The organism is Pseudomonas sp. A34-9, assembly GCF_029543085.1.
In the GTDB taxonomy this organism is placed as follows: domain Bacteria; phylum Pseudomonadota; class Gammaproteobacteria; order Pseudomonadales; family Pseudomonadaceae; genus Aquipseudomonas.
In genome coordinates, this window is record NZ_CP119967.1 from 1,572,350 (window position 1) to 1,686,490 (window position 114,141).

The window sequence follows — 114,141 nt, forward strand, 5'->3', positions numbered from 1 at the left end:
GCCGGCGCACCCGAACTGGCTGGCCGGGTTCCTCGGTTTGCTCGGCACCAAAATCACTCTGTAACGAGGATTCGCCCATGTGCGAGCTCTACGTCAAGGCCGACCCGATTCTCTACGAGTCACGCTCGCGCTCGCTGCGCATCTGCGGTGTGGTGACGACGCTGCGCCTGGAGAATCAGTTCTGGGACATCCTTAGCGAAATCGCCGAGGTCGACGGCATGACCACCAACCAACTGATCGCCAAGCTGTATGAAGAGGTGATGGATTATCGCGGCGAAGTGGTGAATTTTGCCTCGTTCCTGCGGGTGAGTTGCACGCGCTATCTGAGTCAGCGGCGGGTGAGTGCGCCGGAGTTGTCGGTGGTGCGGGCGGTGGTGAGATAACCAGCACCGAGTTGCCTCATTCGCGAGCAGGCTCGCTCCCACTTTCGACCGCGTTCTCCAACTGGAATGCGCTCAAATGTGGGAGCGAGCCTGCTCGCGAAGGGGCCGGAACAGGCGACAGATAATCAGGACTGGTCTTTACTCATTTGCGCGAAATCTCTCAATCGCCAAGGAGAAACGAGCATGTCCGGATGGTACGAAATCAGTAAAAGCAGCAATGGCCAGTTCAGGTTCGTGCTGAAAGCGGCGAATGCCGAAACGATTCTGACCAGCGAGCTCTACACCACTCGCGCTGCGGCTGACGGCGGCATCGTGGCGGTGCAAACCAACAGCCCGCTGGATGAGCGCTACGAGAAGAAGTCGACGAAGGACGGCCATCCGTACTTCAATCTGAAAGCGGCCAACCACCAGATCATTGGCAGCAGTGAATCGTATTCTTCAGAAGCGGCGTGCGATAAAGGCATTGCCAGCGTCAAGGTGAACGGGCCGAGCAAAGTGATCAAGGACAAGACCTTGCCTGTCCTCTGACCTCACTTTCAAGTCCACCCAAATCCCCTGTGGGAGCGAGCTTGCTCGCGAAAGCGGTCATTTATTCAACATCAATGTTGACTGAACTGACGCCTTCGCGAGCAAGCTCGCTCCCACAGGTTTTTGTATATTGCCGGAAGATCAGCGCAGGGTTTTCAGGATCGTCTGCAGTTGGGTCTGGCCCGCCTCACTCAGCGGGAAGACCGGCAAGCGTGGGTCACCCACTTCCAGCCCGGTCTGACGCAACCCGGCCTTGATCGTCGCCGGCAAGCCACCCTTGAGAATGAAATCCAGCAGCGGCAACTGGCGATAAAACAGTTCCCGCGCGCGGTTCAGATCCCCCGCCAACGACGCCGCATACAAGTCCAGGTTCAACTGCGGAATCAAGTTCGGCGCCGCCGTGCACCAGCCTTTCGCCCCGGCGGCAAACGCTTCCAGCGCCAGCGGATTGCAGCCGTTGTAGAACGGCACCTGACCTTCGCCGAGCAATTGCAGCTTGTGCATGCGCTGGATATCGCCGGTGCTCTCCTTGACCATGGTCACGTTTTCAACGGCATTGACGATGCGCAGAATCAAATCCACGGACATGTCGGTGCCGCTGGTGGCCGGGTTGTTGTAGAGCATGATCGGCACGCCGATGCTCTCGCCGATGGCGCGATAGTGGGCGAGGATTTCCGCTTCGCTGAGTTTCCAGTACGAGGCCGGCAGCACCATGACTACATCGGCGCCGTGGGCTTCAGCAAAACGTGCGCGACGCACGGCTTTGGCGGTGGTCAGGTCAGACACGCTGACAATGGTCGGCACGCGTTTGGCCACGTGTTTGATGCTGAACTCTGCAACCTGATCCCACTCCGCATCGCTCAGGTAGGCGCCTTCGCCGGTGCTGCCCAGTGGGGCGATGGCGTGGACGCCGCTGTCGATCAGGCGATCGATCGATTGGCCCAGGGCGGGCAGATCCAGACCTTCGCCGTTGGCGCCGAACGGGGTGATGGTGTAGCCGATGATGCCGTGAATAGTGGACATGGGAGTCTCTCCGTAAAAAGGTTCAGTTCAGGCAATCGGCGTGTTGACGCAGGTTCTGCCGGGCGTAGTAGTTGAACGCCGCGGCGTGGCGCTTCGGCTTCGCAATCCAGTCGTGTGCTTCACGGCCCAGCTCAGGGATGATCGGTTTGATCGTGCCGGCGGCCATCGCCAGCAGTTGCAGTTTGGCCGCACGTTCAATCAATTGAGCGATGACACACGCTTCTTCAATCGTCGTACCGGTCGACAACTGACCGTGGTGCGAAAGCAGGATCGCGCGTTTATCGCCCAGCGCACCGGCAATCAGTTCGCCTTCTTCGTTGCCCACCGGCACACCCGGCCAGCCCTCGAGAAACGCGCAGTCGTCGTACAGCGGGCACAGGTCCATGTGGGAAATCTGCAGCGGCACTTCCAGCATCGATAGCGCGGCAACGTGGGTCGGGTGCGTGTGGATGATGCAATTCACATCAGGGCGAGCGCGGTACACCCAGCTGTGGAAACGGTTGGCCGGGTTGGCCATGCCGTGACCTTCGAGGACTTCCAGATCTTCGTTGACCAGCAGCAGATTGCTCGCCGTGATTTCGTCGAAGCCCAGGCCTAATTGTTGAGTGTAATAGGTGCCGGGTTGCGGGCCTCGGGCGGTAATTTGTCCGGCAAGACCGGAGTCGTGACCGTTTTGAAACAGAATCCGGCAAGTCAGGGCCAGCTTTTGCCGGTCCGTCCACGTATTATCCGCCAGGCTTTTTTGCATCTGGGTCAGCGCTTGCTTGACCAGTTGGTCTTTGGGTAGTGCTAATGTCTTGGCCATGTCTGTGTCCTTTGGGTGATTGCAAATGACACTAAAGAGGCTATATGACACAAAGTGTCATTGGCAAGCACAAATCGTCGCTTCCTCCATGGAATAACCGCTGCGCATGTCTATCCGTTTGAAATTGTTGAGAAAAAAACTTGGCGTAACCCTTGAGGCGCTGGCTGAAAAATCCGGCATGACCAAGAGTTATCTGTCCAAAGTCGAGCGCGGGTTGAACACGCCGTCGATTGCCGCGGCGTTGAAACTGGCGAAAGCGCTGAACGTCAAAGTCGAGGAGTTGTTCTCCGAAGACAACGTCAGTCTCGACAGCTACAGCCTGGTGCGCAGCCATGAGCGCCAGTCATTGGCGGCCAATGACCAGAGTCCGGGATATGCCGTGCTCGCGCATCAGGTCAGCGAGCGCAACCTGCTGCCGTTCATCATCTACCCGCCGCGCGAGTTCACCGACAAAACCTTCAAGGAACACGTGGGCGAGGAGTTTCTGTTCGTCCACGAAGGGCAGGTTGAAGTGGATTTCATGAACGAGAAGGTGCTGCTGGAGCGCGGCGACGCGCTGCATTTCAATGCGCAGAAACCACACCGGATCAGATCGGTCGGTGAGGTGCAGGCGCAGTTGCTGGTGGTGGTGCACAGCGCCGAAGAATGAACCTTAGAGTCAAAAGATCGCAGCCTTCGGCAGCTCCTGCAGGGGAACGCGTTCCAATGTGGGAGCGAGCTTGCTCGCGAAGGCGTTGGCGCGGTCTACATCAAACCTCGACAGGCACCGACAATTTCGGGCTGCCAAGCGCATGCGTCTTCGCATCAAAAAACCGCAACGCAACCCCGGTCCCTTCAAACACCTGCGCGTAATGGCGCTTCTGATGCTGAACGAACGCCGCACTGCGCGGATAAATCGAGATCGCCAGCGTCGCAGGTTTCGCCAGGCGCAGCGCCCGCACGATGTGCGCATCCTGCTCACCCAAGGCGTGACCAAAGATGCACAGACTGCCGCCATGCCCCAACAACTGCTCATAACAGAACGACAGATAATCCGAACTGCGAATGGTCTTGAGCTTGTCCGCGCTCGGCCCTTCGGTGACGAACAACGGCACGTCATCCAGCGTCTTGAGCGTATTGTTGATGGCGAAGCTGCCGAGAAGCGTGCCTTCGGTTGACGTCAGTTTTCGCGCGGTGCCGTCCTGATTGCGCACCAGATGCAGACCGCCGTGCAGGTACAGCAAACGCGATTTATCGGTGGTGCTTTCGCTCAGGTCGAAACTGGCATTCGGACCGTTGAACAGATCGTCGATGGCGTCGCTTTGATGTTGCAGCGCCCAGTAATTGAGCAAATCGTAATTGGTAGTGAACACGGTGCGATAGCGCGCCAGTTCTTCGTTCAACGTCGCCAGCGTCGAAGGCTTCACCAGTCGCCATGGAATGTGCACCGCGTGCACGGTGTTGATCAGCGCTTCCTTGATCGCGTAGTAGCGATTGCGCGGCGCCGCCGAGCTGACAGCCAACGCCTTGTTGACCCGGCTGGTGGTTTTCAGTGCGCCGAGCACCTGCTCGAAACTGCGCGTCTGCATCGCGTCGAACACCGCCAGTTCCGACGCACTCAGCGGTTTTTCTTCCACGGTGCGGGCGTTCTCGAACAGCGAGTCGTAGCCGAAATCGTCCCACACTGCACGGCTGGCACCATTGCCTACCAGCAACCCGTTGAAATCGGTCGCGGCGCGCAAGGCGTTCCAGTCTTCGAGGGTGGCATCGACATCCAGAAAATCGGTCATTGCGTAGGCGGTCTCAAAACAAAGGGGCTGATGGGCGGCGACTTTATCACGAGCGGGCATTGAGCCAGATCAACATCCGCCGTGACCGATCGGTCGATCCTGTGTCTATCCGCCGGATCGCAGCAGTCGATTCGGCCCCAGTCAGGAGACGCACGATGAGCAGCACCTTTTTCATTCCGGCAGTCAACATCATGGGCAGTGGCTGCCTCGACGAAGCCATGATCGCGATCCGCAACTATGGTTTTCGCAAGGCGCTGATCGTCACCGACACCGGGCTGGCCAAGGCTGGCGTGGCCACCCTGATCGCCGAGAAGCTGGCGATGCAGGACATCGATTCGGTGATCTTCGACGGCGCCAGACCGAACCCGAGCATCGCCAATGTCGAGTCGGGTCTGGAGTTGCTAAAGGAAAGTCGCTGCGATTTCGTCATCTCGCTGGGCGGCGGTTCGCCTCACGATTGCGCCAAGGGCATCGCCCTGTGTGCGACCAACGGCGGACAGATCGCTGATTACGAAGGCGTCGATCAATCGAGCAAGCCGCAACTGCCGCTGATCGCCATCAACACCACCGCCGGTACCGCCAGCGAGATGACTCGGTTCTGCATCATCACCGACGAATCGCGCCACGTAAAAATGGCCATCGTCGATCGTAACGTCACACCGCTGCTGTCGGTCAACGACCCGGAGCTGATGGTTGCCATGCCCAAGGGCCTGACCGCCGCCACCGGCATGGACGCACTGACCCACGCCATCGAAGCCTACGTCTCGACCGCTGCCAACCCGATCACCGATGCCTGCGCGTTGCAAGCCATGACCCTGATCAGCAGCAACCTGCGCCTGGCGGTACGCGACGGCAGCGACCTCGCCGCGCGGGAGAACATGGCGTACGCGCAGTTCCTCGCCGGCATGGCCTTCAACAATGCCTCGCTTGGTTACGTGCATGCGATGGCGCATCAATTGGGCGGTTTCTACGACTTGCCCCATGGCGTGTGCAACGCCGTGCTGCTGCCCCACGTGCAGACGTTCAATGCGCTGGTCTGTGCCGAACGGCTGACCGATGTTGCCCACGCGATGGGCGCCGACATTCGCGGCTTCAGCGCGGAAGAGGGCGCGCAGGCAGCGATCAATGCGATCCGTTGCCTGGCCAAAGATGTCGAGATTCCCGGTGGTTTGCGTGAACTCGGCGCCAAGCTCAGCGACATTCCGATCCTCGCCACCAACGCTCTGAAAGACGCCTGCGGGTTGACCAATCCACGAGCGGCGGATCAGCGCCAGATCGAGGAGATCTTTCGCAACGCGTTTTGAAAACATGAGGATGGGCGAACAGCCTTAACCGGTCTGTTTGCCCGTCTTGCGTGCCCCGATCACTGTAAATGTTCGAACGCGCGCCCAGTCTGACTTTTTGCCATCTGCACGGTGAATGGCCGAAATTCGATGCTCGCCGACAGAAAACCTTATGGGTTTTTCTGTGGCCCATTTGCCTTGCTGGTTGACCAATGCGTAAGCAATCCAGAGGTCCTTGTCCAGGTCGATGATGTCGACCATACCTTCGGGGTGTTGTACGTCGCCTTTGATAATCACCGGCTCATCCAGCACCTTGCTTTCTCGCGGTTCAGCAATCGCCGGCACGTCGAGCCCCGATTCCAGATCCACGTCGAACGAACGATCGTTACTCCAGATTGACACCGTTTCCCTATAGGTCTGGCGGGCCTTGATGACCTGTGTTCCGTGCTCCATATCACCACTGACACTGAACGCCCAGCGCCCGTTTTTGTTGATTTTGCCTTTGCCGTGCAGCTGGGTTTCGTCGCTACTCCAGACCTCGACATCGGCCCCGGGGATACCGCTGCCGAGCAGAAGTGTCGAGGGTTTGCAAGTTTCTCCCGCTTCGGGATAGGTCACGTACGGTGCAGGCCACGGCTCAAGGGGCGCTTGCGCTGCCTGTTGTGTCTTACTCTGTTTGATCACGTTCATGTCCGCCTCCTGATTTGAAGCGAAGACTGGCATGGGTTTGTGTATTTCGAACCTGTAAGAACTACCAGTCTTTTAGACCTGATTGATTGGCGGGTAATTGCTCTTTGTTCTAAAAAACTGTCATTTCTGTCAGTTGTCTGGTGTATCTGCTTCGGATCGAATGTTCTGACAACGAGGGGCGACCCCGCCCGCTTGAGGAGTACAGGACTATGCCGAAATCCAGAGCACCTGAAGCGCAGTCAGCGGGAGAACTGGACAGTTCCTTTGGTCTGCGAACGCTGAAATTTCCCGGAGCAAGCAAGACCATTGGCGAAGGTGTGGCGACGACGCCGTCGGGACACATCATGGTCAGCGCGACCGTTATCGTTGCGTCGGGCCATTCGTATTACGGATTGGCACGGCTCGATGCCGATGGGAATCCAGACCCGACGTTTGGAAGTGCCGGCTACCGTTGGGAGCAATTCGGCAATGGCGTGTTTTCACAGGGCGGCCGATTGATCGTCGATACGAACGGCCGGATCTTGATGTGCGGCCTGATCAACAGAACTCCCACGGGTTACCAACAGGTCATCGCTCGATTCAAGCCTGACGGTTCGCTCGATCCCGAGTTCGGTGATGAACAGACAGGTTTTAAGGTCGTGCCCATGCGTATTCCCGCGCTGACCAATGCATTTGACGGCAGCCTGGTATTGGCAAAATCCGCACCTCAGGTGGTAACGCCAGATCGATTGCTTTTCGTCACATCCAAAGGGGGGAGCGGGTTACTGACGCGGTTCTTGCTTGATGGCAAGGACGATGTCGAGTTTGCTGGCAAAGGCTGGATTCACCTGACGCAGCCTGATGTGGCGATTACATTGCATGGGGTCACGCTGTTGTACGACGGCGAAATTCTGGTGCATGGCAAGACCGAAGTGACCAACCAAGGATTGGTCATGGCTTTCGACAGCGCCGGAGAGGTGGCCACGTCGTTCGGCCAGGGCGGTGCTTTGCTGCTGAATTTGCGCCATGCCGGCGCACCGCTCGAAAGTTCGGTGAATCGCATCGTTGTGCAATCGGCGCAACGCTTGTTGTTGATCGGATCCGCCGTCGAGTCGTCTGCCGGGGAGAAACGTCAGCACGGCTTTGTCAGCGGGATCACCCGCGTCGGTGGCTTTGATCCAGCGTTCAACGGCGGCGCGCCAGTCATCACTGCCGCAACGCAGTCACTGGATCTGAAAGGCTGGAGCGCCGGGTTTGCGCTGGATGACTTTCCCGGCCCGCGCATCGTCATGCTCGGGCAGACCTCGGCGGGGCAACGACAGTTGCTGACAGGGGGCTTTTTGGTCGATGGCGCCGTGGATCCGGCATTTGATGTCGAAGGCGCGGCCGCTATCGAATGGATTGCGCAGGATGCCTGTCTGCAGGGTTCATCGGTGCTGGTGCTGGGGCAGAGCAATGAAGCGGCTCAACTGGTGCGATTGTTGACAGCGGCGGGCTGACGGCGGGGTATTAACAGTGTCGACGTGATTGAAATCCGGGCTATCCTGCCGACTCGGACGAACCCCAGTCAGCGAGCCCTCCATGCTGCAAAAAAGCCTGATCCGCCGCCTCGACCTGATCACCCTGCAACTGTTTGTCGCCGTGCACGAAGAGGGCACGCTGACCCGCGCGGCCTCGCGCGAAACCATCGCGGTGTCGGCGGCGAGCAAGCGGTTGATGGAGCTGGAAGAGGCGCTCGGGATCAGCCTGTTCGTGCGTCAGGCCAAGGGCATGACGCTGACCCCGGCCGGGGAAACCTTGCTGCACCATGCGCGGCAAATGCTCTTCAACGTCGAGAAAATGGGCCTGGAACTGGGCGAGCACAGCCATGGTGTACGCGGCTATGTGCGCATGCTGGCGAACCTGTCGGCGATCATTCAATTCCTGCCCGAAGACTTGCGCGACTTCTCCGCGCAGCATCCGCAGGTCAAGACCGATCTTGAAGAACGGCCCAGTGCCGGGGTGATTCAAGGCGTGCTCGATGGCGTGGCGGATCTCGGTATTTGCTCCAACGACAGCGATACCAAAGGCCTGCACAGCGTGTTGTACCGTCAGGACAAACTGGTGGTGGTGATGCTGCCGGAGCATCCGTTGGCCGCGCGTGAATCGGTAGCGTTCGCCGAAACCCTGGCCAGTGATTACGTCGGTTTGCACGCGGCCAGTTCGATCAACATGCGCACTCATGCGGCGGCGCGTCAGGCTGGCAAGGTTCTGCGCATCCGCATTCATGTGCCGGGGTTTGATGCGGTGTGCCGGATGGTCCAGGCCAATATGGGCATCGGCATTTTGCCGCAGCGTGCTTATGAATTGTTTGGACAGGCGCTGGGGTTGCACGCGGTGCCGTTGACCGATGACTGGTCGGATCGCGCGTTGATCGTGGTGGTGCGTGATGAGGCGGGGTTGTCGCCGGTGAGTCGGTTGTTGTTTGCGCATTTGCGGGGGCAGGGCGTATAGATCGCGGTTGATCGAACTGGCCTCATCGCGAGCAGACTCACTCCTACATGTGTTGAACACAGAATCTGCAGCCGCCACGACCCCCTGTGGGAGCGAGCTTGCTCGCGAAAGCGGCATCGAATCCACCCCATCATTCCCAAGCGTTCGCATTTCGCGAACGCCCATTGCCGAGAGACGGCTGGATTGCCCGATCATCGTTCCTCTAGCCTTGGCGCATATTCCAAGAACAAGAGGTACCCCGCGATGACTGCCCCCTTGAGTGCGATCAAAGTGATCGAGATCGGCACCCTGATCGCCGCGCCGTTTGCCGCGCGCATGCTTGCCGAATTCGGCGCCGAGGTGATCAAGATCGAAGCCTTGGGTCAGGGCGACCCGCTGCGCAAATGGCGCAAACTGCACGAAGGCACGTCGCTGTGGTGGTACCTGCAATCACGCAACAAGAAATCCTTGGCGCTCAACCTGAAATCCGCCGAAGGCATTGAACTGGTCAAGCAACTGGCCAGCGATGCCGACGTGATCATCGAAAACCTGCGCCCCGGGGCGCTGGAGAAACTTGGCCTCGGCTGGGACGTCCTCCACGCGCTGAATCCCAATCTCACCCTCGTGCGTATTTCCGGCTACGGCCAGACCGGCCCGTACCGCGATCGCCCAGGTTTCGGCGCGATCGGCGAAGCGATGGGCGGCATTCGCTACACCACTGGCACTCCCGGTTCGCCACCGGCGCGGGTCGGTGTCAGCCTCGGCGATTCGCTGGCTTCGCTGCACGCGGTCATCGGCGCGCTGATGTCGCTGCTGCGGGTCAAGACCGGGCAGGGCGGCGGGCAAGTGGTCGACGTATCGCTGGCCGAAAGCGTGTTCAACGTCATGGAAAGTCTGGTGCCGGAATACGACATGCTCGGCCATGTCCGCGAGCGCAGTGGCGGCGCCTTGCCCGGCATCGCGCCGTCCAATACCTACCTCACGGCCGATGGCGCTTATGTGGTGATCGCCGGCAACAGTGACCCGATCTACAAGCGGCTGATGCACACCATTGGTCGCGGTGATCTGGCTGACGCCGAGGAATTCGCCCACAACGACGGACGCGCCGCCAAGAGCGGTTTGCTCGACGCCGCCATCACCCACTGGACCAGCAGTCTGCCGATCGACGACGTGCTTGCCGCGCTGGAAGCGGCTGAAGTGCCGGCGGGCCGGATCTATTCGGTGGCCGACATTGTGGCCGATCCGCACTATCAGGCGCGGGGCATGTTGCTCAATGCCGAACTGCCCGGCGGCGCGACGGTGAAGATGCCCGGCATCGTCCCCAAACTCTCGGAAACCCCCGGCGGCGTGAACTGGTCGGGGCCGAAACTCGGCCAGCACACCGACGGCATTCTCGCCGGCCTCGGCCTGACTGAACTCGATATCGAACGCCTGAAAAGCCAAGGGGTGGTGCAATGATCACCGACTATTCGCAAACCCTGATTGTCCAGGAAGTCGCGCCGCGCGACGGCTTGCAGATCGAACCGACGTGGGTGGAAACCGCCGACAAGATCGCGCTGATCAATCAACTGTCGCGGGCCGGTTTCAGCCGTATCGAGGCTGGCTCGTTCGTCTCCCCGAAAGCCATTCCGGCGCTGCGCGATGGTGAGCAAGTCTTCAACGGTATTCAGCGACAGCCGGGCGTTATTTATGTCGCGCTGATTCCCAACCTCAAAGGTGCGCAGCGTGCGCTGGCGGCGGGTGCTGATGAACTGAATCTGGTGATGTCTGCCAGCCAGACGCACAACATGGCCAATATGCGCATGCATTGCGAGGCTTCGCTGGCGGCGTTTGGCGAGATTGTGGCGTTTGCCAGCGGTTCCGGTGTAAGCCTCAACGGCAGCATTGCCACGACGTTCGGTTGCCCGTTCGAAGGCAAGATCGATGAGGCGCGTGTGCTGCAGATCGTCGATGCTTATCAGGAACTCGGCATACAGGGCATCACCTTGGCCGATACGACCGGCATGGCCAATCCGCGACAGGTGGATCGCCTGGTGCGGCGGGTGCTGCAGCGGGTTTCGCCGGCGGATCTGACCTTGCATTTCCACAATACTCGCGGCCTTGGTTTGTGCAATGTGCTGGCGGCTTACGAGGCCGGGGCGCGGCGTTTCGATGCCGCGCTCGGTGGCCTTGGTGGCTGCCCGTTTGCGCCGGGCGCTTCGGGCAATATCTGCACCGAGGATCTGGTGAACCTGTGCGATGAGATCGGTATTCACACCGGCATCGACTTGCCGCTGCTGCTGAAACTCTCGCGTGGCTTGCCGGATCTGCTGGGCCACGAAGTCCCCGGCCAACTGGTCAAGGCCGGACGCAACTGCGACCTGCACCCGATCCCCACCTGACAACACCAATCCCCTTGTAGGCCTTCGCCTGCTCGCGATAGCGGTCTGTCATCCAGCACGGATGTCGACTGACCCATCGCCATCGCGAGCAGGCTCGCTCCTACAGTTAAAAACGCGAACCAGACAACAAAAACAAACGGACGCCCACCGGCAGTCCGCCTGGAGAAAAGCTATGAGCCTCAATGTAATGGAGGCGGGCGCGCGTCCGTCCGTCGATCACGACGCCGAAAAAGCGCTGGTCAGCAAAGTCGCCTGGCGGCTCATGCCGCTGATCATGGTCTGCTACCTGTTCGCCTTTTTCGACCGCATCAACATCAGCTTCGCCAAGTTCCAGTTGCAGACCGATTTGAGCCTGAGCGACACCGCCTACGGCCTCGGTGCCGGGCTGTTCGTGGTCGGTTACGTGCTGTTCGAAGTGCCGAGCAACATGATGCTGTACAAGGTCGGCGCACGGCGCTGGATCGCCCGGATCATGATGTCCTGGGGCGTGGCGACGGCGGCGATGGTGTTCGTCAACAGCGAATGGCAGTTCTACGCGCTGCGTTTTGTGATCGGCGCGATGGAAGCCGGATTTGCCCCGGGCGTGTTGTATTACCTGACGCTGTGGTTCCCGCAGCACTTCCGTGGCCGCATCACCTCAATGCTGTTTCTCGCCTCGGCGTTTGCCGGCCTGGTGGGCGCGCCGTTCTCCGGGCTGGTGCTGGAGCACCTCGACGGCGTGCTGCAAATGCGCGGCTGGCATTGGTTGTTTCTGCTCGGCGGCGTGCCGTGCATCGGCCTCGGTTTTCTGGTGCTGACGCTGCTCAAGGATCGCATCGAGGATGCGCACTGGCTGACGGCTGACGAGAAGAAACTGTTGTCCAGCCGCATCGCCCAGCATGAACCGCACAAGAGCGGTGGTTCGTTGCTCGCGGCGTTGAAGATTCCGGGGTTTCTGACCTTGGGTCTGATCTACTTTCTGATTCAGGTGGCGTCCTACGGTCTGAATTTCTGGGCGCCGCAACTGATCCGCAGCGCCGGCACCGAGAGTCCGGTGATGATCGGTCTGCTGACGGCCATTCCGTACATTTGCGGGGCGATCAGCATGGTGGTGATCGGGCGTTTGTCGGACGCGACCGGTGAGCGGCGCAAGTTTGTTGCCGGGTTGGTGATCGTCGGTGCGATCGGGTTCTTTAGTGCAGGGATCTTTGCCAGCCACACCACGTTCCTGATCGTCGCCCTCGGCTTGCTTGGCGCCGGGATCATCGCGTCAATTCCGAGCTTCTGGACCCTGCCACCGAAGTTGTTGGCCGGGGCGGGCGCTGGCGCGGCGGGCGGGATTGCGGTGATCAATACGCTGGGGCAGTTTGGCGGGATTGTCAGCCCGGTGATGGTCGGGCGGATCAAGGACCTGACCGGCAGCACCACCCCGGCGCTTTACGTGATCGGCGTGGCGGCGCTGATTGCGGCGGCGCTGCTGTTGTGGGGGTTGCCGCAGAAATTGCGCACGCTCGACAAATATTGATATCAGCTCTGACACCTTCGCGAGCAAGCTCGCTCCCACATTTGAAATGCATTCCCCTGTGGGAGCGAGCTTGCTCGCGAAGATTGACTTCCAGACACTGCCTGGACAAATTCTGAAGCAGCCTTCGGATTATCGAGAGCGATGTAGGCAGCTTCATCATCGATGATTTTTTAACGCAGTTTTTAGCCACTCAACTCGCATTGGCATTCCATTTTTCCGCGATGGCCCTGACTTCCTCAGCAGAAGCGAAATCACCCGCGTCGGCTTCTTTCAGTGCTTTCTGTATTTCTTCAATCTGCCAGCTTCGCGTGCGAGGTATTCACGTAATGCATCCACTGCCAAGTAAGATTTGGTGCGACCGGTTGCTTTGGCGAGGTTGGCGAGCGTGTCGGCAATTTCGTCTGGGATACGCAGGGACATGACGGACATGGAGAACTCGGTGTAGTGATGTGTAACACGGGAAACTACGGAGTAATACAGGGAGAAGCCAGTTCCGTTCGTCTTCAGGGTGGCAGAAATACGTTTTGATTTGCTGATGATTCGGTTGAAAGGGCCGATACAGCAGCGGATAGTGCGCGGCTGAAAAAATTCTCAAGGAGCAGGAAGTGACAGTGAAGTCTGGCTGGATCGGGTGTGCGGCATTGTGCGGTTGGTTGCTGGCGGGGCAGGCATTGGCCGATTGCACGCCAGCGCCCACGGCGCAGGAGATGGATTTTTCCCTCTGCAAAGACTGGCCGGCGTTTCCAGGGCTGACGCTCACCGCCGCCGCCCATTTCTCGCCCGATCCGGTGTATGGCGCGTCAGGCACTGTGGGGCTTTACGACCTGCGTTTGGCCTTGGTGACGAGCGCAGACTCGCAGCCGTTAGCGAGCTTTTATCAGCCTTCCGCATTCTCCGTTGATGCCATCGCGCTTGATGAACTGAAATTCGATACCGCCCGCTATAAGCTTGCGCCGCAATTGCAGGCGTTTGGTGTTCGAGTGCAGTTCAGAGGCTCTTCGCGGGTGAATCCTCTGGATGAAACCTGGTTGTCGCTCTATGTGAAAGAGGGCAGCGCATTGCGTCCGGTCATGGATCGGCTGGTGGTTTATGAATATGGCGGGGAGTGGGATGGCAATTGTGCGGGCGAGCGCTACGAGACTACGCGAACCGTGGCGTTGGCCAAGACCAGCACCCATGGTTATGCCGACCTGATCATCAAAACGATCCATAGCTCGACCGTTGGCAAGGGTGAGGGCGAGGCGTGCGTATCCGATACCGTCACGCAAAAACCGGTCTTGACCACACTTCGCTATGACGGCAAAAACTATGTCATGCCTGAAGATTTCAAAGGCCACTAAGACAGATTTTTACTCAAGGAAGAACAATGATTTCGCTTAATACATGGCTGGGCTCTTTCATCGCAATGGGCCTTTTAACGATAACCGCGCAAGCCCAGGCCGCTTGCCAAACCAAGGACTTCGACGGCAAATCCCTGTCGCGCTGCAAAGTCTGGCCCGCCGTGCAGAACCAGGCGATTTCGGTCAAGTCCACTTATCTTGCCGATTCTGGCGGCGATGATGCCGGGGTGTTCGACCTGGATCTTTCGATCGTCAACGCCAGCACTTACAACCCCATCGCCACTTACCGTAAACCGGGTGCTTACAACTCCGATGCCGTGCGCTTCGACGATCTGCGTATCGACACGGCCCGTTATCGACTGGCGCCGGACGTTCGGGCTTTCGGTCTGCGTTCAATGTTCGCGCACAGCTCCCACGCGATTCCCTACGAGAAAACCGATCTGGCGCTGTATGTTCGCGAGGGCAATGAACTGCGCCCGGTGCTGGAGGGCCTGGTGGTCGCCAAGAACAACGGCGAGTTCAGCAATGATTGCGAAGGCTATACGAAGACAATTCGCCGAACCGTCGAAATCAGCCCTTCGAGTCATCAGGGTCTGGCCGATTTGATCGTTACCACCAACGGCAGCAAAATGAAAAACACGCAGTCGGGTAAAGAGTGCCTGTCCAAAACCACCCGCCTGAAGCAAACACAGATCACCCTGACCTACGACGGCCAACAATACGTCGTCCCCGAAGACCTCAGAGGTTACTGACCCGATGCTCACCGGCCTCAACCACCTGACCCTCGCGGTCAGCGATCTGAATCGCAGCCTGGCGTTCTATCGCGATGTGTTGCAGCTGCGCGTCGAGGCCACGTGGGATGCCGGTGCCTACCTGGCGCTGCCAGGGCTGTGGTTGTGCCTGTCGCTTGATTCGTTACGCTCGAGCGGACCGTCCGCCGATTACACCCATTACGCGTTCAGCCTCGATGCAGCCGATTTCTCAGGTTTCGTGCAGAAGCTAAAAGCGGCGAACGTGCAGGAATGGCGCGATAACCGCAGCGAAGGTGCGTCGTTCTATTTTCTCGATCCCGATGGCCACAAGCTCGAAGTTCATGTTGGCGATCTCGCTTCACGACTGGCAGCGTGTCGGCAAAAACCGTACGCCGGCATGCGTTTTTACGACGCGCAGTGAACACGTGCAATCGGCTGATATAGACTGGCGGCCACGTGTTCTGGCGCTTGCAGGTTTTCCATGACTCCATCGTTGCTAATGGCCGTGCTGGCCTCGGGTTTCATTTACGGCATTACGCCCGGGCCGGGTGTACTGGCGGTGTTCGGCATCGGTGCAGCCCATGGGCGGCGGGCCGGGGCGGGGTTTCTTTGTGGGCATCTGCTCGGCGATGTGGTCTGGTGCAGCACGGCGCTGATCGCCATTGTTGGCGCCCGGGAAATCGGCAGCACCGCGTTTGATGTGCTGGGTGTGCTCAGCGGTTTGTACCTGTTCTGGCTCGGCTGGCGCGCGGTGCGGGCCCAGCGCCGCAACGGCGACGAACCACAGGGCGCGGCGCGCAAACCCTTCTGGCACGGCATTCTGTTCGGGCTGACCAATCCCAAGGCCTATCCGGTGGCTGTCGCCACGTTTACCGCGCTGCTGTCGAGCCGCGCCGAACTGCTCAATTGGTCGATGCTGCCGATGCTGATCGCCCTGAGTTTCCTCGGTGGCCTGCTGGCCTACGCTATTCTGATTGGCGTGGTCGGCGCGCAGCGGGTACGCACGCTCTATCAGCGCCACGAACTGTTGATCACCCGGCTGTGCGGCGTGATGTTTATCGGTTTTGCCATCAACGCGCTGGTGCATGCGCTGCCGGGGCTGATGCCGAACAAGGCTTGAAGGTGAGTGCAGGGAGGCGCAATCAAGAGGTCAGGGACGGTTGATCAGTGCTGCATTGCCCGGACACTTACGCTGAACCATGGAAAGCCGAAATTCCGCGCCGTTGGCGAGTTTTATCGACCTGTTGCTGGACGCCGTTTGCGCGGTCGACAAGCAGGGGCGCTTCGTTTTTGTCAGTGCCGCCTGCGAGCGTGTTTTCGGTTATTCGCCTGACGAGTTGATCGGCCGGCAAATGATCGAGCTGGTGCACCCGGCGGATCGGCAACGCACCCTCGCGGCCGCGAAGGAAATCATGGGCGGCGAACCCAAGCTCAACTTCGAAAACCGTTACCTGCGCAAGGATGGCAGCGTCGTGCATATCCTCTGGTCGGCACGCTGGTCGGAAGTCGATCAACTGCGCATTGCGGTGGCGCGCGACATCACTGAACGCAAACAGGCTGAATCGCGGCAGGCGGCATTGTATGCGATATCCGAAGCGGCCCATGCGGCGGAAGACCTGTTGGCGCTGTTCAAACGTATTCACCTGATCATCGGCGAATGGCTGCCGGCGATGAATTTCTCTGTGGCGCTGTACGACGAGCACTGCGCACAATTGAATTTCCCGTATCACGTCGATGATCACGAATTGCAGCCCGAGCAGCCAGGCACCGTCACCGGGCGTCTGTGCACGGAAGTTATCCGTAGCAGCCAGCCGATTCTTCTGACGCCTGACAGTGCAGATTCCCCGGCGGATTTCGCCGAACTGGTGGCGGGGCAGAATGCGCCTTGCTGGCTCGGCGTGCCGTTGAACTCGAAAAACGGCACCATCGGTGCCTTGATCGTCAAAAGCCTGCCCGGCGGCGAGCGCTACACCGAGCAGGACAAGGAGTTGCTGCAATACGTCTGCGCCCAGGTCGCCACGGCCATCGAGCGCCAGCAATTGCACGCGCGGCTGCGGCGCATGGCGCAGTACGATCAACTGACGCAACTGCCCAATCGCGAATTGCTGCGCGAGCGCTTGAAGGCCGCTTTGGCCGGCGCTCGTGAGCAATCGGGGCATATGGCTTTGTTGTATGTCGACCTGGATCGCTTCAAACAGGTCAACGATACCTTCGGTCACGCGGTTGGCGACATGCTTCTGCAAACCGTGGCCAATCGGCTCAAGGGCTGCGTGCGGGAAACCGATACCGTGGCCAGAATTGGCGGGGATGAATTTGTCGTGCTGCTGCACAGCGTTCAAGTCTCGGAAGACGCTGACGGTGTCGCGGAAAAAATCCGACAGGTACTGGTGCAACCGATGCGCCTCGATGGCCACAACCTGCACATCGAACCGAGCATCGGCGTTGCCCGCTATCCAGAGCACGGCAGTGAAGAACAGCAACTGTTCCGCCATGCCGACCAGGCGATGTACGCCGCCAAGCGCCTGAATCATCACGCGCTCAACAGCTGACAAATCGGCGCCGTTCGTCGCAGCGACTGCAACTTTTCTAAACCTTTGCCCGCCAGAAAATTCTCAATGTAGGCGGGCACCTGCTCGCCACGATCATTACCAAGAGGTAGAGAATCATGCCTAACTCAAGAAACTCGAACTCGGGAAACTTCGCCAACGATCGAACGAAGGCCTCTGAAGCAGGTCGCAAAGGTGGGAAAACCACCACAACGACAGTCGACAAAGAGCCAAAACCAGATATGGGCCGCAAGCCCGCTCAGAAATCGAAGTAGTCGGTGAAGGTAGTTTTGATTGAGAGGCGGGGGCGTAAGCTCCCGCTTGAATTTCGCAAGTAAGGAGGGCGCGACCATGAGCCGGATGGCCACCCGTATACGCACCATGAGTTTTGCATCGCTGTTGGGCCTGTGTGCCAGCAGTGCCTTTGCCCAGTCGCCCGCCGATTTCATCAACGATGCCTCGGCCAAAGGCATGGCTGACATCGAGGCCAGTCGTCTGGCCCATAGCAAGGCTGAATCGAAAGAGGTCAAGGACTACACCATCGTCGTCATCAACGACCGCACCACGGCCAATCAGCATCTGGCAAAAATCGCCAAGAAGCTTGACCTGCCCGTCGCGCCTCGTGAAGAGCTGGCCGACAAGGCCAAGGAATTGATGCCGCAAGTGACCGACGGCGCCTCCTTCGATCAGGCCTACGCCGCCAGTCAGGTCAAAGCCACTGAAGAGGCCATCGAGCAGATTCAGCAGGAAGCGCAGAGCACCGACGTGCCGGAGATCAAGGCTTTCGCCGACGAAACACTGCCGAAACTGCAAAGCCATCTGGAAATGGCCCGACAGTTACAGGCCAGTCGCTAATCAAGAACAAAAGATCGCAGCCTGCGGCAGCTCCTGCACAATTCTGTACGAGCTGCCGCAGGCTGCGATCTTTTGCTTTGTATTCAACCTTCAGCACTCATTCAAATCCTGCTTCGACTTGCTCTTCTCGCCCAGCCCCTCAAGATTGAACACTTCGCCTTCACCCAACGAACGGTAGTGCCTGCGCAGCGCTTCCAGTTGCTTCAGATCCAGCGCCTCCAGCCCAAGCATTGCGTTCTGCGCCTCTTTGGTCACTAACAGCAACTCATCGATCTTCAAATGGAGAATATCGGTGTCGCGGTTCTGTGTGTTCTGGATCAGGAACACCATCAGGAACGTGATGATCGTGGTCGAGGTGTTGATGATCAGTTGCCAGGTGTCGTTGTAATGGAAAATCGGCCCGCTCAAGCCCCACAACCCGATCAGGATCAATGCACCCATGAAGGTCTTGGGGCTACCGGCCACCATCGCGAGCTTCTGGGAGATTTTTGCGAATTTCATAGCGGTGTTCCTTATTGGGGGAGTGCTTGAAATTCAGACATTGGCGGCGTTATGAAAATTCTACTTACATCCGTGACCTTTCGATAAAAACACTTAACGCAAGCTCCGCCTGATGGCGAAACTTTCATTGTGTGAGTTTGTGGCTAGTATCAAGTGGCGATCAGATTGCCAGTAGCTCATTACACGGACAGACATCACGCAAGAGGCCACTCATGGAATTCTTCGAAAAGTTAGCCAGCCTAGCCGCCAAAGTTCGGTTGCAGAGCGCGGCGATCCAGACGGAAGAGGCAACGAAAAATGCGTTCGTCATGCCATTTATTAGCACGGTTCTGGGCTACGACGTCTTTGACCCGACTGAGGTGACGCCAGAGTTTGTCTGTGACATTGGTACGAAGAAAGGCGAGAAAATTGACTACGCCATCATGAAGGACGGCGAAGTACAGATTTTGATTGAGTGCAAAAAGATTGGTGAGCCTCTACATATCAATCACGCATCCCAGTTGTTCCGGTACTTTCACGTCACCAGCGCTCGAATTTCCATCCTTACCAACGGTCAGGTCTACAAATTTTTTACCGACCTGGATGCGCCGAACAAGATGGATGAAAAGCCATTTCTGGAGCTGGACCTTCTCGATATCGATGAGTATTCGGTTCCAGAGCTGATCAAACTGACGAAGTCGGCTTTTGATGTGGACTCGATCATCAACGCCGCTGGCGAACTGAAATATGTCAGTCAAATCAAAAAGGTTATCGCGGCTCAGGTCAGCAAACCGGATGATGACTTTGTGAAGGTTTTTGCCTCCCGTGTTTACGACGGCGTAATTACTCAAAAAGTACGCGAACAGTTTCATGAGTTGACGAGAAAAGCCGTTGTGCAGTTCTTGAATGACCAGATCAATGATCGCCTCAAATCGGCAATGAGTGGCGCTATTCAGCCCGCGTTGGCGTCGTTGCCGTCCGCCTCTACCGGCACTGACCCGGTAGATCCGCGGGATGAGTCGGATGATAAGGTTCTGACAACTCTGGAGGAGCTGGAGGGCTATCACATCGTTCGTGCGCTGGTTCGGTCGGTGGTCGATGCCAAGCGAATCGTTCAACGTGATACGCAGAGTTACTTCGGGATTCTTCTGGATGACAACAATCGAAAACCAATCTGCCGACTGCATTTCAATCGGTCACAGAAGTACATCGGTATCTTTGATGAGGAAAAAAATGAGACCCGTCATCCGATCAGCTCTGTGGATGATATCTACGAGTATTCGGATCATTTGAAAAAAACGGTCGGTTATTACGACTGATAGCGGAACCGGCCTTGTAGGCCGGTTTTTTTTGGAAGATGACGACACTCTTTGCAACGTGTCCCTCTGGAACTGCTCGCGGCGCTGCCTGTATCGTGACGAACCGCTGGAATGCCCCGACAGGAGAACGCAATGAGTTGGTCCGCCAAGCAATACGTCGCTTTCGAAGATGAACGCACCCGCCCGGCCCGTGATCTGCTGGCGGCGATTCCTGTGCCTGAAGCGCGAACAGTGGTCGATATCGGTTGCGGTCCCGGTAACTCGACGGAGTTGCTGGTGCAGCGTTTCCCCGGGGCGAAGGTCAGCGGGCTGGACAGCTCGGCGGACATGATCGACGCAGCACGCAAGCGCTTGCCGCAGTTGCAGTTCGAGGTGGCCGAGATTGATAAATGGGCCGATGCAGGGCCCTTCGATGTGATCTTCGCCAATGCCGTTTTGCAGTGGGTGCCGGATCACGCGTCGTTATTGCCGGCGTTGGTCAGCAAGTTGTCGGCGGGTGGCAGCCTGGCGATCCAGATGCCGGACAACCTCAATGAACCGTCCCACCGCTTGATGCGTGAGGTCGCTGCGAATGGCCCGTGGGCGAGCAAGCTTTCAGGCGCTGCGGGGCAGCGTACCGACATGGCGAGCGCCAGCGATTATTTCTCGATGCTGCGGCCACACTGCGCGCGGGTCGATGTGTGGCGCACCACCTATCACCATCAGCTAGCTGGCGGGGCGGCGGGGGTGGTGGAGTGGTTCAAGGGGAGCGGGTTGATTCCGTTTTTGAATCCGCTGACCGAGGCGGAAAAGGCGCAGTACCTGGAGCAGTATCTGGCGGAGGTTGGGAAGGCTTATCCGGCGTTGGCGGATGGCTCGGTGTTATTGCCGTTTCCACGGTTGTTTATCGTCGCGACTCGCTGAAATAAATTGGCCCCCTCACCCCAGCCCTCTCCCGAGGGAGAGGGAGCCGATTGGTGTTGCTTGCAAAACCTGAGTTCGGCTCGATTTCGCACGTCGGCGTAGATCGTACTGGCACTGCGGTCAGTCCCCTCTCCCTTTGGGAGAGGGTTAGGGTGAGGGGCTCTTCAAGGTGTAAACCCGCTCAGCGCTGCACCGCCACCAACATCATCATCGGCCGCTCCCGCTCTTCCGCCAGCGCCGGTTGCGCCGCCACTTCCGCATCGCTCGGCCCCCATTCATTGACATGACGAATCGTGAAGCCCGCATCGATCAGCGAATTGAGCAATGTCCCAACCGTACGATGCTGTTTGATCACGCCTTCAGCCAACCAGTTTGTCACCCGTTCACCCTCCAGCTGATAGCTGTCCAGCGGCCAACGCTTGTTGCCTTCAGCGTCAATCAGCCAACCCGGATTTCGCGGCGCCATAAAGATCGGGTGCTCGATGGAAAACACAAAGTGCGAACCCGGTTTCAGCGCCGCGAACAGCTGCGCAAACAGCCCCGGCAAATCCTTGATGTAATGCAGCGCCAGAGAGCTGTAAGCCAGATCAAAACTGCAGGCGGGCAAGTCGAGCTGTTCCAGATCGGCGCGCTCATAATGAATGTTCGCCGCCGTCGTGGTTGCTCGCGCGCGCTCCAGCATCCTCTCCGAGACATCCAGCCCCAACACGCTCGCCGCGCCATTCTCGCTGGCCCAACGGCTGAACCAGCCATAACCGCAACCCAGATCCACCACGTTCAAGCCGTGCATGGCTGGCAACAGCGCCTTGAGCGCCGGCCACTCCGGCGCCGCGTCGAGGCCGCCGATCGAGCGGTTCATCTGGCTGTAGCCCTGGAAGAATTCGGGATCGTCGTAAATGTTTTGCGTCATGGTGAAGGCTCTTTTGAGTTCGATCGTCAGCGGCAAAGTGGCCGCGATTGGAATCCCTCGAAAGTGATGGCGCGTATTCGTCGATGGCCGCGCAGGGGGAGGGTGGTGGCTGATGGGGAAATGCTAGTCGGTCGAGCGGGAGGTGAAAACCGGTGGAGTGTTGTGGATCTGTAATGACTGAAAGTTCTGCAGGTTTTTTTGCTGCGTAAACGCATTCGGTGGTCAGTGTTTATAAGCGTTCGGTGTTACGTCCTGAAGCCTACAAATCCTTGCGCCGTTGCCTACCGCTACGCCAGAATCCGCCGGCTTGTGCGCTTTAGGGGCGGTCGGTAACTTGGTTCGCGTCACTGATTTCCAGTGATCGGGTTTAGTAGCCCGGAATCCCCCCTAAATGGCTGCACAAGTACCATTCAACCAGGCGAATGCCTGTACTCGATGGTGGCTGTGCGCATGGCGCCCTCGGGTGCGCCGGATTTAGGGTTTGGGGTCCGGTCTACTAACTTGCGCACAGCTGCCTCCCATCCGTTTAGTAGCGAGATTGGTTGCGGCCCCTATTGATAGGTACCAAGCCCATGTACAAAGTAACGCCAAATCCGCCGGAAACCGATCCGGCCTCCCCCTACGAATCACCTAATTCAAAGACATTCCACGAAGCCGCCGAGCGCGCCCTCGACCACTACCTCAGTCCGACCGCGCAGATCATGGGTTCCACCCGCGAACCCGAACCGATGTACCTCGCCAACCCTGCCTACGACACCGAATCCTTGCTGGCCAACGCCAGCGAAACCCTCGGCTCGGCCTCCACCATGCTCAACAACTTCGCCACGCTACTCGACACCTCGCACCGCAAGACTGCGCTCGGTATTGCACAGGTCGTCATGTTGGCGGAATTGGCGGTGAACCAGGCCCTGGATAAGGTTGTGCCAGCGGGTTAACCCTATCGCTTTAAGAAGCCAAAGAAACCGGCCAATGAGCGCCGGTTTCTCGAGACAGCTGACTGGCAGCACGAATTCAGGCAAGTAGCCCGATGTTTTGGTCGATGCGTTGTTGAATGGTGTGCAAGGTTTCTTGGGTGATCACGCCCGGATACAAACTTTCAGCCATGGCTGAGAATCGGATAGCCACCTCGCAAAATCTGTCAATGATGTCGGCGGCCGTAGCGGCGTTTACTTCAGCCTCCACCGCAAGGTTGAGCAGGTGTTCTCTTCCAATTTCCAAGGCTTCACCCATCACGTCCATTTGGTGATAGCCTCCCGGCCCCTCGCAGAAAGTGACGTCATAGGCCGGCGCTAATTTCCAGTCTCCGCCAGGCGACATGATGTACGAAAAGTTCTTCGGATGGTCGTCTCGGTTGTTGAATGCGACATTGAAGACGACCCGCTCAAACGCTACGGCTTTCTCTCGTACGTCATTGCTGCATTTATGAGTCGCACGCAAGAAGTTGACGTAGTCCAGCGCCCCGGGGGATCTGAAATCCGCACCGGTAAAGGCTGCAAGACTCTGCATGGGCACCCGCAAGTCGTTTTGTCGGTCAAAGCGTTTGGTGGCAAACGCGGCCATTCCCTCAGACAGGCTGAAATAACGAGTCTCAGGAGTTTGGATACCGCACAAGCGTAAGCATTCGGCATAGACCATTTCGATGGCGCACACCTCAGGATGTTCTTGCTGAGCCGGAAACTTCACCAACCAGGCTTCGAAACCGGGAGTGGCAGCCGTAGTAAAGGCGTCAGTGTGCGGATCGCGATACACCAGCGCTTTGGGTCGGGCGCCCTGTGGAGAGCCACCGACCAGTAGCAGCTTCTGGAGAAGCTCTCCACCTTTACCTTTGAGTACCTCCTGCACTTCAGACGCGAGCAGCTCGATGGGAACATGCATTTGCGGTTCCAGCGCCTCGGGTGCAACAGGTTCAAACGACATGGCCCCCATGGCATTGTTGCCAATGTAGGCTAGCCGCTCCAAGGGCCCTATGCGCGCGGGGTTGAGGCCTCGACGTTTGAACAATCGGTCCATCAGCAACATGCCCCAGCCATCCGGCAATGAGTCATAAACCGGCCCAGGCAGTCCCAACTGATGTGACGGGAAATCCCGGTTTAACCTGGCTCCCTGTAATGGAAGCTTCAAGGAGGAGAGTTCCAGCCCTCTGTTTTTTGCCTCATCGCTGTACTCAAACATGACCTGCGGGCGACCGGTCAGGGCTTTCGTCGAAGCAAGTGTGCCCCACCGCCAACGTTCACCCCAGCCCTCGTAGTAGACGTCAACTTGTTCAAGCATTGTCGGCTTTCCTTTTGATGCGATGACGCTTGGCCGTCTTTTCGTAGCGAATGATATCGTCAAGAGTTTCGAGCCTTGGCAGAAACAACCCTTCGAGCTCCTTTTCGCGCCCGAGAACCATCGCCACTCGCACCATGTTGTCGAAACTCACATTACGACCGGCTTCAAGGTTTGACACCGTATTCGTCGCAATGCCCGCGCGAGCGGCCACGTCTGCTTGTGTCATCTCCAAAGCCAATCGTTCTGTGCGCAGGCGTTGGCAAATCCGTTTGACGATATCGCTCGCGGTAGTGAGGCTTAAATCCAGCATGTCGTGTGTACCGTCGGCGTAAGTGCTATGAGACTCGGAATTTGATCAACTGAAATTCAGGCTTGGTTTGCAGTACGCAATATACTGTGGATTAAGCCTAAAAATATTGTTTAACTCACAGGAAAATGTAATTAGGTCCAATGGGTAGGATAAGGCCAGTACAGGTTGACGCGACAAGGTTCAACCCTGCTGCAAAACTTTCAAAGCCGCCGACGCCAGAAAGCCCGAGCGGCTTTTTTCTTCCGGGTGATGCAGCACATATTCGTCAATGCGATTAAGCAAATGCCCCGGTAAAGTGATGTTTGTGATCAACACTATAACCACCAAGAGGTTATCGTCCGTCATTCGACTCAGCGGTGTGAATCAGTCTAGATAGGGAGGCAGCGCAGGAATTCAGAATGTGTTGCAGGTTTTGCATTGTTTCGAAATGCAGCTCGGTTCTTTTTTCAGCCACAAAAAAACCGGCCCTATAGACCGGTTTTTTCTATCCCTGCATCCCCCGTCAAAAAACACAACGTGAGACAAAATTGAGTGGAGCGGGTAGAGGGAATCGAACCCTCGTCGGAAGCTTGGGAAGCTACTGTTCTACCATTAAACTATACCCGCTCAGAGCGGCTGACTTTGTACCAGACTCGGCCACGGATTTGAAGTTTTTCTTTTACTCATGAACGCTTTAAATCACTGAAAACGGTCAATCGCGGGCGAGCACTGTGGTGAGAAAAGTAAAATCTCGACCCCACAGCCTCGCTCGCGACGACGCTCTTTCAAATAGCCAATGCATGTTGATCCTGAACAAACGAGTAACGCGTTCGGCTGGTTTGCTGTGCCGGTTTCAGAAAGCCGAGCAGGGCATTCTGGCTATCGCGGCATGCGGCCTTGTGTTCCATGTCGAGGAAGTGCCCGGTGGCTTGCAGCGTGGTGAACGTGCTTTGCGCCACGTGGTTGCCGAACAGGCGTGCGTCTTCGGCAGCGGTGTATTCGTCCCATTCGCCGTTTAAGAACAACACCGGCACGTTGATTTTTTTCGCCGCATTCAAATAGCACTGGCGATCGCTGTGTAGCACGTCGCTGATGTGGAAGTGCATCTGCCCGTATTCGTGCTCGGCCAGGCTGCTGACGTGGCGATAGTTGAAGCGCTTGAACAGTGACGGCAGGTGTTTGCCGATGGTGTTGTTGACCAGATGGCCGACGCGGTCGCCGTCGCGCTGGCCGAGGTAGTCGACGCCGCGTTCGAGGTAATCGAGCATGTGCGCGTTGATCACCGGCGAGAACGAGCTGATCACCGCCCGTTCGATGCGCCGTGGCTGGTGGGCGAGGGCGACCAGGGTCGCGGCGCCGCCCCAGGAGAACGACAGCACGTGTTCGGCGGCGAAGTGGTCGATCAGCTCGAGCAGAATCTGCCCTTCGACGTCCTTCGTCAGATGTTTCTCGTGGCGGTTGTGGGCTTTTGACCGGCCCGCGTAGGGCTGGTCGTAGCAGACCACGTTGAATTGCGGGTGCAGGTTTTTCACAGTCTGTGCAAACGACGCAGTCGTGGCCATCGAGCCGTTGACCAGGATGATGGTCTTTTCTGCGGCGTCTGCGCGATAGAACTCCGTGTAAACCCGATACTGACCCTGTATATCCAGCACAGCGATTTCTGGCCTCATGTCATAAGACTCCTGGCAAGCAAGCGGGTATGCGCGCAAATAGAGATTGCACGAGCTTTGTGACAGGTAGGCATACGCCTGGAATTTGCTTGGCCCATGTCGATCCATGACTGCGGTCGACGGGTGTTGTTATTGGCGGGCAGTCTGCCGGCTGAGGCGCAACCCAGAGGGCTGACGACCGGCAAAAAGTTTCTTAGAGGTATGTTGTGACTCATCGGTCACAATCTGGCCGACGTCCTGATTCAAGCAGGGGAGCCGGGATCGCGCAAGTGCCATTGGTAAATTGTTCGACAACTTCTGCTGAGCGGTCGCCGGCTTAGAACAAATGGATCTCTTCGGTGCGCAAAGCGCGGTACTCGCCCGGTTTTAGCGCGTTATCGAGCCGCAGCGGGCCCATCGATTCGCGGTGCAGGCGCAGGACCTTGTTGTTGAAGAAACCAAACATGCGCTTCACCTGATGATAGCGACCCTCGACGATGCTCAACCGCGCCGAGCGTGGACCAAGCAGCTCCAACTGTGCCGGCTGCGTGGTTAGGTCCTCGAAGGCGAAGTAGATCCCCTCGGCAAAGGTGAGCGCATATTGCGCGCCAATTTCCTGCTCGGTCTCGACGTAATAGACCTTCGGCAGTTTGGTCTGCGGCTGAGTCAGGCGTCGTGACCAAGCGCCGTCGTTGGTGATCAGCATCAGGCCGGTGGTGTTGAAGTCCAGGCGTCCGGCGATGTGCAGCTCATCCTTGTCCGGTTCATCGATCAGGTCGAGCACGGTCGGATGTTGCGGATCGCGAGTGGCGCTGACGCAGCCCGGCGGCTTGTGCAGCATGAAGTAGCGCGCCGGTTTGCCGCTTTGCAGCACTTGGTCATCGACTTCGACACGGCTGAATTCCAGCACTTCGCTGTGCGGATCGCTGACGACTTTTCCGTCAATCCGCACGCGCTTTTCCACCAGTAACAGGCGAACCTGCTGACGGTTGTAGCGGGGCAGGTTGCTGAGGAAACGGTCGACACGCATGTTCAGAGTTCGATGAATGAAGGGGCGCGCATCTTACGGGATCGGTCGCTTGGCCGCTTGCAGTTGCGCCTCGACCTGGGCGCAACGCGGGCACAGGCAGGATTGGTTGCGCAGTTCTGGCGGCAGCGCTTCAAGCACGGCCGGGTCGATGCTGACGCCATAGCACCAGCATTCGCGGTCGGCGGTGCGCGGGTCGGCGAGGCTGCAGTCGTTGCGGGCGCCGCAGGCCGGGCAGTGGTCGGGTTTAACGTCGGAATCAGGCATAAGTCGAGTGAGGCATTTCCACGCAGGTGCGGTTGCGGCCGGTTTGTTTGGCCCGGTACATCGCATGATCGGCCCGCGACAGCAGGCTGTGCAAGGTGTCATCGCGCTGCAGGGTGGTGGCGCCGATGCTCACCGTCAGATTGAGGCGGTGGCCGTTGTAGGCATATTCGTGCTGTTCGACGTGTTGGCGGATCTTCTCGGCAATTTTCTGACCGGTGTCGCCGTCGGTGTCCTTCAGTAACACGATAAATTCCTCACCGCCCCAGCGGCAGACAATGTCGGCGTGGCGCAGGCAACTTTGCAGGTCGCGGGCAAAACCGATCAACACCTGATCGCCGGCCATGTGCCCGTAGGTGTCGTTCAACGCCTTGAAGTGATCAAGGTCGAGCAGCAACGCGGTCAGCGGTTTGGTTTCGCGTTGGGCTTCGTGCAGGGCCTGCGCGGCGAGCATGTCGAAGCCACGGCGGTTGGGCAGTTCGGTGAGGCTGTCGAGAATGGCCTGCGCCTGGATTTTGCTTTGATAGCGTTTGATCACGCGGTTGAGCAGCGCCAGCACAATCAGCGTCACCAGCAGGCAGATCAGCAGATTCAGGTACAGCGACTGACGAATCTCACTTAGCGCGCCGTCTTCGCGCTTATCAACAAACAGGTACCAATTCAGCTCCGGAATAAACCGTACGTTGAGGAAATGCCCTTGCCCATGGGCGGAATACTCGTAACTGCCACTGTGCGGTTTGGGCAATTGGCTGACCAGACTCTTCATGCTTTCGAGTTCGCCCAGACTTTGGCCGATGTGTGCGCTTTCAGGTCCGCCGTCGGCGCCGGTCAATACCAGTCGGCCGAAGGTGTCGACGAAATACACGCTGCGTTGATAGCGCTGTTGATACTTGTCGATCAGCTTGATCACCGCATCCACGGTCAGACCGACGCCCGCCGCGCCGATGAAGCGGTTGTGGTAATCGTAAACCTTGTAGTTGATGAAGAAGGTCAGGTTGTCCTTGTTGGCCAGATCCGGGTCAACGTTGATCTCGTACGGATCCTTCATGTCGCGCACGCGGAAGTACCAGGCATCGCGCGGCTCATCGACCTTGACCTGCTTGAGTACGCCTTTGGCGTGGTAGTAGGTGTGCGTGCTGTTGGAGACGAAGAACGCCGTGTAGGCGCCGTAATGGGTCATGACTTCGTCGAGGTAGCGGGTCATCTGCTCGGGATTCTGCTCGCCGTTGACCACCCAGTCGCGCATGAAGGTGTCGCGGGACATCATCGAGGAAATCAGGATCGGCCGGACGAGGTCTTTCTGGATTTCCGAGTAGACCGTGTCGGAGGTCAGCGGCAGTTCGGTGTTGACGATGTTGTCGCGGATCGACGCGCGGGAGGCGTAGTAGCTCAGCAACGATGTGGCGAGGAAACCGGCGCCGAGCAGGGCGATCAGCGTCAGTACCAGTGAGCGTTGCGAGTACAGGGGGGAACGAAGCGGCATGGCAGATCCGTTGGCAGTGGCCCGATGGCATGCATTCTAGTGGGATGGCCGGGAAAAGACTGCGGGATTTATGCCTGAAATGGCGGGGGATATGACGTTGACGGTGTGTCTGGAGGATCGCCCCCTCACCCCAGCCCTCTCCCGGAGGGCGAGGGAGCTAAATTGTGATGATTTCAAAACCTGAGTACGACGGGTTATCACTGAATGGCAGCCCTCTTACAGGCACCTCGTCAGTTCCCTCTCCCTCTGGGAGAGGGCTAGGGTGAGGGTTGGTTTCTGGATCAGCTCCGAGTTTCAAGGTAAGCCCGCCACCCGCCCAAATGGCTGATATCCAGCGCACCCTCCAGACCATACGGCTCACAGATAAACCCACTCTCCCAACGTCCGTCCGCCAATTGCACCTTGCCCAATCCAAGCGGTGCCGGAATCCCGGTGAGAAACGAGCCCAACTCACTGCTCGGCAACTCCCAGACTTCCACCGCAATCGCCACGCCGCCGTCCTTGACCCGTACCATCCCCGGACGCAGCGGTGGGCCGCCGGCCAACGCGTGCAGTTGATAGTCCGGTGAACTGAGCGTCGTCTCCAGCAAACGCCCACCCCGCTGCGTCAGTTGCCAGTTCAACGCCAACCCTTGCAAATGCGCGCCACACACCACGATGCGGGCGCGATCACTGCGTGCAACGTTCGCGGGCGTTGGCCGCGTATCGTCTTGCTGACGCTGCAGTGCATCGGCCACGCTCAGCAGATATTGATCGGTGAACGCCCGGCCAAACAGCGTCACGCCCCACGGCAAACCGTTGGCCATGAACGCGCTCGGCACGGCGACGGCGGCGTAGTCGAGCAGGTTCATGAAGTTGGTGTAGTAACCCAGTTCGGAGTTGCGCAGCACCGGCTCGGCGTGCAGTTCGGCCAGCGTCACCGGGCGGCCGATGGTCGGGGTGAGCACGCAGTCGAGGTCATCGAGGGCTTGATCGCACAGGGCTTTCAGGGTTTGCAGCCGATACCGCGCGCGGAAAGTCTGCACGCCGGTCACCGCCGGTGCCTTGGCCAGCACGGCACGGATCACCGGTAAAACTGCCTCGGGATTTTTCTCCATCAACTCACCCGCGACGCTATACCGCTCGGCGACCCACGGCCCTTCGTAGAGCAGGCGGGCGGCCTCAAAAAATGGCGACAGATCCAGTTCAACCGCTTCGCCACCCAAGGCCTTGAGCCGGTCGATGGCATCGGCAAACAACAGCGGCCCTTCGTCGCAACCGAAAAACTCAAGATCCTGCGCGCGCGGCACACCGAAACGAAAGGGGCGTGGCGCACCAAATGCCGAGCCATCATTCCAGCAAGGATTGCGGCGACTGTATTCGTCGCGCGGATCAAGTTTGGCGGTCAGCGCCAGCAACTGGCTGGCCTCACGCGCCGTCGCGGTGAACGTGGTCACGCAATCCAGCGTGCGGCAAGCGGGCAGCACACCCGCGGTGGAAATCAGGCCTTTGCTCGCCTTTAATCCGACCAGATTGTTCAGCGCCGCTGGCACCCGACCGGAGCCTGCGGTGTCGGTGCCCAAGGCAAAACTTGCCACGCCCAGCGCCACCGCCAGCGACGAGCCGGCGCTGGAACCGCCGGACGGATACTCCGGCAACACGCTGTTCGGGCAGGCGCCGTACGGCGAGCGACTGCCGTTGAGGCCGGTGGCGAATTGATCGAGATTGGTCTTGCCCAGCGGAATCGCCCCCAATGCAATCAACTGCTCGACAATGGTCGCCGAGCGTTGCGGCACATAAGCAAAATCCGGGCAGGCGGCGGTGGTCACAATGCCCGCCAGATCAATGTTGTCCTTGATCGCAAACGGCACGCCGTACAGCGGCAGGTTGTCGAGGTCGCGACCGTCAAGGTCGGCAAGGTAGGGCTCCAGCTCGGCGACGCTGAGAAGATGAATGAACAGGTGATAATCCGGGTTCAGCGCGGCGGCTTTTTCCCGTAGTTTCAGCAGCAGTTGACGCGGTGTGGTGTCGCCATTGCGATAGGCCTGGCGCAGAACATCGAGTTGCAGATTCATGAGTAGATCCTTATCCAATTGGCTTTAATCGAGTGCCAGCACCACGACCCGTTGTCCGGCGCGCACCGCCGAACCGGGCTGCACACGAATCTCGCGCACCACCCCGGCCATCGGCGCGAGTACCGGGATTTCCATCTTCATTGACTCGAGAATCACCAGCACATCGCCCGCTTCGACGCGGCTGCCGGCCTCGACCTGCACCTGCCAGAGATTGCCGGCAATATGGCTGTCGACGCTGTGTTCACCGCAGGCCAAGGTGGCGTCTTCGGTGGATGGCGCCACGGCTTCTTCGCTGTCGAAATGCGCCTGACCGCTGGCGATCCAGCGTTCGCGCTCGGCGTTGAACGCGCCCTGTTGCCGGGCGCGAAAGGCACTGATGCCTTCGGCTTCACGACTGAGAAACGCCTGATAATCGGCGAGGTTGAGCTGGCTGTGTTCGATGTTCAGATCGAAGCGTCCGAGTGGAAAATCGCGGCGGATGCGCAGCAGTTCTTCGGCACTGACCGGGTAAAAACGGATCTGGTCGAAGAAGCGCAGCAGCCACGGTTTACCGTCGAACGCAGCGACTTCACGATAGCGATTCCACATCTGCAACGTGCGCCCGACAAACTGATAACCGCCGGGGCCCTCCATGCCGTACACGCACATATAGGCGCCGCCGATGCCTACCGAATTCTCGGCGGTCCAGGTGCGCGCCGGGTTGTATTTGGTCGTGACCAGGCGATGACGCGGATCGAGCGGCGTGGCCACCGGCGCACCGAGGTAAACGTCGCCGAGGCCCATCACCAGATAGCTGGCATCGAACACCGTGCGCTGCACTTCGTCGAGGTTGGGCAGGTCGTTGATGCGACGGATGAACTCCAGATTGCTCGGGCACCACGGCGCGTCCTTGCGCACGGTGGTCATGTACTTCTCGATGGCCAACTGGCAGGCCGGGTCGTCCCACGACAACGGCAAATGCACGATGCGCGATGGCACTTGCAGGTCGTTGGCGGCGCACACCGCGTCCCACTCGCCGGCGATGATGCCGAGCAGATCAGCCAGCGGCAGTTGCTCGGGCTGGTAGTGGATCTGCAGTGAGCGGATGCCGGGGGTGAGGTCGATCACGCCGTGCAGGGATTTTTGTTCCAGCGCTTGCATGAGGGCGTGGGCGCGGAAGCGCAGGACCAGATCCAGCTCGGGAGCGCCTATTTCCAGCAACAGATGAGTATCCCCGGAGACCCGCGCAACAAGCCGCCGATCCCCCTGACCCAACGCCAACACCACAGGCGACACCAAACCCTGTGGGAGCGAGCTTGCTCGCGAATGCGGTGTGTCAGACACATCAATGTTGACTGACACGGCCTCTTCGCGAGCAAGCTCACTCCCACTGGGGAGATCCCATTGCAGGGCGAGATCGCGGGCGTCAGTGAGAGTGACGGGGATGAACTGGATTTTATCGCCCGCCTTGAGCTGCCCCAGTTGCCACAGATCCGCTTCGATCACCGTCACCGGGCAGACAAACCCGCCAAGGCTCGGGCCATCCGGGCCGAGGATCACCGGCATATCACCGGTGAAATCCACCGCACCGATGGCATACGGATTGTCGTGAATGTTCGAGGGATGCAACCCGGCCTCACCACCGTCGGCCCGCACCCATTGCGGTTTCGGCCCGATCAGCCGGACACCGGTGCGGCTGGAGTTGAAATGCACTTCCCACTGGGTTTGAAAAAAAGTGCCGATGTAGTGTTCCGTGAAGTATTCCGGCGCACCGTGGGGGCCGTAAATCACCCGAATCTGCCGCACCGCCGGCAACGCGGTGATGTGCTGTCCGGCCAATTGCTGACCAGCACTACGGTCAGTCAGCGCCGGGATATGCAACACATCACCGGCCCGCAACGCACGACCACCATGCCCACCAAACTGGCCAAGGGTGAAGGTGCTTTTGCTGCCCAGATAATCCGGCACCTGCAAACCGCCGCGCAGACACAGATAACTGCGTGCCCCGGCGCCGCTGATGCTGCCTAGATGAAGCGTCGCGCCTGCGGGGATCAGCAGTGCGGTATTCATCGGCACGCGTTCACCCTCAAGTGTCAAGGCAATCGGTGCACCTGTCACCGCGACCACTGCTGCGCAATTGAAGCGCAGCAACGGCCCGCTCATGGTGATTTCCAGCGCCGCCGCGCCTTCGGCATTGCCGAGCAGACGATTGCCCAGTCGCAGCGCACGACTGTCCATCGGCCCCGACGGCGGCACACCAACGGCCCAATAACCGAGGCGGCCGGGATAATCCTGCACGCTGGTTTGCGTGCCGGCGCTGAGCACTTCGAAAGTGTTGGCGCGATAGACCAGACCTTCCAGGCAACGGGTCCATGGCTCACCGCTGGCGAACGGAGCATCGAGGAGAATCTGCCGCAGGTAATCGCGGTTGGTTTCGACGCCGTACAACAGACTGGCGCCTAACGCTTGATGCAACTCGGCACGCGCCTGTTCGCGGGTCGGCGCCCAGGTGATGACTTTGGCAATCATCGGATCGAAGTACGGCGGAATCTCGCAGCCAGCCTCGACCCAGGTATCGATGCGCAGTTGAACGCCGTTGGCCGGGGGAAACTCCACCGCCGTCAGCAAGCCCGGGCTCGGCTGAAAATCGCGGCCCGGATCTTCCGCGTACAGGCGCGCCTGAATCGCATGGCCTTCAGGTTTCAACTGGCGATACAACTCGCTCAGCGGCGGCAAATCCCCCGCCGCCAACTCAACCATCCAGCGCACCAGATCCACGCCCCAGACCTGTTCGGTGACGCCATGCTCCACCTGCAAACGCGTATTCACTTCAAGAAAATAGAAACGCTGCGCCTCGCTGTCGAAGACGAATTCCACGGTGCCGGCACTGCGATAGTTCACCGCTTTCGCCAGTTTGATCGCCGCCGCACACAGCGCTTCGGCCATGCCGTCCGGCAGGTTTGGCGCCGGCGTTTCTTCGAGAACTTTCTGATTGCGCCGCTGCACTGAGCAGTCGCGCACGCCGAGGGCGATGACCTCACCACGACCGTCGCCGAACACCTGCACTTCCAGATGTCGGGCGCGCTGGATGTACTTTTCGATGAACACCCCGGCGTCGCTGAAATTGTTCTGACCGAGGCGTTTCACCGCGTCGAACGATTCACTCAATTCGCCGGCGCTACGGCACACGCGCATGCCGATACCGCCACCGCCAGCGGTGCTTTTCAGCATCACCGGGTAGCCGACCTGTTCGCCGGCGATCAGCGCGGCGTCGAGGCTGTCGAGCAGTTCGCTGCCTTCGAGCATGGGCACGCCGTGCTGTTTGGCCAGCGCGCGGGCGGTGTGCTTGAGGCCGAATACCTGCAGTTGCTCCGGCGTCGGGCCGATGAAGGCGATGTTTTGCGCTTCGCAGGCTTCGGCGAACGCGGCGTTCTCCGAGAGAAACCCGTAGCCGGGATGGATCGCCGTGGCGCCGCTTTGTCGGGCGATGGCGAGGATCTTGTCGACCGCCAGATAGGTGCCGGCGGCAGCGCCTTCACCGAGGCTGTGGGCTTCATCGGCGTGCAGGATGTGCAGGCTGGCGACGTCGGCTTCGGAATACACGGCCACGCCTTTGACCTGCAGTGAGGCGAGGGTGCGCAGGATGCGGCAGGCGATGGCGCCACGGTTGGCGATGAGGACTTTTTCGAACATGGCATAACCCCTGAAGGGGAAGCGGGCCGTCCCGCCGTTTTTCGACAGACATCCGGGCCGTCCCGGATGACTTAAATCCACGCTGCACCTGTAGGAGCTGCCGCAGGCTGCGATCTTTTGATCTTGAATTTTCAAAAAGCAAAATCAAGAGATCGCAGCCTGCGGCAGCTCCTACAGGGGAGCGGTTATTTGATGCACTGCCCGGAACGCGCCTGGCACAGGGCAAACAACCAACGGCGCAACCGGCTGATGTTCAGTTCCATACCAGCAGCTCCGCAGGTGTCGGGTTGTAGGCGTTGCACGGGTTGTTCAACTGCGGGCAGTTGGAAATCAGCACGATCACATCCATCTCCGCACGCAAATCGACGTACTTGCCCGGCGCCGAAATCCCGTCCTCGAAAGTCAGCCCGCCATCCGCCGTCACCGGCACATTCATGAAGAAATTGATGTTCGGCCCGATGTCACCTTTGCCCAGTCGCCCGTCATGGGCGCAGGCGCGCAGGTAATTGTCGCGGCAGCTGTGCATGTAGCGTTTTTCCAGGGCGTAGCGCACGGTGTTGCTTTCTTGCGCGCAGGCGCCGCCGAGGGTGTCGTGGCGTCCGCAGGTGTCGGCGACGATGGTCAGCATCGGCTGGCCGAGGTTGGAATACAAAACGCTGCCGGTGCTCAGGTAGACACTGTTTTGTCGGCGCAGCGTGCGCTGCACGTCGTAGCGTTCCTTGGGATTGGCGAGGCTGTAGAACAACGTATCGACGGCCTGATTGCCCTCAAGATCGAGGATGCGCAACGTCTGGCCAGCCTTGACCTCCATCAGCCACGGTTCACCGGCCGGGATTGTGGCGCGGTACACCGCTGCGTCGGGTTGTTTTTGCGAAGTGGCGATAGCAACTGACATGGCAGCGATCCTCAAGCGAACAAACGGTCAGTGTTGATGAAGCCGCGCTCGTTTTCCGGGCGCGAGGTGCGGCAGTGTTCGGCGACGCTGGCGTCGGCGTTCATCCAGCTCAGCTTCAGTGGTTTGGGCGCGTATTCCGGCGCCGGATCCATCGGGTGTTGCAGCGCGGTGAGCACCACCAGCGTGTCCATCGGCGCGTACAACTCGATGTAGTCGCCAGCCTTGGAATTGCCCTCGACGAAGTGGCAGCGCCCGGCCTCATCGACGTTGACGCGGCTGAACAGGTTGAGGGTCATCAACAGATCGGACAGGCCCAGGCCCCACTTGCCGAGTTCCACCAACAGGTTGTCGGTGCCGTTGCGGAAGAAACCGTTGCGCAGTTCCTGATAGCGGCCCTGACCGTACTTTTGCGCGACTTCTTCGGCGCAGAGTACGCCGCCGAGGCTGTCGCTCCAGCCGCAGGTATCAGCGGTGATCGCGGCGAGTACGCGGCCCATGTCCGAATACAGGCAGTGGCCGCTGGTGAGCTTGGCGGTGTGTTGGCACTTGAGGCTGTCGGGCAGGTTCAGCCGCTCGGTTTTTTCATTGGCGTTGAGCAGGGTCAGGCTGACATTGGCGCCGCCGCGCAGATCGGTCAGGCGCAGCAATTGGCCGCGCTTCAACACGAAAGAGCGATGGCCGCCGCCGGGGAGCATTTCTTCGGCAAACGGTGGGAACAGTTGGGTTGAATCAGTCATTGCTGCAGTCCTCTCAAGCGGTGCGAAGGGCGCCTGCCAATTGCAACGGCAGGTCGTCGACGGCAGCGCGCAGGGCGCGGCGGTCGCTGTTCAAAGGGATGTCGTAGGTGATGCGCGCGCCATAGGCGCCGGGGGCGTGCGGGTCGAGACGAACCTTGTCGAACACCAGCAGACGGGTGCCGAGGCTGAAGCCTTCGGACAAGTCGTGGGTGACCATGAACACTGTCAACCGGGTCTCGCGCCACAGCTCCAACAGCAAGGCGTGCATGTCTTTGCGGATGCCCGGATCGAGCGCGCCAAACGGTTCGTCGAGCAGCAACACGCGCGGTTTCATGATCAGTGCCTGTGCAATCGCCAACCGTTGCTGCATACCGCCGGACAGCTGCGCCGGGTATTTGTCGAGGGCATGGCCGAGGCCGACTTTGTCCAGCAAGGCCGCCGCTTGTTCACGCGCCTCACGTTTGGCGTTGCCGAACAAGCGACCCAGCAGCGGTGCGCGCGGCAGTTCCAGACCGAGCGCGACGTTGTCGAGCACGCTCAAATGCGGGAACACCGAGTAGCGCTGAAACACCACGCCACGGCTGGCATCCGGTTCGCCGGCCAGCGCTTGACCGTCGAGCAGGATCTCGCCGCGACTCGCGGTTTCCTGACCGAGCAGCAGGCGCAGGAAGGTCGATTTGCCGCAACCGGACGCGCCGACCAGGGTGCAGAATTCGCCCTCGTTGACGCTCAGGTTCAAGCCTTCCAGTACCACCTGATCGGCGTACTGCTGCCAGACGTTTTTCACGGTGATGAAGCTCATTTGGCCGCCCCCGCATACCAAGGGAAGGCGCGATGGGTCAGGTATTTCAGGCCCCAATCCATCAGCCAGGCGAGGAGGGTGATCCACACCACGTACGGCAGAATCACGTCCATCGCCAGATAACGCCGTACCAGAAAAATCCGGTAGCCGAGGCCGTCGGTGGAGGCAATGGCTTCGGCGGCAATCAGGAACAGCCACGCCGAGCCGAGCATCAGCCGCAACGAGATCAGCAAGCGTGGCAGCAGTTGCGGCAACACCACGCGCAACATCAATGTCCATGTCGAGGCGCCGAGGGTCTGCGCCTTGATCAGTAGTTCGACCGGTATTTCCCGGGCGCGTTGTTCCAGATCGCGAGCGAGCGCCGGGGTGATGCCGATCACGATCAGCATGACCTTCGACAATTCGCCCAGACCGAAAACGATGAACAGAATCGGCAGGATTGCCAGCGGCGGCACCATCGACAGCACGGTCAGCAGCGGCGACAGCGGTGCGCCGAACAGCGGCAGTGTCCCGGCGGCGATGCCCAGGCACAGCCCGGCCAGCGCGGCGATGCCGAGACCGATGGCCAGACGCCGCAGGCTCGACGCGGTGTCCTGCCACAACAGGTATTCGCCGGTACGGCTGTCGGCATTGAAGGCCAGGCGTTTCACCGCGTCGGTCATCTGTACGGCGCTGGGCAGCAGTTTGTCGTTGGGGTTGTCCGCCAGGCGCTCGGCCGAGCCCATGAAGTAGGCGAACAGCAGCAGGGCGAATGGCAGGATCACCAGCAACAGGCGACTCGGGCGGTCGGGGTGGCGATTGATCAGGCGCATGGCCAAATCCTCCGTGGCTTACAGCTTGGCGTCGGCGGCCATCTGCACGTAGGTCGGATCGAAACGCAGCTTGAGATTGCCGGTGTCGCCGCTGGTCACGCCGTTGGCAAAGGCCATGCCGACCGCGCTGGTGTCTTTCGCGCCTTCGCCGAGCAAGCCGTGCTGGAACGAGAACTCGGCGACCTTGCGCATGGTTTCCGGCAGTTGCTTGCTGGTGGCGAAATTCAGCGCTTCGCGCGGCGTGGCGAACAGTCTGGTGGTGTTGAGTTGCGCCTGGAATCCAGCCAGATCGGTACCCGAGGCCTTGGCCATGTGCTCCAGCGCAGCCTTGCTCGCGGCGTTTTTGGCGTTCATCAGCTCGACCACTTCGAACCACGCACCGGTCAGTGCTTTGCCCAGCGCCGGGTTGTCTTTGAGGGTGGCGCTGTTGACCACCATCATGTCCATGATCTCGCCGGGAATCTGGCTGGAGTTGAACACTTCGGTCACCCCCGGTTTGGCCTTGATGTCCGAGAGCATCGGGTTCCAGGTGGTCACGGCGTTGACTTGCGCGGTGTTGAAGGCAGCGGAGATGTCGGCGTCGGAAGTGTTGACCACTTTCAGGTCTTTCTCGGTGAGGTCGACCGAGTCCAGCGCGCGGGCCAGCAGGTAGTGCGAGACCGACAGTTCGACCAGATTGACGTCCATGCCCTTGAGGTCGGCGACTTTCTTGCTGTCGCCCTTGAGGACGATGCCGTCGTTGCCGTTGGAAAAATCGCTGACGATCAGCGCGGTGCTGTCGACGCCGCCGGCGGCCGGAATGGTCAGTGCATCCATGTTGGTCATGGTGCAGCCGTCGAACTGGCCGGCGGTGTACTGGTTGATCGATTCGACGTAGTCGTTGAGCTGTACGACGTCGATCTTGATCCCGTACTTCTTCGCCCATTTATCGACAATGCCCTGGCTGCCGGCGTATTCCCATGGCATCCAGCCAGCGTAAATCGTCCAGCAGACGCTGAAGTGGTCTTTCTCGGCGGCGGGGGATTGCGTGCTGATGAGTGCGGCGAACGCCGCGGCGAGCAGGGCGGGCAAACGTAGTCGGGTCATGGTGGATTCTCCAGTTGATCAAGGGCGGACAGGAAGGCAACGCGGCACCGCGAACGGTGGCTTGTCTCCCGGGCTTTTGTCCCGCCGTGTAACCTCAACTGGAGGTCGCCAACTCTCGGACCAGCCACTCGCGATTGCGAGCCGGAACCCTAGTCAGCCATTGCAAATTGTGGTGCCGCGAACCTGTGATGACTCCTGCACGGGTTTGCTAAAGCGAGAGGCGTGCCAAGTTGCGTCAGGCGCTCTGGCACGGGGTTGCGGGTAGGCGCGGGAGGATTACAAGTCTGGTTCGGCGCGTTGTGTTGGTGCGCGCCTGCACCGTCATGCAGCGTGATTGCCGCTGATCTGATGGTTTTGCGGTGTCGGCACTCGGGATGGCTTTGCCAGTCAAAACAGATGTCAGCCGGTCTGTGCCGACTGCTGTCGCAGGTCTTTCAGGAGGCCGCCATGCTTATTCATAAAAGTTGCGAAGAGTGCTGCTGGGAGCGGTGCTCGGTTTCGGTCTGTCCGGTTGTTACTACTACGGCGGTGCCTACGATGCGTATCCCGCCACCTACTACGCTCCCGGTTATTACTCGCCCTATTACTACGGCGGTTACTACGGTCCGCGTTATTACGGTGGTGCACGTTACTACTACGGTGGCTACGGCTATCGGGGCGGTTACGGACGGGGTTATCACGGCGGCGGATATCACGGTGGCCACCATTAATCAGCGGCTGAATGACAGCGTTTCGCGGATGAACAAGGTTTCATAAATCACTTGTTTCAACTTGTTGCAGGATCGCACCAGATGCCGAAAACGCTGTCTGATTTTTCGTCAGTCACCGATTAAATGACTGATGCCTGCCAGCGTCGCTGGTGTGGCCAGCCCGCGGTCCAGGAGGCCGCCATGTATAGACGAATTCTTCTGCTTGCTGCGTTGATGTTCTCCGTTGCCGGTTGCGTCCCTTACTCTTACGCGGACTCGTATTACAGCTCAGAGGTCTATACGTCACCCGCACCGGCCTACTACAACACGGGCGGCACGTATTACAACGGTGGCAGCACCTATTACGCGCAGCCACGCTACTACCAGCCAGCCCCGCGGTACTACCAGCAACCGCGCTATTACCAACCGGCGCCACGTTACTATCAACCGGCCCCGCGTTATTACGAAAGCCGTCGCTGGCACGACAATGATCGCGGACGCTGGGATGGCCACCGTCGCGGCGGTTGGGATAACGATCACCGCGGTCGTGGCAACTACGACCGACACAGTGGACGCGGCGACCACAACGGACGTGGCAATCGTTGGTAATCACCCGCAAATGAAAAGCGGCGCTTAAAGCGCCGCTTTTTTTATACCCGGATTTTGTCCGAGACACTTAATACTGCGTCAGATCCGCCAATGGATGGCGCCCCTCCCAGACCTTGTGAAAATGCGCCTCGACCACCGCTTCCGGCACGCTACTGACGTCCGGCCAATGCCAGTGCGGCTTCTGATCTTTATCGATCAACCGTGCCCGAACCCCTTCGCTGAACTCCGGATGCCGGCAGCAATTGAGGCTCAGGGTGTATTCCATCTGGAAGACTTCCGCCAACGACATATGGCGCGCGCGGATGATCTGTTCCCAAACCAGATGCGCGGTCAGCGGTGAGCCTTCGCTCATGGTTTTCGCCGCGCGGGCGATCAGCGGATCGCTGCTGTCGCGTTGCAGGCTGATGGCTTTCCAGGCGCAGGCCACGTCGCTGACGTCGAGCAGTTCATCGATCTGCTGTCGACGCGGCAGCCACTGCGCCTCGGGCAGCTGCGCCACGGCTTCCTGCTGCAGGGCCTTGAGCAGACTGTTGAGTTGCATGGCGGTCTGTTCCTGCCAATTGAGCTGCAGCAAGCCTTCGATCAGTTGCGGCTGTTGTTCGTCGAGCAGGAAGCGGTCAGCCAGATCCAGATCGATTGCATCACGGCCGTTCATGTGCGCACCGGTCAGGCCGAGGAATAATCCGAGCTTGCCCGGCAGCCGCGCAAGAAACCAACTGGCGCCGACGTCCGGATACAGCCCAATGGTGATTTCCGGCATCGCCAGGCGGCTGCTCGGTGTGACGATCCGCGTGCTCGCGCCTTGCAGCAAACCCATGCCGCCGCCGAGTACATAACCATGGCCCCAGCAGATCAACGGTTTCGGATAGGTGTGCAGGCTGTAATCCAGGCGATATTCCGCGCTGAAAAACTGCGCGGCCAGCGGCGGTACTTCGCCGGGGTGGGCGCGACAGGCCTCGACCAGACTGCGCACCTCGCCACCGGCGCAGAAGGCCTTGGCGCCGTTGCCGCGCAGCAGCACGCAGACGATTTGCGGATCCTTGGCCCAGGCGTTCAATTTGTCGCCAAGGGCGTTGATCATCGGCAGGGACAGCGCGTTCAGCGATTTTTCAGCATCCAGGCTGGCGATACCGATGCGGGCGCCGTCGGTGCCGGTGAGTTCTTCGAAGTGCAGATTCATCGTGACCTCGATCGGGAATTTGAACGATCAGTATGATCGTTGTGTGGGAAAGTGCCGGATCTGCGTCAGATCAATTGACAAGCGTGGTCGGCTTTCCTAGGGTTCGCCCCATTGTTTTTGCCGGGTATGACCATGACTGCTGACGACCGTATCAAACTCGAACCGAGCTGGAAGGAGGCACTGCGTGCTGAGTTCGACCAGCCTTACATGGCAGAGTTGCGCCAGTTTCTGCAGCAGGAGCGGGCGGCCGGCAAGGAAATCTATCCGCCGGGGCCGATGATTTTCAATGCCTTGAACTCGACGCCGCTGGATAAAGTGAAGGTGGTTATCCTCGGTCAGGACCCGTATCACGGCCCGGGCCAGGCCCACGGCTTGTGCTTCTCGGTGCAACCGGGCGTGCCGGCACCGCCGTCGCTGGTCAACATCTATAAAGAGTTGAAGCGCGATCTCAACATCGACATTCCCAATCACGGCTACTTGCAGAGTTGGGCCGATCAGGGTGTGTTGATGATCAACACGACCATGACCGTCGAGCGCGCCAACGCCAATGCGCACAAGGACAAGGGCTGGCAGTTTTTTACTGATCGGATCATTGAACTGGTCAGCGAGCGCCAGCCGCATCTGGTGTTCATGCTCTGGGGCGCGCATGCGCAGAGCAAGCAGAAGCTGATCGACGCGACCAAGCATCTGGTGCTGACGTCGGTGCATCCGTCGCCGTTGTCGGCTTATCGCGGTTTTTTGGGTTGCGGGCATTTCAGCCGCACCAACAAGTTTCTTGAGCAGAATGGCGAAACGCCGATCGAGTGGCGTCTGCCGCCCATCGCCTAATCTCGTTCCCACGCTCTGCGTGGGAATGCCTCAACGGACGCTCCGCGTTCGGCTCTAAAACGGGCGCATTCCCACGCAGAGCGTGGGAACGATCAGCTTCCAGACTTACTCGGGATGACGGTTCCAGTACTTGAACAACGGCTCCGCCAGAAACAGCACAAACAACAGCCGCATCACCTGCATCGCCGTCACCAGCGGCACCGATAATTGCAGGGTTTCCGCCGTCAGACTCATCTCGGCAATCCCGCCAGGCATCATGCCCAGCGTCAGCGAACGCAGATCCAGATGGGTCAAAGCACTCAAGCCCAATGCCGCCAGTGTCGCGATCAACATGGTCAGCGCCGTGCCGATCAACGTCCGTCCCATGAATGAAGGCGCACGGCGGAAAAACTGCCGGTTGAAGTGACAACCCAAACCACTGCCAATCAACCACTGGCCAATCTGACTGCCGCCATTGGGCAAACCAATGTGCAGATCCCAGCCAATACTCACCGCCGCACTCACCAGCAACGGCCCGAACAACCACGGATTGGGTTGACGCAAACGCTGCCAGAGCCACGCGAGCAATCCGCCCGCCGGAAACAGAATCGCCAGCCAGCGCCAATCGACACTGCCCGCATGAGCAATCGGGGTGCCATCGCCGAGCAAATACTTGAACGCCGCCGGCACACACAGCACCACCACCAGCACTCGCAGACTTTGCCCCGCTGCAACGTGGCTGAGCATCGCGCCGTTACGCGCGCCGAGGTTGACCATCTCCCCGGAACCGCCGGGCATGCTCGAGAAAAACGCCGTGGCGCGATCCTCACCAGTGCGGCGCATCAACCACACGCCGACTACCGCCGAAACGCTGGTGACCAGCGCGCCGAAGAAGATCAACCCGAAATGACTGAGCACCTGCTCCATCACCACCGGGGTGAAGTGCAGGCCAATGCCGATGCCGACGATCCACTGGCCGCACTTGCGGCCGCCAGGGATTTCCGTGAGTTGCCATGGGGTCAGGCAGCGCACGAGGATGATCGCCAGCAACGAGCCGACCATCCACGGCAGTGGCCAGCCGATCTGGCTGGCGAGGTAACCGCCAAGCAGACCGACCAGCGGGGTTCCCCACCAGGATTTCAGTGAGGCGCGATCAAACATCAGCGATGGCGCGACGCGCAACCGAACGTTTGCGCCAGATGCGCAGCAGCGGCATCAGCAGCATGATCGCAGTCAGCACCCAGACACCGAAGGTGATCGGGCTCGACCAGAGGATCTCCAGCGCACCGTTGGAAATCGACAGCGCACGACGCAGGTTCTGCTCCATCAAACCACCGAGGATGAAGCCCAGCAGCACTGGCGACAACGGGAAATCGAGCTTGCGCAGGATGTAACCGAAGATGCCAATGCCGACCATCAGGAACAGATCGAACGTGGTGGCGTGCACCGCGTAGACGCCGATCCCGGTAATGATCGCAATCACCGGCACCAGTGCCCAGTTCGGCACGGCGAGGATGCGCGTGAAGATGCGGATCATCGGGATGTTGAGGATCACCAGCATGATGTTGGCGATGAACAACGAGGCGATCAGGCCCCAGACGATGTCCGGTTGTTGCTGGAACAGCAGCGGGCCCGGGGTGATGTTGTACAGCGACAGGGCGCCGATCATCACCGCCGTGGTGCCCGAACCTGGCACGCCGAGTGTCAGCATCGGTACCAGTGCGCCACAGGCCGAAGCACCGATGGCAGTTTCCGGCGCGGCAAGGCCACGGGCGTCACCTTCACCGAATTTGCCGCTGGCACCGGCGAGGCGTTTTTCGGTCATGTAAGCCACGGCGCTGGCCAGCGTTGCGCCGGCACCCGGCAACACGCCCATGATGAAACCGAGCAGGCCGCAACGAATGTTCACCACGAACACCGACGAGGCTTCCTTGAAGTTGAACATCATCCGGCCGGTGGCTTTCACCGCTTCCTGGCCGCGATGGGTTTTCTCCAGCAGCAACAGAATCTCGCTGACCGAGAACAGGCCCAGCACCAGCACGACAAACTGGATGCCGTCGGTCAGATGAATGTTGTCGCCGGTAAAACGGTACACGCCGCTGTTGGCATCGATGCCGACGCTCGACAGGAACAGGCCGATCAACGCGGCGATAAACGTCTTCAATGGTCGATCACCGGCCATGCCGCCGAGGCAGACAATCGCGAACACCATCAACACGAAGTATTCCGCCGGGCCAAAAGCAATCGCCCATTTCGCCAGCAGCGGGGCGAACAGCACCATGCCGCAGGTGGCGATAAACGCACCGATAAACGAACTCCACGCCGACAGCGACAGCGCCACACCGGCGAGGCCTTTTCGGGCCATCGGGTAACCGTCGAGGGTGGTCATCACGGTCGACGCTTCGCCCGGGATGTTCAGCAGAATCGAGCTGATCCGCCCGCCGTATTCACAGCCCAGATACACCGCTGCCAGCAGAATCAGTGCCGACTCCGGCGGCAAGCCAAGGGCAAACGCAATCGGGATCAGCAAGGCCACGCCGTTGATCGGGCCGAGGCCCGGCAGCAAGCCGACGACAGTCCCGATCAGTGTGCCGGTCAGGGCCGTGACCAGGTTGTACGGGCTCAGCGCGACGCCGAAGCCTTGACCCAAATAACCGAGGGTATCCATATCAGTTCTCCAGCACGTCGAGCAGGCCAAGGGGCAGCGGAACGTCCATCACACGGTCGAACAGCAGGTACAGACCGATGGCCATCAGCGTGGTCACCACCACGCTCGGTAACCAGCGACCGCCATACAGGCGCGCCATCGGAATGCCGATGAGGATGCTGCTGAGGATGAAACCCAGCGGTTCGAACAGACCGGCGAATACCAGCAACAGCGCCACGCAGATGGCAATCTTGGTCAGGGTTTCGCGGTCCAGTGGCGGCTCGTCCTCACTGTGTTTGATCGGCGCCGGGCGAAACACCATGTACAGCAGCGCCGCGCTCATCAGGCCGAGCATCAGCAACGGGAAGGCGCGCGGGCCCACCGGTTCGTAGGAAAAGGCCGCTTGGTACGGCCACGCCATCAGTGCCAGGCCGACACAGACCAGCAACAACACCGAGGCGAAAATGCGTTGAATAAGCATGGGAGCTCCTGTGCCGCGTCCCCGCAACCGGGAACGCAGCCGCTAGACAGAGGCGATCACTGGATCAGGCCGAACTCTTTGGCCAGCACTTTGTAGTCCGCGACTTGCTTCTTCACGTAGGTGTCCAGTTCCGGGCCGGTCATGGCGAACGGGAACAATTCACGCTGATCGCGCAGCTTGGCGAATTCGTCGGAGGCCAGCAGTTTGTCGAACGAGTCTTTCCACCAGGCGTAATCTTCATCGCTGACTTTTGGCCCCAGGTAGAAGCCGCGCACCACAGGCCAGACGATGTCGTAGCCTTGCTCGCGAGCCGTCGGGATGTCTTTCATTTCCGGCTCGTCGAGACGCTTGTCGGCAAACACCGCGAGCAGGCGCATGTCGCCACTCTGGATGTGTGGCATGGAGTCGGAGATGTCGGTACTGCCGACCTGGATGTGACCACCGAGCAGGGCCGTGGCGATCTCGCCGCCACCTTCGAGGGCGACATAACGCAGGTCGCGCGGGTTGATCCCGGCAGCCTTGGCGATCAGTGCGGTTTGCATCCAGTCCTGGCTGCCGACGGTGCCGCCGGAACCAATGACCACCGAGCTTGGATCTTTCTTCAGCGCCTGCACGAGATCGTCGAGGGTCTTGTAGGGCGAATCGCTTTTCACCGCGATGGCGCCGTAGCTGGTGCCGACGGCTGCCAGCCAGCGCACATTGGTCTCATCGAAGCGACCGAACTTGCCCTGGGCCAGGTTCAACAGTGAACCGCTCGACCACGCGACCAGCGTGCCGGCATCGGCCGGACGTTGCGCGACCACAGCGTTATACGCCACCGCGCCGACACCGCCGGGCATGTAGGTCACACGCATCGGTTTGCTCAGCAGTTTCTGATTGACCAGCGCGCTCTGCACCAGTTTGCAGGTCAGGTCGAAACCACCACCCGGCGATGCCGGTGCAATGCATTCCGGACGTTTCGGTTCGGCCATCAATTGGCCGGCCACCAGCATCATGCCGGCCGCTAAAGCAACTTTACGCAGTGAAAAATTCATTGGTCTCTCCACAGTTTCTTGTTGTAGGGGCTTTTTTGTGTAGGAGCTGCCGTAGGCTGCGATCTTTTGATCTTTTGATCTTTTGATCTCCCGACCACAACACCAAGGCATTTCAATCAATTACCAAAGGGCAACGCTATAGCTCACCAGCAACCGCACTTCATCCGCATCGCGAGCCGAGTAATTGGAACGGTAAGTGGCATTCCTCAAACGCACGGCGACATCCTTCAAGGCGCCGCTTTGTACTACATATTTGATCTCGGTGTTGCGTTCCCACTCTTTGCCTTCTTCACCGTTCTTGAGCTTGATGTTGTCACCGCTCAAGTAGCGGCTCATGAAGCTCAGGCCAGGAATGCCGAGCCTGGCGAAGTCAAAATCGTAACGAGCCTGCCAGGAGCGTTCTCCAGCGCCGGCGAAGTCGTTGATCTGTACGAAGTTGACCAGGTACGGGTCGCTGCCATCGACGTAAGGGAAAGCGCTGTCGCCGGACATGTGTTGATAACCGGCACTGAATTTGTGGCCGCTCAGCGCATAGCTGACCAGGCCGTTGAGCGAGCGGTTGTCGATCTCACCACCACGGGCCGCACCCTGATCATCACTGACGGCAAAACGCAGGTCAGTGGCGAACGTGCCTGGGCCCATCGGCCGCGAGGCAACGAGGCCGAAGAAGTGCTGGTTGTAGACTTCGTCGAGTTGCGCGAAGTGGTAACTGCCGGTGATCTTGTCGGTGAACTTGTAATCCACGCCGCCAAAATCGAAGTGCTTGCCGGCAGCGGTGCCGGCAAAACGGCTGTTCTTGTTGTTGAGGGCGATGTCCTCGAAATCGGTGCTGTCGCGGTCCTTGGCTTTTTCCAGACGGCCGCCGGTGAAGGTCAGGTTCTTGATCTCTTTGGAGGTCAGCAGACCGCCTTCAAAGGTCTGCGGCAGGATGCGCCCGTCGTTGGGTTTGAGGATCGGCAGTTCGGGAATCAGGCTGCCGATTTTCAGTTCCGTGGCGGAGATTTTCACTTTGCCGGTCAGGCCGACTTTCGAGTATTCATCGGCGGCGCGCCCGTCATCGTGGGTCGGTAGCAGGCCGGTGCCGGTGCGGTCCGGACTCGAATCAAGTTTTACTCCAAGCATGCCCAACGCATCGACACCGAACCCCACGGTGCCATCGGTGTAACCCGATTGCAGATTGAGCATGAAACCCTGGGCCCATTCGTCACGCTTGGATTGCTGGGCGCTGGTGCCATCGCGAAAGTCACGGTTGAAGTACATGTTGCGGGTTTCGAACGTGGCGCTGCTGTCTTCAATGAAGTCGGCAAAGCTCAACGGCGAAAAACCGGCAAGGGCGGCGGCACTGGCAAGGGCGGTGTGGCTGAAACGGCAAGGGCGAGCAGGCGTGGACGCCTGAAGCTGCATGGACGGCATGCGGGTGTACTCCGTTTATTGTTCTTATTGGTCGAAAACGCTTCGAGGCGTTTTTCGTTGCGCTGTGTGGCATCAGCGACGGCAGTCGGAACTGTCCGTGGGCCGACTCTAACCAGCTAACCTTTCGCTAACCTTTCAGCAGACTTTCAAGGTTTTCGGGCTTCACAGCGGCGGTTGCGGCTGTAAACTCCGCGGCAAAGCGTGGCGTCGGCCATCCCTGAACGAGGTAAAAATCCATGCGTGTCCTGCTCGTCGAAGACCATCTGCAACTGGCCGAAAGTGTCGCTCAGGCGCTCAAGAGCACCGGTCTGACCGTGGATGTGTTGCACGATGGCGTGGCCGCCGACCTGGCGCTGGGCAGTGAGGAATACGCCGTGGCGATCCTCGATGTCGGCCTGCCGCGCATGGACGGTTTCGAGGTGTTGGCGCGTTTGCGTGCACGCGGCAAGAATCTGCCGGTGCTGATGCTGACGGCGCGCAGTGATGTGAAGGATCGCGTCCATGGCCTCAATCTGGGTGCTGATGATTACCTCGCCAAACCGTTCGAACTGACTGAACTGGAAGCGCGGGTCAAAGCATTGCTGCGCCGCAGCGTGCTGGGCGGCGAGCGTCAGCAGCGCTGCGGCGTACTCGCCTATGACCTCGACACCCGGCGCTTCACCCTCGGTGAAGAATTGCTGACGTTGACCTCTCGCGAACAAGCCGTGCTGGAAGCACTGATCGCCCGGCCGGGGCGGGTGATGAGCAAGGAGCAACTGGCCGCTCAGGTGTTCGGCCTCGATGAAGAAGCCAGCCCCGACGCCATCGAAATTTACGTGCATCGCTTGCGCAAGAAACTCGACGGGCAACCGGTGGCGATCGTGACGTTCCGTGGCCTTGGATATCTTCTGGAAAGCCGCGATGCATAAGCCCAGCAGCCTGCGCTGGCGGTTGCTGTGGAACCTCGCGCTGTTGCTGGTGGTGTTGATGCTCGCCAGTGGCTTGAGCGCTTACTGGAACGGTCGCGAAGCCGCCGACACGGCATACGATCGCACGTTGCTGGCCTCGGCGCGGACCATCGCGGCGGGTCTGTCGCAACGTGACGGCACACTGAGCGCCGATGTGCCTTACGTGGCACTCGATACTTTCGCTTATGACAGCGCCGGGCGGATTTACTATCAGGTCAACGACATCCATCAAAAGCTGATTTCCGGCTACGAAAACCTCCCCGGCCCGCCACCGGGAACGCCGCGCACTGACAGTTATCCCGCGTTGGCGCGCTTCTACAACGCCACCTACAAAGGGCAAAACGTGCGCGTGGTCAGCCTGCTCAAGGCGGTGACCGAGCCAAACATGAACGGCATGGCGGAAATCCGCGTGGCCGAAACCGATGAAGCACGGGTGAGCATGGCGCGCAGTCTGGCGGCCGATACCTTGCTGCGATTGGGCATGCTGGCAATTGGCGCGTTGTTGCTGGTCTGGTTTGCGGTCAGCGCGGCATTGCGCCCATTGGAGCGTTTGCGCACAGCGGTGGAAGAACGTCAGCCCGATGACTTGCGGCCGCTGCCGTTGGTTGAAGTGCAGCATGAACTGTGGCCGTTGGTGCGCGGGCTCAATCATTTCACCGAGCGCTTGCGTGGTCAGTTTGAACGGCAGGCGCAGTTCATCGCCGATGCGGCCCATGAACTGCGTACACCCTTGGCGGCGCTGAAGGCGCGGCTTGAATTGGGCCTGCGCTCGAACGAACCCGAGACCTGGCGCACGACATTGGAATCCTCAGCGCAAAGCACTGATCGCTTGACCCATCTGGCCAATCAGTTGCTGTCGCTGGCGCGCGTCGAAAACGGTGCCCGGGCGATTGCCGAGGGCGGCGCACAGTTGCTCGATCTGAGTCAGTTGGCCCGGGAGCTGGGGATGGCCATGGCGCCACTGGCACACAAACGCGGGGTCGCACTGGCGCTGGAGGCGGACGAGCCGGTGTGGTTGCGCGGTGAGCCGACGTTGCTGAATGAGTTGCTGAGCAATCTGGTGGACAACGCACTGGCGCACACGCCACCGGGCGGCAACGTCATTTTGCGCGTCACCGCACCGGCAATACTTGAGGTGGAAGATGACGGCCCGGGCATCCCGCTGGAGGAACGTGATCGGGTGTTCGAGCGCTTCTATCGGCGCAATCAGCAGGTGGCGGGTTCTGGGCTGGGCTTGGCGATTGTTGGCGAGATCTGCCGGGCGCATCTGGCCCAGATCAGTTTGCATGACGGTGAGCAGGCGGGGTTGAAGGTGCGGGTCAGTTTTATTGCCGGATGATTGTGGTGGCTTTGCTGGCCCCTTCGCGAGCAAGCTCGCTCCCACTTTGGAATGTATTCTCCTGTGGGAGCGAGCTTGCTCGCGAAGCGCGCGCCGCAGTCTCGGATCAGTAAAACATCGTCCGCGATTCTTCCAGATCTTCACACAGCGCTTTGTTCTCCGGATCAATCCCGAGCTTTCTGAACGCCGGCACAGTCAGCGGATCGATCCGCGCAAACGGGTGATCAGTGTTCTTGTGGCAATACAGACTGGCCACTTGCACCAGATCGACGTAATCAATGGCCGTCGAATCGCGCTTGAAATCCTGATAGCGCCCCGGCAACTCCACCAGACGTTCCGGAAACTCCCAGACCCGCAGGAGCTTGTCGCCCAGCAACGGATGAATGCGATCGATCACATGGTTGAGGCTGACCGGGTCCGACAGCAGTTCGTAGTGGTCTTCGGCGTAGGTCAGAATCGGCAGCACCCCGATCTGATGCACCAGTCCGCCGAGCGCCGCCTGATCGGGCTTGAGTTGTGTGTAGCGGCGGCACAGCGCATAACTGACCCCGGCAATTTCCAGGCTCTTGCGCCAGACTTCGCGCATCTTCTGCTCGACCACTTCGGAGCGGGCGTGGAAGATCTGCTCCATCACCAGGCCGATCGCCAGGTTGCTGCTGTAGTTGATGCCCAGCCGGGTGATGGCTGTGTGCAGGTCGGTGACTTCCTGTGCGGCGCGCAGCAGCGGGCTGTTGACCACTTTGATCAGGCGCGCCGACAGCGCTGTGTCCCGGCCGATCACTTTGCTCAGGTCGCTGACGCTGATTTCCGGGTCTTCAGCGGCCTTGCGAATCTGCAGGGCCACTTCCGGCAACGTGGGCAGAACCAGGTCATCGTTATCGATGGCCTCAACCAAATCCTGTTGGACCTTTTCCGCCAGTTCGCTCATTTAAACTCTCTAGGGTGTTGCAACAAATGCTGCGATCAGCGCTGGATTTCGCGGTCGCGATCCAGTTCGTAAGGCAGGTCGAGCAAGTGCAGCGCCGGGCCTTCGAGGGCACCCACGTGCAAATCGCCCGCTTCGGCAGCTTCGGCCTGTAACACCGCCAGGAGTTCAATGTTTTGCCCGGCATGGGCGGCCAGTACCACTTCGCCGACAGAGCTGTTGTGGCTAGGTGCGAACAACGGCGTGCCCGGCGCCGGCAACTCGGCAGCGTCCAGGCTCAGGCGGTACAGACGACGCTTGAGTTTGCCCAGGTACTGCATGCGCGCGACGATTTCCTGGCCGGTGTAGCAGCCTTTCTTGAAACTCACGCCGCCAACGGCTTGCAGGTTGAGCATCTGCGGGATGAACAGCTCGCGGGTGCTTGGCATGACCTGACCGATACCGGCACGGATCTGGCCCAGTAGCCATTGATTCAGCTCGGCTTCAGGCAGGGTTGCGGACAATTTGGCTTTTATCGCGTCAGCCTGATCGGCGGGTGCCCAGAGTTCGGCGCGATCGGGCGAGACGCGAATCGCGATCAGGCCTTCGTTACGCACGACGCTATCGGTTTCCGTTGGCAAATCGAGGCCCAGGCTGGTCAAGGCGTTGTCGCCATGGGCCAGGCCGAAGCGCACCCAGGCGGCGCTTTCATCGGTCAGTTTCGATTTGGAGAACACCGCGTACTTTTTCAGGTCCGCCAGTTGCGGCTCCAGCAACTCGCTGGCCATTGCCAGGACCACGCCGTCACCTTCGAGCAGAATGCGGAAGCTCGATTGCATCCGGCCTTTCTGCGTGCAGCGGGCGCCCAGGCTGGCGCGGCTGTCGCTCAGGTAATTGAGGTTGCAGGTCAACTGGCCTTGCAGGAATTTTCCGGCATCCGCGCCGCGTACCGCGAGAACGCCTTCATGAGACAGGGTGCAGAAAAAAGCAGAATCGGCCATGGGTCATCGCAGGGTAAATAGACTGGGGCACATCATAAGGGCGCGTTGTTGAAATGGGTAGTTGATAAAGGATCGGTGGTCCCCGACCAAAGCCGACTGTGCGACCTGTCTCGGGGCTGTATACTTGCCGCCAAATTTGAGGAGGGCTCCATGGTCGAACAAGTTGAACTGAATCGCCTCTTTTGGCACAGCCGTCGCGGCATGCTTGAGCTTGACGTGTTGCTGGTGCCATTCGTGCAGGAGGTTTACGCGACGTTGAACCAGGTGGATCGCGATCTGTATGTGCGTCTGCTGACGTGCGAGGATCAGGACATGTTCGGCTGGTTCATGGAGCGCAGCGAATCTGAAGACCCGGAACTGCAGCGCATGGTTCGCATGATCCTGGATCGTGTCCAGCCCAAGTAACACCTTCGAATGCCGCTGGCATGCCTCACGGCAGTTGCTGGCGGCGTATCTGTTGGCCCAGGCGTTCGCACTGGCTTCGTTGTTTCTGCTTTCTATTCCACTCTGGGCCAGTCTGCTCGGGGCTTTTGGCTGTCTGCTTCACGGATTATGGGTGTTGCCTCGACAGGTTCTGCTGAGTCATCCCAAGGCCTTTAGTGGATTACGCCGGGACGCCGATGGTTGGCAGTTGTGGAATCAGGCTGATGGCTGGCAATCGGTGCAACTGCGCCCGGACAGTCTCGCGTTACCGCTGATTGTGGTGCTGAGGTTCAGGTTGCGAGGGGAGCGGTGGGTCAGGTCGATCTGTGTACCGCGCGACTCGCAGACAGCCGATTTACATCGGCGCCTGCGAGTACGGCTCAAGTTCAGCCGACGTAGGTGGGCGGCACCAGAATAGTGTCGAGCGCCTCGGGCAGCATGTCGGGGTAGTCGAGCGTGTAGTGCAGGCCGCGACTTTCCTTGCGTTCCATGGCTGAGCAGATCATCAGTTCGGCCACTTGCGCCAGGTTGCGCAACTCGATCAGGTCACGGCTGACTTTATAGTTGCTGTAAAACTCGTCGATCTCGTCCAGCAGCAAGCGCACACGGTGCTGCGCTCGTTGCAGGCGCTTGTTGGTGCGCACGATACCGACGTAGTCCCACATGAACCGCCGCAGCTCATCCCAGTTGTGCGCGATGATCACATCCTCGTCCGAGTCGGTCACCTGACTGGCATCCCAGACGGGCAGGGCGCTTGGCGCGGCGACATCGTCCAGTTGCGCGAGGATGTCCGCCGCTGCCGAGCGCGCATAGACGAAGCATTCCAGCAGCGAGTTGCTGGCCATGCGGTTGGCGCCGTGCAGGCCGGTGAAGCTGGTTTCGCCGATGGCATACAGCCCCGGCACATCGGTGCGACCGTTCTGATCAACCATCACGCCGCCACAGGTGTAATGCGCGGCCGGTACGACCGGGATCGGTTGCCGGGTGATGTCGATGCCGAAACCGAGGCAGCGCTCATAAACAGTGGGGAAGTGCGTTTTGATGAAATCTTCGGGCTTGTGGCTGATGTCGAGGTAGACGCAGTCAACGCCCAGGCGCTTCATTTCATGGTCGATGGCGCGGGCGACGATGTCGCGCGGGGCCAGTTCGGCGCGCTTGTCGAAGCGATACATGAAGCGCTCGCCATTGGGCAACTTCAGATGTGCGCCTTCGCCGCGCAGGGCTTCGGTGATCAGAAAACTCTTGGCCTGTGGGTGATACAGGCAGGTCGGGTGAAACTGGTTGAATTCCAGGTTCGCCACCCGGCAGCCCGATCGCCAGGCCATGGCAATGCCATCACCGCAGGCGCCGTCGGGGTTGCTCGTATAAAGGTAGACCTTGGCGGCGCCGCCCGAGGCCAGAATCACGAAGCGTGCGCCGTAGGTGTCGACTTCGCCGGTTTTACGGTTGAGTACGTAAGCGCCGAGGCAGCGCTCGCCGTCCATGCCCAAACGTCGTTCGGTGATCAGATCAATGGCAACCCGCTGTTCCAGCAGTTCGATGTTCGAACGCTCTTTGGCTTGAGCCAGCAAGGTTTTGAAGATTGCCGCACCCGTAGCATCGGCCGCATGGATGATGCGTCGGTGGCTGTGTCCGCCTTCACGGGTCAGATGGAACTCGAATCCGCCATCCTCCGTGCCGGACTGATCGTCGCGGGTGAAGGGCACGCCTTGGTCGATCAGCCACTGGATGGCTTCGCGGCTGTGCTCGACGGTGAAACGCACGGCGTCTTCATGGCACAGACCACCGCCGGCGTTCAGGGTGTCATCAACATGGGATTCGACAGTGTCGGTGTCGTCGAGTACGGCGGCGACGCCACCCTGAGCCCAGAACGTCGAACCGTTGGCCAGATCGCCCTTACTCAATACAGCAATGCGCAAATGACCCGGCAGGGTCAGCGCGAGACTCAAACCGGCAGCACCGCTGCCTATGACCAGAACATCATGTTGGAATTGTTGGCTCATTACAGGATTCCGCTCAAAGCGACCCGGGTCGGGGGTGGCGCAAGACAGCTGGATCGGCGAGTCAAGACAGCCACACAGCCCACTAGTATATAGAGGGGTGGGGCGGCACAATAGCCGGGCCGATATGGCATTGTGAAACTACTGTGACGGGAAAATCCGGGTGCTTCGTCGGAAGTTTTTTTCACCCGATTGGGGAAAAGGCGACTGTATCGCTGCTGAAACAGGAATTTTCTGTCCAGAGTTGCCCAATGTCGGGTGGGCACGGCTATAAATAATTGGAACTTTTGCCAAAGGCCCAAGATCAATAGTCGGTGCCAGAAACAAGGGACGTGTCGGCTTCAGTGCAGAATCTGCGGTTGGATTCCTGCCCGGCGAAACCGATAACAAGATTATTCGCGCAGCCGGTTTATCCCGCGCTGCGTTTTTCGTGCGTGCCAAATCAGAGCCCGCAGGAAACTTGCCTTGAGGGGGAGAACTTTTGCGAAAAGCCCGAGTCTATGTTTGCAAGTCTGGTCGTTTAGTTATGCAAGTCTCCTCCGGGCTTATCGAGGAGTGTTCATGCTAACCCAGGAAGAGGATCAGCAGCTGGTCGAGCGCGTTCAACGTGGCGACAAGCGAGCTTTCGATCTGTTGGTGCTGAAGTATCAGCACAAGATTCTCGGGTTGATCGTGCGTTTCGTGCACGACACCCATGAAGCCCAGGACGTGGCTCAGGAAGCCTTTATCAAGGCGTATCGAGCACTTGGAAACTTTCGCGGCGACAGTGCGTTTTATACGTGGCTGTACCGTATTGCCATTAACACGGCGAAGAACTACCTGGTTTCACGCGGCCGTCGGCCGCCGGATAGCGATGTAAGTTCCGAGGATGCAGAGTTCTACGATGGCGATCACGGCCTCAAGGATCTCGAATCTCCAGAACGTGCACTGCTGCGGGATGAGATCGAAGGCACTGTCCATCGAACCATTCAGCAACTGCCAGAGGATTTGCGTACGGCGTTAACTTTACGTGAATTCGATGGTCTGAGTTACGAGGACATTGCGAGCGTCATGCAATGTCCGGTGGGTACCGTGCGCTCCCGGATTTTCCGCGCCCGGGAGGCCATCGATAAAGCCCTGCAGCCGTTGTTGCAGGAAAACTGAGACAGCGGCGACAGCCAAGAGAGGAACGCCATGAGTCGTGAAGCCCTGCAGGAATCGCTGTCCGCAGTGATGGATAACGAAACGGACGAACTGGAATTGCGTCGAGTGCTCAATGCACTGGATGATGTTGATACCCGTGAGACCTGGGCTCGTTACCAGATCGCTCGGGCAGCCATGCACAAGGATCTGCTGCTGCCACGTCTGGACATCGCTGCGGCAGTATCTGCTGCACTGGAAGACGAAACGGCTCCGGCCAAAGTATCGCGCAGCCCATGGCGCAACCTCGGCCGGCTGGCTGTTGCTGCCTCGGTGACTGTTGCCGTGTTGGCCGGTGTTCGCCTGTACAACCAGGACGAAATCGCTGGCGTCGAACTGGCTCAGCAATCCAATCAGCCAACTCTGGCGACCCCGCAGGTCAACGGCCCGGCTGTTCTGGCAGGCTATAGTGAGAGTTCGGAAGCCACTGGCCCGATGGCCAACGGCGTATTGCAAGGGCAGCCAGGCTGGCACGATCAGCGTCTGCCGGGCTACCTGCGTCAGCACGCTCAGCAGGCTGCGCTGAAAGGTACTGAAAGCGCGTTGCCATACGCACGTGCTGCAAGCCTGGAAAACCGTTAAGGAGGATCATGCGCGCCATACCTCTACTTTCGCTTCTGCTCAGTGGCTGGTTCATTGTTCCAGCCCATGCTGATGAGGCCCAGGACTGGTTAAGCCGTCTGGGCCAGGCCGAGCAGCAGCAAAGCTTTCACGGCACATTCGTTTACGAGCGTAACGGTAGTTTTTCTACCCATAACATCTGGCATCGCGTCCAGAATGGCCAGGTCCGTGAGCGTTTACTTCAGCTCGACGGTTCGGCGCAGGAAGTCGTGCGCATTGATGGACATACTCAATGCGTCAGCGGCACCCTGATTGCCGGGTTGGGGGATTCACCCAACTCAGGTGCTCGTCCTCTCGATCCGCAAAAGCTGAAAAACTGGTATGACCTCGCCGTCATCGGCAAGTCGCGCGTGGCTGGGCGGGACGCAGTGATTGTATCGCTGACGCCTCGCGATCAGCATCGTTACGGTTTTGAGTTGCATCTGGACAAGAAAACGGGCTTGCCGCTGAAGTCGTTACTGCTAAACGACAAGGGGCAGTTGCTCGAACGCTTCCAGTTCACCAGTCTTGATACTGATGAAGTTCCGTCGGACAAAGATTTGCAGGCTGACGCTGACTGCAAGGCGATTACTTTGGATAGCGACAAGGCTTCGGCGGTCAAGACCGCTCAGGTATGGCACTCTGAATGGCTGCCGCCGGGTTTTGAACTGACCAGCAGCACCTCGCACAAAGATCCGGAAACCAAGACCCAGGTCAATAGCTTGCTATATGACGACGGTCTGGCGCGATTCTCGGTGTTCCTTGAGCCGTTGAATGGCGCAACGGTTACCGATACCCGGACTCAACTTGGCCCGACCGTTGCTGTCTCCCGCCGCTTGACCACGCCTGAGGGCGAAATGATGGTCACCGTGGTCGGCGAGATCCCGATTGGTACTGCCGAACGAATTGCTCTGTCGATGCGTAATACCGATGGCACTGCAACCAGCAAGCAGTGAGCTGATTTCAGTCGTTACCACTTCTTTGTCGAGACGTAGATGAAATGTTTGCTGAGCATTTTCATTTGCAAATACCCTGGAAATTTTTTATAGGTCAGAGCCTCACGGCTCTGGCCTTGTTTGTTGTTGCCGGAACAAAAATGCCGGTCGGTGGTTTCCGGTGTTCCTTGCTCCATATCGCTTAACCCTGCTCGTCGTAACGGGAGCTGTATGTCGATACCAAGTTTGAAATCTTATCTCTCCATTTTCGCCACCGTGCTGTTGCTCGGTCAGGCTGTACCTGCTGCGCAAGCAGCCGATCTGCCTGACTTCACCCAATTGGTCGAACAAGCTTCGCCAGCCGTGGTGAACATCAGTACCACGCAGAAACTGCCGGATCGCAAAGTGAACCAGCAGATGCCTGATCTGGAAGGCCTGCCGCCGATGCTGCGCGAGTTCTTCGAGCGTGGCATGCCGCCTCAACAGCGCTCGCCGCGTGGTGATCGTCAGCGTGAAGCGCAATCGTTGGGCTCGGGCTTCATCATCTCTCCGGATGGCTACATTCTGACCAACAACCACGTGATCGCCGATGCCGACGAAATCCTCGTCCGTCTCGCTGATCGCAGTGAAATGAAAGCCAAGCTGATCGGCACCGACCCACGTTCCGACGTGGCGCTGCTGAAAATCGAAGGCAAGGATCTGCCGGTATTGAAGCTTGGCAAATCCCAGGACCTGAAAGCCGGCCAGTGGGTCGTCGCTATCGGTTCACCGTTCGGCTTCGACCACACCGTGACCCAAGGCATCGTCAGCGCCGTCGGTCGTAGTCTGCCGAACGAAAATTACGTGCCGTTCATTCAGACTGACGTGCCGATCAACCCGGGCAACTCCGGTGGTCCGCTGTTCAACCTGAATGGTGAAGTGGTCGGTATCAACTCGCAGATCTACACCCGTTCCGGTGGCTTCATGGGCGTATCGTTCGCGATTCCTATCGACGTGGCCATGGATGTGTCCAACCAGTTGAAGAGCGGTGGCAAAGTCAGCCGTGGCTGGCTCGGCGTGGTTATCCAGGAAGTGAACAAGGATCTGGCCGAGTCGTTCGGTCTGGATAAACCAGCCGGCGCGCTGGTTGCCCAGATTCAGGATGACGGCCCGGCAGCGAAGGGTGGCCTGCAAGTCGGCGACGTGATCCTGAGCATGAACGGCCAGCCGATCGTTATGTCGGCTGACCTGCCACATCTGGTCGGCGCACTGAAAGCTGGCGCCAAAGCCAACCTGGAAGTGATTCGTGAAGGCAAGCGCAAGAATGTCGAACTGACGGTTGGCGCGATCCCGGACGAAGACAAAGAGCTGGATGCGCTGCCGAAGTCCGGCACTGAAAGCACCAGCAACCGCCTCGGTGTTTCGGTGGGCGAGTTGACCGCCGAGCAGAAGAAAACCTACGACCTCAAAGGTGGTGTGGTGATCAAGGAAGTGCAGGACGGTCCTGCGGCCCTGATCGGTCTGCAGCCAGGTGACGTGATCACACACTTGAACAATCAAGCCATAGGCTCCACCAAGGAGTTCGGCGAGATCGCCAAAGCGCTGCCGAAGAATCGTTCGGTGTCGATGCGCGTTCTGCGTCAAGGTCGCGCCAGCTTCATCACCTTCAAGCTGGCTGAATAACCCAGCGGTAAGGTAAAAAAGAAACCGCCTCGAAAGAGGCGGTTTTTTTATGCCTGAAGCTTTTGTCCTGGCGGGTAACGGTCAGCCCATCATGTCCTTGATCATCCGCTCCTGCTCCATCAGTTCACGCTGACGGGCATCAATCCGCGAGGACAGCGGGAAGTTGCTGCCCGCCTTGCGCTTGGCGAAGTCCAGTTGCTGAATGGCCTGGCGGTAGTCGCCGACCAGTGCGAAGTATTCAGCGCGCGCCTGATGCAGGCCGATGATATTGCCCGACAAGCCACGAGTCTCGGCGACCTGATACCAGACGTCCGGATCATCCGGGCGTGACTTGAGTAACGCTTCCAGTGCCTTCTCGGCATCAGGCGCGCGATTCTGTTTCAGCAGCAGATCCACACGAACCTGATTCAGGGGATAGTTGCCCGGATATTGCGTGAGCATGCGGTCAACCCGCGATTGCGCATCCGGCAAACGATTATTGGTAATGTCCAGATCGACCTGCGCGAGGTTGTAGATGATTTCGTTTGGCGACGTGGCCAGCAATTGCTTGAGATTCTCGCGAGCCTCATTCAACTGGCCACCCTTGATCTGCGCAATTGCCAGACCGTAGCGCGCCACATCGTTTTTCGGATTCTCATCCAGCTGCGCACGGAAACGCTTGGCGCCCAGGCCCGGGGTTTCTTCGTAGATCAACTGCACGCGCGCGCGGATCAACTGATAGCGCTTGGAGTCTTCAATGCCGCCCGGTTTTGCCTGTTCAGCGCGGTTGCGGGTGTCGGCGATACGCGATTCGGTGACCGGGTGAGTCAGCAGGAATTCCGGTGGCTTGGCGTCGAAACGATATTGACGCATCAGGCGTTCGAACATGGTCGGCATCGAGCGCGGGTCATACCCGGCCTTTTCCAGGTTGAGAATGCCGATACGGTCGGCTTCCTGTTCGTTCTGCCGGGAGAAGGTCCGTTGCGATTGAATCGCCGCCGCCTGAGTGCCGGCGATGGTGGCGATACCGGCGTCACCGCCGCCGGCTGCGGCGATGACGATCCCGGCCAGCAGCGCGGCCATCATCGGCACCTGCATCCGCTGCGAAGCCTCAACACCACGAGCGAAGTGGCGTTGCGACAAGTGCGCCAATTCGTGCGCGAGTACCGAGGCGTATTCCCCCTCGGTCTGCGCATTGAGGAACAAGCCGCCGTTGACCCCGACCACACCGCCCGGCGCTGCAAAAGCGTTGAGCTGCGGGCTGTTGATCAGAATGAATTCAAGGCGCCGGTCAGTGACCTGGCTGGTCTCGACCAACTTGTACACGCTGGATTCGACGTAGTCTTTGAGCTGCGGATCGTTGAGCTGGGAAACCTGGCTGCGCAACATGGCCAGCCAGGCGCGGCCGAGCTGGTATTCCTGTTGCGGTGAGACAATGGCAGAACTGGCGTCGCCGAGTGACGGCAGATCGTCGGCAAAGCCTGGTGAGGCGAGCAGGCAAGCGAGCGTCAGCAGGGTAGGGCGCAGAAAAGTCATGCACAAAGCCTTAGAAGACAAAGACCTTACTGTAGCCGGACACCGGAGCTGCGACCAGATATTCTAGGCAGCTCGACGACCTGAACCGGAGTGACGCAATGACTGACGCTGTAGCCCATGACGTGGAACTGGACGCCAGTGGCCTGAATTGTCCGTTGCCGTTGCTCAAGGCAAAAATGGAACTCAACAAGCTCCACAGTGGCGCTGTCCTCAAGGTCATCGCGACCGACGCAGGCTCACAGCGCGACTTTCGCACCTTTGCCAAGTTGGCCGGTCATACGCTGCTGCGCGAAGAAGACGACGCCGGTGTCTACCGTTACTGGTTGAAAAAGGCCTGAAACCGACAGCGTTAAATCTAAGGATTATTGATGTTCAAAGTGTTACGCGACTGGATTCAGCGCTACTTCTCCGACGAAGAAGCCGTGGTGCTGGCTGTGCTGCTGTTTCTCGCCTTTACCGCGGTGCTCACGCTTGGCGGCATGCTTGCGCCGGTGTTGGCGGGGATGGTGCTGGCGTATCTGATGCAGGGCCTGGTGGTCACGCTGGAACGTCTGCGTGTGCCGGGCGGCGTCGCGGTAGGGTTGGTGTTTGCGTTGTTCATGGGCGTGCTGATGCTGTTTATCGTCGTGGTGCTGCCGTTGCTCTGGCATCAGTTGATCACGCTGTTCAACGAGCTGCCCGGGATGCTCGCCAAATGGCAGTCGCTGCTGTTGCTGTTGCCGGAGCGCTATCCGCACCTGGTGTCCGACGAGCAGGTTTTGCAAGCAATCGAAGCCGCGCGCGGCGAAATCGGCAAGTTCGGCCAGTGGGCGCTGACATTCTCGCTGTCGAGTCTGCCGCTGCTGGTAAACATCATGATCTATCTGGTGCTGGTGCCGATCCTGGTGTTCTTCTTCCTGAAAGACCGGGTCATGATCGGTGAGTGGGTGCGTGGTTATCTGCCGCGCGAGCGCGCGCTGATCACCCGGGTTGCGCAGGAGATGAACCGGCAGATCGCCAATTACATTCGCGGCAAGGTCATCGAGATCGTGATTTGTGGCGGTGTGACCTACATCGCTTTTGTCGCCCTGGGGCTCAACTATGCGGCGCTGCTGGCGTTGCTGGTCGGTGTGTCGGTGGTGGTGCCGTATGTCGGTGCCGTGGTGGTGACCGTGCCGGTGCTGCTGATTGCATTGTTCCAGTGGGGCTGGAGCGATCAGTTCATCTATCTGATGGCGGTGTACGGCATCATTCAGACACTGGATGGCAACGTGCTGGTGCCGTTGCTGTTCTCGGAGGCGGTCAACCTGCACCCGGTGGCAATTATCTGCGCGGTGCTGTTGTTTGGCGGGTTGTGGGGATTCTGGGGCGTATTCTTTGCGATTCCGTTGGCAACGCTGTTCAAGGCTGTACTGGATGCGTGGCCGCGCAAGGAGCCGGTGGTGGCGCCACTGCTGTAGCGATTGATCCAGATTTTGCAGGAAGGCTATTCGCGAGCAGGCTCGCTCCCACATTTGATCGATTCGCCCATGCGAGCACGGTTTAATGTGGGAGCGAGCCTGCTCGCGAAGGCGTCAGTAAAAATGACGCAAAACCATCAGGCTTTATTCAAATCCTGAGCAGCGGCCAGAACGGCATCCACATGCCCCGGCACTTTCACACCGCGCCATTCCTGACGCAGCACGCCGTCCTTATCAATCAGGAACGTGCTGCGATCAACGCCCAGGTATTCCTTGCCGTACAGCTTCTTCAACTTGATCACATCGAACAATTGGCAGACGGCCTCGTCCTTGTCACTGATCAGTTCGAACGGAAACTCCTGCTTGCATTTGAAGTTCTCGTGGGACTTCAGGCTGTCGCGGGAGATACCGAAAATCTCGGTATTGGCTGCCTGGAACGCGGCGTACTGATCACGAAAGCCCTGACCTTCAGTGGTGCAGCCCGGCGTGCTGTCCTTGGGGTAAAAGTAGATCACCACTTGCTTGCCCTTCAGGGCAGACAGGCTGACGGTCTGCCCGCTGGTGGCAGGTGCTTCGAAATCCGCAACCGGTTGGTCGATGACAACGGCCATGAAAGCTTCCTTACATTGGGTTTTGTGGGCGCCAAGGCTCGATCAGTGCATCCAGGTTCATCGCATCGGAGAAGTCGAGGAACTGGTCGCGCAGCCAGCTGATCTGGGTGCCGGCCGGCAGGGTTACGGTGAACGTGGCGTTGAGCATGGTGCCGCCGGTCTGTGGCGCCTGATACGTGTCGCAGGTGAGGTTTTCCAGCTCGACGTTGTGATCCATGAAGAACTGGCACAGCTCATTGATGATGTCCGGGCGATACGCCGAACTCACATAAGCCACGTACGGCAGCGCCTGCGGACGATTTTCCAGCGGCGCGCTGCGCACCACGTTGACGGTGAAAGCATGTTTCTTGGACAGGCCCGACAGGCTGCCTTCCAGGCGAGCGAGGGCGTCCCAGCTGCCGGAGACCTCAAGGATCAGCGCACTGCATTCGCCGTGGCGAGTCAGGCGCGAAGTAACCACGGCGCAGCGATTTTCATGGCTGGCGCGGCACAGGACGTTAGTCAGCTCCATGGGGTTGGCGCCAAGGGCACTGATGACAAGGAATTGTTCGCGAACTGTGGGGGTGGACATGCAGCATTCCTAAAGCGATGAGCGGTCGGTAGGTTTACGGGCGTTGGCTGCCGGGAAGCGCCTGTTCTGGCCATCCGAACTAAAGGACCCGGCAAGCGCTCGCGGCTCGCTCCACTATAGCGGGAGCGCGTCGATGCGACGCAGGAACGGGGTCTGGGAGGCCGAAAAGGGAGGCTGGAACCCGGCGTACAAGCTGATCAGTACCGATCAAAGTCTGAAGGGTAGCGAAAAGCGGCGCCAAGGGGAATGGCGGCAGCGCAGTACTTCGCTTGTGCAAGCATCTTGGCGCCAGTACCATTACCGCTCTCTTTTTCCGGCAGGAGCGGTTTCATGATTGCGGGCAGTATGGTGGCACTGGTCACTCCCATGGATGCACAAGGGCGTCTTGACTGGGACAGCCTCAGCAAACTCGTGGACTTCCATCTCAAGAACGGCACCCATGCCATTGTCGCGGTCGGTACTACCGGCGAGTCGGCAACCCTTGATGTAGAAGAACACATCGCCGTCATCAAAGCCGTGGTCAAACAGGTTGCCGGGCGCATCCCGGTCATCGCCGGCACCGGCGCCAACTCGACCCGCGAAGCCGTCGAGCTGACCCGCAACGCCAAGGAAGCCGGCGCCGATGCCTGCCTGCTGGTCGTTCCGTACTACAACAAGCCGACTCAGGAAGGTCTGTACCAGCACTTCAAGCACATCGCTGAAGCGGTCGACATTCCACAGATTCTCTACAACGTTCCTGGCCGTACGTCGTGCGATATGCAGGCCGAGACCGTGATTCGCCTGTCCACCGTGCCGAACATCATCGGTATCAAAGAAGCCACCGGCGACCTGAAACGCGCCAAAGCGATCATCGATGGCGTGAGCAAGGACTTCATCGTGCTGTCCGGCGATGATCCGACCGCCGTTGAACTGATCCTGCTGGGCGGCAAAGGCAACATCTCGGTGACCGCCAACGTCGCTCCGCGCGAAATGGCTGATCTGTGCGAGGCCGCGCTGAAAGGCGACGCCGACACTGCACGGGCGATCAACGAAAAACTGATGCCGCTGCACAAAGACCTGTTCATCGAAGCCAACCCGATTCCGGTGAAGTGGGCTCTGGTTGAAATGGGCCTGATGCACGAAGGCATCCGCCTGCCACTGACCTGGCTGAGCACACCTTGTCACGAAACGCTTCGCTCGGCCCTGCGCCAGTGCAGCGTCCTGGTTTAATTGAGGAAGTACAACGCATGAAGCGAATGGCCGGACTTTCCGCACTTGCCTTGATTATCTCCAGCACCAGCGGCTGCGGATGGGTCTGGGGGCCGGAAGGTTATTTCCGCGACCGTGGTAGCGATTACCTGCAAGCGCAACAGACTGCACCGATGCAACTGCCGCCGGAAGTCAGCACTTCCAAGCGTCTGGATCCATTGTTGCCGATCCCGCGTAACGTGGCTGATGACACCGCCAAGGGCGAATATATTGTGCCGCGTCCTCAGCCGCTGTCGGCCGTTGCCGATGCCAGCGATTACTCGCTGCAGAAGAGCGGTGATTCGCGTTGGGTCGTGGCCCAGCACCCACCGGCCGAAGTCTGGCCAGTGGCGGTGCAATTCTTCCAGGACAACGGTTTCCGTCTGGATGAACAGCGCCCGCAAACCGGCGAATTCACCACGACCTGGCAGCATTCCGATGAATTGTCCGCGTCCATGGCCAAGCGCCTGAGCGCAGCCGGTATTGCCAGCGACAGCGAAACCCGCGTGCGTGTGCGTATCGAGCCGGGCGTGCAGCGCAACACCAGTGAAATCTACGTGGTCAGCGCCGAGCGTCCTGCCGGTAGCACTGCCGATGTGGCCTTCACCAATCGCTCCGTCAACACTGGCCTGGACGCAGCGCTGGTCGACGACATGCTCGCAAGCATGAGCCGGATCTCCGAGAAGGGCGGTTCGGTGTCGATGCTGGCCTCGCGTGATTTCGATACGCCGAGCCGTGTCAGCCTCAGCGAAGACGGCAGCGGTAACCCGGTGTTGAACGTCGGTACCGATCTGGACCGTGCCTGGTCGAGTGTGGGCCGTGCGCTGGAACAGGGCGAATGGCGCGTTGAAGACATCAACCGCAGCCTCGGCCTGTACTACATCAACCTGGCCGAAAAAGCCGAGAAGAAAGACGACAAGCCTGGTTTCTTCAGCAGCCTGTTCGGCAGCGCGCCGAGCAAGGAAGAAGTTGAAGCCCGTGCCGAGCGTTATCAGGTTCGCCTGAGCAAGGTTGGCGAGAACATTCAGGTGACCGTCGAGAAAAACATCAACACCGTCGCGCCGGCTGAAGTGGCACGCAAAGTGTTGAGCGTGATTCAGGACAACCTGGGCTGATCAACCATGCGTTTTGCCGTTCTCGGCAGCGGTAGCCAAGGGAACGGCACGCTGATCGCCAGTGCTGATACGTACGTGCTGGTGGATTGTGGTTTTTCCCTGCGGGAAACCGAAAAACGCCTGTTGCGCCTGGGTGTGAACCCGGCGCAACTGAGCGCGATACTCGTAACCCACGAACATGCCGACCACGTGCATGGCGTGGGTTTACTGTCTCGGCGCTACAATCTACCGGTCTACCTCAGTCGCGGCACACTGCGCGGGATGCGCAAACCGATCGAACCCGCGGGCTTTCTGGCCGGCGGCGAGCAACTGCAGATCGGCGCACTGAACATCGGGGTCATTGCCGTGGCCCATGATGCGCAGGAACCGACCCAGTATGTCTTCAGTGATCACGAGCAGCGGCGTTTCGGCCTGCTGACCGACCTGGGTTCCTACTGCGAGCGGGTGCTGGACGGTTATCGGGACCTCGATGCGTTGATGATCGAGTCCAACCATTGTCGTGACATGCTGGCCCGTGGTCATTACCCGTACTTTCTCAAGCAACGGGTGGGCGGCGAGCAGGGACATTTGAACAACCATCAGGCGGCATTCCTGGTGTCCGAGTTGGGCTGGCAGGGCTTGCAACATCTGGTCCTGGCCCACCTGAGCAGCAAGAACAACCTGCCGCAGCTGGCCCGGCAATGTTTTGTCGACACCCTCGGGTGCGACCCGGACTGGCTGCAACTGGCCGATCAAGATTCAGGGCTCGACTGGCGCCACATCGCCTAGCCCACCTACTTAGCAAGCGGAGCCCATCATGGAAAAACGTGAAGAACTCTACCGCGGCAAAGCCAAATCGGTTTACAAGACCGACGACGCTGACCGCTTGATCCTGCTGTTTCGCAACGACACCTCGGCGTTCGACGGCAAGCGCATCGAGCAGCTCGACCGCAAAGGCATGGTCAACAACAAGTTCAACGCCTTCATCATGCAGAAACTCGAAGCGGCCGGTATTCCGACCCAATTCGACAAACTGCTGGCCGACAACGAAGTCCTGGTGAAGAAGCTCGACATGATTCCGGTCGAGTGCGTCGTGCGTAACTATGCTGCCGGCAGTCTGGTAAAACGCCTGGGCGTCGAAGAGGGCATGAAGCTCAACCCGTACACCTTCGAGCTGTTCCTGAAGGACGACGCCAAGGGCGACCCGTTCATCAATGAATCCCACGTCGTGGCATTCGGTTGGGGCACCGCCGAGCAACTGGTTCGCATGAAAGAACTGTCGCTCAAGGTCAACGAAGTCCTGACCAAGCTGTTCGACGACGCTGGCCTGCTGCTGGTCGACTTCAAGCTTGAATTCGGCGTGTTCAGCGACGGCTCCATCGTCCTCGGCGACGAGTTCAGCCCGGACGGCTGCCGTCTGTGGGACAAGGACACCAAGAAGAAGATGGACAAAGACCGCTTCCGCCAAGGCCTCGGTGACGTCATCGAAGCCTACGAAGAAGTCGCCAATCGTCTGGGCGTACCGCTTTAATCGACGCAAGCATCTGATAGCACGAAGAAATTTTCGAAAGAGGGTTTGCTTTCGGTAAAAGTGTTGTTATGATGCGCGCCGTTGGAGAGATGCCAGAGTGGCCGAATGGGACGGATTCGAAATCCGTTGTACCTTCACCGGTACCTAGGGTTCGAATCCCTATCTCTCCGCCATACAAATGAAAGCCCCTGAAATCAATGGTTTCAGGGGCTTTTTGTTTTTTGGTTGTACGTAGAGTTTGTACGTAAATAAAACCGCAGATTCCCCTCCCGTTGTACCAAAATTTCGCACCCGGCGGCATGCCCTTTAAGTAGGGGTATGGTGCTTCGAAGGCCCTATGTGTAGACGGATCAGAACGATTTGTTCTACTGATTGTTCAGCATTCTTTATATATCATGTGGGTTGTTCTAACAGTCCGTGTTTGCCACGTGCAGCATGGTTTAACTGCACGATTAATACGGCGCCGATTAAGCATGAAAATTGGTTGATTGAGCAGCCGTCCTAGTTCTTTCTGTGCAAGGCGCCAGCGTGCGATTTGAGCGGTGATCGGAAGGTGTTTGCTAGGGTGGTGGCAGGTCTTTCCTGCGTGCCTTAGGCGGGCTTATTGGGGGCTACTGGTTCGACTTGGCATCAGCGTATCTAAAGTTGAAAATATTTTCTATTTTCCTTCGATTTTGGCATTTGACCGACATAAATACATGTGTGGTCCTAAACTATATCTTCCGCCAATGTTTAATCCGGCATGGGGCGGGAAGTAGAATAGGTGCACAGGTCGAAACCATAATCGACCATAAATTCGAACGGTATCAATTTCTAAGAGACGTCAAGAACGTTGGGTGTAGATGGCCGTGCGATAATGTTGCGTAAGCGGGTTTTTCCGGGAAGTCACAATCGGAAGAATTTGCAACCTCTATCGCCAAACTAGAACAATGAATTATGGACCATGACAGGATGATGGCTCTGCAGAAAAAGATGCAACCATCGATTCGATTGAACTTCGTCATACTGGACTCAATCGGATACCGTAGCTGCTGCGAAGCAAAAAACAGACATTAATCGTGCATAGGGTTACCCGCGCGAGCTAAACATCAAGATAATACTTGTTGTATGGAAGTCTAGTATGGGCCGTGCCGGGGACGTTCTTCAGACTCCCTTGGAAGGATTTTCCTGGACAGGGAAAATCCGTCCGGAACTTTCTTCAGGATGGTTTTTAATATCAAAGCAAAAACATACTGGATCGCCATAGGCGATGCCCGTAGGGCTGATATAATACATTTAATTGTTGTTTTGGTTGATTAATGATTGTTTGTAATTTTGTTGTTGGTTATGGATTCATAGGGTCAAATCCTCTGGTGTAAACTTCATCTTGAAAGATTTGAATTGACTGATTTCCGTTGGTTTCATTTCCTGCATTTCAGTGAGCCTTCCAATATTCTTGACTGCGGCTACTGCTGACTTATCAAATGCCAGGTCACCACTGGTTTTCGCTACGTCAACCGAAGTGACAGTTCCATCTGGACTGATACTGATTTGCAGTTCAACGATCATTTCCTGCCTTGCAGATGGCGGGCGTGACCAGCCCTCAGAAGCTCGGGACTTAATAAGCTCGTCAAAGTGAGCAGCCAGATCAGGATATTCTTGTTTGATGGATACATGTGTGGGTACGGACGTAGGTGCAGTAGTCGGCTGTTTGACTAGCTGTTTTACAATTTTCTTATTAGTAGTTAACCGTTCAATAACTGGCGTTCCGTACACATCTGTACCTACCACGCGAACAAACTGCCCTTGGAGTTTTCGCCCGTTGAAGTCGCCTTCTTGTTGTTTGACTGCAACCCTTAATCGGCCACTGCTTTCCCATACGTAGCAAAGGCCATCATCGCACGCAGTTATTGCGAACTCTTTATCCAGTTCAAATGCTTTGTTTTTGAACCAGTTCAATTCTTGGTTTTGATTGCTTGCAAACGCCCTTGACAGCTCGCCCCAATAGGTCACGTTATTAGCGTCTTCCAGGGCTTTCAAATTTGTTTCACTATAATTTTGCCCAAGTGCAATCGCGGGCAAAAACATCAAGGCTGAAATGATTTTTCGCATAATGCTCCCATTATTCTAATTATTGACAAGCCAGATAACACCATTAGCAGGAAGCGTTCCATGTGAAGTCCCTGCTGATGGGTATAAGTATCCAACGCTTTGTGTTATTGAGCAGGCGTTTTGTTATGGTTACTAATCTGGATCACAAGTATCAGTTCTTGTACGTCAACCATACTAACCCCATCACGATTGCTACCCAGATGATTGCTATCAATGACCACTTCAGTGCGGACAGAAAACCCGCACCGCTTGCAGCACCGAACCTGAAGCCAATGCCCCAGCGCCACCACTTGTTTACTGCGTAAGCCACTGGTGGAGCGGCTAGAAGGAATGCCCATAGCAGATCATCAGATATGCCCTTACCAGTTTGGGCGGCTGATACAGCGCTTGATGCGGTTGCTAATGTCATCAACAGCCAGGCCCGTCGAAAAAGGGTCATGCGATTCGTCCTTGAATGTCAGTTGCTTGAATTGGCCTGGAGACGCAGACGGTGCAAGGTCGCGGGAATCCCGGCCAAGAATAAAATCAAAGCCATCAGCAGCAGCACAGAGCCCACCATGTCCCCGCACACCCGTCAACCATGTGTCCGGTCCGTACAGGCGGAAGGTGTACGAAATCGGCGCGATTCGATATTGTTTTGAAGCTTTTGAGCTAATTCTTATATTCGGATAAATCCCCCTTTAAATAACCTATAGGTCCATTTACCTCTGGTGTGTTTATCTTATGAAGCAAACGACAAAACAAATTGCCCTGGTCCTTAGCATCGCGACATTGGCGGCAACGTCCACGTCTGCATCAGCTATAGATCTACGTGTTATCGGCGCTGTTACACCCTCCGCGTGCACGCCAGTATTAGGGGGGGGCGGCACGATTGACTATGGCAGCATTCCCCCTAGCTCGCTGTCTCCTACCGACTATACCGTTCTGCCAGTGATGAGCACTGCAATGAATATCACGTGTGACGCACCTGCGAAAGTTGCAGTTGTCGCCAAAAACGGACGCGTCGGGACATTGGCAGGATCAACTGAGGGCGCTACCGGAGTTGGGTTTTCACCTGTAAATCTCTTAGGCTTTACAAATATGGCCGCTGCAGGTCTTGGTCTAGATGGCAACAGCAAAATAGGAGGTTATTCCGTAGCCTTTCAAGCATCAACTATGCTCGCTGATGGTGTTCCCGTAACAACCATCCAAAAGACTTCTTTGGGGGGCGAATTTTCCGCTAGTGTCGCCGGGGCTATTTATGGTACCAACACTAATCGATATTTGTCTTGGGCTGCTACCGGTTCTTTGGATCCAGTAGCATTTACAACTCTTACTGGTCAGCTTCAAGTGCAAGCCTACCTAAACAAGAGCACTGAACTAGACCTGTCGAAGCCAGTAAATCTAGATGGTTTGACCACTCTTGAACTAGTTTACTTGTAACTCCGCTTAATTTGGTCGGCTCAATAGAGCCGGCTATCCTCTTGTTTTAATGGTTTTTCAATTCGCACTTAAATTAACCGTATTTAAATTAGACGGTAATTATCCAATGAAATTTTCCCCGATTTTTAAGGCTGGGGCCGCTGCCCTGTGGCTGGCATCTACAGGTGCGCATGCCACGGGCGTGGTTCCCGAAACTTCCGTGGTGATTGTTGAACAAGATGATGGTGAGGGTGCCATCAATGTCCAGAACACCGATGCCTTCCCGGTATTGTTGCTGACCACATTGATCGACATACCTGAAGATCCTGAGAGTTTGCTGATCATTACACCGCCTGCAGCTCGCGTTGAACCGGGTAAGACTCAGCGTGTTCGCTTTATCATTTCCACTAAAGCCCCCCTCAAAACCGAGCGCCTGAAACGTGTCACGTTTGACGGTGTGCCTCCCCAGCAAAAGGGCAAAAGTGAAGTGCGCACCACCGTGCGTCAGAACTTACCGGTCATTGTCCGCCCTGCAGGGTTGGAGAGAGACCTTGCCCCTTGGAAACATCTGACCTGGAAGTTGAAGGACAACAGACTGATCGTCAACAACCCATCGCCTTACGTTGTGCGTCTGGGACAAGGCGTGCAGACCCTGCCGGATCACACCTCCTGGATCCTGCCAAACGCCTATGTGCTGCCAGGACAAACACTGACTGTTAAGCCCGAGAACGGCAAAACAGCGGGAGCGGCCCAACAGATCCGTATATCACCCGCTACCACTTGGGGTTACACCGTCGACACATACGACGCGACTCTGAGCCAGTAAAGGGTTATTCAGTGCAACAGCCGTATCAGAACGACTTCACGAAGTGTCTTCAGAACTCTGTACTTTCGCTCGCTGTGTTAGCGGCGATTGTCGTGGCACCCAAAGCCTACGCAACAGAAAACCCTCAGCAGGCATTCGAAACTGAGTTTGACACTCAGGCAATCAACTCACGGGGCGTTGACCCCTCGCTCGCTGAGTTGTTTCGTCATGCGCCACGCTTTCTTCCTGGCGAGAACTCGGTGACATTAACGGTGAACGGCAGTGCGCGTGGAAAAATCACGGCGCGTTTTGATAACAACGGACAACTGTGTGCTGACAAAAGCTTTCAGAAGCAAGCTGGATTATTATCCCCTCCTAGCTTTAGCAAAGAGATCGCCTGCTTCGATCTGAAAACCGCTTGGCCGCAAACTGAGCTCAATCTAGACCCGGGAGCGGGTCGGGTTGATCTGGTGCTTCCACTACAGGCCGTCGCCAATCCTGGAACCGAAAGTGGCAATTGGCATCACGGTGGCGTTGCCGGGATGCTCAATTATGATGGCCAGTACCTGGACTCTGCTGGCTCCACGGCCGGCGTAACCTTCATGCAACTGGCAAGCGAAGCTGGACTCAATGTCAACGACTGGATCATCCGAAGTCGCCAGACATTTTCACGCTTTAACGGTGTGGACACGATGCAGCACCAAGCAGCCTACACGCAACGCACCTTTACTGATTCTAAACAGGTTCTTCAAGCGGGGCAGGTCAGTCTTTCCAACTCCATGTTCGGTACCGGTCAGGTGATGGGCTTTCAAATGTTTCCCGAGGCCGCACTCCAGGGTTCTCGTGGAGGCCCTGGGTTAGTAGAGGGTATTGCCGATAGCCAATCGGTGGTTGAAATTCGCCAGTCCGGCGTACTGGTGCACAGCACCACAGTTCCGGCAGGCCCCTTCCGGTTACAGGGCTTCTCATTGCTTAACACCCGATCAGATCTGGAAGTCACTATGACGGGAAGCAATGGTGAAAGGCGTCAATTTACCGTGCCGGCTTCCGCCTTGCTGCTCAACGGTAATACGGTAGCGCCAGGTCTCTCCATTGGTGTCGGTAAGCTTGATCAAGAAGGCAGTAGCGAATCGCCCCTGCTTGCGACTATTGCCAATGGCTGGGTGCTAAATCCGCACGTCACGCTCAATGCCGGCCTGCTTGGGTCGGCCCCCTATCGCGCGAGCGCCGTCGGCCTTGATACCCAGCCTTGGGACTCTACGTTGCTGTCCCTGCAAGGCACATTTTCTGAGGATGCCGCCCATGATTTTAGGGGAGCGTCGCTCACGGCTTCATTGACCCACAACCTGAGCGAGCGCGTCAGCGTCAGTGTCAACGCCAGCCAGCAAACCGACAGTTATCGCGAGCTCAATGATGCCCTGCAGGACGATGACCTCGAGAGCACTCTGGGGCGCAGCTTTAAACAAGTCGGTGTAGGTTTGGGGTGGTCAACACAGTCGCTCGGTAGCCTGTCACTCTCGATGGCGCGCAGCACGGACTTCAACGGTGAAAGCACGGACTATATGCGCGGTGGTTGGAGCAAACAGTTTGGCCAAGTCTACGTCGCTGCCAGTCTGGAGCAAGACACCGGCACTTCGACCATGGATTCCGACACCCGTTTTTACCTGACAGTCAATATCCCCTTCGGCAGCCGTAGTGTCAGCAGTTGGGTCAGAAGTTCGAATAATAGCCGCCGCGCGGGGGTACGTTACAGTGACCGTTCCAGCCGTGATCGGGGCTGGAGCCTGTCGAGTGAGCAGGACTTTCTTAATCAGCGCACCTCAACCAGCGGCACCGTGGATATGGTCACGCCGGTCAGCCAGCTCAGTGGCAGCCTCAGTCGCGACTCCGATAACTACAGCTCTTGGTCGGCCCGCGCTACAGGTGCAGTGGTAGCACACGAGAAGGGGTTTACGCTTTCACCCTACCGCGTTGAAGATACCTTTGGCATCGCCAAGGTTGGTGAAGAAGGTGGGGTAAAGCTCGATACCCCGTCCGGCCCAACCTGGACTGATTCAGACGGGAACGCGGTTTTGCCCTCACTCAATGGTTTCAAGCGCTCTTCCATTCAGGTAGACACCCGTAGCTTGGCGAAGAATGTCGACATAGCCAACGCTTACCAGGAAACAGAGGCCGCTCGCGGTTCAGTTAACTACGTCAATTTTGATGTGGTGCGTACGCGCCGGGTTCTGGTGGATGTCAAAGATGATCAAGGTAAACCACTACCACGCGGAGCCAGTGTATTTAATGAAACCGGCGGTTTCGTGACTGTTGTGGGTGAGAAAGGCATCGTATTCATTTCTGATGCCGGCAATGGAGGGACGCTGGAAGTGCAGAGCTCCGGTAATACCCTTTGCACATTCTTCCTCTCACTGCCGTACACGGCGAATGGGAATGAACTGTACGAAACCGCCAGCGCGCAATGTCGCTGATAGGAGAACCCGATGAAAATGCTCTTAGTTCCGTTGGTACTGGGATTTGTCTTTGGTCAGTACGCAGAGGCGAACTCGCAGTTGATCGGCGAATTACCTAGCATCCCTACTACCCTACCGATTGATAGCCGCTGTAGTTTGACCGTAGGGGGGGGGGTCGTTGATTACGGCACCCTGTCACGCTGGCAACTGCAGGATGCACAAATAGGCCAAAACAACGTCACATTCGGCAAGCGAACGCTGACGCTTAATGTGGCTTGTCCCTACACCCAGAGCATGCGTCTAATGTTACGCGGGGAACGCAGTGCTAGAGAAGATTTTCGTTATGGCAATCGCGGCAGCATGATAGTTCGGTTATTTGACGCTCAAATAGACGGCAGAAGTGTATTGATAGCCCGCGCCACGTCTGATGGGGTAATCAATGGAGACGCGGGGGATTCGGCCTTGCTTCGACCCGGTGAGAGCTTTGCTGCCATTTCAAGCGGCCAGCTTGCCCAGGGCAAGACCTTCACTGCGCGTCTGGAAATAGAACCCACGCTGCCCAAAAGTGATGCTCAGGTCTCAACATACGAGGTTAACGAAGCCAATTTGACGATTGAGCTGATGAACTGACGTAGTGCGTTTGACAGTCGGATCCAGCAGATGGGGCAGTTGAGTGTAGCCAATTTCAGTCCCGAATCAAGGAACCCCATTCTTTGATACGTAACGCATCATCAAACGACCGTTTGATGATTCTCGAAAATGACGGTCTTAAACGTATCAACAAAATAGCATTGCAAATATAGTGATACCAATCTACAGTGATACCACGTTTAATGATACGTGAGCGCATCCCATGTCCCGAACATTTCTATACTGCCGTGTTTCAACATCCACTCAGTTCACAGCAAACCAAGTGCAAGAAGTGAAAGCAGCGGGATTCGACGTACAGGCAAGCCGGGTAATAGAAGAAGTCATATCGGGCAGCATCGCTGCCTGTGAGCGGCAAGGGTTTCAAAAGCTCTTGGATCGAATGAAAACAGGTGACGTACTGATCGTGACCAAACTGGACCGATTGGGCCGAAACGCAATGGATGTGCGCCAGACCGTTGAACATCTAGCTGGAATTGGAATTCGCGTGCATTGCCTCGCATTAGGCGGCGTAGACCTGACCAGTCCGGCAGGCAAGATGACAATGCAGGTTTTGAGCGCAGTAGCAGAGTTTGAACGTGACCTGCTGATAGAGCGTACGCAGCAAGGGTTGATGCGCGCCAAGGCTGAGGGAAAGCAGCTTGGTCGTCCTGTTGCGATCAAGACGACGAACGACGTACAACGACTGAAACAGCAAGGATTTATTCAGACACGAGTTGCCAGTGAACTCGGTATTGGCATTGCTACGGTAAAGCGTCATTGGAATGTCACTGCCACTACGGGGGGGAAGCACGTACCACGTTGTTGGAGAGTGAAGAGTATAAATGCACTATGAATCGTTAATAAGGTGGTAGTGAAGCTCGTAAGGACAATAACGAAGTACGGTTACAGTGGAACTGAAACCCAGCATGGTTTGGTCGCGGCTGCTAAGAGGTTGGAGGGTCTACAATTTCATTCCGAGTGTACATAGCCCACTTATCAAATCGACTATCAATCGTCGCTGCTTCGCCTACCATACCAGCAAGCTTCTTTTTCAGTTCTTCTTTAGTGAAGCCAAAAGACTCACCATTGCCTTCGATTGCGTTTGTAACCTTACGAACTGCCATTAATCTTGAAAAAGGAACATGCAGCTTTTTGTTAAGTGAGATGATGCCAGTAATATGTGCAGGCTGTCCGAACTTGAAGTTACGGGTTTTATGCTCTGCGAGCTTGTATCCATACCGACTTACAATGATTTTTATTTTTGATTTGAGTATGCGTGGAATTTTCTCGCCAGAAAAGGTCAGGTCATCTATGTAACATGTGAACTTTAGGTTGTATGAGCCAGCAAGCGCATGGCACTCATCAAACATTTTTTTTGCGACCCAAAACGACAGTAATGGACTCAACGGGCTACCGGTAGACATGGCCCCATTACAAGTAGTTAAATTGGCGAGCTTTCCCGCAATGTCGCTGGGGCAGCACATGACGCGTACAAAGAAGTCATGGACCAGATGATATTTGGTTGAACCATAAAAGCTGCTTATGTCAAATGTTGCGGCTTCGCGTGAACCTTTATGAGCTTCCGCATTTGTTTGATATGATCGGTGCTTTACCGCACCTTGAACATAGTCCGGGTAACTCATCCGCCGCAACAAAGACAAGATTCGATTATGTACGCGTCGTAGTTTTTGCGTTGGTTCTTGCACTGAGCGTTTTTTTCGAGTCTTTCCTGTGAATGGATTGACTGATAACGGAATATCAAAGAAGCGATAGTTTTTGGTGCATATTAGTAACTCATTCAAACCCGACACGCTCAAGTTCAAAGCTTCAGCCAATCGCTTCGGTGAAGTGACTTTGTATAAGCGGCATTGATTGACTGGAATTTGGTTGTCAGGCTTTCGTTTTGCTTTTTCTTTCTTCTTTGGCTGCATTTCGATTCTCATTCCATTCAAGTAATGAAACAATGGTCTTTGCAATTCCGACCCGTATTTGATCGGTTGGCTTTTGAGAATCTAACTGTTCAGAAAAAAACAGTATTGATGAAAGAGGGATATCAAAGTTGCTACTGTATTTTCGCAGTAGCTCTATGGAAGGTTGTTTTTTACCTGACTCGATTTCGGACAGGTGTGAGTTTGATATTCCGAGTTGCGATGACAGTTCGGTCTGTGAGATGTCATAGTATGATCGGATGAGTTTAAGTGCTTTGTTTAGCATAATACACCTACAGCAAAGATGTGACGACAGCGGGGTAGGTTATGCAGACTCATTCGAAGAGCGCTACTAGTCTTGTCCAATGCTTATCAATCAATGCGAAAAGTGGTACCAAAATCTTTATCGCATATAGAAAAGCTTTGAGCAGCTTCAGACGCTTCCGTTTGTTCCGTTTAACCAGGCACAGTCCTGCGGTTTTTTCATCATTTGGTTGCATTTTTGATGCTCCTGTAAGGGTTTGCGCCAATCCAACGGATCAGCCTCTCGAAGCAACCTTTACAAGCCAAATAAACGATGATTGAACTGTGCTTTTCCCCCTCGCTGGAATCACCTGGCTTCGAGTCTCGACGAAGCCTGACTAGGTCGGTACGCACCGGTGATACGCGTAGATCACGACGTACGCCGACTGTGCCGCCCAAGGGTTAGAGGCTAAAGCCTCCACGGTGCTATGCACCAACAACAATCGAGATGAATCATCGACCGCAGCTAGATATTCGCAGACAAATTCAAAATAGTCAAAAAAATAATTCGCTTTTAGCGAATTAAATCCGCTGATTTTAATCAAGGCTTACGTTTTCATGCGGCCCTCGTGGTCGGACCTGTATCCAGGGGTTGCACAAGTGGGCTTTTGGGGTGAAGCCGGGAGGGGGGGGCGAGGGTGTTTTGATACCACCCTATATTCTCCCTAAAGGCCCATGGGGCCCGGTATGTGGTTAGCTGTGGCAGTTACGTACCTATACCAGCAGATTCAAGCTTGCTCAACTGTGGAAGCTTCGATATGGCATCGAATTTTTGCGCGGTTGTCGCCCCTTGGCTGTACACGTCAAATGTAACCAGCCCGGTTTCATGACCTACAAGTTCAGCAATCAAAGTGCCTTGCACGTTCGCCCTCACAAGCTGGGTAATGACGGTCTTTCGGATGGAGTGAAAAACACGATCCGAACCAAATCCTTGGGCTGTCTTCAACCTGCCAAAAGCCTTCACCATCGGGTCTGATCGGATGCCATATTTGCTACGACTTTTGGTAACGATAAGGTATTCATCAGTCGAATCGTTGATCAGTCGTTTCACAAGATCGATGATGCCAGGGTGGATTGGGACGACCCGGATTCCAGCTTTGGTCTTGCTGTCAGTAATATCGAAGCTAAGAACGTTATCCACGGTGATCACGTTGTCTTTCTTCAGTTGGCACAGTTCTTCGATACGGGCCCCTGTGAAGGTTCCAAGTAGGATCAGGTCCGCTAGGGCCTGTAGTCCTTCTGAAACCGCTGCCGCGTGTAGCTTTGTAAGGTCATCCAAGGTGAAGTCTTTGCGTTGCGCGTCTACCTTGTCCCTGCCTCTCACTTTCGGCAGATCGTGTTCTTCAAATGGGTTGGCTCTGTCCTTGTAGTCGATCCGCCAACGAGCGTCATGCTTCATTGCCCATTTCCAGAAGACATTCCCCGCCAGCAGGTATTGCGTCAGGGTCTTACTCGCCAAATTGATTGAATCCAACCACGACGAAATCGCATCGAAGTCCAGCGGTTTACCTGTTTGCGCGAGGTATGCCGACAGCTTTTCTAATTTGGACTCTTGCTGATCAATCGTTTTGGCGGCGATGTTTCGGTTTTCTCGAAAGGTTCGGAACGTTGCCAGCCTTGCTTTGGTAATGGGGGATTTGGGTGTGTATGACTTCGGGTTATTGATCAGCCCTGCCAATTCTTTGTGCTCGTCCGAGGACAGATGATGCATCGAGGCGAATTCGTTTTGAATCGTTTTTTTGAATGCTCGATGCAAGCCTTCTTGGATGCGTAACTCGCCTTCTACACCGTTGTCCCATTCGTGGTCGATGACTCTTTCAAGTAGTGCGACAAACCCTGGATTTTTTGCCTTGAACGCTTCGACTTCTGATTCGCTGACGGCCAATGGGGCTGTAGGTTCACCGATGATGTGGAGTTTTCGGTTCCGCTTCAGGGATTCCAGTTCAAGCAGTCCTGAAACTAGATTGTCCTGCCAGCCTTCAGGCAGTGGTTTTCCTTCGCGTGCAATTTTGATTTGAGCTTTCCAGGCGGCAAGAATGGGAAGTCTGCGATCCAGTGCTTCTTGGTGTGTACCTGTCATAAGTGTTTGAGAAAGTACACGGCGTCCGCCGAATGCTTTTTGTACGTCTACGGGGACGGCTAGCCTGACGTGGTAGGTGCCCCCTTGGAGTTCTAAGTTGTTTGCCATTTTGATGTACCAGTGATCGTTTGTACGTATTTATTGTACGTAAAACGGCTGTGAAAGCCCGTAAAATCAATGGTCGTTGAGTTTCTTACCGTTATGTGGAGCCTCCCTATCTCTCCGCCATTACATAGAAAAAGCCCCGTAGATGAAAATCTACGGGGCTTTTTCGTTTCTGCGAATCCAGTATTCGTGGCGATAGCGAAGGCGCTGAAGCGCGTGTTGCACGGTGAGGTCATCGGCAGAGAGGCCATTTAAGTAAACACAGCCTCTGCCGACATTAGGGATACGACGCTCACAGGACTCGCCGACCCATTTAAAGCCGCGTTCGCAGAGTAGGGGGCCGTCATTATTGGCCAGCGATCAGCCGCCAGATCACACCTGTCGTCGTTTATCCTCTGTCCAGCCATGAGGCCAGCGCTTTCACTAAAGTGGATACTTGCTCGCCTCGGCCGTGAAAGGCGCATCCAGCGAGTTCCAGCCTCGCCCCCTATTTGAATTGGTTTGAATATGATGATTCCACCATCAGCCCAAGGTGCTCACCGCGTTTCTGAACGTCAGTCCGTCAAGTCAGGCAGCAGCGCCGCACCCCGCGTCGACGAGTGCGAAGTACTGGTTGCGCAGCCGCCAGTATTCGAGGATGGCGAGCCGCCAGTCGGCGTGGTTATCCATGCGTATTACCCCGAAGTGCTGCAAGATATTCTGCGCCGTTTGATTAAACTGCCTGAACGCCTGCATCTCTACGTAACCTGCGTAGCCGGTCGTGACGATGAGATCTGTGCTCAACTGACGGCCAGCACTTTAAGTTTTTCGCTATACCGGGTGCCGAACCACGGCAGGGACGTTTTGCCGTTTCTGCGGGTGCTGCCGTTCTTGCGTGCCGATAATATTCGCACGCTGGTCAAGCTGCACACCAAGCGTTCGCTGCACTTGGGCGCAGAGAACGACTGGGGCGTTGAACTATTCGATGACCTGCTGGGCCCGGTACGATTCAGTCGAGCGCTGGAACACCTTGCCGACCCGGTGCACGTTCCAATGCTGGGGCCCCAGCGATACCTGCTGCCAGTCACCCGATTCCTCAGCGAAAGCAATCGCGCCTTGCTTGTCACCTTGGCCGAGCGTGGCGGCATTGATCCGCAAGGCATCAACGAAGCGGATTATTTCGCCGGCACCATGTTCTTTGCGCGCACGGAAGTGTTTGCCCCTCTGGAGCGGATGCAACTCACGAGCAACGATTTCGAAGCTGAAAGCGGCCAGCTCGACGGCACGCTCGCACACACTTTGGAGCGTTTTTTCGGCGTTCTGGCGAATGTTGGTCGCCAGCAGCGCAATATCGACCTTTATCAGCGCTGGCTGGCGAGTCGACAACTGGCTGCCGTCGAGGTTGAAGGTTTACCCGCGCGACTGGCGAGCTGGCCGCGGCAACCGGACGTGTTGTTGGTGTTGACCGACACTGCGGGTGACATCGAACTGTTGCGTTCCAGCCTGGCAAGCATCGATCGTCAGCTTTATCAGGCGGCGGCCATCGTGGTGCTCTCCAACGCCGAACCTGTTGGTGTGACACCAGCGGCCAATCTGGTCTGGCTACCGCTGGCCGAATCCTGGCCGAGCCAGCTCAATGAGTTGTTGCAGGAGATCGACGTCGACTGGTGGTACCTGCTACGGGGAGGAGACGAACTTGATCCTCACGCGCTGCTTTTGCTCGCCGAAGGCATCGCGCTGAATCCCGGTGTCAGCGCGTGCTACAGCGATGAAGACTCACTGACCGCTGAAGGCTGCCAGAGCCCGGTATTCAAGCCGGATTTGAATCTGGATATGTTGCGCAGTTATCCGTATGTCGGCCGCGCACTGTCCTTCAGTCGCGAAGCCGCACTGGCTGCTGACGGCTTTGATCCCGCCTTCAGCGAACTGGCGCCCCATGATTTGCTTTTTCGGCTGATTGAAACTCACGGTCTGGGGACTGTCGGGCACCTCGCGGATGTGCTGGTGCATCAGGCCATCAATTTCCCCCAGTGGCTCAGTGAGCCCCAAGTCATCGCGAACTCGGCACTCATCGTCGGGGCGCACTTGCAGCGCTTGGGCGTGGCTCATGAGCTGCAGGCCGGACCGTTGCCGATGGCTAACCGTGTGGTCTACCGACATGCGGAGCAGCCGCTGGTCTCGATCCTTATTCCCACCAAGGACTGCCTGCCGATGCTACTGCGCTGCATCGAAAGCATCATGGAGAAAACCAGCTATACGAATTACGAACTGATCATCATCGACAACAACAGCGAAACCGACGAAGCCCGGGACTGGTTCAACGGTATGGAACTGTTGAACAATCCGAAAGTGCGCATCCTGCGTTATCCACACCCGTTCAACTATTCGGCGATCAATAATTTTGCCGCCAGCCATGCCCACGGCGATTACCTGGTGCTGCTCAACAACGATACGGCGATCATTGATGGCGACTGGCTTGGAGCGCTGCTCCATCACGCCCAGCGGCCAGAAGTGGGGATAGTGGGCGCCAAGCTGTTATTCCTCGACGGGACTGTCCAGCATGCAGGCGTGGTACTCGGGTTGCGTGGCGTTGCAGACCACCCGTTTATCGGCGATTCAATGCAGTCCAACGGCTACCTTCACCGCTTGCATCTTGATCAGAACTACAGCGCGGTCACCGCTGCCTGCCTGATGATCAGCACCGAGCTGTACCAGCAAGTGGGTGGCATGGACGAGGTCGGCCTGGCCGTTTCCTTTAACGATGTGGATCTGTGCCTGAAAGTCGGCCAGGCCGGACGGCTGATTGTTTGGACGCCTTATGCGCTGCTCGTTCACGAAGCCAGTGTGAGCCAGAACAACGTCGACACGACCAAGGAGGAAGCCAAGCGCAAACGGTTCAAGAGCGAACAGTCGGTGATGTACCAGCGTTGGCTTGCGCAAATCGCCAATGATCCGGCCTACAACCGCAACCTGACTCTGGAGGGCAGTGGTTTTTCCTCCAAATACCGCACCGATACTGACTGGCACCCGTTCGCCAGTCGTGAGTTGCCTCACGTGCTGTGTCACCCCCTCGACTCTTTCGGCAGCGGACACTACCGCGTGCGTCAGCCTTTCGCTGCCCTGAAAGCGGCGCAGCTGATCGGCGGAACGGTGAGCGACGAGGGGCTGCAACCGACAGAACTGGAGCGTATTGCGCCGGACACGATCATTTTCCAGGGGCAGCACACAACGCCTCATCTGGAGTACATGCAAGACACCAAGGCATTCTTCAGGGCGTTCAAGGTGTACGAGCTGGACGACTATATTCTTGACGTGCCCGCTGGCAATTTGAACCACGAATTGCTTCCCAAAGACATTACCCAACGCTTGAAGAAAGCCGTAGGGCTGTGCGATCGGTTGGTGGTGTCGACCGAACCGCTGGCCAATGCGCTGAAGGGCTTCAATACCGACATCCGGGTGATGGAAAACCGTCTGCCGAGCCACTGGTGGAGCGACCTGACCAGCCATCGCCAACAAGGCCGCAAGCCTCGGGTTGGCTGGGCCGGCGGCTCGAGTCACAGCGCCGATCTGCAGGTCATCGCCGAAGTGGTTCGTGCGCTGGAAGGCGAAGTTGAATGGGTGTTCATGGGGATGTGTCCCCCAGCACTGCGTCCCTATGTCCATGAGTTCCATAGGGGGGTGAGTATCGAAAAATACCCGCAAAGACTGGCCGGTCTGAACCTGGATCTGGCTTTGGCACCGCTGAAAGACAACTTTTTCAACGCCTGCAAAAGCAATTTGCGCTTGTTGGAATATGGCGCCTGTGGTTTCCCCGTGATCTGCTCGGACATCGTTTGTTATCGGGGTGATTTCCCGGTGACGAGGGTCAGGAATCGTTCGCAAGACTGGATTGCCGCTATTCGCGAACATCTTGCCGAACCCGATGCCAGCGCCAGGGCTGGGGAGGCCCTGCGCAGCGTTGTACTCGATCACTGGATGCTCAAGGACGAACATCTGTTGGCGTGGCGAAACGCCTGGCTGGCGGACTGAACAAGAGGCCTGCATTGCGCGCGGGTCTCTTTCAGGTCTTTCCCACAGTCGCGCAAAGCGCTCAAGCTTGTTCGATACCAGCCCGAAAAAAGCCTCACAGTCTTTAAACTGTGGGGCTTTTCCATTTCCGCAGGGGAGTGCAGAGCGGCTAAATCTCCTTGACCGGCGTCTCCCCCGTTGCCCCCTTGATCAACCCGATCACATGCAAGCAATCTGCCTTGTTCACATAAGATTCGCCACTGGCGATGGTCTCGTGGTTACCCGCCCTCAGCCTCCAGCGCCATTGCCCTTTGCCGGTGCTCGGGGTGCCTTTGGATTGCCTGTAAATCTCGAAATACATTCAGTTCGCTCCATGCGATTCATTGTGCGACAGCCTGTGTGGCGCATGGTCGCAAGCCTAGCGCAGAGGGTTTTTTTGGCTATCGGACATTTGTTTCCAATCGTTGGCGGATGTTTCTGAAGGGCGCGGGCTAGAGCGCGGGAATCGGCCTCTGGATTGGCCGATATGACGCCGTCTGCTCCTTGCAACGCCGTCGGCGCTCCTGCTTAATACGGGACGGCTCATGGCGTCGAACATCGTGCGGCGACCGACAATCACTATAAAAAGAGCACTCCTTTGACTGAGCACGGAACGCAGCAGGCCGGGCAGGTGACGTTATCGCTGGTGGTCCCCGTTTTTAACGAGGAGGACAGCCTCGACACCTTTTTGCGGCGCATCAATGAAGTCTTTCAGACGCAGGCGTCAATCGATCTTGAACTGGTGTTCGTCAATGACGGCAGCACCGATGCCACGCTCGAACGCCTGCTCGAATATCAGCGTCAGGATATGCGCCTGCGTATCGTCGACCTGAGCCGCAACTTCGGCAAAGAAGCGGCGCTGTCCGCCGGTTTGCAGATCGCGACCGGACAGATCGTGGTCCCCATCGATGCTGATTTGCAGGACCCGCCGGAGGTCATTTTGCAGATGATCGAGCGTTGGCGAGAAGGCTTTGAAGTGGTGCTCGGTCACCGCATCAGCCGTCGCAGCGACACCTGGGCGAAACAGACTTCCGCTCACTGGTTCTATCGCCTGCACAACAAGATTGCCGAACAACCTTTACCCGAAAACGTCGGCGATTTTCGTCTGATGGATCGCTGCGTGGTCGATGCCTTGCTGACGCTGCCCGAATCCCGGCGCTTCATGAAAGGCCTGTTTGCCTGGGTCGGCTTTCGCACCACACATGTCGATTACGAACGTCCGGAGCGCGTGGCGGGGCAGAGCAAGTTTAATGGTTGGCGCTTGTGGAATTTCGCCCTGGAGGGCATCACCAGTTTCAGCACCGAGCCATTGCGGGTCTGGACGTATGTCGGCGCGCTGGTGTCACTGGTGTCCTTTGCCTTCGCCATTTTCATTGTCGTGCGCACATTGATTCACGGCATCGACATGCCCGGTTATGCCTCGCTGATGGTGGCTGTGACCTTTCTCGGTGGGCTGCAATTGATCGGCATCGGCGTGCTCGGTGAGTACCTGGGCCGCACGTATATCGAATCCAAACGCCGGCCGGTTTTTCTGGTGCGTCGCGTCTACGACCCCAAGGACTGATACATGGATCTCAAGGAAACCGACATCCTCGGCGACAGCATCGGCGAGCATTGGTATTACTGCTCGAAAGCCGCAGCCACCACACGGATGCTCGGTGAAGCACCGATCAAGCGAATCCTCGATGTCGGCGCCGGCTCGGGATTTTTCTCCCACCATTTGCTGACGCACACCGATGCACGCGAAGCGTGGTGCGTGGATATCAGCTATCCCGCCGACTCCAGCGCGACCACCGCCGGCAAACCGGTGCACTACCGTCGCGGGATCGAAACCATCGATGCCGATCTGGTGTTGTTGATGGACGTACTGGAGCATGTCGATGACGACCTCGGTTTGCTCAAGATGTACGCCGATAAAGTGCCGTCGGGCAGTCGATTCCTGATGACTGTGCCGGCGTTCCAGTTCTTGTGGAGCGGGCACGATGACTTTCTCGAGCACAAGCGCCGCTACACCCTGGCTCAGTTCGAAACGCTGGCGCGGGATGCTGGTTTGACGGTGCAGCGCGGTGCCTATTATTTCGGCGCGGTGTTTCCGCTTGCGGCGGCACTACGCTTGTTGCCGCAAGGTGCGCAAGCCCGGCCGCCGCGTTCGCAACTCAAGCGTCATCATCCGCTGGTGAACGCTGTCCTCAAAACCTTGTGCAGCCTTGAACTGCCGTTGCTGGGCGTGAACCGCCTGGCCGGGTTGAGTGTGTTCGTGCTGGCGCGCAAACCGTGACCTCGACGAAAAAAGACATATTGATCCAGCGTGGTTTGCGCTTTGCCGTGACCGGGCTGTTCGTCACCGCGCTGCATGGGTTGGTGGCGGTGCTGTTCATCAACTTCATTGCGGCGCAACCGCCGCTGGCCAACGGCGTGGCGTTTGCCGTAGCGACGGTGGTTTCCTACGTGATCAACACCACCTGGAGTTTTTCTGCCCGCTTGCACGGACGAACGCTGCTGCGTTTTTTGCTGGTGTCCGTGGGCGGCTTCTTCCTCGCCATGTTCGTTGCCTGGGCCGCGCAGGTTGCCGGGCTGCACTATCTGCTGGGCATCGTTGCGGTGGCACTGACGATTCCAGCGTTCACCTTTGTCTTGCACAATTTCTGGACATATCGATGAAGGTTTCACGAAACCACCCGGCGCTGGGCCTGTTGCCTTTGCTGCTCGGCCTTCTGGCATTTTTCTGTGTGATCGGGCCGCAAGCGCTGGATCCGCAAAACATTGCCTGGCTGGAGCAGGGCGATCCGGCGACGCATTATCTGGGCTGGGAATATTTCCGCCATTCACCCTGGACCTTTCCGCTGGGGCTTAACCCTTTCTATGGTCTGGAGTTGGGCAATTCGATTATTTTCTCCGACTCCAATCCGCTGCTGGCGTTGCTGTTCAAGCCATTCAACGCGTGGTTACCGGCGACCTTCCAGTACTTCGGCCTGTGGCTGCTGGCGTGTTTCGTTCTGCAAGCCTGGTTTGCCTGGAAACTGCTCGGGCTGATGACGGGTAATCCGCTGATTCGCTTGCTGGGCACAGGTTTGCTGGTGTTTTCGCCGCCGATGTTCCTGCGCATGGGCGGACACCTTTCCCTGTCCGGGCATTTCCTGATTCTGGCGGCGCTGTACCTGGCGCTATTACCGAACCTGTATCGACGCGGACTCGCCTGGGGCGCGCTGTTGGCGGTCACCGCGATGGTGCATGCGTACCTGCTGGCGATGGTGGCGCTGATCTGGGTGGCGGATCTGCTCGGCAAGACCTTCAGCCAACAATTGACTCGACGTCAGGGGCTGCTCGAAGGCGTGTTGCTGTTTGCCGGGGTGAGTGTGAGTTGCTGGCAGGCCGGTTACTTCGCTATTGCTGACGGCGCGCAATCCGGCGGTTTCGGTTTGTACCGGATGAACCTGCTGTCGCCATTGGACCCGGCAGGCTGGTCATTGATTTTGCCGAATTTGCCGAAAGCCAGTGGCGATTACGAAGGCTTCAACTATCCGGGCCTTGGCGTGTTGTTGCTGGTGCCGTTGGCACTGATTGCCTGGCTGAGAAACCGCCAGCCGCTGAAGGATGAGCTTCGCGTTCGGCCTTGGTTATTGCTGGCGCTGATCGGTTTATCGTTGTTCGCGCTATCGAACCAGATCGGTGTCGGCGCACACACGTTCAGCTACCCGCTACCGAAAATCGCCATCAAACTGGCGAATGTTTTTCGCGCCTCGGGGCGGATGTTCTGGCCGGTGTTATACGCGCTCATTCTGATGGTGATGTTCCTGCTGGTGCGCGGTTACCGGCCACGCATCGTCATCGCGCTGCTGGCGCTGGCCTTGACGTTGCAGGTCGTCGACACGCGCAACGGCTGGATGGGGTTGCGCAACGGCAAGTTGATGACGCCGTCCGCAGAATGGGTAACGCCGATGCGTGATCCGTTCTGGGCGAGTGCAGCGGCGCATTACTCGAAGGTGCGCAGTCTGATGCCGCAGAATCAGTCCGAACGCTGGCAAATGATTGCCTATTTCGCCGCGACTCACGGCCTGAAAACCGACGCCGTCTATCTGGGACGCATGAGTTCCACCGCGCTGGATCAGGCCCGGCAGAAATCGCAGCGCATGCTTGAGTCGGGTCAATACGATGCCGACTCGTTGTACATCCTCGACGATTCCGTGCTGGCCGATGCCGCCAAAAGCGTCAACAGTGAAACGGATCTGCTGACCCGGGTGGATGGTCTGGTAGTGCTGGCGCCGGGCTGGAAGCATTGTTCTCAATGCCTGAGCGTGCCGGATGAAGGGCGGCGCATGGCATTGCTGGCATTGATGCGTCCGGGTCAGACACTGGTCTTCAACTACGCCGCCCGGCAGTTGGCCAGCGGTTGGTCGGCCTCGGAAAACTGGGGAACATGGTCGGCGGGGCAGCAAGCGCAGATCGACTTGCGGGTTTCGCCCGAGGCGCGCTCGATTGCGCTGGAGGTCATGGCATTCGTTTTGCCGCAACATCCGGCACAGCGGGTGATTGTCAGTGTGAATGGCGAGCAGGTGCTGAGCACGCGGCTGGTGCAACATGAGGATAATCATCTGGAGATCCCGATCAGTCCTGCGATCCGTCAGCATCTGGCAGACCATGATCGCCTGACGATCGAGCTGCAATTGCCCGACGCCATCAGTCCTGAACAATTGGGCATCAATGACGATTCCCGGGTCATGGGACTGGGCTTGAAGCGCTTGACGGTGAACTGACGCAGCGTGGCGATGGACGCCGGGGCCTCGGCCTTTCTACACTGCCGGTATTCCGGGGGGCAGGGGGCAATGGATGAACCGCAATGAACTTCGCAAGGCCGACATCAACCTGATGGTGGTGTTCGAGACCTTGATGCTCGAACGCAATGTGACCCGGGCGGCGGAGAAACTGTTTCTCGGCCAGCCCACTATCAGCTCGGCGCTCAACCGCTTGCGGACGATGCTCAACGATCCGCTGTTTATCCGCGTCGGCCATCGCATGGAGCCGACGGCCCGTGCCGAAGATATTTTCCGCCATCTCAAGCCGGCGCTGGATTCACTCTCGGTCGCGCTGAGCCTGACCCGCGATTTCGACCCGGCCGTCAGCACCATGACCTTTCGCATTGGTCTTTCCGATGACGTCGAGTTCGGCCTGCTGCCGCCGCTGTTGCGGGCGTTGCGCCAGGAAGCGCCGAACGTGGTGTTTGTGGTGCAGCACGTTGATTACTGGCGCATCCCCGACCTGCTCGCGGCGGGGGATATCACGGTCGGCATCAGCCAGACCCGCGGTCTGCCGGCCAATGCCAAACGCAAACTACTGCGGCATATCCAGCCGAGCATCCTGCGCGCCGACGCCAGCGATACACCGCTGACTCTGGATGAATATTGCGCGCGTCCACACGTGCTGGTTTCGCACACGGCCAACGTCAGTGGTTTTGCCGATGAGTGGCTCGCCGAGCTCGGGCGCACTCGTCAGGTGGTGCTGTCAGTGCCGCAATACAGTGCGTTGCCGGCGCTGCTGGCCGGCACCGACCTGATTGCCAGCCTGCCGGATTACACCGCAGCGGCCATGGCCACTTCAGGGCTGTTGTTCAAGGAACCCTTTCCGTTCAAGACGCCGACGCTGGATCTGTCGATGGTCTGGCTCAGCCATGTGGACAGCGATCCGGCCGAGCGCTGGCTGCGTTCCAGGCTGGAGCAGTTCATGAGCGAACGGCCGTTGAGCGCATCCTGAGCCACAACACCTTGTAGGAGCTGCGGCACGCTGCGATCTTTTGATCTTCAAGTCTCGAGTTCAAAAGATCGCAGCCTCGTTTCACTCGACAACTCCTACAGGGGATTAGTGATGAGCCGCGTGTGCTATATGTACGACCTTTCTGCCAACTCACCGGGGAGCTGCAATGCCACACCTGCACATGGAATACACCGCCAACCTGCCGCAGTTGAACGCCGACGTCGCGTTGATGCGGCTCAACAACACCCTGGTGGGCTCCGGTCAGTTCGCGGCGGAGTTCGATATCAAAAGTCGTGCAATTAAGGTCGAGACTTTCAAGGTCGGCACCGCCATGGCCGAGCGCGCCTTCATTTATGTGAAGCTGGCGCTGCTCAGCGGGCGTTCGCCGCAGATCAAGAAGCAGTTGTCGCAAAGCCTGCTGGCGGTCTTGCAGGACCTGTGCGAATGGCCGGCCGGCGTCGAAGTGCAGCTATGTGTCGAACTGGTCGACATGGATCGCGAGTCTTACAGCAAAACTGCGATGGGTGTGTAGGACTCAGGCCGCTTCGAGTTCGCTGCACACCTTGACCACCTGCTCGCGCAACCACAGGTTGGCGCTGTCCTGATCAACGCTCTGGCTCCACTGCATGTCGAGGGTGAAGCCCGGCAAGCCGTTCGGCGCCTCACAGTGATTGAACACCGCCTCGTTGGTCAGCAAACGCTGGATACGGCGGGGCAGGGTGAGGATGAAGTCGGTGCCGGTGATCATTTTCAATGCCGCGCTGTAGCTGTTTGAGCGCGCGACGATCTGGCGTTTTTGCGCCTGCCGCGCGAGCCAGCCGTCGACCATGTTGGTGGTCGATGTCCATGGCGTTGGAAACACGTGCCGACGTTCGGTAAAGGCCTGCAGACTCAGGCGCGGTTCCAGTGGCGTGGCGCGTTTGTCGAAGACGCAGACCAGATCATCCTCCAGCAGCATCCGTGACTTCAGGTCAGTGTGGTGGCGGTGGAAGTTGGGGCCGAAGCTGATCACCAGATCGAGGCTGCCGTCGCGCAGTTCATCCGCCGGGACGTCGGTCTCGAACTTGTGCATGTTGACCATCACCGGCAGGTCATCGAAATCGAAACGTTTCAACAGGCGCGGCAGAATCAGTTGCTCGAAGTATTCCGGCGCGCAGATGTTGAAGGTGACGGCTTGCCGGGTCGGGTCGAACGTGGGGGCGCCAGCGTGGCACAGGTTGATGCTTTCGAGGATCTTCTGCACATGGCCATACATGGTGCTGGCCTTGTAGGTAGGGCGCATGCCGGTGCGGGTGTTGATGAACAGTTCGTCTTCGAAACTGGTGCGCAGTTTTTTCAAACAGTAACTGACGGTGGACTGGCTGACGAACAGGGTTTCTGACACATCGGTAACGCTGCTTTGCTCATAAACAGCGATAAACACCATGAGATCCTGCATGTCGAGCTTTCGTAGCAAGTTACTGTTCAGCATCCGTTCTGTCTCGCTGTGCTCCTTGCGCTGAATCCGCGCAAACGTGTGCGAATGATCCTAACGGAACGATGGTGCCAGGACAAAGCTCTGTAGGACGTTTCACGGTCAGTTGTGGGACAGAAAGTTTTAGTAACACGACGTCACGAATTAAACCGCTGAAAGATGGCCAGAAGCCTTTAGTTCGACGAGGGAAAGTGTCGGGCGTAATGCCTGGGATCGAAGCGCCACACCATCAACAGCATCACGCCCATCACAGCGGTCAGTGACCACCAGGCCCACTCGAAACTCCCGAGCCCATCGCGGATCATTCCGGCCAGCAGCGGCGAAAGGCCGGCGATCAAGTAACCGATGCCCTGCACGAATGCGGTCAGCCCACCGGCGCGTTGCGGGTTGTCGAGGTGATCGAGCGAGACGATCAGGCTCATCGGAAACAAACCGCCAATGCCCAGCCCCAACAGGCAGGGCCACAGCAGGCTGAGCTGTTGTGGGCTGAGGATCAGGCCGCAAAACCCGGTGATGATCAGCAGCAGTAACGCCATCAGAATCACACGCCGATCCCGGCTGCGATTGGCGATCGCGGGCACCACCAGGCCGGAAATCACCTCCATGGCCGTCAGAAAACCTAACAACAGCCCGGCGTTTTGTTCGCTCCAGCCTTTTTCCACGTAGTACGGCGCGAGCCAGGCCAGTACGCAGGTGTAGGACGCCGTCCCCAGGCCAAAGAAGATGGCCAGTAACCAGGCGCGGGAATTGGCGAAGAACGAATCTTTCCTGCTGGCGGTCGCCAGCGAGGTGCTCAACTGGCGACGTTGCGACCACCAGAACACCAGCGCGAGCAATGCCAGAATCGCCCAGATGGCCAAACCGCTGCGCCAGTTCCCGGTTTGCACCATCACTAGCGGTGCCAGCGTGGCTGCAATGGCGGCGCCGCCCATGATCGACGTGACGTACAAACCCATGCACAGCGCGACGTTGTCGGCGAAGCGCGATTTGATCAGCACAGGCATCAACGCTTGAATCAGCGCAATACCGATGCCCGCCAACACGGCGCTGAAGATCAACTGAACTGCGGTGTCGATAAACAACCGCGACAACGTTGCCAGGGCAATCACCAGCAACGACAACAGCACCATCCGCTGTTCGCCCAGCCGTTGACTGATGCCAAGACTGAAAAACATCGCCAGCCCCATGGCCATCACCGGCAGCATGGTCAGCAGTGACGCGACACTGAAGCTCAGCGGGATGTCAACGCGAATGGCCGACAACAAGGGGCCGACTGCTGCCATCGACGGACGTAAATTGAGCGCGACCAGAATAATGGCAAGCATCAGCCAGGCAGCGGGACGGGCAGTGGCGCGGACGTTTTCCATCATCAGACCTTTGGGCGGGGTAGATGATTAGGCGCAGAGCCGTCTAGTCCGGGCAAACCAGAAATTGCGCAGCCCTTCTTAAAAATCAAATACCGATCCCTGTAGGAGCTGTCGAGTGTAACGAGGCTGCGATCTTTTAAAGATCAAGATCAAAAGATCGCAGCCTGCGGCAGCACCTACAGGGGGCGCATTGTCTGCTGAATAAAAGCTGAACCATTCTCAAATACTTCGCAAGTTTCAGCGTATGACCCAACGCCAACTAATCGTTGGCGTCTTTTTCACAAAAAATTGATGGTTGTCTGCTTAAAGTTTGTCATGCCTTAGTTAATGAAAATTTCACAATTGATGGTTTTATCGTTGGCCGAGGCTCTTCTTTTCAGGAAATGCCCCTTTTTATGTTGAAGTTAAAAGCCGTGCGCCCGGAATGGGTGACGTTGGTCGCCAGTGCCTTTCTTTTGATCGGTTTCAATTTTGTCCTCTGGCAGCACCTCTTCGAGATCACTGCCGCCGATGGCAAGGGCATCGCCATGCGCGTGGCGTTCGGGGTAATGATCCTCGCGGCATTCAACATTGTGCTGACCTTTCTGGCCTTTCGTCCGTTGCTCAAACCGCTGTTGACGCTGATCTTCCTGGTCAGCGCTGGCGTGGCTTACTTCATGAGTCAGTATGGCGTCATGATCGATGCCGGCATGTTTCGCAACTTTGCCGAAACCAATGCAACGGAAGTGCGTGATCTGCTCTCGTTGAAGTTGTTTGCTTATATTCTGTTACTCGGTGTTTTGCCCTCCTGGTTGGTGTGGAAGTTACCGATTAATTATCGTCGCTGGCACCGTGAGTTGTTCAGTAAAGTTATTGTCGGTGTCGCCTCGGCAGCCGTCATTGGCGGTGTAGCCCTGGCCAACTATCAGGGCTTGTCTTCACTGTTTCGCAATCACCACGAAATTCGCCTGATGCTGGTGCCCAGCAATTACATTGGAGCGTCGGCCGGTTACCTGCGTGAACAGGTGGTCTCGGCGCAGCAACCGTTCGCCAGGATCGGCGAAGACGCCCAGCGCAATCCCGCTCTGAAACTCCAGCCACGCAAATCCCTGACCGTACTGGTAGTGGGTGAGAGCGCTCGTGCGGAGAACTTCGGCATCCTTGGCTACAACCGCGATACGACGCCGCAACTCGACAAGGAAGCCGGGTTGATCGCCTTTACCGATGTACATTCCTGCGGCACGGAAACGGCTGTTTCGGTGCCGTGCATGTTCTCCAACATGGGGCGCAAGGATTACGACGCCAGCAAGGCGAAGAATGAAGAAGGTTTACTCGATGTGCTCAAGCGTGCCGGTATCGACGTGATCTGGCGTGACAACCAGTCTGGCTGCAAAGGCACCTGTGATCGAGTCACCCTGCAAGATGTCAGCAACCTGAAAGACCCGGCGCTGTGCGCCAACAGCGAGTGCCGCGACGAAATCCTCCTGCAAGGCCTGCAGGGTTTTATCGATCATCTCGACAAGGACACCGTTCTGGTTCTGCATCAAATGGGCAGCCATGGCCCGGAATACTTCAAGCGTTATCCAAAGGAATACGAGCACTTCACCCCGGTATGTGAAAGTAACGCGCTGAATAACTGCAGCCGCGAAAGTATCGTCAACGGTTACGACAACACGCTGGTGTATACCGACCATGTGCTGTCGAGCCTGATCGATGTATTGCGCAGCAATCAGGACAAAGTCGATACCGCCATGTTGTACCTGTCGGACCACGGTGAGTCGCTGGGCGAGTACAACTTGTTCCTGCACGGTACGCCTTACATGTTGGCGCCGGAGCAACAAAAGCATGTAGCGATGCTGGCGTGGTTTTCCGATAACTATCAGAAGGCTTATTCGGTCGACACCCATTGCCTGCAGATGAGTCGTGACAAACCGCTGAGCCAGGACAATCTGTTCCACTCGATGCTGGGTCTGCTGGAGGTCAAGAGCAAGGTCTATCAGCCTGATCTGGACATGTTTGCCGGTTGCCGGGGGGCGGTGATCGACGGTGTCCTGGCCAAAGACTGACCCCGTCCCTTGCAGGAACTGCCGAAGGCTGCGATCTGTTGATTTTGCTTTTCGGGATCAAAAGAGCGCAGCCTTCGGCAGCTTCTGCACCTAACAGGCCTTTCGCCTTCCTCTGTCAGACTATTCTTGCTCTTTGGCAGGACATTTCGTTACAGCTCTTGCCCTTCACAGGCGCGTAAATCGCCGGTGGCGATATATACTGCGCGCCATTCTTCAAGGGAGAGCCGTGTGGCCATCGATATTCACTGGATTCGCGACAACGAAAGCCTCGCGCAGTTTTGCGCCGAGTGGCAGCAGCTGCCGTTCGTTGCCCTCGACACCGAATTCATGCGGGTCGACACCTTCTACCCGATTGCCGGTCTGTTGCAGGTCGGCGACGGCAAACGCGCCTACCTGATCGATCCGCTGACCATCAACGCCTGGCAACCGCTGGCCGCATTGCTGGAAAACCCGGCGGTGCTCAAAGTCCTGCACGCGTGCAGCGAAGACCTCGAAGTGCTGTTGCGTCTTACCGGTAGCCTGCCGGCGCCGATGTTCGACACACAACTGGCCGCCGCCTACCTGAACCTCGGTTTCTCGATGGGCTATTCGCGACTGGTGCAGGACGTGCTCGGCATCGACCTGCCGAAGGGCGAAACCCGTTCCGACTGGTTGCAGCGCCCGTTGTCCGACACGCAAATCAGCTACGCCGCCGAAGACGCGGTGCATCTGGCGGAAGTTTTTGTACAACTGCGGCCGAAACTGTCTGACGACAAATTCGCCTGGGTGCTGGAGGACGGTGCCGAACTGGTCGCCAACCTGCGCCGTGAAACTGATCCTTACGAGGTCTACCGCGAAGCCAAACTGGCGTGGAAACTCTCGCGTGCGCAACTGGCCGTACTGCGTGAACTGTGCGCCTGGCGGGAAACCGAAGCCCGCGCCCGCGATCTGCCACGCAACCGTATCGTCCGCGAGCATTCGCTGTGGCCGCTGGCCCGCACGCAACCGGACAACCTCGCGGCACTGGGCAAGATCGAAGACATGCACCCGCGTACCGTGCGTCAGGACGGCCAATTTCTGCTTGATCTGATCAAGCGCTCTGGCAGTGTGGGGCCTGATCAATGGCCGCCGGCCGTACCGGAGCCATTGCCGATCGAAGCCGCTGCGTTGATCAAACAACTGCGCGCATTGGGCCAGGCTGAGGCCGAGCGTCTGGGCATTGCCCCGGAACTGATGCTGCGCAAGAAAACCCTCGAAGCCCTGGTCAAAAGCGGTTATCCCGAGGGTCCTTACCAATTGCCTGAGTCGTTGCGTGGCTGGCGCCGCGAACTCATGGGTCAGAAGCTGCTCGACAGCCTGGCCACCGCCGGAGAACAGCCTTGAAACGTATTTGTTCCATCTACCAAAGCTCCAAGCGCAGCGGCATGTACCTTTACGTGCTCAAGAGTGACGCGCTCGAGCGTGTGCCGGAAGCGCTGATGCTGGCCTTCGGCAAAGCAAAGCATTCGTTTGACCTGGTGCTGTCGCCCGAGCGCAAACTGGCCAGCGAAGACATCGTCGTCGTGCTGGAGAACCTCGACAAGCAGGGCTACCACCTGCAAATGCCGCCGGCCGAGGACGAGTACATCGAGCACTTGCCCGAAGAGTTGCTGCGCCGCAACGACCCGGTCTGATCTGCGAGGCTCTGCTCTGAGTCTCGGTTTACCCTGGAACTGTTTTTACCGCGATGGTCGCCCGAATCCGGCGGCCGTCTGCACGGTTTGCGAAAGGTTTGAAGATGCGCGTTCTGATTGCTGAACACGACCATGCGATATACGCCCGGCTGCTGCGTCAGGCAGTGCCCGAGCTTGAAGTACTGACCAGCGGCGACTCCGCCGAACTGGCCCGGCAGGCCGCCGATTGCCCGGTGTGGCTGGGCCAGCCGGACCTGCTCGCGACCCTGCTGCGCCAGGGCCACCAGCCACAATGGCTACAATCGACCTGGGCCGGCATCACACCGTTGCTCGCGGACGGCTTGCGCCGCGATTACCGTTTGACCCGGGCGGTCGGGATTTTCGGTCAGGTGATGGCTGAATACGTGCTGACGTATATCCTCGGCCACGAGCGCGAAGTGCTGGCGCGACTGGTCAGCCAGGTCGAACGCAAGTGGGACAACCGCAGCGGCCAGAGTCTGGTCGGACGTAAAGTGCTGATCGTCGGCACCGGCGACATCGGTCAGAGCGTGGCGCAGTTCCTGCTGCCATTTGGCATTGAGTTGTACGGCATCGCCAGCAGTGCCCGCGAGCAGGCGCCGTTTGTCGAAGTCGGTTCGATGGCCGATCTGCCACGGCTGGTGGGCGAGGTCGATTACGTGGTCAATCTGTTGCCGAACACCGAGCACACCCACGATATCTACGATGCGGCGCTGTTCAAGCAATTCAAACCGACCGGGTTGTTCATCAACGCCGGGCGCGGGGTTGCGGTGGTTGACGCCGATCTGGTGGAGGCGCTGAAGGAAGGGCATCTGGCGGGCGCGGTGATCGACGTTTGCCGTCAGGAGCCACTGCCGCAGCGCCACCCGTTCTGGACCGCGTGGGGCTTGCTGCTGACCGGGCACAGTTCGGCGCCGACGTCACCGGCGTTGATGGTGCAGCTGTTTGTCGAGAACCTGAAGGCGTATCAGGCGAGCGAAGCGTTGCGCGGGGAAGTGGATTTCAATCGCGGCTATTGAGTGTTCGCCGAATAACATGTGGGAGCGAGCCTGCTCGCGAAGGGGGAGTGTCAGCCAACATCATCGTTGTCTGACACACCGCTTTCGCGAGCAGGCTCGCTCCCACATTTGTTTTTGTGCTGGCTTAGAGGGTGAAGTCGCCTTCCGCCGCCAGTTCGTTCAGCGGGCGGCGCGGGCTCGGCTCCTCACGGGCTTGCAGGTATTCCGCCAGCGTTGCCTTGTCACCGAGTTTGCCGACCGCCACGGCCGCGTGCAGCGCGTAACCCTCAGGAATATTCAGCTCCTTGCGCGTCAGCTCCTGATCGAAACCGGCCATGCCGTGGGTGTGCCAGCCGCTGAGGCTCGCTTGCAGCGCCAGATGACCCCACGCCGAACCGGTATCGAAGGTGTGCCACAACGTCGGGGTTTCTTCGGTCGCACCTGGTGCGGTGAACGTGGTTTTCGAAATCACAATGACCAGCGCTGAGGCATGTTGCGCCCAGCTGCGGTTGAACTCGTTGAGCAGGCCCAGATAACGCTCCCAGTTCGGCGTATCGCGCCGTGCATACAGAAAGCGCCAAGGTTGCGAGTTGTACGCCGAGGGCGCCCAACGTGCCGCTTCGAAGAAGCTCAGCAGGGTTTCCTCCGGGATCGCTTCGCCGGTGAAGGCGCGCGGCGACCAGCGGTCGGTGAATTGCGGGTGAATGGCGTAGTCGGCAACGCGAGGGTTGGCACTCATCGAGAGATTCCTTGCTATGTTTGAGTCGGAAATTCGAATGAAAACCCGGCGGGATCAGTTGCGCTGAACGATGGGGTTTTCCGAGCCTGAGGGTTCACCACAATGCAACGCGGTCGAGCGTTAATGGCTTGTGGGCAAGGCTCCTTGCGACTGGCAAAGCTACGCGCCGCCACAAAAACTGACAAGTCCTGCACAACCGGCAGTCGCCAACGCTTGGCCCGCAAGGCCTTGAGCACTAGACTGGCGGCCTTTTCACCACCTGATGTTGATGCTTGAGCCATGGCCGCCAAAGTCGAACCGTTCTGGATACGCAAAACCCTCGATCAACTGGATCACGATGAATGGGAATCGCTGTGCGACGGCTGCGGTCTGTGCTGCCTGCAAAAGCTCGAGGATGAGGAAGACAACAGCGTTTACTACACGCGCATCGCCTGCAAACTGCTGGACCTGAACACCTGCCAGTGCAGCGATTATCCCAATCGCCTGAAGTTTGTCCCGGATTGCATCCAGCTCACCCCGGGCCAGGCTGAAGAATTCAAATGGCTGCCGCCGACCTGTGGTTATCGACTGGTCAGCGAAGGCAAGGATCTGCCGCTGTGGCACCACTTGGTGTGCGGCGACCGCGAAGCGGTGCACCATGAGCGGATTTCTCAGTCCGGGCGCATGCTCGCCGAAGGCAGCGTGCCGGAGGATGACTGGGAAGATCACCTGATTTTCCGCGCAGGTTAACTGCCTGCTGATTCAAGCTTTACCAAGGAGTGTGTATGGCTGTCGGATTGCAGCGGGTGTTGATGATCGCGCTGCTGGCACTGAGTGCGCCGGTCTGCGCGGCGAAGAAAGTCGATCTGGATTATCACGTGCGCCTGTTGCCGCAAAGCGATCAGGCCGAGGTGCGCCTGACCCTGGCCAAGGGCGAGGCGGTGCGCAGTCTTGATTTCGACCTCGGCGACGGCAGCCATTACAGCGACTTCAAGGCTGACGGCCAGTGGCTGTTGACCCCCGGCAAACAGACTCGCGGTGTCTGGCGCCCTCCCAGCGAAAAAGCCAGCCTGACCTACCGCGTACGCATCAGTCATGGCCGCAAGACTGGCAGCTTCGACACGCGCATGACTCCGAGTTGGGCGTTGCTGCGCGGTGATGAATTGGTGCCCCCCGCCAGGCTCGATCAGCAGGACGGCACAGAACTGGTCGCGCGCCTGCAATTCGAATTGCCCGACGGCTGGAAGAGCGTCGAAACCGCTTGGCCGCGCATTGGCAAAAACAAATTCCGCATCGACAACCCTTCACGCCTGTTCGACCGCCCGACCGGCTGGATGCTCGCCGGCCATCTCGGCAGCCGCCGCACTCGGCTTGGCGAAACCGAAGTCACCGTGACCTCGCCGCAAGGGCAGGGCATGCGCCGGATGGATATTTTGACGTTGCTGACGTTCGTCTGGCCGCAGGTGCAGGCCGTTTATCCACGCCATCCGGCCAAACTGTTGATTATCGGCGCCAACGACCCGATGTGGCGCGGCAGCCTCGGTGCGCATGAATCCATCTACGTGAACACACGGTTGCCGCTGGTCAGCGAAAACGGCAGCAGCGCGTTGGTGCGTGAGCTGGCGCAGGTGTTCGGGCGGATCAACGACGAGCAGCGCAGCGACTGGATCAGCGAGGGCTTTGCCGAGTATTACGCGATCGAACTGGTGCGCCGCGCCGGTGGCATGAGCGATGAGCGTTATCAAAGTTTGCAGGCGAAACTGGCCAGGGACAGCCAGAAAGTCACGACCTTGCGCGGCGAGCAGATCAGCCCTGCACAGGTTTCGAAGGCGGTGGTGATATTGCAGGAGCTGGATGGCGAGATTCGCTTGAAGACGCGCAACAAGCGTTCGCTGGATGATGTGTTGCGTGGGGCGATGCATCTGGGGACGGTGAGTACCAAGGAGTTTGTGCAACTGGCCGAGGGCGTGCTCGGCGAGACCTCCAAGGTCCTTGATACCGCGTTACAGCAGTAAAGATCAAAAGATCGCAGCCTTCGGCAGCGCCTACACCGATCTCTATAGGAGCTGCCGAAGGCTGCGATCTTTTGCTTTTAAACCATCAAACCCCGGCTTTAGGCGATTTCACCGAATCATTGCCTGTTACGGTAGCGGTGCTGGTCGCCGCTTCGGCATTGGCCTTGAGCTTGCTCAGTTCTTCTCCGGCCCGCTCGATCTTCGCCCGAACGTTGTTCATGTCCTGACGACTTTTCTCGATCAGGCTTTTCATCGAGCTGTGCCCGGTAATCCCGCGCGCCATCGCCACGCCGCCAATCGCCACCTGAATCAGGCCGAACACACCGCCACGGCGCAGGCCCTTGCCGACCATGATCACGCCACCGGCCAATGAGCCGATGCGCTCCCAGCCTTCAACGTTCTGCTCGGAACGGCTCTGGAACGGGGTGGATTCGATACGTTCGACGCGTTTGAGCTCGGTCATGATCTTTCTCCAGGCAATGAGTAATGGATAAACAAGCTGACTGTGCAGACGGTCAGCTCGTTCCATCCAATGTGCGACGTTTCAGCGGAATTTTGGCCCGGAGCGGGTGTTCAAGCCCTTGGCCATGCGGTCATAGAGCACGACGTTGACCGTCGCGGCGAGGTTCATGCAGCCGGTGGTCGGGATGTACACGACGTCTTCGCACCAGTCGCGAATCTCTTTATCCAGCGAGCCGTCTTCGGGGCCGAAGATGTACAGGGCGCGATCCGGGTGAGTGTATTCCGGCAGCGGGCGGGCGCCCTCGACCAGTTCCACGGCGACGGGCACGCAGTTGAGCGGGAGGATCTTTTTCAGATCGTCGATGCCGATCAGCGGGATGTCGTAGTGCACGCGTTTGGTGTCGGTGACGAAGTCGGCGGCGCGTTCATAACGCTTGCCGGTGTAGAACACCGACGCCACGCCATAGCAGCCTGCGGCGCGCATCACCGAACCGACGTTCTCCGGTGATTTAGGGTTATACAAACCAATGCAGCTGTACCGTTTGTCTGCCACGAGCGGGGTGCCTTCGGGAAAAAGAGCGCGATTATACGGGGATAAGATCAAAAGATCGCAGCCTTCGGCAGCTCCTACAGGGAAAACGCATTCCACATGTAGGAGCTGCCGAAGGCTGCGATCTTGATCGTTCCCACGCTCCGCGTGGGAATGCAGCCCGGGACGCTCCGCGTCCCCTTCAAAGCCGAACGCGGAGCGTCCGAAGAGGCATTCCCACGCAGAGCGTGGGAACGATCATGACTTGCTCAGTCTTCTTTTTTCATGAGGCCGGCCAATGCGGCAAACGGGTCACGTTTTTTTGGATGAGGCTCGCCTGACGCTCGCTCAGGCTGGTCGTTCAGTGGAACGGGCGCGGCAAGCGGCACTCGATCATTCTGGGCGTCTGACTCTGGGTTTTGTATTCGGTGTCGAGGCCGAGCAACTCATGCGGGTGATGAGCACTTTGCATGGAGAGCTTCGGCATATGCAGCTCATACTGCACACCCAATCTTCACCGATGCTGATAACGGAGCTGCTGGAGCGCCAAATTGATGTCGCGTTCATCCGGCCTTCGAGTCATACGCAGGGTCTGAATGTGCGGACGCTGCGCAGCGAGAAACTGATTGCCGCGGTGCCGGCTGATCACGCCTTAGCGAAGCAAACTACGATTCGTCTCACACAACTCGCCGCAGAACCCATGATCGGAGTGCCGCGCGAACAGGCGCCCGTACTATATGACGCCATCCAGGAATATGCGGATCGATATGGCGTGGCGTTGCAGCCCGTTTACCATTCGGAAACCCTGATGATGGCGCTGTCATTGATTACTTCGGTCGGTGGAGTGTGTTTGTTGCCAGAGCATTCGGCACTCATCTTTCCCAAGGGTGTGGTGGCAGTACCTCTGGGTGAAGAGTCGCCTTTATTGGAGCTCGCGTTGGCCTGGCATCCTGAGAACAGATCATCTGCTTTGACGGCATTCATTGATGCGTTCCTTGATCAAGAACCGCAAAGCTGATCGGATGATTTCGCGGTCATCAAGTGATCGTGGCTTCTCTTTGGCGGTGCCTAGTGCAAATGCTGACCAAGCGAAGCCTACGTATTGAGTTTTCGAAGAAGGTCGAGGTATTCACCAGCGTTGACTCGCCGATGGCCAACCTGATGCTGTCGGTCAGGGGAGCCTTGTTGCGTATATAGGGGCCGCAAGACGAACAGATTGTCGCAGTCCAGTCTTAGACCTTGGGCGGGCCGTGTAAATCAATGGACGTGGCTGGACCTAAGAAGAGAAGCCATGTGTGAGACAGACGTCTTAGGGATAGGTTTTCAGTTCTGGACACCGGGTAGGCAGCATGGTGAAAACCGTCGCGATTGTCGGTTGGGTTGGGCCAGGAACACATCCACTCGGTAGGCCTGCGACAGGTCGAAAACCTTAGCGCACGATTTTTCCGGATTCTGTAGGCATCCCGTAAACAACCCAATCTTACGCTTAAAAATGAGCGGCACTTGACGACAGACAGTACGCCGCTGGGCTCTATCTCAAACGGCCCAAGATTCAAGGCTCGCTGCGCAAAAGAGTATGACGCTTGGGATGACCCTTTGGCGGATCGATAGCCTGCATAAAGCTAATTATCGTCCGTTCATCAGGTGCTCGTAAGAGCTTTTTAATTACCCTTGACTGCAGTGTCGAAATGGAAACGTGCTCGCCAAGTAGCAGACCATCATAAACCAGCGCATGTCGAATAGCCGGGCAGTTTAGAAGAAAATCATCAAGATCAAAAGTTATATCTGTACCCAAAGCACTGTTAATTATCAAAAGATCAAACGGCTCGATAGCGTATTCGATCATCGCCAACAATTCTGCAATTGTCTCCACGGGAGCGATTCGGTGATAACCCTGCTGATTCAGCATTTTCTCAATACTCAATCGCTGCGCAGGTTGATCGTCAACAACCAAGATACGTAAAGAGGGGGTTGGCATTTTTGATCCTTATATAGTGGGTGAGTAAACGGCAACTGCAGATGACGATGCGGACCTACAAACTGATGCCATAAACGTTATGGGGAGGTGGTCAAACCCTACCTGCCGCTACCTCTGAGTGGGGCCCGTGACTGAAGCCAGTTAACGAGTTCTTGCTTTTTCATAGGTTTGCCTAAGAAGTAGCCCTGACCCAGCACGCAGCCCAGTTTCACTAATTCACGGTGCTGGTCTTGAGTTTCGATGCCCTCAGCCACCACAGTCATCCCTAGGGACTCACCCAAAGCGATGGTGCTGCTGATGACTGCCCGAGAACGCGGCCCATCGTCTAGCGCCTGAATGAACTCACCGTCCAGCTTGATCTCGTTGAAAGGCAACTGACACAAACGTCGTAGCGACGAAAACCCGGAACCAAAATCATCAATTGATAATCGGCAACCCATCAGGCGCAAACGCAATAGATTCTCTATGCACTCCGCCGACGCATCCACCAACCCGGTTTCGGTCAACTCGAAGGTCACCCCGGCCGCTGGTAGCTTGAAACTCGCCAAGGTTTCTTTAATTCGGGAGACCAATCCCACATCTGACAACTGCGAAGGTTGCAGGTTGAATGCAACGTTTAGAGGTTGACCATGCATCAGATACTGGCGCTGTAAATGCAATCCATGTTCGAGCTGGGCAAAAAATAACTGATTTAATAATTCACAGCGTTCGATGGTTGACATAAACACTACAGGCGAAACAATCCCTCCTCTAGGGTGGTTCCAGCGCGTCAAGGCTTCGACGCCTGATACTTGGAGGTTGATCAGATTGACCTTGGGCTGAAAGTAGGTCTCCATTTGACCCTCCACTATTGCCACGCGGACCTCCTCGTCACTAACTACTATATTCATACAGCGGGATACCGCCGGAGGTGTAGGTTCATTCTTGTAGCTCATTAGAAGGTCGCTCAACGCATTAATGTTAAAAGGACTACCCACCTCTCCCAACATTTTCAACCCCAGCAAGGGCATCAATTGTCTCGCCGTTCGCTGCACATCTTCAGCAAGCGAATTGTTGATAATGACCGATCGTACTAATCCGCTAAGCGCCGAACGCCGCAAAAAATCGAGATTTTCCATCCCGTCTTTATGCAAGTCACACACAACAATATCGACCGGCCCGACTTGGCACAGAACATGCCATGCATGATTAGCAGATGCCGCGTCGAATACCGCGTCACAACCAAGCCGTCGGACCATATTGACAATGGCCGTCCGCTGAAAAAAATTGTCGTTCAGGACAAGAACGCGCAAGGGCAAAAACAGCATGAAAACTCTCCGGAAGCAGTGCAATTTAAGTGGTTTAAGCAACCTTCCATAGTACTGGTACGAAGCATTTTTCTTGTCCTAAACATGATGTACTTGAACGCACGGGTATTAAGATCAGAGGCGCTATTTCCTCAAGTCTCACAAAACTACAAAATTGAGTTAATTCAATTTGTTTGAGTTTTCGTATATTCAACATTGTTCAACTTTTTAAAACCTCGAAAAATCCCACCGATACGTAGGAAATTTCCTACCGGATCGCGGGAGGCGCTGCGCTTTGATGTGATACGGCTCATAGGAATTTTCCTACGTCTTGGTGGGATGGATCCTACAGTCCATTTCCTTACACTTACACAAAATTGCCGTGTTCAATCTCGAGCTGTTATTTCCACCTACAGAGAAAAGAGACGCTCTTTTACTGTATAGGTTGAAATCGAAATTGTCGCATTAGTGATGTTGCAGGGCAGGGCTGCATTGTATGCCGCCTCTGGGCGCCGTAGTTGAAAGCTAGCCACATAGTATGTCACACGCCAAAAAACGTACCTGTACAAAATAAACATCGCCTATGAGTTATTGGCGACAGTAACACCCATTAACCTTAACGAAGTAACGGAGTTATAATGATTAAGCACGCGTTCTCCCTGGTAGCACTGGCCGCCGCACTGACCTCTGCAAACGTAATGGCTGCTGATAATGCTGCCGGTGGTGTTATTTCCTTCAGTGGCGCAATTACCGACACTACTTGCACCATCAATGGCGGTAAAAGTGCAGACTTCACCGTTGCCCTGTCGCCTATTTCTGTTGTTGACGCCGGCACCACTGTTGGCCCGTTGACCAAAAACAAAAAATCGTTCTCGTTGACCTTCTCGGGTTGCACCTCGGCCGCTGGAACAGCTGGTACTCCGTTGAAAATGTATTTCTCGTCCGCAGACAATATTTCCACCGACGGTAAGTTTTTGCTGAACAACACCGTCAACGAAAGTGATGCTGCTGTTGCAAAAAACGTCGGTTTCTCGTTGGCGAAGCCAGGCTCCAGCGCACCAATCCAATTGAACGTGCCGCTTGATACCGGCGTCAGCGGGGCTGCTGCAGCACCTGAAACACTCGTACTCGATGCGTACTACTACAAAACCAATACCGCTGCGGCCAAAGTTGGTGCTGTTAGCTCCAACCTGACTTACACCATTTCCTACTTGTAATACAACCTGTGTACCAGGCTCGTTCTATGGGCCTGGTTCTGGAACAGATCATGATCAAGCAAGTATTGTTAGCCGGATTACTACTCAGCGCTGTGTCTGCACAGGCCAATATTGTCATCAACGGCACTCGTGTTATTTATCCAGAAGCAAACAAAGACGTGATAGTACAACTCGTCAATAACGGCAGTGATTCGTCCTTGGTGCAAGCATGGGTAGATGATGGCGACATCAACTCCACACCGGAAACAGCCAACGTTCCGTTCCTCCTGTCTCCGCCTGTTGTCAAAGTTTCTGGCGATAGCGGTCAACAACTCAGGATTACAAAAATCGGCGCCCCACTGGTTGCGGATCGGGAATCTGTTTTCTTTCTAAACGTGCTGGACATCCCTCCAACCCCAGAAAACTTACAGGGCGCAAACAGACTGCAGCTGGCGATCAAGTCTCGCATAAAAATGTTCTATCGCCCGAGTGGACTAAAGGAAACGGTCAGCAAAAGCGTCGAAAAAGTAGAACTGCAAGCGGTCGAGAAAGGTTTTAACGTGATCAATAAAGGCGCGTACTTCTTCACACTCGCCAATATTGACCAGCACGACAAAAAACACCTGCTCGCTGATTCCGTCATGGTCGCTCCTTTTTCCTCGGCATTCGTCGAGAGCAAAGAGCCCGTCAAGAAAAATACACCCTACATCATGATGTATATCGATGATCTGGGTGCTTACAAAACCAAAGCTGTCGTATCGCATTGAGGTGAGGCCCCAGAATGAAACCGCACAAAACCTTTATTAAAGTCCTCACGGTGTCTTCGCTGTTTCTACTGGATAAGGCTTATGCGGAAACCTTTGACACCTCGCTGATGGCTGGTAAGTCTCGAGAATCCGATCTCTCACGTTTTTATTCAAGCTCCGAGATACCTGCCGGTAAGCAGGATATTGATATTTATGTCAATAGCATCTGGAAAGGTCGCTATTCATTAGTATTTGGCGAAGTAAAAGACGATATCAAGATTAGCTACGAGGACAGCGAGCTTCTTGGGATCAACATGAATGGTTTGCCCGTTGCGCGATCAGCCGCGGACAATCTACAAATCAGCGAATTGGTTCAAGGCGGCTCGTTTCTTTTGGATATCAGCACCCTGAGCCTGAAACTGACCGTGCCCCAGTCTTATGTCAATCGCTCGGAGGCCGGTTATGTCGACCCGAAATTCTGGGATCAGGGCGTCCCGGCATTTTTATTTGGCTACAACGCCATGCATTACAGCGCACAATCGAAAAATGGCGGCTCATCCAGCGACGATTTGTATTCTGGCTTGGATTTCGGCATTAACTTTGCTGGTTGGCAGTTCCGGGAAAGTAGTTCGCTAAGAAAAAGATCCTCGGAAAACTTCAAGTATCAAAATAACACACGCTATCTTCAGAAGAATATTGCTTCTATCACCTCCAACTTCAAGCTCGGTGATTTCTACTCGGCAGGTGATCTCTTTGACTCGATCAGAGTTCGCGGTGTGTCGTTGACCTCCGACATCAATATGCTGCCCAACTCCAAACAAGGGTTTTCGCCTATTGTGCGTGGCGTCGCACAAACCAATGCCTTGGTAAAAGTCATACAGAACGGCAACGTGGTTTATCAGGAGAGCGTACCGCCTGGCGCCTTTACCTTCGACAATATCCAGCCCACCGGGTCCGCTGGCGACCTGACGGTGGTGGTGCGCGAGGCCGATGGTCGCGAGCAGTCGTTCACTGTACCGTTTTCTGCCGTCCCTAATATGCTCAAGGAAGGGATCAGTAAGTACAGCCTAGTGGCCGGTAAAGTAAACCAGACCAATACCGACTATAACCCTGGTTTTATGCAGGGCACGTTGCAGTATGGGTTCAACAATTTGCTGACCGGATATGCAGGCACTACCCTCAGCAATGATTACCGTGCTTATCTTGTCGGTAGCGGCTTGAACCTACCGATCGGTGCAGTTTCTGTTGACGTGACCCAATCGAATACTCAGTTAAAGAATCAAAGCAAAAGCGGGCAAAGCGTGCGCGTGTCATACAGTAAATTCCTGGATGTAACGGCAACCAACTTTACCCTGGCGGCATATCGTTACTCTACCGAAGGCTACTACAGCTTCAGCGATGCCATTTATTCCCAGGAGGGATACCGTCAGCTCGAAAGACAAATCAACGACTATCGAAGCAGACTTGATGAAGATGAAGCTCCGATTCTCGATTTGAATACTTGGGATGCCTTGCGAAACGCACGCCCACGCAACACCTTCAATTTAAGTTTGAACCAGCGTTTGAACGACAACTGGGGCAGCGTGTTTTTTTCCGGTACGCAACGTGACTACTGGACAAATAATACCAAAAGTCGTGAGTACCAATTTGGCTACACAAACGCTGTGGGGGAGGTTAATTACAGCCTCTCTGCCAACCGCGTCAGAAATTCGAACCGTGACGAAGAAACACGGTTTTATCTCTCAATGACAATGCCCTTTGATATCGCTGGTAGCAGGGCGTATCTCAACAGTGGTGCGTCATTGGTGGACTCGCGCTATCAGCAAAGTAACGTTAGCGTGAGTGGCAATGCACTGGAGTCAAACCGCCTGAGTTACACCGTAGCGGGCAGTAATCAAAACGGTGGGAATAACACCGCCAGTGTTAATACCTCCTACCGTAGCAATGTCTCCACCGTGGGCGCCTCTTACGCTGAGTCGTCCGATTATCGACAAACCGGCTTAGGTGCTCGAGGCAGTATCGTGATGATTCCTGGGCATGTACTGGCCTCCAATGAGGTCGGTAGCACCATGATGGTCGTCGAGGCACCTAAGGCCGAAGGCCTGATGGTCAATGGTGATCAAAGTATCGTCACCAACAAAGATGGCTTGGCGCTGGTTCCGTACGCGACACCTTATCGTTTGAACTCAGTGACGTTGTCCGACAGCGGCAACAGCTCCGGTGCAGAGATTATCGGAAACATTGCTAACGCTGTACCGTTCGCCGGCACAGTTAATCATGTGAAGTTTGAGACAGACCAACGTCAATCTTACATCGTGCAGGCGCGCAAGGCAGATGGAGGCCCTCTGCCATTTGGCGCAGAAGTATTGGATAAAACAGGTCAATCTATCGGCTTTATTGGTCAAGCCAGTGTCCTATATATTAAATCCGAAGTAAAACCAGAGTATCTAGAGGTTCGACTTAAGAGCGGCAGTTGTATTCTTCGGAAACCTGACCTGACCACAACTACCACACAAAATACCTGCTATTAGAACGAGGCAATAAATATCATGAACAGATTTATTCTTTTACTTGTCGCCTCTACCTTTTTTTGCGGTACGGCGTATGCAACATGTTATGGTCCACCTATGGTTGATGCTACAAATATCGTGATCGACTTGTCAGATAAGTTAAATGAGCGAAACAAAACATTTACTTACCAGACCTTTCTACGCATCCCCGCGCTGCCTGAATTAAAATGTACATCTTATGGGAACACCTTTGCATATACGGTTGCAAGTAGGAAAGTGGGTTTTAACAATGGGGCGCAATGGGTTGACGTAAAGATCTCACCAATCCCCGATCTTGTTGGTTTGGATGGCGGAACTCATCCCGCGACAGTTTTAAATGCGCCGGTAACTCTAACATTTACTCTAGATTCAAGTGCGGGAACCAAAGAGGGGCTGACAGAAGGAAATACTTTTAATTATAATGAAGCTGTTATAGTCACAGATCAAACTGGCATATCGCCTTTGTACTGGACTTTCAGGATGGGCCTCTGGCTGAGCACCTTTGGTTGGTACTGGACTTATGATGAAAGAGATATGTACCGCCAAAATATTACACTTATATACGCTCCTAAAAAAACCACCTGTAGTTTTAATAACGCTGGTTTGATGGTTGATTTACCAAAAATGGGTTTCGCCCAACTCACAAAAAATCCTCAGCCGGGCTATACACCCTTTACGCTGAATTTCAGTTGTGAAGGCTTACAAAATAATGGCAGTACTGACCGTGCAATTGACATGTTTTTATCCAGCAATAATTTGCTCCCAAGCGATAACAGCGTATTGATGGATAGAACACCTACGGCGGCACAAGGTGTCGGCATAAAAGTCGTCAAGCGTGACAATCCCAACGCACCGGTTGTCTTTTCCACCTCCACCTTAAGTCGAGGAAGTGCTACGTCTATTTTCAGCGCCGCAGCAGGTACTGCGGTCAATAGCAATTTCTCGGTTGGCATGGGCGCCTACTACTTCCCTTACAACCCTACTCAACTAACCAGCGGTGAGATCAGGGCAACGGCAACGCTGAACATCGTTTATCAGTGAGCATTAGCCCTGCTCAATAAGCGATTGACGGTCAACCACGCCAACGACCCTGAGGTAACGGGGTCGTTGGCCATTTCCGAAGTGTTCCCCGCCATGCGTAAATGCACCAGACTCTCCTGAACCCCTGCTTAGTCAATCAACTCCTCCAGACGCTGCGCCAATGCCTCCATCGCCTCGTGCAAAGCATCTACCGCCTGGGTCAGTCGCACCGCGTCATGGCCGTTACACTCAGTTTGCAATTGCTCGCAGCACTGGATAAGCCAATGCGCCTTTATGATGCGTGCTCCCCCCTTAACCCGGTGGCCCAGGTCGGACAGCCCGGTCAAGTCGTGCTCACTGAAGAGTTTGAGCAGCCGTAACAAATCCTCTTCATTGCTACTGGCGAGATCGTGCAACAAGTTATTAACCAATGTTCGATCACCATGAGCCAATTGTTCGAGACTGGTCAGGTCAATGCTGTCGGAGAGTGATAATGATCCATCAGCCTCCCATGCATCATCGAACACCGACTCCACACCAGATAAGCGCGCAGTCAGGTCCTTCATGCTGATGGGCTTGAATAGGCAATCATCCATGCCAGCTTCCAGGCAGCGATCTTTTTCCTCCGGCTGCGCATTGGCGGTGAAACCCAGGATCAAGCAAGGCGCAGCGCCCGAATCAGCCTCCTCGGCGCGGATCGCCCTGGCCAGTTCGTAGCCTGTCATCACCGGCATATTACAGTCGGTAATCACCACATCGAAATGACCATTGCGCCAGGCACGCAAGCCATGGGCTCCATCCGACTCGTCAGCAACCGTATGTCCCAGGTAACTCAGCTGCTGCGACAATAGCAAACGGTTGGCCGGATAATCATCGACCACCAGCACTTTCAGCGGTTGGCCGGCTTCGGGTAATTCCGGCTCTGGTGGGGTTTGCGGCAATGGAGCAAGAACCTTCAGCTCCAATAACACTTCGGCCTCCGTGCCTCGCCCCAGCATGCTACTCAAGTTCAACTCACCCTGCATCATCGAACACAGCTTGCGGCTGATCGCCAGCCCTAGGCCTGAACCTCCTATACTCGAATGGCTGGCCTGGCTGAACGGTACGAACAGCCGCTGCTGATCGTCCTGGGAAATGCCAATACCGGTATCGCGCACCAGCACACGAATACCCATGCTTTCGCTGGCGATCGGACGCGTTACCTCAACACAGACCTGCACCTGCCCGACGTCTGTGAACTTGATGGCGTTACCGAGCAGGTTGGACAGTACCTGCTTGAACCGTAACGGGTCGATCAAGACATCTTGGTCGGCTTCGTCATCGAACGACAACACAAGGTTCAGTTGCTTCTGCCGGGACAACCCTTCGAATACTCGTACAACCGACACTACAAGGCCTTTGAATGCCGCACGTTGTGGCGCCAATGTCAGGCGCTCGGACTCGATGCGCACCACATCCAGAATGTCGCCAATCAGTTCCAGAAGCCCACGCGCAGCGTCCGACGCCACTTCGATGGCAAAACGGTCAAGAATGCCTTGGTCTGCTTTTTTCATGGCCAGCTCCAGCATTCCGACCACTGCGTTCATTGGGGTGCGGATTTCATGGCTCATGGTGGCTAGAAAAGTTGTTTTCGCCCGATTGGCCTTCTCGGCATCCTGTTTGGCGTCCTTGAGTTCCCCAAGTAGACGCTCGCGATCACTGATATCGATCCAGCCAGCAATGATGCCCTTGACCTCACCCGCGTTATTACGGAACGGAAGGATCCAGTGATAGGCCGTAATGATCTCGCCGCGGTACAGCATCATTTGGCGGTCAGCCAGCAGCTCTTTACCACTGTCCATGACTTCCAAATACTGCTGTTCAAACCAGTTCCCACGGCCGGGTTCGCTATCAACGAATTCAGAGGGTCGCGTACCAATGACCTTCTCGCGAGTACTGCCAATTGCCTCCAAATAACGGCGATTGCATAGGAGCATCCTGGTTTGGCGGTCCCGTACATAGATAGGGTGGGGTAGCCCATCGATCAGGACGCGCATGAACTCCATTTGTTCTTTCAATGCCTGTTCGGCCACATCGCGTTTCTGAATCAGGCGTCGCAAATAGAGAATCCAGCCGAATGCCACCAATAATAAAATCACTGCGATAGCCGAGCCGCGGATGATTTCCAGTTGGTTGGCGTGCGTGCGTTTATTGTCCACCGCGATCTCGCCCCGCCAGCGACTGGTCAGTTCGTCCAAATCGTGCGGGGAAATACTGCGCATTTCCTTATCCAGGATCGAGTAAAGCTCCAGGGCGCTTCGATCAGTGGCAAGGGCTATTTGCGCGGGTTGAGTACCCACAACACCACTCACATGCAAACGGGATTCATGCCGAGTAGAAATCAGATAACGAGCATTGACCAGGGTCGTGACAGCGGCATCCGCTTTACCCTCTGCGACCATCGATAACGCTCCGTTGGTCTCTCTTGCTTCAACTAGAATAATTTTTGGGTAATGCCGTTCGATGTAACCCTTGATGCCGCTGTCGTTCCTGATTGCCAGGCGCTTACCAGTCAGTTCCTCCAAGCGGATAAATGGCTCCCCCCCGTTACGAATGCTCAACACATAAGGGTTGGTCAAATAGGACCGGGTAAAACGCAGTTCGCTGTTGTCAGCGTTCTGGTGGAATGCAGTAATGAAATCCGCCTTGCCATCCTTGATTAACGCCACAAGGCCCTCCAGCGAATCAGCCCTTACCAATTCGAAGGTAATGCCAGTACGGCGACGAATTATCGCGAGCAGATCAGCGCTGATACCGCGAAAAGTCCCCTGCTGATCGAAAAAGGCTAGCGGCGGATTGTTCTCTAGTACCCCGACCCTCAGTTGCGGATGATTCGCGAGCCAGCCTCTCTCCTTCGGACTCAGGTCATCTTTGCCACGGTCGCTCATAGTGATGGTATCTCCCCCCCAACGCCGCATAATCGCCATGCTTTCTTCCGCTGGGATGGCCATCAGCGCCCGATTGATGAGCTCAAAAAGCTGACGGTCTTCCATCCGTAATGCAAAACTAATGCTGCTCACTTCAAGGCTCGCAAACTCAACCAGTTGAACTTCGCTCAGGACGTTTCGGTTGATCTGGTAATTGGAGGTCGTCGCCCCTCCGAGGTATACGTCAGCCTGGTTGAAAACCACAGCGTAGAGGGCATCGAGGTCAGTTGGGTAAATCTGCAGCTTTGCTAGCGGGTAATATACCTTGACCTCAGAAGGAGAAAGGCCATTCGCAGACATGGCTAAGCGCAGCCCTCCAAGATCCTTGGATAACGCCGAGGCGTCCCGACGGTTGACTAGCACCGGTTGGTCCTCGAAGTAAGACCTTGAAAGCATCAGGTCGGAATCGGCTTTGTCGGCATCCGTGGCGACCCCGAGCAGGTCAAATTCGCCTCTTTTAAGCGCCTCTATCGCCTTCGCACGGTCTGGATAGCGTTGAATCTGGATGTCGATATTCAACAGATCCGCAATCAGTGCCACGTAGTCGGCCGTCAACCCTTCGTAATCGTGGCTACTTGCACTCAACCCAAAAGGCGCAGAGTCGGTGAGGGCAACCCCGACCCGCACGATCTTTTTATCGCGCAGAAAACGGCTGTCAGCGTCAGATAATTTCAGGCTGAATCCGGTGAGTTGGGAACGTCCCGACAACCTCAACGGCTCGATATCGTCTTGAAAATGATCTGCCTGAACAAAGGGGTTGATGCACAGTAAAAAAATCAGCAATCCGATTGGCAGCTTCATGTTCAAAGGAGGTTGTTGCGTTTGGCAAATTCGGCGAGGTAAACCACTGACTTGACGTTGAGCTTTTCAATTAGCCGGGTTTTATAGGTACTGATGGTTTTGTTACTGAGTAGCATGGAATCGCCAATCTCCTTGTTGCTGAAGCCCCGAGCCAACTGTTGCAAAATCGTCAGTTCACGGTCGGACAGTTTTTCAATCATTTCACGCTCGCTGGCCTGGTTATCAGAGGCGCGCACCGAGGTGTTAGAGAGCAATGGAAAATAGCTGTACCCCTCCCTGATCATCTTGACCGCTCGAGTCAACTCCTCAAGACTCCCCGCCTTGGAGACATAGCCCGAGGCCCCGGCTTTCATGCAACGCATGGCATAAAAAGAAGCCTCAAGGGACGTCAGTACCAGGATTTTAGAGGGTAATCCAAGCGCCGAGATGCGACTGATGACCTCCAAGCCATCAAGCAACGGCATGGCGATATCGAGCAGGATCAAATCAGGCACATGTTGACGCGCCAGTTGCACAGCGTCTACACCGTTCGATGCTTCGCCGATTACTTCGAACATTTCAGCCTTGAGCAGCATTTTGACAGATGCACGAATAAACGAATGGTCATCGACTACTAGCGCTTTTAGCATTGTGATTCTCTTTGGGCAAATGACTTAAGATTCGCAAGCCAAACGATACTATCGTTGATTTTATACAAAATAGCTTAAATTTGGCCTGCCGAGGTTTTGGTGCCTTTTTCACGCCGCTGGTGCATGAAATATTAGCCACGCAGAAAGGTCTGCAGCGGTCATGGGGCGCGCAAGATGAAAGCCCTGGCCAAAGGAACAGCCCAGGTTGATGAGGGTGTCAAGCGCATGGGAGCTTTCAATGCCCTCGGCAATAAGGTCCATCTTCAATGCCTTGGCTAGCGCTACGCTGCTTGAGATGACGGCTCTATTACCTAGGTCATCCACGTCTCGGACAAATGCACCATCGAGCTTGAGTTGGTTGAAAGGCAAATGTGTCAACTGCTTCAAAGAGGAAAAGCCAATGCCGAAGTCATCGATCGATAAACCACAACCGGCTCGATCCAGACGCAACAAATTCTCCACAGCAGAGGCTGGCAAATCCAGCATACCGTTTTCGGTGACCTCAAACGTGAGAGCTGAGCCCGGCATTTCAGATTGATGCAGGCGCTGGATAATGTGTCCTATCAGATCGTCGCGTACCAATTGTGAGTGCGTGAGGTTGAAAGCGAGCCCTAAATGAATACCTTGCTTGCGTAGCAGACTCATCAGCTCAAGCCCTTGTTCCAGTAATTGCTTGAACATGTCGTCGATCAGGTCATAAGCCACTACCGTCGCCAGCAAGTCCTGGGGCATCAGAAGCCCACGCTGGGGATGCTCCCAGCGGACCAACACCTCTGCACCAAACAGCCGACCATCATGTAGATTAAATTTTGGCTGATACCAAGCTTGAAACTCTCCTGCCTTCAAGCCTCGTAGTACCTCGGTATAAGGGATCAACTTGAAGCTAGCCGCAGGCTCTCTCAATTTAGAGCTTTCGTACGTTTTGAAAGTAGCCAATATTTTTTTCAAAGCTTGCAGCTGCACAGGTTTATCCAGCACACCGAGTAAACGGATAGAAGAAAACGTGCTCATCTTTTCGACCGAGCGCCGTAACGCCAACGGCATTTCTCCATATACCACCAGCGTCCTTACATTACCCAGCTTACTGGCAACACCAAGAAACTCGATGTTATTGATTGAGCCGTCACTCAGGTCAAAAAAGATGATGTCGATCACGTCCTGGCGGCGAATATGATCCACTGCCTGCATCGCATTGCCAGCCGACAAAACGCATGTGAACTGTAGACGCGACAGCGCATTGACCAACACATTGCGCTGTAAAGCATGACTTTCTACAACGAGAACACACTCCTCCAACATATGCTTCACCCACCCATTACTG

Annotated in this window: 107 protein-coding genes, 2 tRNA genes, 4 pseudogenes and 1 riboswitch (2 of these 114 only partly in view); of the genes and pseudogenes, 62 read left to right on the forward strand and 51 right to left on the reverse strand. The window is 57.1% G+C overall.

Annotated features, from left to right (window positions below; translation table 11 throughout):
- The 3 genes from P3G59_RS06960 to P3G59_RS06970 all read left to right on the forward strand — a co-directional run.
- On the forward strand, positions 1-64 hold the final stretch of the coding sequence (locus P3G59_RS06960; protein WP_093438544.1) for a DJ-1/PfpI family protein. It extends 518 nt beyond the left edge of the window; only the last 64 of its 582 coding nucleotides appear in the window; the start codon falls outside the window, past its left edge; the stop codon is at positions 62-64.
- Between the two features lie 13 nt (positions 65-77).
- The gene (locus tag P3G59_RS06965) at positions 78-383 is read left to right on the forward strand and encodes a ribbon-helix-helix domain-containing protein (protein WP_277760986.1); all 306 of its coding nucleotides are present in this window, start codon (positions 78-80) and stop codon (positions 381-383) included.
- A gap of 183 nt (positions 384-566) precedes the next feature.
- Complete coding sequence (locus tag P3G59_RS06970; RefSeq protein WP_277760987.1) at positions 567-911, forward strand: YegP family protein; 345 nt, start codon at positions 567-569, stop codon at positions 909-911.
- A 141-nt stretch (positions 912-1,052) separates the two neighbouring features.
- On the opposite strand, the gene P3G59_RS06975 is transcribed toward P3G59_RS06970, so the two are convergent.
- Both P3G59_RS06975 and P3G59_RS06980 read right to left on the reverse strand, forming a co-directional pair.
- Positions 1,053-1,934, reverse strand: coding sequence for a dihydrodipicolinate synthase family protein (locus P3G59_RS06975; RefSeq protein ID WP_277760988.1), 882 nt, complete (start codon positions 1,932-1,934; stop codon positions 1,053-1,055).
- A 22-nt stretch (positions 1,935-1,956) separates the two neighbouring features.
- Positions 1,957-2,739, reverse strand: a complete 783-nt coding sequence (locus P3G59_RS06980; RefSeq protein ID WP_277760989.1) for an aldolase — start codon at positions 2,737-2,739, stop codon at positions 1,957-1,959.
- Between the two features lie 106 nt (positions 2,740-2,845).
- Here P3G59_RS06980 and P3G59_RS06985 point away from each other — a divergent pair, with 106 nt between their 5' ends.
- Entirely contained in the window at positions 2,846-3,388 is a 543-nt protein-coding gene (locus P3G59_RS06985) for an XRE family transcriptional regulator (protein WP_277760990.1), read from the forward strand.
- Positions 3,389-3,488: 100 nt separating this feature from the next.
- Here the strand turns inward: P3G59_RS06985 and P3G59_RS06990 are convergent, their stop codons facing one another.
- On the reverse strand, positions 3,489-4,508 hold the full coding sequence (locus tag P3G59_RS06990; RefSeq protein WP_277760991.1) for a DUF4917 family protein: 1,020 nt from the start codon (positions 4,506-4,508) through the stop codon (positions 3,489-3,491).
- Positions 4,509-4,663: 155 nt separating this feature from the next.
- Here P3G59_RS06990 and yiaY point away from each other — a divergent pair, with 155 nt between their 5' ends.
- Complete coding sequence (gene yiaY, locus P3G59_RS06995) at positions 4,664-5,812, forward strand: L-threonine dehydrogenase (RefSeq protein ID WP_277760992.1); 1,149 nt, start codon at positions 4,664-4,666, stop codon at positions 5,810-5,812.
- Positions 5,813-5,836: 24 nt separating this feature from the next.
- Here the strand turns inward: yiaY and P3G59_RS07000 are convergent, their stop codons facing one another.
- Positions 5,837-6,481: a VCBS domain-containing protein gene (locus P3G59_RS07000; protein ID WP_277760993.1), complete on the reverse strand. Its 645-nt coding sequence runs from the start codon at positions 6,479-6,481 to the stop codon at positions 5,837-5,839.
- A 140-nt stretch (positions 6,482-6,621) separates the two neighbouring features.
- On the opposite strand from P3G59_RS07000, the gene P3G59_RS07005 reads away from it, so the two are divergent.
- From P3G59_RS07005 to P3G59_RS07025, 5 genes are all read left to right on the forward strand, one after another.
- Positions 6,622-7,959, forward strand: a complete 1,338-nt coding sequence (locus P3G59_RS07005) for a hypothetical protein (protein WP_277760994.1) — start codon at positions 6,622-6,624, stop codon at positions 7,957-7,959.
- Between the two features lie 82 nt (positions 7,960-8,041).
- Positions 8,042-8,953: a LysR substrate-binding domain-containing protein gene (locus P3G59_RS07010; RefSeq protein ID WP_277760995.1), complete on the forward strand. Its 912-nt coding sequence runs from the start codon at positions 8,042-8,044 to the stop codon at positions 8,951-8,953.
- A gap of 243 nt (positions 8,954-9,196) precedes the next feature.
- The gene (locus P3G59_RS07015; RefSeq protein WP_277760996.1) at positions 9,197-10,390 is read left to right on the forward strand and encodes a CaiB/BaiF CoA-transferase family protein; all 1,194 of its coding nucleotides are present in this window, start codon (positions 9,197-9,199) and stop codon (positions 10,388-10,390) included.
- Positions 10,387-11,313, forward strand: coding sequence for a hydroxymethylglutaryl-CoA lyase (locus P3G59_RS07020; RefSeq protein ID WP_277760998.1), 927 nt, complete (start codon positions 10,387-10,389; stop codon positions 11,311-11,313). Before P3G59_RS07015 ends, P3G59_RS07020 begins: the two co-directional genes overlap by 4 nt.
- A 172-nt stretch (positions 11,314-11,485) precedes the next feature.
- Positions 11,486-12,817 (forward strand): MFS transporter, encoded by a 1,332-nt coding sequence (locus P3G59_RS07025; RefSeq protein ID WP_277760999.1) that lies wholly within the window; start codon positions 11,486-11,488, stop codon positions 12,815-12,817.
- A 95-nt stretch (positions 12,818-12,912) separates the two neighbouring features.
- Here the strand turns inward: P3G59_RS07025 and P3G59_RS07030 are convergent.
- Positions 12,913-13,018, reverse strand: a pseudogene (locus P3G59_RS07030) (type II toxin-antitoxin system RelE/ParE family toxin); the annotation flags it as partial.
- Positions 13,008-13,246: pseudogene (locus P3G59_RS07035) on the reverse strand (ribbon-helix-helix protein, CopG family). The pseudogenes P3G59_RS07030 and P3G59_RS07035, both read right to left, overlap by 11 nt.
- Positions 13,247-13,422: 176 nt before the next feature.
- On the opposite strand from P3G59_RS07035, the gene P3G59_RS07040 reads away from it, so the two are divergent.
- From P3G59_RS07040 to P3G59_RS07070, 7 genes are all read left to right on the forward strand, one after another.
- Positions 13,423-14,157: a hypothetical protein gene (locus P3G59_RS07040; protein WP_277761000.1), complete on the forward strand. Its 735-nt coding sequence runs from the start codon at positions 13,423-13,425 to the stop codon at positions 14,155-14,157.
- A 26-nt stretch (positions 14,158-14,183) separates the two neighbouring features.
- A complete protein-coding gene (locus P3G59_RS07045) occupies positions 14,184-14,909 on the forward strand; it encodes a hypothetical protein (RefSeq protein ID WP_277761001.1) in 726 nt (241 codons plus the stop codon).
- A gap of 4 nt (positions 14,910-14,913) precedes the next feature.
- Positions 14,914-15,330, forward strand: coding sequence for a fosfomycin resistance glutathione transferase (fos, locus tag P3G59_RS07050; RefSeq protein WP_277761002.1), 417 nt, complete (start codon positions 14,914-14,916; stop codon positions 15,328-15,330).
- 60 nt (positions 15,331-15,390) lie between these two features.
- The gene (locus P3G59_RS07055) at positions 15,391-16,029 is read left to right on the forward strand and encodes a LysE family translocator (RefSeq protein WP_277761004.1); all 639 of its coding nucleotides are present in this window, start codon (positions 15,391-15,393) and stop codon (positions 16,027-16,029) included.
- Between the two features lie 79 nt (positions 16,030-16,108).
- A complete protein-coding gene (locus tag P3G59_RS07060) occupies positions 16,109-17,458 on the forward strand; it encodes a diguanylate cyclase (RefSeq protein WP_277761005.1) in 1,350 nt (449 codons plus the stop codon).
- Positions 17,459-17,574: 116 nt separating this feature from the next.
- On the forward strand, positions 17,575-17,730 hold the full coding sequence (locus P3G59_RS07065) for a KGG domain-containing protein (protein ID WP_007911485.1): 156 nt from the start codon (positions 17,575-17,577) through the stop codon (positions 17,728-17,730).
- Between the two features lie 76 nt (positions 17,731-17,806).
- A complete protein-coding gene (locus P3G59_RS07070; RefSeq protein WP_277761006.1) occupies positions 17,807-18,310 on the forward strand; it encodes a DUF4142 domain-containing protein in 504 nt (167 codons plus the stop codon).
- Positions 18,311-18,400: 90 nt separating this feature from the next.
- Here P3G59_RS07070 and P3G59_RS07075 read toward each other — a convergent pair whose 3' ends face one another.
- Positions 18,401-18,811 (reverse strand): low affinity iron permease family protein, encoded by a 411-nt coding sequence (locus tag P3G59_RS07075; RefSeq protein WP_123594790.1) that lies wholly within the window; start codon positions 18,809-18,811, stop codon positions 18,401-18,403.
- Positions 18,812-19,023: 212 nt separating this feature from the next.
- Here P3G59_RS07075 and P3G59_RS07080 point away from each other — a divergent pair, with 212 nt between their 5' ends.
- Positions 19,024-20,109, forward strand: a complete 1,086-nt coding sequence (locus P3G59_RS07080; RefSeq protein WP_277761007.1) for a type I restriction endonuclease — start codon at positions 19,024-19,026, stop codon at positions 20,107-20,109.
- 132 nt (positions 20,110-20,241) lie between these two features.
- Positions 20,242-21,012 (forward strand): trans-aconitate 2-methyltransferase, encoded by a 771-nt coding sequence (tam, locus tag P3G59_RS07085; protein ID WP_277761008.1) that lies wholly within the window; start codon positions 20,242-20,244, stop codon positions 21,010-21,012.
- A 181-nt stretch (positions 21,013-21,193) separates the two neighbouring features.
- On the opposite strand, the gene P3G59_RS07090 is transcribed toward tam, so the two are convergent.
- The gene (locus tag P3G59_RS07090) at positions 21,194-21,922 is read right to left on the reverse strand and encodes a class I SAM-dependent methyltransferase (RefSeq protein WP_277761009.1); all 729 of its coding nucleotides are present in this window, start codon (positions 21,920-21,922) and stop codon (positions 21,194-21,196) included.
- 572 nt (positions 21,923-22,494) lie between these two features.
- Here P3G59_RS07090 and P3G59_RS07095 point away from each other — a divergent pair.
- Complete coding sequence (locus P3G59_RS07095) at positions 22,495-22,857, forward strand: DUF6124 family protein (RefSeq protein ID WP_277761010.1); 363 nt, start codon at positions 22,495-22,497, stop codon at positions 22,855-22,857.
- A gap of 76 nt (positions 22,858-22,933) precedes the next feature.
- On the opposite strand, the gene P3G59_RS07100 is transcribed toward P3G59_RS07095, so the two are convergent.
- The 15 genes and pseudogenes from P3G59_RS07100 to P3G59_RS07170 all read right to left on the reverse strand — a co-directional run bounded on the left by P3G59_RS07100 (position 22,934) and on the right by P3G59_RS07170 (position 38,963).
- Positions 22,934-24,193: a type II toxin-antitoxin system HipA family toxin gene (locus P3G59_RS07100; RefSeq protein ID WP_277761011.1), complete on the reverse strand. Its 1,260-nt coding sequence runs from the start codon at positions 24,191-24,193 to the stop codon at positions 22,934-22,936.
- Positions 24,186-24,503 (reverse strand): helix-turn-helix transcriptional regulator, encoded by a 318-nt coding sequence (locus P3G59_RS07105; RefSeq protein ID WP_277761012.1) that lies wholly within the window; start codon positions 24,501-24,503, stop codon positions 24,186-24,188. The genes P3G59_RS07100 and P3G59_RS07105 overlap by 8 nt, the downstream gene beginning before the upstream one ends.
- A 180-nt stretch (positions 24,504-24,683) precedes the next feature.
- Positions 24,684-24,806 (reverse strand): annotated as a pseudogene (locus tag P3G59_RS07110) (type II toxin-antitoxin system HicB family antitoxin); the annotation flags it as partial.
- A gap of 229 nt (positions 24,807-25,035) precedes the next feature.
- Positions 25,036-25,109, reverse strand: a tRNA-Gly gene (locus tag P3G59_RS07115).
- Positions 25,110-25,267: 158 nt separating this feature from the next.
- Complete coding sequence (locus P3G59_RS07120; RefSeq protein WP_064119706.1) at positions 25,268-26,152, reverse strand: alpha/beta hydrolase; 885 nt, start codon at positions 26,150-26,152, stop codon at positions 25,268-25,270.
- A gap of 316 nt (positions 26,153-26,468) precedes the next feature.
- Positions 26,469-27,161, reverse strand: a complete 693-nt coding sequence (locus tag P3G59_RS07125; RefSeq protein WP_277761013.1) for a pseudouridine synthase — start codon at positions 27,159-27,161, stop codon at positions 26,469-26,471.
- A 33-nt stretch (positions 27,162-27,194) separates the two neighbouring features.
- Positions 27,195-27,425, reverse strand: coding sequence for a cysteine-rich CWC family protein (locus P3G59_RS07130; protein WP_064119704.1), 231 nt, complete (start codon positions 27,423-27,425; stop codon positions 27,195-27,197).
- Positions 27,418-28,905, reverse strand: coding sequence for a sensor domain-containing diguanylate cyclase (locus P3G59_RS07135; protein ID WP_277761014.1), 1,488 nt, complete (start codon positions 28,903-28,905; stop codon positions 27,418-27,420). The genes P3G59_RS07130 and P3G59_RS07135 overlap by 8 nt, the downstream gene beginning before the upstream one ends.
- 281 nt (positions 28,906-29,186) lie before the next feature.
- Positions 29,187-30,959: an allophanate hydrolase gene (gene atzF / locus P3G59_RS07140; RefSeq protein WP_277761015.1), complete on the reverse strand. Its 1,773-nt coding sequence runs from the start codon at positions 30,957-30,959 to the stop codon at positions 29,187-29,189.
- A 24-nt stretch (positions 30,960-30,983) separates the two neighbouring features.
- Positions 30,984-34,631 carry an urea carboxylase gene (gene uca / locus P3G59_RS07145; RefSeq protein ID WP_277761016.1) on the reverse strand — a complete coding sequence of 1,216 codons (3,648 nt, stop codon included), beginning with the start codon at positions 34,629-34,631 and terminating at the stop codon, positions 30,984-30,986.
- 253 nt (positions 34,632-34,884) lie between these two features.
- Positions 34,885-35,526, reverse strand: coding sequence for an urea amidolyase associated protein UAAP2 (locus P3G59_RS07150; protein ID WP_123452383.1), 642 nt, complete (start codon positions 35,524-35,526; stop codon positions 34,885-34,887).
- Between the two features lie 11 nt (positions 35,527-35,537).
- Entirely contained in the window at positions 35,538-36,263 is a 726-nt protein-coding gene (locus tag P3G59_RS07155) for an urea amidolyase associated protein UAAP1 (protein WP_277761017.1), read from the reverse strand.
- Between the two features lie 13 nt (positions 36,264-36,276).
- The gene (locus P3G59_RS07160; RefSeq protein ID WP_277761018.1) at positions 36,277-37,065 is read right to left on the reverse strand and encodes an ABC transporter ATP-binding protein; all 789 of its coding nucleotides are present in this window, start codon (positions 37,063-37,065) and stop codon (positions 36,277-36,279) included.
- Entirely contained in the window at positions 37,062-37,877 is an 816-nt protein-coding gene (locus P3G59_RS07165) for an ABC transporter permease (RefSeq protein WP_277761019.1), read from the reverse strand. The genes P3G59_RS07160 and P3G59_RS07165 overlap by 4 nt, the downstream gene beginning before the upstream one ends.
- 18 nt (positions 37,878-37,895) lie before the next feature.
- Positions 37,896-38,963 carry a putative urea ABC transporter substrate-binding protein gene (locus P3G59_RS07170; protein ID WP_277761020.1) on the reverse strand — a complete coding sequence of 356 codons (1,068 nt, stop codon included), beginning with the start codon at positions 38,961-38,963 and terminating at the stop codon, positions 37,896-37,898.
- A gap of 63 nt (positions 38,964-39,026) precedes the next feature.
- A riboswitch (guanidine-I (ykkC/yxkD leader) is annotated at positions 39,027-39,127 on the reverse strand.
- 300 nt (positions 39,128-39,427) lie between these two features.
- Here P3G59_RS07170 and P3G59_RS07175 point away from each other — a divergent pair.
- Together P3G59_RS07175 and P3G59_RS07180 are read left to right on the forward strand one after the other, a co-directional pair.
- Complete coding sequence (locus P3G59_RS07175; RefSeq protein WP_277761021.1) at positions 39,428-39,673, forward strand: hypothetical protein; 246 nt, start codon at positions 39,428-39,430, stop codon at positions 39,671-39,673.
- 180 nt (positions 39,674-39,853) lie between these two features.
- Positions 39,854-40,261 (forward strand): hypothetical protein, encoded by a 408-nt coding sequence (locus tag P3G59_RS07180; RefSeq protein WP_277761022.1) that lies wholly within the window; start codon positions 39,854-39,856, stop codon positions 40,259-40,261.
- Positions 40,262-40,328: 67 nt separating this feature from the next.
- Here the strand turns inward: P3G59_RS07180 and P3G59_RS07185 are convergent, their stop codons facing one another.
- Positions 40,329-41,441 (reverse strand): enoyl-CoA hydratase/isomerase family protein, encoded by a 1,113-nt coding sequence (locus tag P3G59_RS07185; RefSeq protein WP_277761023.1) that lies wholly within the window; start codon positions 41,439-41,441, stop codon positions 40,329-40,331.
- Positions 41,442-41,573: 132 nt separating this feature from the next.
- Here P3G59_RS07185 and ung point away from each other — a divergent pair, with 132 nt between their 5' ends.
- Positions 41,574-42,269, forward strand: coding sequence for a uracil-DNA glycosylase (gene ung, locus P3G59_RS07190; protein ID WP_277761024.1), 696 nt, complete (start codon positions 41,574-41,576; stop codon positions 42,267-42,269).
- A 105-nt stretch (positions 42,270-42,374) separates the two neighbouring features.
- Here the strand turns inward: ung and P3G59_RS07195 are convergent, their stop codons facing one another.
- From P3G59_RS07195 to P3G59_RS07215, 5 genes are all read right to left on the reverse strand, one after another.
- Entirely contained in the window at positions 42,375-43,409 is a 1,035-nt protein-coding gene (locus P3G59_RS07195) for an AbrB family transcriptional regulator (RefSeq protein WP_277761025.1), read from the reverse strand.
- The gene (locus P3G59_RS07200; RefSeq protein WP_277761026.1) at positions 43,402-44,916 is read right to left on the reverse strand and encodes a tripartite tricarboxylate transporter permease; all 1,515 of its coding nucleotides are present in this window, start codon (positions 44,914-44,916) and stop codon (positions 43,402-43,404) included. The genes P3G59_RS07195 and P3G59_RS07200 overlap by 8 nt, the downstream gene beginning before the upstream one ends.
- Before the next feature lies 1 nt (position 44,917).
- Positions 44,918-45,376 carry a tripartite tricarboxylate transporter TctB family protein gene (locus P3G59_RS07205; protein ID WP_277761027.1) on the reverse strand — a complete coding sequence of 153 codons (459 nt, stop codon included), beginning with the start codon at positions 45,374-45,376 and terminating at the stop codon, positions 44,918-44,920.
- 56 nt (positions 45,377-45,432) lie between these two features.
- Positions 45,433-46,410 carry a tripartite tricarboxylate transporter substrate binding protein gene (locus tag P3G59_RS07210; protein WP_008083562.1) on the reverse strand — a complete coding sequence of 326 codons (978 nt, stop codon included), beginning with the start codon at positions 46,408-46,410 and terminating at the stop codon, positions 45,433-45,435.
- 120 nt (positions 46,411-46,530) lie between these two features.
- Positions 46,531-47,823 (reverse strand): OprD family porin, encoded by a 1,293-nt coding sequence (locus P3G59_RS07215; RefSeq protein WP_277761028.1) that lies wholly within the window; start codon positions 47,821-47,823, stop codon positions 46,531-46,533.
- A gap of 236 nt (positions 47,824-48,059) precedes the next feature.
- On the opposite strand from P3G59_RS07215, the gene P3G59_RS07220 reads away from it, so the two are divergent.
- Together P3G59_RS07220 and P3G59_RS07225 are read left to right on the forward strand one after the other, a co-directional pair.
- Positions 48,060-48,731 carry a response regulator gene (locus P3G59_RS07220; protein ID WP_034153139.1) on the forward strand — a complete coding sequence of 224 codons (672 nt, stop codon included), beginning with the start codon at positions 48,060-48,062 and terminating at the stop codon, positions 48,729-48,731.
- A complete protein-coding gene (locus P3G59_RS07225) occupies positions 48,724-50,109 on the forward strand; it encodes a sensor histidine kinase (RefSeq protein ID WP_141128008.1) in 1,386 nt (461 codons plus the stop codon). Before P3G59_RS07220 ends, P3G59_RS07225 begins: the two co-directional genes overlap by 8 nt.
- Before the next feature lie 106 nt (positions 50,110-50,215).
- Here P3G59_RS07225 and P3G59_RS07230 read toward each other — a convergent pair whose 3' ends face one another.
- Positions 50,216-51,037, reverse strand: coding sequence for an HDOD domain-containing protein (locus tag P3G59_RS07230; RefSeq protein ID WP_277761029.1), 822 nt, complete (start codon positions 51,035-51,037; stop codon positions 50,216-50,218).
- Positions 51,038-51,072: 35 nt separating this feature from the next.
- A complete protein-coding gene (locus P3G59_RS07235; protein ID WP_277761030.1) occupies positions 51,073-52,014 on the reverse strand; it encodes a folate-binding protein YgfZ in 942 nt (313 codons plus the stop codon).
- A gap of 150 nt (positions 52,015-52,164) precedes the next feature.
- Here P3G59_RS07235 and P3G59_RS07240 point away from each other — a divergent pair, with 150 nt between their 5' ends.
- Together P3G59_RS07240 and P3G59_RS07245 are read left to right on the forward strand one after the other, a co-directional pair.
- Entirely contained in the window at positions 52,165-52,419 is a 255-nt protein-coding gene (locus P3G59_RS07240; protein ID WP_007911418.1) for a succinate dehydrogenase assembly factor 2, read from the forward strand.
- Positions 52,403-52,855: a protein YgfX gene (locus P3G59_RS07245; protein ID WP_277761031.1), complete on the forward strand. Its 453-nt coding sequence runs from the start codon at positions 52,403-52,405 to the stop codon at positions 52,853-52,855. The genes P3G59_RS07240 and P3G59_RS07245 overlap by 17 nt, the downstream gene beginning before the upstream one ends.
- Here the strand turns inward: P3G59_RS07245 and nadB are convergent.
- A complete protein-coding gene (gene nadB / locus P3G59_RS07250) occupies positions 52,824-54,440 on the reverse strand; it encodes an L-aspartate oxidase (protein WP_277761032.1) in 1,617 nt (538 codons plus the stop codon). The genes P3G59_RS07245 and nadB overlap by 32 nt on opposite strands.
- Before the next feature lie 558 nt (positions 54,441-54,998).
- Between nadB and rpoE the strand changes: the two genes are divergently transcribed.
- From rpoE to P3G59_RS07270, 4 genes are all read left to right on the forward strand, one after another.
- Positions 54,999-55,580, forward strand: a complete 582-nt coding sequence (gene rpoE, locus P3G59_RS07255) for an RNA polymerase sigma factor RpoE (protein WP_003172477.1) — start codon at positions 54,999-55,001, stop codon at positions 55,578-55,580.
- A gap of 30 nt (positions 55,581-55,610) precedes the next feature.
- A complete protein-coding gene (locus P3G59_RS07260; RefSeq protein WP_277761033.1) occupies positions 55,611-56,198 on the forward strand; it encodes an RseA family anti-sigma factor in 588 nt (195 codons plus the stop codon).
- Between the two features lie 8 nt (positions 56,199-56,206).
- Positions 56,207-57,172, forward strand: a complete 966-nt coding sequence (locus P3G59_RS07265) for a MucB/RseB C-terminal domain-containing protein (protein WP_277761034.1) — start codon at positions 56,207-56,209, stop codon at positions 57,170-57,172.
- Positions 57,173-57,382: 210 nt separating this feature from the next.
- Entirely contained in the window at positions 57,383-58,813 is a 1,431-nt protein-coding gene (locus P3G59_RS07270; RefSeq protein WP_277761035.1) for a DegQ family serine endoprotease, read from the forward strand.
- Between the two features lie 81 nt (positions 58,814-58,894).
- On the opposite strand, the gene P3G59_RS07275 is transcribed toward P3G59_RS07270, so the two are convergent.
- Positions 58,895-60,328, reverse strand: coding sequence for a M48 family metalloprotease (locus P3G59_RS07275; RefSeq protein WP_016984698.1), 1,434 nt, complete (start codon positions 60,326-60,328; stop codon positions 58,895-58,897).
- Between the two features lie 98 nt (positions 60,329-60,426).
- Here P3G59_RS07275 and P3G59_RS07280 point away from each other — a divergent pair, with 98 nt between their 5' ends.
- Together P3G59_RS07280 and P3G59_RS07285 are read left to right on the forward strand one after the other, a co-directional pair.
- A complete protein-coding gene (locus P3G59_RS07280; RefSeq protein ID WP_277761036.1) occupies positions 60,427-60,666 on the forward strand; it encodes a sulfurtransferase TusA family protein in 240 nt (79 codons plus the stop codon).
- Positions 60,667-60,696: 30 nt separating this feature from the next.
- A complete protein-coding gene (locus P3G59_RS07285; protein WP_122600680.1) occupies positions 60,697-61,767 on the forward strand; it encodes an AI-2E family transporter in 1,071 nt (356 codons plus the stop codon).
- A gap of 137 nt (positions 61,768-61,904) precedes the next feature.
- Here P3G59_RS07285 and P3G59_RS07290 read toward each other — a convergent pair whose 3' ends face one another.
- Both P3G59_RS07290 and P3G59_RS07295 read right to left on the reverse strand, forming a co-directional pair.
- Complete coding sequence (locus P3G59_RS07290; protein WP_007911395.1) at positions 61,905-62,378, reverse strand: peroxiredoxin; 474 nt, start codon at positions 62,376-62,378, stop codon at positions 61,905-61,907.
- 10 nt (positions 62,379-62,388) lie between these two features.
- Positions 62,389-62,949 carry a glycine cleavage system protein R gene (locus P3G59_RS07295; RefSeq protein WP_007911394.1) on the reverse strand — a complete coding sequence of 187 codons (561 nt, stop codon included), beginning with the start codon at positions 62,947-62,949 and terminating at the stop codon, positions 62,389-62,391.
- Between the two features lie 330 nt (positions 62,950-63,279).
- On the opposite strand from P3G59_RS07295, the gene dapA reads away from it, so the two are divergent.
- From dapA to P3G59_RS07320, 5 genes are all read left to right on the forward strand, one after another.
- Positions 63,280-64,158 carry a 4-hydroxy-tetrahydrodipicolinate synthase gene (gene dapA / locus P3G59_RS07300; RefSeq protein ID WP_093438308.1) on the forward strand — a complete coding sequence of 293 codons (879 nt, stop codon included), beginning with the start codon at positions 63,280-63,282 and terminating at the stop codon, positions 64,156-64,158.
- A 17-nt stretch (positions 64,159-64,175) separates the two neighbouring features.
- Entirely contained in the window at positions 64,176-65,291 is a 1,116-nt protein-coding gene (gene bamC / locus P3G59_RS07305) for an outer membrane protein assembly factor BamC (RefSeq protein ID WP_034153155.1), read from the forward strand.
- A 6-nt stretch (positions 65,292-65,297) separates the two neighbouring features.
- Complete coding sequence (locus tag P3G59_RS07310; protein WP_277761037.1) at positions 65,298-66,059, forward strand: MBL fold metallo-hydrolase; 762 nt, start codon at positions 65,298-65,300, stop codon at positions 66,057-66,059.
- A gap of 28 nt (positions 66,060-66,087) precedes the next feature.
- Entirely contained in the window at positions 66,088-66,801 is a 714-nt protein-coding gene (gene purC / locus P3G59_RS07315; RefSeq protein ID WP_103305607.1) for a phosphoribosylaminoimidazolesuccinocarboxamide synthase, read from the forward strand.
- Between the two features lie 83 nt (positions 66,802-66,884).
- Positions 66,885-66,974, forward strand: a tRNA-Ser gene (locus tag P3G59_RS07320).
- A 1,159-nt stretch (positions 66,975-68,133) separates the two neighbouring features.
- Here P3G59_RS07320 and P3G59_RS07325 read toward each other — a convergent pair.
- Positions 68,134-68,430, reverse strand: a pseudogene (locus P3G59_RS07325) (energy transducer TonB); the annotation flags it as partial.
- 524 nt (positions 68,431-68,954) lie between these two features.
- Between P3G59_RS07325 and P3G59_RS07330 the strand changes: the two are divergent.
- The 6 genes from P3G59_RS07330 to P3G59_RS07355 all read left to right on the forward strand — a co-directional run bounded on the left by P3G59_RS07330 (position 68,955) and on the right by P3G59_RS07355 (position 75,034).
- Positions 68,955-69,197: a hypothetical protein gene (locus P3G59_RS07330; RefSeq protein ID WP_277761038.1), complete on the forward strand. Its 243-nt coding sequence runs from the start codon at positions 68,955-68,957 to the stop codon at positions 69,195-69,197.
- Between the two features lie 418 nt (positions 69,198-69,615).
- Positions 69,616-70,314, forward strand: coding sequence for a DUF1120 domain-containing protein (locus P3G59_RS07335; protein WP_277761039.1), 699 nt, complete (start codon positions 69,616-69,618; stop codon positions 70,312-70,314).
- Between the two features lie 106 nt (positions 70,315-70,420).
- Positions 70,421-71,119 carry a fimbria/pilus chaperone family protein gene (locus P3G59_RS07340; protein ID WP_277761040.1) on the forward strand — a complete coding sequence of 233 codons (699 nt, stop codon included), beginning with the start codon at positions 70,421-70,423 and terminating at the stop codon, positions 71,117-71,119.
- An 11-nt stretch (positions 71,120-71,130) separates the two neighbouring features.
- Positions 71,131-73,569 carry a fimbria/pilus outer membrane usher protein gene (locus tag P3G59_RS07345; RefSeq protein WP_277761041.1) on the forward strand — a complete coding sequence of 813 codons (2,439 nt, stop codon included), beginning with the start codon at positions 71,131-71,133 and terminating at the stop codon, positions 73,567-73,569.
- A 12-nt stretch (positions 73,570-73,581) separates the two neighbouring features.
- Entirely contained in the window at positions 73,582-74,181 is a 600-nt protein-coding gene (locus tag P3G59_RS07350; RefSeq protein ID WP_277761042.1) for a DUF1120 domain-containing protein, read from the forward strand.
- Between the two features lie 223 nt (positions 74,182-74,404).
- Positions 74,405-75,034 carry a recombinase family protein gene (locus tag P3G59_RS07355; RefSeq protein WP_277761043.1) on the forward strand — a complete coding sequence of 210 codons (630 nt, stop codon included), beginning with the start codon at positions 74,405-74,407 and terminating at the stop codon, positions 75,032-75,034.
- 91 nt (positions 75,035-75,125) lie between these two features.
- Here P3G59_RS07355 and P3G59_RS07360 read toward each other — a convergent pair whose 3' ends face one another.
- The 3 genes from P3G59_RS07360 to P3G59_RS07370 form a co-directional block, all read right to left on the reverse strand.
- Complete coding sequence (locus P3G59_RS07360) at positions 75,126-76,112, reverse strand: reverse transcriptase family protein (protein WP_277761044.1); 987 nt, start codon at positions 76,110-76,112, stop codon at positions 75,126-75,128.
- Positions 76,072-76,395: a helix-turn-helix transcriptional regulator gene (locus P3G59_RS07365; protein WP_262133956.1), complete on the reverse strand. Its 324-nt coding sequence runs from the start codon at positions 76,393-76,395 to the stop codon at positions 76,072-76,074. The genes P3G59_RS07360 and P3G59_RS07365 overlap by 41 nt, the downstream gene beginning before the upstream one ends.
- Positions 76,396-77,118: 723 nt before the next feature.
- Entirely contained in the window at positions 77,119-78,600 is a 1,482-nt protein-coding gene (locus P3G59_RS07370) for a tyrosine-type recombinase/integrase (RefSeq protein ID WP_277761045.1), read from the reverse strand.
- A gap of 507 nt (positions 78,601-79,107) precedes the next feature.
- Here P3G59_RS07370 and P3G59_RS07375 point away from each other — a divergent pair.
- Positions 79,108-82,605, forward strand: a complete 3,498-nt coding sequence (locus P3G59_RS07375) for a rhamnan synthesis F family protein (protein ID WP_277761046.1) — start codon at positions 79,108-79,110, stop codon at positions 82,603-82,605.
- Positions 82,606-82,753: 148 nt separating this feature from the next.
- Here P3G59_RS07375 and P3G59_RS07380 read toward each other — a convergent pair whose 3' ends face one another.
- On the reverse strand, positions 82,754-82,945 hold the full coding sequence (locus tag P3G59_RS07380; protein WP_277761047.1) for a DUF1508 domain-containing protein: 192 nt from the start codon (positions 82,943-82,945) through the stop codon (positions 82,754-82,756).
- Between the two features lie 276 nt (positions 82,946-83,221).
- Between P3G59_RS07380 and P3G59_RS07385 the strand changes: the two genes are divergently transcribed.
- The 6 genes from P3G59_RS07385 (at position 83,222) to P3G59_RS07410 (ending at position 88,903) form a co-directional block, all read left to right on the forward strand.
- Positions 83,222-84,187, forward strand: coding sequence for a glycosyltransferase family 2 protein (locus P3G59_RS07385; RefSeq protein ID WP_277761048.1), 966 nt, complete (start codon positions 83,222-83,224; stop codon positions 84,185-84,187).
- Positions 84,188-84,190: 3 nt separating this feature from the next.
- Entirely contained in the window at positions 84,191-84,901 is a 711-nt protein-coding gene (locus P3G59_RS07390; RefSeq protein WP_277761049.1) for a methyltransferase domain-containing protein, read from the forward strand.
- Positions 84,898-85,284: a GtrA family protein gene (locus tag P3G59_RS07395; RefSeq protein ID WP_277761050.1), complete on the forward strand. Its 387-nt coding sequence runs from the start codon at positions 84,898-84,900 to the stop codon at positions 85,282-85,284. The genes P3G59_RS07390 and P3G59_RS07395 overlap by 4 nt, the downstream gene beginning before the upstream one ends.
- Positions 85,281-87,377, forward strand: coding sequence for a DUF6311 domain-containing protein (locus tag P3G59_RS07400; RefSeq protein ID WP_277761051.1), 2,097 nt, complete (start codon positions 85,281-85,283; stop codon positions 87,375-87,377). The genes P3G59_RS07395 and P3G59_RS07400 overlap by 4 nt, the downstream gene beginning before the upstream one ends.
- 73 nt (positions 87,378-87,450) lie before the next feature.
- Positions 87,451-88,371, forward strand: a complete 921-nt coding sequence (locus P3G59_RS07405; RefSeq protein WP_016984680.1) for a LysR substrate-binding domain-containing protein — start codon at positions 87,451-87,453, stop codon at positions 88,369-88,371.
- A 166-nt stretch (positions 88,372-88,537) separates the two neighbouring features.
- Positions 88,538-88,903 carry a 5-carboxymethyl-2-hydroxymuconate Delta-isomerase gene (locus P3G59_RS07410; RefSeq protein WP_277761052.1) on the forward strand — a complete coding sequence of 122 codons (366 nt, stop codon included), beginning with the start codon at positions 88,538-88,540 and terminating at the stop codon, positions 88,901-88,903.
- 3 nt (positions 88,904-88,906) lie between these two features.
- Here the strand turns inward: P3G59_RS07410 and P3G59_RS07415 are convergent, their stop codons facing one another.
- Together P3G59_RS07415 and P3G59_RS07420 are read right to left on the reverse strand one after the other, a co-directional pair.
- A complete protein-coding gene (locus P3G59_RS07415) occupies positions 88,907-89,842 on the reverse strand; it encodes a LysR family transcriptional regulator (RefSeq protein ID WP_007911368.1) in 936 nt (311 codons plus the stop codon).
- A gap of 176 nt (positions 89,843-90,018) precedes the next feature.
- Positions 90,019-91,212, reverse strand: a complete 1,194-nt coding sequence (locus tag P3G59_RS07420; RefSeq protein ID WP_277761053.1) for a cyanate transporter — start codon at positions 91,210-91,212, stop codon at positions 90,019-90,021.
- Between the two features lie 395 nt (positions 91,213-91,607).
- Between P3G59_RS07420 and P3G59_RS07425 the strand changes: the two genes are divergently transcribed.
- From P3G59_RS07425 to P3G59_RS07440, 4 genes are all read left to right on the forward strand, one after another.
- Complete coding sequence (locus P3G59_RS07425) at positions 91,608-93,257, forward strand: phosphoethanolamine--lipid A transferase (RefSeq protein WP_277761054.1); 1,650 nt, start codon at positions 91,608-91,610, stop codon at positions 93,255-93,257.
- Positions 93,258-93,485: 228 nt separating this feature from the next.
- The gene (rnd, locus tag P3G59_RS07430) at positions 93,486-94,619 is read left to right on the forward strand and encodes a ribonuclease D (RefSeq protein ID WP_277761055.1); all 1,134 of its coding nucleotides are present in this window, start codon (positions 93,486-93,488) and stop codon (positions 94,617-94,619) included.
- Positions 94,616-94,909 (forward strand): YcgL domain-containing protein, encoded by a 294-nt coding sequence (locus P3G59_RS07435; RefSeq protein ID WP_194933713.1) that lies wholly within the window; start codon positions 94,616-94,618, stop codon positions 94,907-94,909. Before rnd ends, P3G59_RS07435 begins: the two co-directional genes overlap by 4 nt.
- A gap of 104 nt (positions 94,910-95,013) precedes the next feature.
- Positions 95,014-95,946: a D-2-hydroxyacid dehydrogenase gene (locus tag P3G59_RS07440; protein WP_277761056.1), complete on the forward strand. Its 933-nt coding sequence runs from the start codon at positions 95,014-95,016 to the stop codon at positions 95,944-95,946.
- Positions 95,947-96,070: 124 nt separating this feature from the next.
- Here P3G59_RS07440 and P3G59_RS07445 read toward each other — a convergent pair whose 3' ends face one another.
- A complete protein-coding gene (locus tag P3G59_RS07445) occupies positions 96,071-96,664 on the reverse strand; it encodes a nitroreductase family protein (protein WP_277761057.1) in 594 nt (197 codons plus the stop codon).
- Positions 96,665-96,943: 279 nt separating this feature from the next.
- Here P3G59_RS07445 and P3G59_RS07450 point away from each other — a divergent pair, with 279 nt between their 5' ends.
- Both P3G59_RS07450 and P3G59_RS07455 read left to right on the forward strand, forming a co-directional pair.
- Positions 96,944-97,393, forward strand: a complete 450-nt coding sequence (locus tag P3G59_RS07450; RefSeq protein ID WP_277761058.1) for a YcgN family cysteine cluster protein — start codon at positions 96,944-96,946, stop codon at positions 97,391-97,393.
- A gap of 35 nt (positions 97,394-97,428) precedes the next feature.
- Entirely contained in the window at positions 97,429-98,658 is a 1,230-nt protein-coding gene (locus P3G59_RS07455; protein ID WP_277761059.1) for a hypothetical protein, read from the forward strand.
- A gap of 85 nt (positions 98,659-98,743) precedes the next feature.
- Here the strand turns inward: P3G59_RS07455 and P3G59_RS07460 are convergent, their stop codons facing one another.
- Positions 98,744-99,121 carry a DUF2892 domain-containing protein gene (locus P3G59_RS07460; protein ID WP_093438222.1) on the reverse strand — a complete coding sequence of 126 codons (378 nt, stop codon included), beginning with the start codon at positions 99,119-99,121 and terminating at the stop codon, positions 98,744-98,746.
- 81 nt (positions 99,122-99,202) lie between these two features.
- On the reverse strand, positions 99,203-99,673 hold the full coding sequence (locus P3G59_RS07465; protein ID WP_007911337.1) for an RNA methyltransferase: 471 nt from the start codon (positions 99,671-99,673) through the stop codon (positions 99,203-99,205).
- A gap of 274 nt (positions 99,674-99,947) precedes the next feature.
- On the opposite strand from P3G59_RS07465, the gene P3G59_RS07470 reads away from it, so the two are divergent.
- A complete protein-coding gene (locus tag P3G59_RS07470; RefSeq protein ID WP_277761060.1) occupies positions 99,948-100,667 on the forward strand; it encodes a LysR family substrate-binding domain-containing protein in 720 nt (239 codons plus the stop codon).
- Between the two features lie 534 nt (positions 100,668-101,201).
- Here the strand turns inward: P3G59_RS07470 and P3G59_RS07480 are convergent.
- From P3G59_RS07480 to P3G59_RS07490, 3 genes are all read right to left on the reverse strand, one after another.
- Positions 101,202-101,627, reverse strand: coding sequence for a response regulator (locus P3G59_RS07480; protein WP_277761061.1), 426 nt, complete (start codon positions 101,625-101,627; stop codon positions 101,202-101,204).
- Between the two features lie 98 nt (positions 101,628-101,725).
- Positions 101,726-102,934, reverse strand: a complete 1,209-nt coding sequence (locus P3G59_RS07485) for an EAL domain-containing response regulator (RefSeq protein WP_277761062.1) — start codon at positions 102,932-102,934, stop codon at positions 101,726-101,728.
- A gap of 164 nt (positions 102,935-103,098) precedes the next feature.
- Positions 103,099-103,227, reverse strand: coding sequence for a hypothetical protein (locus tag P3G59_RS07490; protein ID WP_277761063.1), 129 nt, complete (start codon positions 103,225-103,227; stop codon positions 103,099-103,101).
- Positions 103,228-103,551: 324 nt separating this feature from the next.
- On the opposite strand from P3G59_RS07490, the gene P3G59_RS07495 reads away from it, so the two are divergent.
- Genes P3G59_RS07495 through P3G59_RS07510 form a run of 4 tightly spaced genes read left to right on the forward strand, consistent with a single transcriptional unit; the run spans position 103,552 to position 108,445 of the window.
- Positions 103,552-104,130, forward strand: a complete 579-nt coding sequence (locus P3G59_RS07495; protein ID WP_277761064.1) for a fimbrial protein — start codon at positions 103,552-103,554, stop codon at positions 104,128-104,130.
- A 50-nt stretch (positions 104,131-104,180) separates the two neighbouring features.
- Positions 104,181-104,876, forward strand: coding sequence for a molecular chaperone (locus P3G59_RS07500; protein WP_277761065.1), 696 nt, complete (start codon positions 104,181-104,183; stop codon positions 104,874-104,876).
- Between the two features lie 14 nt (positions 104,877-104,890).
- Positions 104,891-107,386: a fimbria/pilus outer membrane usher protein gene (locus tag P3G59_RS07505; protein WP_277761066.1), complete on the forward strand. Its 2,496-nt coding sequence runs from the start codon at positions 104,891-104,893 to the stop codon at positions 107,384-107,386.
- Positions 107,387-107,404: 18 nt separating this feature from the next.
- Positions 107,405-108,445 carry a fimbrial protein gene (locus P3G59_RS07510; RefSeq protein WP_277761067.1) on the forward strand — a complete coding sequence of 347 codons (1,041 nt, stop codon included), beginning with the start codon at positions 107,405-107,407 and terminating at the stop codon, positions 108,443-108,445.
- A gap of 128 nt (positions 108,446-108,573) precedes the next feature.
- Here P3G59_RS07510 and P3G59_RS07515 read toward each other — a convergent pair whose 3' ends face one another.
- The 3 genes from P3G59_RS07515 to P3G59_RS07525 all read right to left on the reverse strand — a co-directional run.
- A complete protein-coding gene (locus tag P3G59_RS07515; RefSeq protein WP_277761068.1) occupies positions 108,574-112,191 on the reverse strand; it encodes a transporter substrate-binding domain-containing protein in 3,618 nt (1,205 codons plus the stop codon).
- Positions 112,192-112,193: 2 nt separating this feature from the next.
- Positions 112,194-112,820 (reverse strand): response regulator transcription factor, encoded by a 627-nt coding sequence (locus tag P3G59_RS07520; RefSeq protein WP_277761069.1) that lies wholly within the window; start codon positions 112,818-112,820, stop codon positions 112,194-112,196.
- 108 nt (positions 112,821-112,928) lie between these two features.
- A protein-coding gene (locus tag P3G59_RS07525) for an EAL domain-containing response regulator (protein ID WP_277761070.1) crosses the window boundary here: on the reverse strand, positions 112,929-114,141 show its 3' portion. The gene runs 8 nt beyond the window's last position; the window shows 1,213 of its 1,221 coding nt (coding positions 9-1,221); its start codon lies beyond the right edge, outside the window; its stop codon occupies positions 112,929-112,931.

Coding starts and splice junctions, on each gene's coding strand:
- P3G59_RS06965 (WP_277760986.1), top strand. CDS start 78: ATGTGCGAGCTCTACGTCAAGGCCGACCCGATTCTCTACGAGTCACGC.
- P3G59_RS06970 (WP_277760987.1), top strand. CDS start 567: ATGTCCGGATGGTACGAAATCAGTAAAAGCAGCAATGGCCAGTTCAGG.
- P3G59_RS06975 (WP_277760988.1), bottom strand. CDS start 1,934: ATGTCCACTATTCACGGCATCATCGGCTACACCATCACCCCGTTCGGC.
- P3G59_RS06980 (WP_277760989.1), bottom strand. CDS start 2,739: ATGGCCAAGACATTAGCACTACCCAAAGACCAACTGGTCAAGCAAGCG.
- P3G59_RS06985 (WP_277760990.1), top strand. CDS start 2,846: ATGTCTATCCGTTTGAAATTGTTGAGAAAAAAACTTGGCGTAACCCTT.
- P3G59_RS06990 (WP_277760991.1), bottom strand. CDS start 4,508: ATGACCGATTTTCTGGATGTCGATGCCACCCTCGAAGACTGGAACGCC.
- yiaY (WP_277760992.1), top strand. CDS start 4,664: ATGAGCAGCACCTTTTTCATTCCGGCAGTCAACATCATGGGCAGTGGC.
- P3G59_RS07000 (WP_277760993.1), bottom strand. CDS start 6,481: ATGAACGTGATCAAACAGAGTAAGACACAACAGGCAGCGCAAGCGCCC.
- P3G59_RS07010 (WP_277760995.1), top strand. CDS start 8,042: ATGCTGCAAAAAAGCCTGATCCGCCGCCTCGACCTGATCACCCTGCAA.
- P3G59_RS07015 (WP_277760996.1), top strand. CDS start 9,197: ATGACTGCCCCCTTGAGTGCGATCAAAGTGATCGAGATCGGCACCCTG.
- P3G59_RS07020 (WP_277760998.1), top strand. CDS start 10,387: ATGATCACCGACTATTCGCAAACCCTGATTGTCCAGGAAGTCGCGCCG.
- P3G59_RS07025 (WP_277760999.1), top strand. CDS start 11,486: ATGAGCCTCAATGTAATGGAGGCGGGCGCGCGTCCGTCCGTCGATCAC.
- P3G59_RS07045 (WP_277761001.1), top strand. CDS start 14,184: ATGATTTCGCTTAATACATGGCTGGGCTCTTTCATCGCAATGGGCCTT.
- fos (WP_277761002.1), top strand. CDS start 14,914: ATGCTCACCGGCCTCAACCACCTGACCCTCGCGGTCAGCGATCTGAAT.
- P3G59_RS07055 (WP_277761004.1), top strand. CDS start 15,391: ATGACTCCATCGTTGCTAATGGCCGTGCTGGCCTCGGGTTTCATTTAC.
- P3G59_RS07060 (WP_277761005.1), top strand. CDS start 16,109: ATGGAAAGCCGAAATTCCGCGCCGTTGGCGAGTTTTATCGACCTGTTG.
- P3G59_RS07065 (WP_007911485.1), top strand. CDS start 17,575: ATGCCTAACTCAAGAAACTCGAACTCGGGAAACTTCGCCAACGATCGA.
- P3G59_RS07070 (WP_277761006.1), top strand. CDS start 17,807: ATGAGCCGGATGGCCACCCGTATACGCACCATGAGTTTTGCATCGCTG.
- P3G59_RS07075 (WP_123594790.1), bottom strand. CDS start 18,811: ATGAAATTCGCAAAAATCTCCCAGAAGCTCGCGATGGTGGCCGGTAGC.
- P3G59_RS07080 (WP_277761007.1), top strand. CDS start 19,024: ATGGAATTCTTCGAAAAGTTAGCCAGCCTAGCCGCCAAAGTTCGGTTG.
- tam (WP_277761008.1), top strand. CDS start 20,242: ATGAGTTGGTCCGCCAAGCAATACGTCGCTTTCGAAGATGAACGCACC.
- P3G59_RS07090 (WP_277761009.1), bottom strand. CDS start 21,922: ATGACGCAAAACATTTACGACGATCCCGAATTCTTCCAGGGCTACAGC.
- P3G59_RS07095 (WP_277761010.1), top strand. CDS start 22,495: ATGTACAAAGTAACGCCAAATCCGCCGGAAACCGATCCGGCCTCCCCC.
- P3G59_RS07100 (WP_277761011.1), bottom strand. CDS start 24,193: ATGCTTGAACAAGTTGACGTCTACTACGAGGGCTGGGGTGAACGTTGG.
- P3G59_RS07105 (WP_277761012.1), bottom strand. CDS start 24,503: ATGCTGGATTTAAGCCTCACTACCGCGAGCGATATCGTCAAACGGATT.
- P3G59_RS07120 (WP_064119706.1), bottom strand. CDS start 26,152: ATGAGGCCAGAAATCGCTGTGCTGGATATACAGGGTCAGTATCGGGTT.
- P3G59_RS07125 (WP_277761013.1), bottom strand. CDS start 27,161: ATGCGTGTCGACCGTTTCCTCAGCAACCTGCCCCGCTACAACCGTCAG.
- P3G59_RS07130 (WP_064119704.1), bottom strand. CDS start 27,425: ATGCCTGATTCCGACGTTAAACCCGACCACTGCCCGGCCTGCGGCGCC.
- P3G59_RS07135 (WP_277761014.1), bottom strand. CDS start 28,905: ATGCCGCTTCGTTCCCCCCTGTACTCGCAACGCTCACTGGTACTGACG.
- atzF (WP_277761015.1), bottom strand. CDS start 30,959: ATGAATCTGCAACTCGATGTTCTGCGCCAGGCCTATCGCAATGGCGAC.
- uca (WP_277761016.1), bottom strand. CDS start 34,631: ATGTTCGAAAAAGTCCTCATCGCCAACCGTGGCGCCATCGCCTGCCGC.
- P3G59_RS07150 (WP_123452383.1), bottom strand. CDS start 35,526: ATGTCAGTTGCTATCGCCACTTCGCAAAAACAACCCGACGCAGCGGTG.
- P3G59_RS07155 (WP_277761017.1), bottom strand. CDS start 36,263: ATGACTGATTCAACCCAACTGTTCCCACCGTTTGCCGAAGAAATGCTC.
- P3G59_RS07160 (WP_277761018.1), bottom strand. CDS start 37,065: ATGAGCTTCATCACCGTGAAAAACGTCTGGCAGCAGTACGCCGATCAG.
- P3G59_RS07165 (WP_277761019.1), bottom strand. CDS start 37,877: ATGCGCCTGATCAATCGCCACCCCGACCGCCCGAGTCGCCTGTTGCTG.
- P3G59_RS07170 (WP_277761020.1), bottom strand. CDS start 38,963: ATGACCCGACTACGTTTGCCCGCCCTGCTCGCCGCGGCGTTCGCCGCA.
- P3G59_RS07180 (WP_277761022.1), top strand. CDS start 39,854: ATGTATAGACGAATTCTTCTGCTTGCTGCGTTGATGTTCTCCGTTGCC.
- P3G59_RS07185 (WP_277761023.1), bottom strand. CDS start 41,441: ATGAATCTGCACTTCGAAGAACTCACCGGCACCGACGGCGCCCGCATC.
- ung (WP_277761024.1), top strand. CDS start 41,574: ATGACTGCTGACGACCGTATCAAACTCGAACCGAGCTGGAAGGAGGCA.
- P3G59_RS07195 (WP_277761025.1), bottom strand. CDS start 43,409: ATGTTTGATCGCGCCTCACTGAAATCCTGGTGGGGAACCCCGCTGGTC.
- P3G59_RS07200 (WP_277761026.1), bottom strand. CDS start 44,916: ATGGATACCCTCGGTTATTTGGGTCAAGGCTTCGGCGTCGCGCTGAGC.
- P3G59_RS07205 (WP_277761027.1), bottom strand. CDS start 45,376: ATGCTTATTCAACGCATTTTCGCCTCGGTGTTGTTGCTGGTCTGTGTC.
- P3G59_RS07210 (WP_008083562.1), bottom strand. CDS start 46,410: ATGAATTTTTCACTGCGTAAAGTTGCTTTAGCGGCCGGCATGATGCTG.
- P3G59_RS07215 (WP_277761028.1), bottom strand. CDS start 47,823: ATGCCGTCCATGCAGCTTCAGGCGTCCACGCCTGCTCGCCCTTGCCGT.
- P3G59_RS07220 (WP_034153139.1), top strand. CDS start 48,060: ATGCGTGTCCTGCTCGTCGAAGACCATCTGCAACTGGCCGAAAGTGTC.
- P3G59_RS07225 (WP_141128008.1), top strand. CDS start 48,724: ATGCATAAGCCCAGCAGCCTGCGCTGGCGGTTGCTGTGGAACCTCGCG.
- P3G59_RS07230 (WP_277761029.1), bottom strand. CDS start 51,037: ATGAGCGAACTGGCGGAAAAGGTCCAACAGGATTTGGTTGAGGCCATC.
- P3G59_RS07235 (WP_277761030.1), bottom strand. CDS start 52,014: ATGGCCGATTCTGCTTTTTTCTGCACCCTGTCTCATGAAGGCGTTCTC.
- P3G59_RS07240 (WP_007911418.1), top strand. CDS start 52,165: ATGGTCGAACAAGTTGAACTGAATCGCCTCTTTTGGCACAGCCGTCGC.
- nadB (WP_277761032.1), bottom strand. CDS start 54,440: ATGAGCCAACAATTCCAACATGATGTTCTGGTCATAGGCAGCGGTGCT.
- rpoE (WP_003172477.1), top strand. CDS start 54,999: ATGCTAACCCAGGAAGAGGATCAGCAGCTGGTCGAGCGCGTTCAACGT.
- P3G59_RS07260 (WP_277761033.1), top strand. CDS start 55,611: ATGAGTCGTGAAGCCCTGCAGGAATCGCTGTCCGCAGTGATGGATAAC.
- P3G59_RS07265 (WP_277761034.1), top strand. CDS start 56,207: ATGCGCGCCATACCTCTACTTTCGCTTCTGCTCAGTGGCTGGTTCATT.
- P3G59_RS07270 (WP_277761035.1), top strand. CDS start 57,383: ATGTCGATACCAAGTTTGAAATCTTATCTCTCCATTTTCGCCACCGTG.
- P3G59_RS07275 (WP_016984698.1), bottom strand. CDS start 60,328: ATGACTTTTCTGCGCCCTACCCTGCTGACGCTCGCTTGCCTGCTCGCC.
- P3G59_RS07280 (WP_277761036.1), top strand. CDS start 60,427: ATGACTGACGCTGTAGCCCATGACGTGGAACTGGACGCCAGTGGCCTG.
- P3G59_RS07285 (WP_122600680.1), top strand. CDS start 60,697: ATGTTCAAAGTGTTACGCGACTGGATTCAGCGCTACTTCTCCGACGAA.
- P3G59_RS07290 (WP_007911395.1), bottom strand. CDS start 62,378: ATGGCCGTTGTCATCGACCAACCGGTTGCGGATTTCGAAGCACCTGCC.
- P3G59_RS07295 (WP_007911394.1), bottom strand. CDS start 62,949: ATGTCCACCCCCACAGTTCGCGAACAATTCCTTGTCATCAGTGCCCTT.
- dapA (WP_093438308.1), top strand. CDS start 63,280: ATGATTGCGGGCAGTATGGTGGCACTGGTCACTCCCATGGATGCACAA.
- bamC (WP_034153155.1), top strand. CDS start 64,176: ATGAAGCGAATGGCCGGACTTTCCGCACTTGCCTTGATTATCTCCAGC.
- P3G59_RS07310 (WP_277761037.1), top strand. CDS start 65,298: ATGCGTTTTGCCGTTCTCGGCAGCGGTAGCCAAGGGAACGGCACGCTG.
- purC (WP_103305607.1), top strand. CDS start 66,088: ATGGAAAAACGTGAAGAACTCTACCGCGGCAAAGCCAAATCGGTTTAC.
- P3G59_RS07335 (WP_277761039.1), top strand. CDS start 69,616: ATGAAGCAAACGACAAAACAAATTGCCCTGGTCCTTAGCATCGCGACA.
- P3G59_RS07340 (WP_277761040.1), top strand. CDS start 70,421: ATGAAATTTTCCCCGATTTTTAAGGCTGGGGCCGCTGCCCTGTGGCTG.
- P3G59_RS07350 (WP_277761042.1), top strand. CDS start 73,582: ATGAAAATGCTCTTAGTTCCGTTGGTACTGGGATTTGTCTTTGGTCAG.
- P3G59_RS07355 (WP_277761043.1), top strand. CDS start 74,405: ATGTCCCGAACATTTCTATACTGCCGTGTTTCAACATCCACTCAGTTC.
- P3G59_RS07360 (WP_277761044.1), bottom strand. CDS start 76,112: ATGCAGCCAAAGAAGAAAGAAAAAGCAAAACGAAAGCCTGACAACCAA.
- P3G59_RS07365 (WP_262133956.1), bottom strand. CDS start 76,395: ATGCTAAACAAAGCACTTAAACTCATCCGATCATACTATGACATCTCA.
- P3G59_RS07370 (WP_277761045.1), bottom strand. CDS start 78,600: ATGGCAAACAACTTAGAACTCCAAGGGGGCACCTACCACGTCAGGCTA.
- P3G59_RS07375 (WP_277761046.1), top strand. CDS start 79,108: ATGATTCCACCATCAGCCCAAGGTGCTCACCGCGTTTCTGAACGTCAG.
- P3G59_RS07380 (WP_277761047.1), bottom strand. CDS start 82,945: ATGTATTTCGAGATTTACAGGCAATCCAAAGGCACCCCGAGCACCGGC.
- P3G59_RS07390 (WP_277761049.1), top strand. CDS start 84,191: ATGGATCTCAAGGAAACCGACATCCTCGGCGACAGCATCGGCGAGCAT.
- P3G59_RS07400 (WP_277761051.1), top strand. CDS start 85,281: ATGAAGGTTTCACGAAACCACCCGGCGCTGGGCCTGTTGCCTTTGCTG.
- P3G59_RS07405 (WP_016984680.1), top strand. CDS start 87,451: ATGAACCGCAATGAACTTCGCAAGGCCGACATCAACCTGATGGTGGTG.
- P3G59_RS07410 (WP_277761052.1), top strand. CDS start 88,538: ATGCCACACCTGCACATGGAATACACCGCCAACCTGCCGCAGTTGAAC.
- P3G59_RS07415 (WP_007911368.1), bottom strand. CDS start 89,842: ATGCTGAACAGTAACTTGCTACGAAAGCTCGACATGCAGGATCTCATG.
- P3G59_RS07420 (WP_277761053.1), bottom strand. CDS start 91,212: ATGGAAAACGTCCGCGCCACTGCCCGTCCCGCTGCCTGGCTGATGCTT.
- P3G59_RS07425 (WP_277761054.1), top strand. CDS start 91,608: ATGTTGAAGTTAAAAGCCGTGCGCCCGGAATGGGTGACGTTGGTCGCC.
- P3G59_RS07440 (WP_277761056.1), top strand. CDS start 95,014: ATGCGCGTTCTGATTGCTGAACACGACCATGCGATATACGCCCGGCTG.
- P3G59_RS07445 (WP_277761057.1), bottom strand. CDS start 96,664: ATGAGTGCCAACCCTCGCGTTGCCGACTACGCCATTCACCCGCAATTC.
- P3G59_RS07450 (WP_277761058.1), top strand. CDS start 96,944: ATGGCCGCCAAAGTCGAACCGTTCTGGATACGCAAAACCCTCGATCAA.
- P3G59_RS07455 (WP_277761059.1), top strand. CDS start 97,429: ATGGCTGTCGGATTGCAGCGGGTGTTGATGATCGCGCTGCTGGCACTG.
- P3G59_RS07460 (WP_093438222.1), bottom strand. CDS start 99,121: ATGACCGAGCTCAAACGCGTCGAACGTATCGAATCCACCCCGTTCCAG.
- P3G59_RS07470 (WP_277761060.1), top strand. CDS start 99,948: ATGCGGCAAACGGGTCACGTTTTTTTGGATGAGGCTCGCCTGACGCTC.
- P3G59_RS07480 (WP_277761061.1), bottom strand. CDS start 101,627: ATGCCAACCCCCTCTTTACGTATCTTGGTTGTTGACGATCAACCTGCG.
- P3G59_RS07485 (WP_277761062.1), bottom strand. CDS start 102,934: ATGCTGTTTTTGCCCTTGCGCGTTCTTGTCCTGAACGACAATTTTTTT.
- P3G59_RS07490 (WP_277761063.1), bottom strand. CDS start 103,227: ATGAGCCGTATCACATCAAAGCGCAGCGCCTCCCGCGATCCGGTAGGA.
- P3G59_RS07495 (WP_277761064.1), top strand. CDS start 103,552: ATGATTAAGCACGCGTTCTCCCTGGTAGCACTGGCCGCCGCACTGACC.
- P3G59_RS07500 (WP_277761065.1), top strand. CDS start 104,181: ATGATCAAGCAAGTATTGTTAGCCGGATTACTACTCAGCGCTGTGTCT.
- P3G59_RS07505 (WP_277761066.1), top strand. CDS start 104,891: ATGAAACCGCACAAAACCTTTATTAAAGTCCTCACGGTGTCTTCGCTG.
- P3G59_RS07510 (WP_277761067.1), top strand. CDS start 107,405: ATGAACAGATTTATTCTTTTACTTGTCGCCTCTACCTTTTTTTGCGGT.
- P3G59_RS07515 (WP_277761068.1), bottom strand. CDS start 112,191: ATGAAGCTGCCAATCGGATTGCTGATTTTTTTACTGTGCATCAACCCC.
- P3G59_RS07520 (WP_277761069.1), bottom strand. CDS start 112,820: ATGCTAAAAGCGCTAGTAGTCGATGACCATTCGTTTATTCGTGCATCT.